The organism is Polaribacter sp. SA4-12 (assembly GCF_002163675.1).
Taxonomy (GTDB): domain Bacteria; phylum Bacteroidota; class Bacteroidia; order Flavobacteriales; family Flavobacteriaceae; genus Polaribacter.
In genome coordinates this window covers 67,672-183,014 of sequence record NZ_CP019334.1, presented here as the reverse complement: position 1 = coordinate 183,014, position 115,343 = coordinate 67,672, and the positions used below count along the sequence as shown (strand labels likewise).

The window sequence follows — 115,343 nt, the reverse complement described above, 5'->3', positions numbered from 1 at the left end:
GTAATGGCTACAGAAAATAATACACAAGTAATTTTTGATGATTTAAGAACAGGTATCTCTATTAAAAACTCTACGAATGATGGGTCATCTCCAATATCAATTACTTTAAATGAAGGCGAAAGTTATATTATAGCTACTAATGCTTCGGAAAGCATTATTAATAAAAATGCTTTAATCGGAGCTTTAATAACTTCTGACAAGGATATTGTTACTAACATTGGTTCTGCCAATGGAAGTTTTCATAATGGAGGTGGAAGAGATTATGGAATAGACCAGATTGTTGGTGTAGATAAAATTGGTAGCGAATATATTTTTGTAAAAGGAGATGGTTCTGATGGATGGGAAAATGTTTTGATTGTAAGTCATGAAGATGACACTACAGTTAAAATTAACGGTGGTAATACTTTTGGCCCATTAAATAAAGGAGATTATATTTTAATAGAAGGAATTAATTACAATACAAATGGTAACATGTATATTGAAACTTCGAAACCAGCTTTTGCTTATCAAGGAATTGGAGCCAACAACAGCGATGCCAACCAAGGTTTATTTTTTGTACCACCTTTAAGTTGTGAAAACAGAGGAAAAGTAGATAACATTCCTAAGATAGAAAGTATTGGTTCAATAAACTTTACAGGTGGCGTTACTATTGTAACTAACAAAAATGCAACTGTTAATATTAATTCTCTACCAATATCAAGTTTCACAACTTCAGGCCCTTTTAATGTTGATGGAAATACAGAATATGTAACATATAAAGTAACCAATTTAACTGGTGATATTTCTATTGAAAGTAGTGGCGAATTGTATTGTGCCTATTTTAATCAAAATGGAGCTGCAAGTTCTGGTAGTTTTTACTCAGGATTTCCTTCATCTCCTGAAATTAATTTTGACGCAACAGTTTCTACATTAGGAAACTGTATTCCAAATATAACTTTAGAAGCTGCTAATACAGAACTTTTTGATGAATTTGAATGGTTTTTTGATGATGAAACTGGTGGCGGTTTTGTTTCCACAGGAAATACAGATCCAACTTTCATTCCTACAAACCCAGGAAGATATCAACTTGTTGGAAAAATAATATGTTCTGGAGCTACTTTTAAATCTTTAGAAGTTCCTGTAAGTATTTGTCCTGATGATTTTGATGGAGATTTAATTATTGACAATTTAGATGATGATATTGATAATGATGGAATTCTTAATTGCGATGAATCAATTGGAAATGCCGCTTTAAATATTGCTGATATTAATAATCCTAGTATTGTTTTTATAGATAGCTCAACAAATAATTCTACAACTAGCATTTACACTGAGACCGAAGTTAGTAATACTTTTTCTGGTGATAATTTAGGGGATTTTGAATCAGTAATTAATCCTGCTACAGACACTAAACTAAAGTATGAACTAAAATTTGCTCAAAATGTCAATTTTAAATTCACACAAAATAAAACTACAGATCACGTCATTTCTAATGGTGAATATTTTATACTAAAAATCGGCCCTAACAATAAAAACATTACACTTTTAGACCCTGATGACCAACTTTTAATAGACACTAATTTTGATGGTGAATTTGAAACTGGAGTAACTTACATTTCCTCTTCAGAAATTTGGTTTAAATATGTAGCAAATACAACAGGTGATACAAGTACCTTTCAATTTATAGCAAATCAAGTAAACCAAATTGATTTTAAACATCAATCTACTGGTATTTCTGCAGCCTCTACTTTTAACGGAAACATTCAATTAACTTGTTTTTCTTTAGATTCTGATGGTGATGGAATTGAAAACATGTTTGATTTAGATTCTGATAATGATGGAATTCCTGACTTTTATGAAACTGCAATTGATACTGATTCTGATGGAATATTGAATTACTTAGATTTAGATTCTGATAATGATGGAATATTTGATTCTACAGAAGCTGGTCATAATTTAGCTGATACAGATTTAGATGGAACTATAGACAACGCAAGCACAACAATTGGTATTAATGGTTTGGTTGATAATTTAGAGTTAATTCCTGATGATAAAACGCTCGCCATTAATTTTACAATTATAGACACAGATTCAGATGGAATTTTTAACTTTTTAGAATTAGACTCAGATAATGATTTGTGTTTTGATGTAACTGAAGCTGGTTTTACAGAAAATGGTTCTGGAGTTTTAAACGCAACTCCATTTATGGTTGATAATAAAGGAATAATAATTAATAATTTAGATGGCTATACAACCCCAAATGCAAATTATACAACAGCTGCTCCTATCACTTTAAACACTACTTTTAATGATGTTTCTTTTTGTGAGAATTCTATTGAAATAATTACGATAGATTCTACTGCAGATAGTTTTCAATGGGAAGTTTCTACCGATGGCACAACCTGGAATGCAATTACGGATAATGTTATTTATAACGGAACAACGACGGCTAATTTACAGGTTTCAAACATCCCTTTAACATACAATAGCTATCAATACAGAGTGCTGTTAAATAGAACTGGTAATAGCTGTACAACAACATCAAATGCAATAACTTTAACTGTTAATCCATTACCAATTCCGAAAGAAAACCCAACAGAATTAAAACAATGTGATTCTGACCCTGACAAGCAAACAACCTTCAATTTAACATTAGCAGAAAGTAATATTTCTGACAATGCAAAAGATACTTTTCAATATTTTGCTACAGAAGTTGATGCAAATGCAGGTGTTCCAGAAGTAACAGACAAAACGAGTTATTTTGTAGACACAACTGGTGAAGCTTGGGTAAGAACAGTTTCTGAATTTGGTTGTTACGCAATATCTCAAATCAATTTAACGGTTAGCTACACGCCTAACGAACCTTATGAAGAAACTTTTTTAGAATGTGATGATTTTTTAGATATTGATGGAAATAATACCACAGCAAATTCTGATACAGATGGAATTACTTTTTTCGATTTTAGTTCTGCTCCTAGTCAAATTTCTATCGATCCGGATATTAAAATAGAGTTTTATGAAACTGAATTAGATAGAACACAGTCTATTAATGAAATTCAACTTTTGCAAAATATTTCTCAATATAGAAACAATAACATTCCAAATACAACTGGAAATAAATTTCCTATATTTTACAAATTAATTAGTAAATCGAATAACGATTGTTCAGGTTTAGGGCAAATTTTTTTACAAATAAAACCAGTTCCTTTAGCAAATACACCAATGGATATTAATCTTTGTGATGATGATGCATCTGGTAGCACTTTAGATGGTGAAAATATTGGCATTAACCTTAGAGATAATATTGATGCTATTTTAGGAGCTACACAAACTGAAGTAGATTATATCGTTTCTTTTCATACTTCTGAAAATGGTGCAAATACAAATGTAGATATTATTACAAATGATACTAATTTTACAAATGCTACTCAAACGGGTTTTACTTTAGGTGATATTAGTGAACAAACTATTTATATTAGAGTTCAAGACAGAAACGCAACTACACAATGTTTTAATGACCACGTATCTTTTAAAATAATAGTGAATCCTATTCCTGCTGTTTCTAACACAATCACACCTTTTGCTGTTTGTGATATTGTTACTCCTTCTGATAGTGATACAAGAAACAGAATTGCTCAAAATATTGATTTAACCTCGAAAAGCACTGAAATTTTAGATGGTAAAATAAATCATAGAGTTGCCTATTATGCAACCCAACAAGATGCAGAAAATGATAACGAAATTTCAAACCCGACTGTTTTTCAAAATATAACGAGTGAAACTAATTTTCCTGCTGATTTTAATACCGATGCGCCAGGAATTGAAACCATCTTCTTTAAAATATTTGATTTAGGAGGAAATATGTGTGAATCTGTCTTTGCTACTTTTCAATTATTAATCTATCCAGAACCTAATATTCCTATCAATATTTCTGATTATTCTGACTGTGATAACACTTCAGATAGTTTTGCTGATGATGCAAATGGGATTAATGGAGACATCACTCTAAAAAATAAAATACCAGAAATTCTGGTTAATTATTTGCCTTCTGAATTTGCAGATTTCTCTGTTACTTTTTATACTTCTTTAGCAGATGCTGAAGCTGAAGCTGGAAACATGGCTTTAGCGCTTGATGAAAATATCTTTGAAAATAATGCAAACAACCAAACGATTTATGTGCGTGTAGAAAACACAAAGAACACACCAATTGCTTGTGTACATACTGGTTTGTTTTTTAATATCAACATAAAACCAATTCCAGATTTTACAGTGATGGGAGAAGAAGATATTGATACGCCACAAATTGTTTGTTTAAATGATACTCCGCTTACTTTAGAAGCTGAAAACCCAGCTGCAACCTATAATTATACTTGGACAGATGAAATAGGAACTACTTTAGGAACAAACTCAACTCTAGAAGTGACAAGTGCAGGAAAATACACTGTAATCGCTACAGATCAATCTCCTGATGCTTGTTCAAGAAAAAGAATAATAGTCGTTAATGAGTCTAATATTGCAATATTAGACGAAAGTTTTATCACCATTATTGATGAATCTAATACCATTAGTAGTAATGATAATATTTCTATTTCCATAGATACTATAAGTAATGATTTAGGTCCTGGAGATTATCAATTTGCTCTTAGAAATGATGATAATGGAGATCGTTTTCCTATAATTGGATTTCAGGATGAACCGTTATTTGAGAATCTTGAAGGTGGTATTTATACCATAATTGTAAATGATAAAAATGGATGTTCTCCGGATACTGAATTGCAAATATCTGTAATTCAATTTCCAAAATTCTTTACGCCAAATGGCGATGGGAAAAATGATACTTGGGTAATTAAAGGTGCGAATAAAACGTTCTATCCTAATAGTAGCATCAATATTTTTAACCGATTTGGAAAATTAGTGGCACAAGTACCAATTGATAGTCAAGGTTGGAATGGAACTTATGATAGTAAAACATTGCCTTCTGATGATTATTGGTTTAATATTCAGTTAATTCCTGCAGATACTAGTAAATCTCCAATACTCAAAAAAGGTCATTTTTCACTTTTAAGAAAATAGAAAAAATCTTTACAAACTTTAATCTTTAATAGTATCTAAAAGTATCATTCTATCTTTTTCTGACGAGATTCATCATCATCATCATCATCATCATCATCATCATCTTATTATTATTCTGCTAATTTAGGTTTCAAGGTGTCAATTGATTACACCAATTTAGATCTACATTTTCAGTTATTCGTTAGCACAAGTTTTTGTAAATGAAAATTATCAGACATCATTAATTTGTGTTTTTCTTTAATTGAAGATTTTTTTAGACAAAACTATTTCATTAAAAATTTCGAAATAAAACAAAATCAACTCTAAATATTTATAGTTGTTAAATCTTAGTTGCTTCATCTTTCTTATTTAAGGGATAAACATTCGTTATTTCACTATATTGTGCCCTTCTAAAAAACAACTATGAGATTACTTCTTTCATTTATTATTTTAATGTTTACATTTAGTACTAACGCACAACTTATTGAAGTTAATAAATCTGGAGAAGTAGCATCTGAATATTCACTACAACAACTTATAGAAAATGTATTAATATCCGGTGATTGTGCAGAAATTGATTCATTTGAATCAATTCAAACCGGAACACCTACAGAAATATCAACTAAAAGTTATGGTTTTTTTAATAGAGGAGCAAATACTAGTTTCCCTTTTAATAAAGGAATAATGTTAACTTCAGGAAGAGCACAACACGCAGGAAATAATTTAATTACAAATACTTTAGATATAACTAACGGCACGCTAGGTGATGCCGATTTAGAAACAGCTTTAGGAGTAGTCAACACTCAAGATGCAACTTTCATTAAGTTTAACTTTAAAACATATAATGACACTATTAGTTTTAGGTTTTTAATGGCATCTGAAGAATATAACATGAATACTGAATGCTCTTTTGCTGATAGTTTTGCTTTTTTATTAAGAGAAGTTGGTACTAAAACTTATACAAACTTAGCTGTATTACCAGATGGTACACCAATTAGTACAACAAATATAAATAACGCTCCTGCCTGTGCAGATAATATAGCCTTTTTTGAAGGCTATAATCTAGGAGACACAAATTATGGTGGTAGAACAAAAGTATTAACTGCAATTTCTAATGTTACTCCTGGAGTTATTTATGAAATAAAATTAGTAATTGCAGATCAAGGAGATAGTGAATGGGATTCTGCCGTTTTTTTAGAGGCAGGAAGTTTTAATTTAGGTATCGATTTAGGAGAAGACCTTTTAACAAAAAACAACAATGCTGCTTGTGGAACATATCTAACATTAGATGCGTCTATAACTGCAAATGACTATCAATGGTTTAAAGATGGTGTTATTATACCAGGAGCAATAAACCAAACGTATGATGCTAATTTAGGAAATGGTGTTTATAAAGTAGAAACAAGTTTTGGAACAGTAGGTTGTAAAACATCCGGAGAAATTAAAATAGAATTTGTAACTAGCCCTATTGCGAACAAACCAAAAGACATATCTTATTGTGATAGTGATGGTGATGGTTTTAATACTTTTGATTTTAATACAGAAATAACTTCTCAAGTTTTAAATGGACAAAACACTACAGATTTTGAAGTATTATATTTTGATACTTTAAATAAAGCTACAGAAAATATTACTGGCTCAAATTTACCAAATTCCTATACCAATAACACTGCATTTAATTCTCAACAAATTTATGCTAGAATACATCACAGAAATTCCCCAACAACTTGTTTTGCAACTACAAACTTCAATCTTTCTGTAAATGACTTACCAAAACCTATTCAACCAACAGTTTACAGATTGTGTGATGATACTGCAAGTGCTGGTGGTAATACAGATGGTATTACAAACAACTTTATATTAAGCTCTAAAGATGCTGAAATTTTAGGAACCTTAAGCGCAACGCAATATGCTGTTTCTTATCATACTCTTTTAGCAGATGCTCAAACTAGTAGCACAACAAATGCAATTGATAAAAATACAGATTATCAGGTTAATAACTCACAAAATATTTATGTAAGAGTAGAAAACATAGACAATGCAAATTGTAATACTGTTTCAGATGATACTGCTGGTAGTTTATTTATGTCTTTTCAATTAATTGTAGATGCTTTACCTATTATAAAAACAAACCCTGTTATCATCAAACAATGTGATGATAACCCTGATTTAATAACAACTTTCAACTTAACAGAAGCTGAAATTAGTATTTCTGATAATAGAGCTAATGAAACTTTTGAATATTATGCTTCACAAGCTGAAGCTATTGCAGGTACTCCAGAAGTTGCTGATAAATTAAGATATCCTGTTTCTAATACTGGAGAAGCTTGGGTTAGAACAATCTCAGAATTTGGTTGTTACAGAATTTCTAAAATAGAATTGATTGTTTCTTTTGCAGGTGACGTTAATTACTCCAGAAGTTTTATTGAATGTGATGATTTATTAGATGCTGATGGAAATAATACTGCTGCAAACTCTGATACTGATGGAATTTCATTCTTTGATTTTAGTGAAGCTGAACAAGAAATTTTAGACCTATTTCCTGTATTAATCCAACCAAATTTAGAAGTATTATTCTACGAGTCAACTGCAGATAGAACTGCCTCTATAAATGAAATTCCTGACATATCAAATCATAGAAATAACAATGATCCTGCATATGCAAACACTCAAACTATTTTTGTAAGAATAAAAAACAAAGTAAATAACGATTGTACTGGTATTGGCCAATTTACTTTAACTGTAAATTCTACTCCTTTAGCAAATGCACCAATAGATCTTAATCTGTGTGATGATGATGCATCTGGAAGTACTGTAGATGGTGAAAATTCTGGCATTAATCTTAGAGATAATGTTGATGAAATTTTAGGAGCTACACAAACCGAAACAGATTATATTGTTTCTTTTCACACTTCTGCAACAGGTGCAAATACAAATACAGATATTATTACAAACGATACTAATTTTACAAATTCTGCTCAAACTGGTTTTGCTTTGGGGGATATTAGTGAACAAATTATTTATGTCCGTGTTCAAAACAGAAATGGAGCTACACAATGTTTTAATGATCATGTATCTTTTAAAATAATTGTGAATCCTGTTCCAACAGTTTCTAATACAATCACTCCTTTTGCTGTTTGTGATATTATTACTCCTTCTGATAGTGATCCTCGAAATAGAGTTGCTCAAAATATTGATTTAACTTCAAAAGACATTGAAATTTTAGATGGTAAAATAAATCATAGAGTTGCTTATTACGCAACACAACAAGATGCACAAGATGGTAACGAAATATCAAATCCTACTGTTTTTCAAAATATTACAAGTGAAACTAATTTTCCTGCTGATTTTTCTACGGATGATCCTGGTATAGAAACCATCTTCTTTAAAGTATTTGATTTAGGAGGAAATATGTGTGAATCTGTCTTTGCTACTTTTCAATTATTAATCTATCCAGAACCAAATATTCCTATCAATATTTCTGATTATTCTGACTGTGATAATACTTCAGATAGTTTTGCTGATGATGCAAATGGGATTAATGGTGACATCACTCTAAAAAATAAAATACCAGAAATTCTGGTTAACTATTTACCATCTGAATTTGCAGATTTCTCTGTTACTTTTTATACTTCTTTAGCAGATGCTGAAGCTGGAAACATGGCTTTAGCGCTTGATGAAAACATCTTTGAGAATAACGCGAACAACCAAACGATTTATGTGCGTGTAGAAAACACAAAAAACACACCAATTGCTTGTGTGCATACTGGTTTGTCTTTTAATATCAACATAAAACCAATTCCGAATTTTACAGTGATGGGGGAAGAAGATATTGATACGCCACAAATTGTTTGTTTAAATGACACTCCGCTTACTTTAGAAGCTGAAAATCCTGCTGCAACATATGATTATACTTGGACTGATCAAGCTGGAACAACTTTAGGAACTGACGTAACTTTAGACGTTACAACTGGAGGAAAATATACTATAATTGCTACTGATCAATCTCCTGATGGTTGTTCTAGAAAAAGAATAATTGTGGTTAATGAGTCTAATGTTGCAATATTAAAAGAGAGTTTTATCACCATAATTGATGAATCTAATACTATTAGTAGCAATGATAATATTTCTATTTCCATAGATACTATAAGTAATGATTTAGGTCCTGGAGATTATCAATTTGCTCTTAGAAATGATGATAATGGAGATCGTTTTCCTATAATTGGATTTCAAGATGAACCACTTTTCGAGAATCTTGAAGGTGGTATTTATACCATAATTGTAAATGATAAAAATGGTTGTTCTCCGGATACTGAATTGCAAATATCTGTCATTCAATTCCCAAAATTCTTTACGCCAAATGGCGATGGAAAAAATGATACTTGGATAATTAAAGGTGCTAATAAGACTTTTTACCCAAATAGTAGCATCAATATTTTTAACCGATTTGGAAAATTAGTGGCACAAGTACCAATTGATAGTCAAGGTTGGAACGGAACTTATAATAGTAAAACATTGCCTTCTGATGATTACTGGTTTAATATTCAGCTAATTCCTGCAGATACTAGTAAATCTCCAATACTCAATAAAGGTCATTTTTCATTACTAAGGAGGTAAAATAATTAACAAAATAAACATATAACACTTTGAGAAAAAACTTATTAAAAAGTGGTTTTATATAAAAGTTAATTAAAAAATTATCTAATACAATTTTCTTGTTATTTTTATCTTTAATAAATTTTAGTATTCAAACATACAGCTATGAAAAAAATACTTTTATTAATTTTAAGTTTATACACATCATTTTTATTTTCACAAAATGACTGTACAGATGCATTAATTGTTTGTGGAAATAATAGCTTTACAGATTTAGACGCTACTGGTGTGGGTATTCAAGAACTAAACAGTTCTAATACCTGTAATAGTCAAGAACACAATAGTCTTTGGTTTAAAATAAAAATAAAAACAGGTGGAACACTTGGTTTTATTTTAACACCTACAAATGACAACGGAACTACAAATACTGATATTGTAGTAGATTTTGATTTTTTTATTTTTGGTAAAAATGTCACTTGTGATAATATTGGTCAAGCAATTAGATGCTCTACTACAAACCCACAATCATCAAATCAAGCCGACAATCTAACAGGAATGAATAGTACAGAAACAGACACTTCTGAAGGCCCTGGTGCTGATGGAAATAGTTTTGTAAAAGAATTAGAAGTAGAAGCTAATGATTCTTATTTTATTGTAATAGACAGACCAATAGGAAGTAGTAATTTTAAAATAGATTGGACTGGTACTGCTACTTTAGGTGATCCTCCAGTTGCAAATCCTCCTGTAACAGGAACCACTTATAATTTAGAAGAGTGTGATGATAATCTTGCAGATACTGAAGAAACTTCAATTTTCGACCTTATAACAAATCAAGATACATTAATAGGAAGTCAGACAAATGTTAATATTAGTTATCACTTAAGCGCTAATGATGCTCAAACAAATACAAACCCTATTTTAAGTACCACAACTTATAGAAACATAACTAACCCACAAGTAATATTTACTAGATTAACAAATACAAACAATGGATGTTTTACCACAAATAATTTTACACTAAACGTTAAAACCACTTTTAACATAAATACTCCAGAAGACTATTTATCATGTGATGATAACACTATTAGCTCTAGCAATACAGATGGTTATTCTTCCTCATTTTTATTAGAATCTAAAGATTCAGAAATTTTAGAAACATTAGATTCAAGCTTATATACTGTTTCTTATCATAAAAGTTTATCAGATGCAGAAAACAATTCTGCCGCAATAGACAAAGCACTATTCTACACAAACACAATAAAAGATAATGAGAAGATATTTGTGCGAGTTATTAATAATACAGGCTGCAGAAACACCTCAAAAACCTTTAATTTAGTTGTTAACCCTGTTCCTGAAATAAATGCAGTACTTGTTTATGAACAATGTGATTTTGATGATAATCCAAATGATTTTGTAACTAACTTTAACTTAACAACAAAAGAATCCGAAATTTACACAGGAACAGATGACGTAGTCATTGATTTTTTTGAAACTACAGACACCTCTTTTACTTCACCTTTAATAAAAAACAATTATAGAAATTCAACTGCTACAAATGCTACAAATGGAGATCACAAACTAATTGTAAAAGTAACAAACCCCATCACTAGTTGTTATCAAATAAAAGAAATCGAATTAAAAGTAAATCCTTCAGGGATTTCATCTTACCCAGATGTTTATGCCTGTGAATTAGATAGTAACGCGAACATACCAGACAGCAGAAATAGTATTGGATCTAATACTTCTTTTTATGATTTTGATATTAAGACTCAAGAAATAATTTCTAAATCTGGAGGAGCATTAAAATTAACAACTCATAACTTTAGTTATTACAGAACAAGTGAAGATGCTGGTTTGCAAAACAATGAAATTACAGCGCCTTTTGATGATGATTTCTTTACAGATGAAGAAGATATTTTTATAAGAATAACACTAAAAGCCTCTAATTCTTGCGAAAGTATTGGTCAATTTAAAATTCAAGTTCAAAAAATACCAGTTCCACAAGGAAATTTAAATCCAGAAATCTTATGTATCAACAATCCTATTGATACTCCTCAACTTAAAACAATAGATTTAAATGCAGATACGGGTATAAATACAGATACTTATAAATGGTATTTAAACAATCAATTAATTATTGGTGAAACAAGTTCTATTTTAAAAGCAAATATTAAAGGAGAATATAAAGTAGAAACTCTAAGAGAATACACAAACGACCCAACAAATAATTTAGATAATTTTATTTGTGTCGGCTACAACACATTTACTGTTGTTGAATCTAATATTGCTGTAATCGAATCATTTGATTTTGTAGATGATCAAGATATGTTAGAAGAAAATACCATAACAATTAATGTTTCTGGAAAAGGAAATTATGAATATGCACTGAATAGCAATAATATTACTGATTTTAAAACAGGTATAAATAATTTATCCTACACTTTTACAAACGTTCCTACTGGTTTAAATAAAATTTACATTAGAGATATTAATGATTGTGGAGAAACAATATCTAAAGAAATTTCCTTCATCTATTTTCAAAGACACTTTACACCTAATGCAGATGGAAAATTTGATACTTGGAAAGTTTTAGGAACAGACAACACCTTTTACAAACAAGTTAGTTTAGAGATATTTGATAGATTTGGAAATCTATTAAAAGTAATGGATCAAAAAACAGAAAACGGTTGGAATGGCTTCTTAAATGGAAAACCCTTACCTTCTAATGATTATTGGTACAATGCAGTTTTAGTAGATATAAATGGAAATATTAGAACAAAAAACGGTCATTTCTCATTATTAAGAAGATAAAACATATTTATTAAAAGCTTAGCCTGAGATAATTATAGCATTAATTATCTCAGGTTTTTTTTATAATTTTATTCAAAAGAATATTTCTTAATTTAGCACAAACTAAGAAACAAATTTCCATGGATATCAACTTCAATAAAAACGAAGATTATAACAAATTACTAGTTTCAGATTTACGAAAAAGATTTGCCAAAGTAAAATTAGGCGGTGGTCAAAAAAGAATTGACAAACATCACTCTAAATGTAAAATGACAGCAAGAGAAAGAGTTGATTATCTATTAGATAAAAATTCTAAATCCATAGAAATTGGTGCTTTTGCAGGTAATGATATGTATGCTGAACATGGAGGCTGCCCTTCTGGTGGAGTTGTTGTAAAAATGGGATACATCAAAGAAAAACAATGTATTGTTGTTGCAAATGATGCTACTGTAAAAGCTGGAGCTTGGTTTCCTATTACAGGAAAAAAGAATTTAAGAGCTCAAGAAATATCCATAGAAAATAAAATTCCTATTATCTATTTAGTTGATTCTGCTGGTGTTTTTCTGCCAATGCAGGATGAAATTTTTCCAGATAAAGAACATTTTGGGCGAATTTTCAGAAACAACGCCATAATGAGTAGCATGGGAATTACACAAATTTCTGCTGTCATGGGAAGCTGTGTTGCAGGTGGCGCATATTTACCAATTATGAGCGATGAAGCTATAATTGTTGACAAAACTGCAAGTATCTTTCTTGCCGGAAGCTATTTAGTAAAAGCAGCAATTGGAGAATCTATTGATAATGAAACTTTAGGTGGAGCAACTACACATTGTGAAATTTCTGGTGTTACAGACTACAAAGCTAAAGACGATAAAGACGCTCTAGATAAAATTAAATTTATTGTTGATAAAATTGGTGATTACGACAAAGCTGGTTTTAGTAAAACAGAAGCTTTTCCTCCAACAGAAAATGAAGATGATATTTTCGGAATCCTTCCAAAGGAAAGAAATGCGCAATATGATATGTTAGAAATTATCAAACGTTTGGTTGATAATTCTGAGTTTGAACAATACAAAGAAGGTTATGGAAAAACCATTTTAACTGGTTATGCTAGAATAGATGGTTGGGCAGTAGGTATTATTGCCAATCAAAGAAAATTGGTAAAAACTCAAAAAGGAGAAATGCAATTTGGTGGTGTTATTTATAACGATTCTGCTGATAAATCTACTCGTTTTATCGCCAATTGTAATCAGAAAAAAATTCCTTTAGTTTTCTTACAAGACGTTACAGGTTTTATGGTAGGCTCAAAATCGGAACATGGAGGAATTATAAAAGATGGTGCTAAAATGGTAAACGCAGTTAGTAATTCTGTTGTACCAAAATTTACAATTATTATTGGAAATTCTTACGGAGCAGGTAATTACGCAATGTGTGGTAAAGCTTATGACCCAAGATTAATTGTTGCGTGGCCAAGTGCTGAATTAGCTGTAATGAGTGGAAATTCTGCGGCTAAAGTTTTACTACAAATAGAAACTGCTTCACTAAAAAAACGTGGAGAAGAAATAACTCCTGAAAAAGAAGCTGAATTATTTGATAAAATTAAATCTCGTTACGATAATCAAATATCACCCTATTATGCAGCAGCAAGAATATGGACAGATGCTGTAATAAATCCTTTAGACACAAGAACATGGATTTCTATGGGAATTGAAGCTGCAAACCACGCTCCTATTGAAAAACAATTTAATATGGGAGTTTTACAAGTTTAAAAAAGAAATATGAAAAAAATATTATTGCTTACAATATTCCTATATTCAATTAACTTAAGTGCACAAATTGGTTATAGTAAAGCAAAAATTTACTTTAAAGATGGCACAATAAAAGAAGGGTTTGGAAAACATCTTTTTATGAGTAATGCCAAAATAAAATTTAAAGTAAATAAAAAAGATAAGCCAATAGAATTAGGTTTTATGAAGGTTGATAAATTTATTTTAAATGATATTGAGTACGACTTTAAAATTATAAAAGGAAAATCTGAAATTCAATTTTTTAAAGTAAAACAAAGAGGAAAAGTAAGTTTATATTACTCAATTAAAACAAACAACGGCGCTCCTATGGGAGTTATGAATGCTGGTGGAGTTGGAGTAAATATGAGTTTTTCAACTTCTACAGAAGTGTATTATATTGCTAAAAATGATGAAGATCAAATTACACAACTTTTTAACCTCTTTGGTCCATCAAAAAAAACTTTTAAAAAAATTGTCCCTCTATTTTTTGGCGATTGCCAAGATTTATTAGACAAAATAGATCAAAAAGAATATAAAAAAAGAGATATTGTTAAAATTGTAAATTTCTATAATTATAACTGTAAATAAAAAATAATCCTCGCAATATGATACTCTTTTATTTTATAGAATAACAATGCTTTTATCAAAAAAGATACTTTTTATTCAAAAAATAATGATTATTATCATAATTAGTAGTCGATTTATGATATATTTTTGCCAAATAATTATTTATAAAAAATGAGTAAAGCTATATATATTGCCGCAATTGAGTCTGATAGTGGTAAATCTTTGGTATCATTAGGTCTTTTAAGAATGATGTTAACCAAATCTTCTAAAGTAGGGTATTTTAGACCTATTATTAATGAAGTTAAAGACAGTAAATATGATGATCATACAAATACTGCAATTAATTTTTTCAATTTAGATATCGATTATGATGACTGTTATGCCTACAAGCAAAATGAAGTTGTAGAATTGCTAAGTGAAGGAAAAGCAGAAACTGTTATTCATAATGTTATCAAAAAATACAAAAAACTAGAAGCAAAGTACGATTATGTTCTTGTAGAAGGAACAGATTTTTCTGGTGAAGGAGGTTTTACAGAATTAGATGTAAATCTAATGATTGCGAAGAATCTTGGAATTCCTGCATTAATTGTTGGTTCTGGAAATGGTAAGAAAAAGAAAGATTTTATCAACACAATGCAACTTACATACAAGTCTTTTATTAAAAAAGAGGTTGATGTTATTGGTATTGTTGCCAACAAGATTGAAATTGATGAGATAGACTATATTCAAAAGGAATTACAAAAAAGTTTTCCGAAAAACCTTCAAATAGATATTATTCCTAAAGTAGATTTCTTAGCATACCCAACTGTTAAAGAAGTTGTACAGGCTTTAAGTGGTCGTGTTTTATTTGGCGAACAGTTTTTAGACAATGCTATTGGAAGTTACAGTACAGGTGCAATGCAACTGCGCAACTATTTAACAAGAATCAGAGAGAACGCTTTAGTAATTACTCCTGGAGATAGAGCAGATATTATTTTAGGTGCTTTACAAGCAAATGCTTCTAGTAATTATCCTAAAATTTCTGGAATTATTTTAACAGGTTCATTAACACCAGAAGAATCTATTGTTAAGTTAATAGAAGGTGTACAATCTACAGTTCCTATTATTTCTGTTGATGGTGGAACTTTTGGAATCACGAATAAAATTGGAGCTGTAAAGTCTAAAATTTACTCTACACACAACAAAAAAATATTATTATCTTTAGATACTTTTGATAAACATGTAAATGCAGAGGGGTTAACAAATACTTTAACTTCTTATCAGTCAGATAAGTTAACACCAAGCATGTTTCAATATAATTTATTACAAAAAGCAAGAGCTCATAAAAAACACATTGTTCTACCAGAAGGTGATGATGAAAGAATTATTAAAGCTGCTGCTCGTTTACAATTATTAGATATTGTTGATTTAACTTTATTAGGTGATAGAAATACAATTCAATTAAAATGTGATCAAATTGGTTTACAAATCGATTTAGATAAAATAAACATTTTAAACCCAGAAAATTCTATTCATAATGATGCTTTCGCAAATACATTATTTGAAGCTCGTAAGCATAAAGGAATGACAGAAACTGCTGCGCAGGATTTAGTAGCAGATGTTTCTTATTACGGAACTTTAATGATTATGAATGGTTTAGCAGACGGAATGGTTTCTGGAGCAGTGCACACAACAATGCACACTATAAAACCAGCATTACAATTAATTAAAACAAAACCTGGAGTTTCTGTAGTATCATCTGTATTCTTTATGTGTTTATCAGACAGAGTTTCTGTAATGGGAGATTGTGCTGTAAACCCAAACCCGAACGCAGAGCAATTAGCAGAAATTGCAATTTCTTCAGCATTATCTGCAGAAGCTTTTGGAATTGAAGCAAAAGTAGCAATGCTTTCTTATTCTTCTGGAAGTTCTGGAAAAGGAGAAGAAGTAGAAAAAGTAAGAAAAGCAACAGAAATTGTAAAAGACTTAAAACCTGAATTAAAAATTGAAGGTCCAATTCAATACGATGCTGCAGTAGACATGTCTGTTGCAAAAACAAAAATGCCAGATTCTGAAGTTGCTGGTCAAGCATCTGTATTAATTTTCCCTGATTTAAATACAGGAAATAATACGTATAAAGCAATTCAAAGAGAAACAGGCGCTTTAGCAATTGGCCCGATGTTACAAGGTTTAAATAAACCAGTAAACGATTTAAGTAGAGGCTGTACAGTAGAAGATATTTTTAATACAGTTTTATTAACAGCAATACAAGCACATCAAGGATAATATGAATATTTTAGTATTAAATGCAGGTTCTTCATCTTTAAAATATCAATTGATAGAAATGCCATCACAAACAGTAAAATGTGTTGGTCTTTTAGAAAGAATTGGAATGGATGATGCCATCTTTACACATGAAAAAGATAACGAAAAGCACTCTGAAGTTTTACCTATTTTAAATCACGAAATTGGTTTAAAAAAAGTAGCAAAAACGTTAATGGATGCAAATATCGGTGTTATAAATTCTGTTGATGAAATTCAAGCTGTTGGGCATAGAGTTGTTCATGGAGGAAGCAAATTTAGCAGCACAGTTGTAGTTACTGAAGAAGTTAAAGATAGTATTCGTGAGTTATTTGATTTAGCACCTTTACATAATCCTGCAAATTTAACAGGAATAGAAATTGCTGAAACAATTTTTACATCAGCAAAACAGATTGCTATTTTTGATACAGCTTTTCATCAAACAATGCCTAAAGAAGCATATCAATATGCAATTCCTAACTCATATTTAGAGGAGCATCAAATTAGAGCTTATGGTTTTCACGGAACAAGTCATAAATATGTTTCAGAAAAGGCGATTGAATATTTAGGAGAAAAATCTAAAAACATTATTACAATTCACTTAGGTAATGGTTGTAGTATGTCTGCAATAAAAGACGGGAAAAGTATCGAAAACTCTTTAGGTTTCGGCCCAATGAATGGTTTGGTTATGGGAACTCGTTCTGGAGATATCGATCAATCTGTTATTTTCTTTTTGATGAAGAAACTCAACAAAACTATTGATGAAGTAAACAATTTATTACAGAAAGAATCTGGAATGATGGGTTTAACTGGTTTTTCTGATTTAAGAGAAATTGAAGAAAAAGCAAATAATGGAGATGTAAAATGTCAAAATGCATTAAACTTAGCTGCTTATAGAATTAAAAAATATATTGGTGCTTATACAACAGCATTAAATGGTTTAGATGCTATTGTTTTTACTGCAGGAATCGGAGAAAACTCTAGTTTAATGAGACAAATGTCTTGTGAAAATTTAGACGTTTTAGGAATTGAATTAGATAAAGAAATTAACGCTATTCGTTCTAAAGAAATAAGAGAAATTCAAAAAGAGAATGCGAAAGTTAAAATTTTAATTATTCCTACAAACGAAGAAATTGAAATTGCAAAACAATCTTACACTCTTTTAAAATAGATTTTAAACTTATAGAATAAAAGTCCTTTAAATTTTAATTTTAAGGACTTTTTTTTTGTCCAACAAACTCTTTTATCTACATTAAAATTAAAAAAAAAGAGAAACTATCCTTAAAAAACAATTTCTTAAGCATAAATCGACTCAAATTTCGAATAATCCTTATTCAAAAAATTGTTATAAAACATTCAAACCTTTACATTTGTATGGATTTTAATTAAAACAATTATTAGAAATGGGTAGAGCATTTGAACTTAGAAAAGGACGTAAAATGAAACGATGGTCAGCAATGGCAAAAACTTTTACCAGAATTGGTAAAGACATTGTAATGGCTATTAAAGATGGTGGTCCAAATCCTGATTCAAATTCTAGGTTAAGAGCAGTTATGCAGAATGCAAAAGCTGCAAACATGCCTAAAGAAAATGTAGAAAGAGCAATAAAGAAGGCAACAGATAAAGACACTGCAAACTATAAAGAAGCACTTTTTGAAGGTTATGCGCCTCATGGAATAGCACTTGTTTTAGAAACTGCAACTGATAATAATAACAGAACAGTAGCCAATGTTAGATCTGCTTTTAATAAGTGCGATGGAAACTTAGGTACTTCTGGTTCAGTTATTTTTATGTTTGATCATGTTTGTACTTTCACAATTAAAAAAGAAGATATTACTATAGACTTAGAAGAATTAGAATTAGAACTAATCGATTTTGAAGTTGAAGAAGTTTTTGATGACGAAGAAGGAATTATTATTTACGCACCTTTTGAACAATTTGGAGCAATACAAACGTATTTTGAAGAAAATAACACAGAAATTTTATCTTCAGGTTTTGAAAGAATTCCAACAACTACAACAAAATTAAGCGAAGAACAACAAGCAGATGTAGAAAAGCTTTTAGAAAAATTAGAAGAAGACGATGATGTACAAAATGTATTTCATTCGATGGAAATGTAAAAAATAAAAAAATCCGCTTTTAAGCGGGTTTTTTGTTTTAATTAAAAAACAAACTCTCCAATATTAATTACTTCGTTTACTTCTGCGAGTCTTAATAGTTTCACATTTTTAAGGAAATAATAAATTCAACTTAAGGATTTTCAATCGAAATAAGTTGTGACCTTTCAAACAAAATCGTGTCATATAAATGAAGTAAACCTAAAAAGATACTTCTAACAAAAATCAAATAAAAAAAACCAGCGTCCTAACAACGCTGGTTTAACTTTATATGATTTTTAATAATTGAATTGAATGCTTCTTGTTCTGCTAAAAAGGAAGTTTGTATTCCTAAAAAAGAGAGTTCTTCAATACTAGTTTCTAATCGAACATAATCTTTTTCTGTAGTTAAAATTAGTTTCTTAGAAGACTTTAAATCAGCATATTCTTTTTTGATTGTTGAGATTTCTTTGTCTGTAAAATTGTGATGATCAGGAAACTTTAAATGTTTAAAACTCACATTTTTTTCACTTAAAAAAGACAAAAGTGGATTTGGGTTTGCAATTCCTGTAATTAATAAAACTTCATAGTTTTTTAAATCATCAACTAAAACACTTTTATTCCCTGATGTTGATTCATCATAAGAAATTGTGGTGAAAAACACATTTGTATTGTATTTCTTCAACTTCTCTGTAATTTTATTTTTTGAAGCTTCTGTTAAGTTCGTCGGACATTTAGTTATGAGTATAACATCTGCTCTTTTTGCTCCGCTCCTACTTTCTCTTAAATTTCCTGTTGGTAATAAGAAATCGTCGGTAAATAAATCATCATATTTTGTCAATAAAACATAAAAACTTCCTTTTACTTTTCGGTGTTGAAAAGCATCATCTAATAAAATAACTTCGGGAGATTTATCTGTAATCAATTTAGTAATTCCTGCAACTCTATTAGCATCAACAACAACATCAATGTTATTAAACTTTTTAAAGTACTGTAAAGGTTCATCTCCAACATCTTCTGCAGAATACGTATCGTTTAACAGCACAAAACCTTCCGTTTTACGTTTGTATCCTCTACTTAAAACGGCTGTCTTAAAACCGTCTTTTAACAAACGGATTAAATATTCTATTTGCGGAGTCTTTCCGGTTCCGCCAACACTTAAATTACCAACAACAATTACGGGTATTTTAAAGCTTGTTTGTTTAAAAATTCCTACTTCAAAAAAGAAATTACGAATTGTAGTTACAACATCATAAATGATTGCAAATGGAAATAATAAAAAGCGTAGAAATTTCATTAATACGAAAATAAGTCATTTTTATGGATTGATGAATGGAAAATGTTAACTTTGGTTTTCGATACAATTTTGATTTATGATAATAAAAGACATCACAAATTATTTAGAAGAATTAGCACCATTAAATTATGCTGAAGATTTTGATAATGTTGGTTTATTAGTTGGTAATTATAACACGGACGTTTCTGGAGTTTTAGTTACTTTAGATACACTTGAAGAAACTGTAGATGAAGCTATTGCAAAAAAATGCAATTTAATTATTAGCTTTCATCCTATTATTTTTGGGGGATTAAAAAAACTGAACGGAAATTCTTACGTAGAACGTGTTGTTTTAAAAGCGATAAAAAATGACATTGCTATTTATGCAACGCATACCGCTTTAGATAATTCTAAAAATGGCGTTTCTGCAAAAATGTGCGAAGTTTTAGGCTTAGAAAACACGATGATTTTAATTCCTAAAAAAGGAATCATAAAAAAACTAACCACTTTTGTTCCTTCGGATAATGCAGAAGCTTTAAGAAATTCACTTTTTACAGCTGGCGCTGGAAGTATTGGTAATTACGATAAATGTTCTTTTAATACGATTGGAGAAGGAACTTTTAGAGGAAATGAGAATTCTAATCCGACTTTAGGAGAAAAAGGAGAACTACACACAGAAAAAGAAACTCAGATTAGTGTTGTTTTTGAAAGTAAAAACGAAACTGCTATTTTAAAGGCATTACAAGATAATCATCCTTATGAAGAAGTTGCTTACGAATTAATTACGACAGAAAATATCCATCAAGATATTGGTATGGGAATGATTGGTGAGTTACCTACAGCAATGGAAGAAACTGAATTTCTAACTTACCTAAAGAAAACAATGCAAACAGATTGTGTGCGTCATTCTAATCTTCTTAATAAAAAAATAAAAACAGTAGCCGTTTTAGGCGGATCTGGAAGTTTTGCAATTTCTAACGCAAAAAGGGCAAAAGTAGATGCTTATGTAAGTGCAGATTTTAAATACCATGAGTTTTTTAAAGCTGAAAATATGATTCTTTTGGCAGATATTGGCCATTATGAGAGCGAACAGTTTACAAAAAACCTTTTGGTAGCCTATCTTACAAAAAAATTCAGTAATTTTGCAGTCATTTTATCAGAAAAAAGTACAAATCCTATATATTATATATAATCATGGCAAAGAAGAAAGAAATTTCGGTTGAAGAAAAATTAAGAGCTTTATACGATTTACAATTAATCGACTCAAGAATTGATGAAATTAGAAACGTTAGAGGTGAATTACCTTTAGAAGTTGAAGATTTAGAAGATGAAGTTGCCGGATTAAATACGCGTATAGCGAACTTAAATCAAGACGCAGCAAACTTAGAAACTGACATTAGCAACAAAAAATTAGCTATTGAAGAGTCTAACGAGTTAATGAAAAAGTACGACGAGCAACAAAAGAAAGTTAGAAATAACAGAGAATTTGATTCTTTATCTAAAGAAATTGAATATCAAGATTTAGAAATTCAATTAGCTGAAAAGAGAATTATTGAATTCAAAGCAAAAATTGCTCAGAAAAAAATAGTAATTGATTCTACTAACGAAAAGTTAGCAAAACAAGAAAAGCACTTAGGTCATAAAAAAGCTGAATTAGATGCTATCTTAAAAGAAACTGAAAAAGAAGAAGAATTATTAGGAAAAAAATCTGATGAGTTTTCTAAAACTTTAGATGCACACTTATTTGCAGCTTATACAAGAATTAGAACTAAAGTAAAAAACGGTTTAGCAGTTGTTGCTATCGAGCGTGGAGCTTCAGGAGGTTCTTACTTTACAATTCCACCACAGGTGCAATTAGAAATAGCTAACAGAAAGAAAATTACTATTGACGAGCACAGTGGTCGTATTTTAGTGGATGCTGCTTTAGCTGAAGAAGAAAAAGTGAAAATGGAAAAATTCTTTTCATAGTCTTTTATCTTTTACATAAATTTATAAAAAACTCGAAGCTTTGCTTCGAGTTTTTTGTTTTATAGAATATCTCTATTTAAAAATTTTATCCTTATTTCTAAACAATTAAAACCGAAGAAACTTTATATTAAATTACTGCCTTCATAAGAAAACATATCTTAGTTAATGGCTACAAAAAAACTCGAAGCTAAAAGCTTCGAGTTTTCAATATTATATATTGTATTCTATTTAGTAATCAAGTTTCTTAATGTAGGTTAACTTCGTTTTCCAAAGAGCTAAATCTTCTTTAAACTCATTCACTCTATTTTTAACATTCAATACTAATGGATTGTCATCTTTTGCATTAGAAAAGAATCCTAAATTGTTTTCTAATTGCTGAATTTCTTTAACAACCTCATCAATTTTCTTTCTAACAAACATTTGTTCAGAATCTAATTTTCTAACATCATCATCTGCAGCAAGACTATCAATAACATGTGTAAATTTCAACATAGAAACTTCATTCTTACCTAAATCTAAACCTCCAAGAGCTCTATCTATTAATTTATTAAATTTACCATCAATGTGTCTTGCATTTCTTGGCAATGCACCTAAATCTCTCCAGTTATTTATAACCTCTAAAATTTCATCTTTAGTTGGTTCTTTTAATTCTTTTACAGTTTCTAAAAACGCTTTTTTTGCATCTACAACAACTTGCTGATCTTTATTTAAAGAGTTTTTCTGATCGTGATATCTATCAAAATAGTGATTACAAGCAGCTTTAAAACGTTTCCAAATATCATCAGAGAATTTACGAGGAACATGACCTATTTTTTTCCAATCAGATTGTATTTTCTTCAAGGTATTCGTTGAAGATTCCCAATCATCACTTTCCTTTAAAGATTCTGCAAGCTCAATAAGCTCCATTTTCTTTTTTAAGTTGTCTTGCTGATCATTTTTTTCATGTTTATAAAAAACATTCTTAGCGCTATTAAATTTCTTTGTAGCACCTTTAAACTTTTGCCAAACCTCTTCACTTTTAGAATATGGAAGTTTACCTGAATTAAAATATTCTTGTCTTAATACTTCTACTTCCTTTATACTTTTTTGCCAATCGTTATGAGATTTGTTATTAGAAGTATCATAAGCGTTTAATTTATCTACAATCGCTAACTTCTTATCTATAATTTCTTGGTATTTAGAACGCATTTCTCTAAAGTGATCATGTCTTCTGTCATGAATTTTTTTAGTTGCTGCACTAAATTTCTGCCAAACATCTTCTCTCATTTCTTGAGAAACTGGTCCGATGTCTTCTTTCCAAATTTTGTGTAAATCTTGTAACTCTTTAAAAGCAACATTTATATCTGCCTCTTCTACTAAAGCATTTACTTTATCGATGATTTTTAATTTTTCTTCTAAATTATGTTTAAAATCTAAATCTCTAAAATCATTACTTAAATGTAATAAATCGTAAAAACGCTCTACATGATGATGAAAAGTTTTCCAAGTATCATTATAATGATTTTTAGAAACTGGTCCAATAGCTCTCCACGTATCTTGTAACGCTCTAAAACTTTTGTACATTGTTGCTGTATCAGCATTTTCAATTAAATCTTTTAATTGTTCTATAACAGAAAGCTTTTTCTCTAAATTATTAGATAATTGCTTATCTAAATCATTGTAGTGAGCATCACGTTGTTTTTTATAATCTGATAAAAGATTATTATATTCAGATTTTATAGGGCTTGAAAATTGAAAATCAATAGAATTCCCTCCAGCTTCTAAAAAAGCTGCTTTCTTTTCTGCCAATAAAGCTCCAAATTGTTGGTTAAAAGCACTTTTAATACTTTCAACTTGATTCTTAATTTTTTGAATAGGATTGTTTGAAATTGTTCTACTAAGTTCTGCAACTAGGTCTTCTAAAGATAATTTTGAGTAATCTACCACTGCAGATTCATCTTCTTTATGAGCTTCTTTTTCAGCATCAACAGCAATAGATTTCTCTATTTCTTCAACAGCATCAACTGTATCATCTGTTTTTACGGTAGTTTCTTCTTCAACAACCTCAACTGTGTCTGCTACTTTTTCAGTTTCCACATTTGAAGTTTCATTCACAACTTCTTCTACTTTACTCTCCGTCTTATCAACGTTCTCTTCGTTATTTTCTAACATATCTACAATGTTTAAGGTCTAAAATAATAATACTATTATATGTCTATAAAGATACTGACAACTTCCTAAATCTGCAAACTATCTATCTATTAAAAAATACATCTAATTGTTGTTCCAAATTCTCCAAGATTCTTCTGCTTGCAATTGTAACATTTCATATCCGTTTTTAATAACAGCTCCTTGTTCTCTTCCTTTTGATAAAAAAGTAGTTACTTCTGGATTGTAAATTAAATCATATAATAAATGGTTTTCTGTTATAAATTGATAAGGAATATCAGGACATTTATCTGTGTTAGGTGAAGTACCAACTGGTGTAGAGTTTATAATAATTTGATATTTACTCATTACCTTTTCTGTTAAATCTTGATAAGAAATTTCTTTTTTCTTCTGCGGGTTTCTAGAAACAAATTTAAATTTAATACCGTTCTTTTTAAGTGCATAGGCAATTGCTTTAGAAGCACCACCAGTTCCTAAAATTAAAGCACGTTTATGATTTTCTTTTATTAAAGGAAATATTGATTTCTCAAAACCAACAACATCAGAATTATAGCCTTTTAAATTTCCTCTTTTTGTAAATTTGATGGTATTTACAGCTCCAATTTTTTTGGCAGTTTTATCTAACTTATCTAAATACTGCATTACTTCTTCCTTATATGGAATGGTAACATTTATACCTCCTAAAGTTTTTCCTCCTTCTTCTATTACAGAAGGAAATTCTTCAATTTTCTGAAGATCGAAATTGACATATTTATATTTGTCAAACCCTAATTTCTTAAACTTTTCTGTAAAATATCCACGTGAAAAAGAATATTCAATATCTTTCCCTAATAAACCAAAAACTTTATTTTTTCTTTCTCCCATAAAAATCTATCGCTAAAATTAACAAAATACCTAATACTATATAAAATATAGCTAATAAGGTTTCTGAACTCGAAAAATCAGGAACAAATCGTTCGTAATTTTCAACTATTTTATTTCCTTTTTTATCAATTAAATAATTTCCTTTTTCTTGTAAATGAATTGCTTTTTTCCAAGGCCAAACTATTCCCAAAGAACCTGTAATAAAACCAATAATAATTGCATTTACAATTTGATGCCATCGTTTTAAAACATATCCTAAAACATGACTTATAGAAACCAATCCAAAAGCAGAGCCTGCAGTAAAAACAGCTATTATTTTTAAATATCTTACTTTGATTGGATCTGATAGCACTTTAAAATCTCCAGATAAAAGACTCGTAATTACATTAAACAATACGTTTACAGAATCTACGAGCAACAACACGTAATTTCCTAAAAGAATTAGTATAAAAGAACCCGAAAGTCCTGGAAGTGTCATACCAGAAACTCCTATAATTCCGCATAAGAAAACAAACCAAAGATTGTCGTTTTCTGTTGCAGGCGTTAAAAAACTGATTCCTAAACCAATTGATACTCCAATAATTAATGAAACGATGTTTTTAAGATTCCAATCTCCAAAATCCTTTCCAATATAATAAATTGAGCCAATAATCATCCCAAAAAACCAACTCCAAACATAGAGCTCATAGTTTACTAAGAAATAATCTAAAACTAAAGAAATACTAAAATAACTAAAGATGCTTCCACCCATAATTAAGAGTAGAAATTGTCCGTTTACATATCGGTAAAAGCTTACAAATCGTCCATTAAAAAATAATTTAAATGCTTTTAAATTTATCTTTCTAAACGAATAAATCATTTCTTCATAAAAACCAAAAACAAAAGAAACTGTTCCGCCAGAAACACCAGGAACTTTATTTGCAGCTCCCATTGCTAAGCCTTTTAAAAAAAGGATTAATCGCTGTGAATAAGTTCTTTCTTGTATCATCTATTTTTTCTGAACTGCTAATCTTTCCATTCCTAAAATGATTGCAAAACCAATAACAGCTAGTACAATTGCCATTGTAAGTTGTGCATCTCCATCAAAAGAAAAAGGAGTTACACTTTGTTGATTAAATGGTACTTCTACTCCATGAGAGTTTGTACGCCATGTTAAAGTTTCTTTCCAAGGCCAAATTTTGTTTAAAGAACCAATTATAAACCCTGTTAAAGCTGCTAAAGTGTAATTTTTATAATGTTTAAACAACCATTTTAATACTCTAGAAAAGGTTAATAGTCCAATAACCGCACCTGCCATAAAAATTAAAATCGTTTTAAAATCTTTATTATTTAAGGCATTTAAAACAGGTTTATACGCACCTAATAACACCAATATAAAAGAACCTGAAATTCCTGGTAAAATCATAGCACATATTGCTATTGCACCAGCTATAAACATAAATATTGGCGAAGAACTCTCTGAAACTAACGGATTTAAAGTTGTGATATAATAGGCTAAAAAAGCGCCTAAAATTAACACTACAAATGATAGAACATTCCATTTTGTAATTTGTTTGGCAATGTAAATAATACTTGCTAAAACCAATCCAAAAAAGAAAGACCATAATAAAACGGGTTCATTTTCTAATAAGTATTTAATCGCTTTAGCTAAAGAGACAATACTTACAAAAATCCCTAAAAATAAGGATGCTAAAAAGTTTCCATTTAATTGTGTCCAAGCAGCTTTAAATCCCTCTTTTTTTAGAGTTTTAAATAAACCTAAATTCACATTACTAATAGAACCTAATAATTCTTCATAAATACCAGAAATAAAAGCAATTGTACCTCCAGAAACGCCAGGCACTACATCTGCTGCACCCATTGCCATTCCTTTTAAACCAATAACTAAATAGTCTTTTATATTTCTACTCATACTAAGTTCCTTTTTTAGAAAAACGAAGATAATAGAATTTTGAATAAAAAATGAAATATCCTTTTTATTAGTTTGCTTCTAAGTTTATTTACTGATAATTACAATGTTTTAAAATAAATACTGTCATAAAAATTTTACGAATCGTCTCTTTTTATGCTTTTTTTAATATCAACTCTTTTCTTGCTCTTATTTTTAACGAAATAGCTGCTATTACAAAATATACAAACGTTAAAATCCATAAATGATTCCACTCATTTAAAACTTCTAAAAATGAAGCCTCCATTTGTGTTAATTTAACAAATCCATTAATTCCTGGTGTTGATGGAATTATTGAGGAAATAAATTTATAAAATGGAGAAAACCCTTCTACAGGAAAAGATAACCCGCTTAACATTAATGAAGGAATAGAAAGCAAAACTAAAAACACAATAGAATCTTCTCTTCTCTTAAAAAATGAACTGATTGATATTCCTAAAAAAACCACTGAAAATATATACGGAATTATAAATACGTATATTGAAAATAACGAAGAACGAACAGGAATTCCAAAAATTGAATATACAATTCCAACTTGAATCGGAATAATAACCAGATAAATTACAGTATATAAACAAGCTTTTGCCAATAAAATAGGAATTGTACCTCCTCTATGCAATATTCTTGGAAAACTTGTATGTGTAGAAATTATCTCTCTTCTCGATCCACTTAAAAGACCAATTCCCATTAATAATACTAATTGTATAATTAATGCCGTTAACATAGGAATTAAATAGGTTGCATACCCAGAACTTGTATTAAACAAACTTGTAGAAATTGCTTTTATTGGAGAATAATTTTTTTGAGCTTCATCTAAAGAAACACCTTTTGCCATCTCTTTTTTTATTGAAATCCCTGCACTAAAATATCCGTTAATTGTAGTAACATCACCTAAAACACGTTTATAAAACAACATATTAGCTGCATCTGCAAATGTGGAAATTGTTGTTTGTTTACCACTTCTAATATTTTTTTCAAAATTTTTTGGTACTATAACAATTCCTTGTACTTTTCTTGAATAATAGGCTACTTTAGCCTCTTCTAAATCAGTAAATGTTGTTATTGTTTTAGTACCCTCAGTAGCGGCTAACATAGCAATATAATCTCTACTCATTTTGGTTCCATCTTGGTTTACAACCGCTACAGGAACTTCTTTAATTATTTGATTTGAATAGATATAAGTATAAACAACTAAAATAATAAATGTAACAGATAAAAAAGTACTAACAACTGCTTTGTCTGATTTAATTGAATTCCATTCTGTACTAAAGGTATTTTGAAATGAGACTTTGTTTCTGTAATATAATTTATATAAATTCTTCATTTTTAAATGTTGTGATTAAAACTTCCTTTTAAAAACAATCTTTTTAATTTACCCCAACATAGAGCAAAAGGTATAATGCATAAAATAACTAAAATAATAATTGCTCGTAAGGAATAAAATACTGGAAAACCTCGTTGAGATTGATCTAATAATAATTCAAAAAAATGAGTAAAAGGAAAAATTTGACTTAACCATTGTAACACTAAAGGCATTCCAAAAATTGGAAATGTAATTCCCGAAAAAGAGAGACTTACAGCTCCAAAACCAGAACCAATTGTTAAGGCTTCTCTAAAACTATTACTTATAGAAATAAAAAATAAAGCCAGCGATTGATTGGCTAAGATCAATAAAAGCAAACCTACCAAAACAGTTGTCTTACTTCCAAAAAAAGGAAAATCTTGCCAAACGTACATACTTAAAAGCGTAATTATGCCTACTAATAAAAACCATACTGTATATGGTAAAACCTTTCCTAAAATAATTGTTGATAAACTTCCATTTGCAATACCTAATAATTTACTTCCCTTACTGTATTTTAAATCTGCACCAAAACAGTAAATAGTTGTTAGCATTACAAATAGTTGAAAAAACATCGTTAAAAACCCTGTATTTAAATAATATGAATAATTTGTATATGGATTTGATAACACATGGTTTTCTGCTACAATTGGTTGATAATTAATGATTGCTTGTTGCAATGAAACTCCTTTTTTTCGTTGTTTTTCAATATGTATTCCTGCCGAAATAGTTCCAATAACTTTTCTAAATGCTTTATATTCTAACCCACCAGCCAATAGCAAGTTGCTATTATACTGGTTTATAATTTTTACTTGTTTACCACTTTTTAAATCGGCTTCAAAATTTTGAGGAATTGTTATTACACCATATACTTTTCCTAAACGAATTAATTCTTCTCCTTTTTGTTGATTTAAAGGAAAAAAACCAATTTCAATTTCTGGAGCAGCATCTAACTGAGCAATTACATTTCTTGATGTTGCTGTATGATCTAAATCTACCACAGCAACAGGTAAATTTCGAGCAACACCTTCACTTAAAAGCGAATTGAAAAACAAAATAGAAACAAAAGGCAGTATAATTGTAAGCATAAAAGATGACTTACTATTAAATAATAATGCAATCTCTCTTTTTGCTATTCGAAAAGATGGTTTCATTTTACTCATTAAATTGAGAATAATCAATTAAAATACTCATTCCAGGTCTTAATTCTACTTCTTTTGTAACTGGTGAAGCTTTAATTTCAAAAGTTCTTACATCAAAATTTCCTGTGGCTTTTGTTGCATTCCAAGTAGCATAATTCCCCAAAGCAGCAACATAATAAACTTTAAATTTTACCTTTTTATTTTTCAAAGCAGGAATCGTAGCTTCAAAAACACTTTCCTTTTTAAAGTTGAAAAGACTTGTTTCTTTAATATTTAAAATGGCATAACTATTTGCTAAATCTACCAAATGAACTACCGGATAACCAGCTCCAATTAATTCGCCTTCTTCTGGTAAAAAATTAAGAACTTCTGCATCTATAGGTGCTATAATATTTCGTTCATTTTTATAACCTTCTAATTCTATTAAAGCTCCATCAGCTTGTTTTACCAAAGCAGTTGCTGCTTCTAAATCTTCACTTCGTGCACCTTTCATTGCCATTTGATAAACACTTAATGCTGCTTCTTGATCTTTTAAAGCGACTTCTTTTTTAGCAAATATTTCATCACGTTTTTGTTCAGAAATCACACCGTCTTTAAAAAGATTTGCCATTCTAACATAGGTTTTTTTCATCACATTTGCAGCAGCAGTTGCTTTTTCATAAACACTTTTTGCGCCTCTAATTTCTTCTACTCTTGCTCCGTTTGTTGCTTTATTTTTTTGTGCATTTGCAGCATCTCTCAAAGCTAAAGCTTGTTGCTCTTTTGCCATAATTTCTGGGCTTAAAAGTGTTGCCAATAATTGTCCTTTTTTTACACTTTCTCCTTCTTTTACTTCAAAAGAGTTAATACGAGTAGGAATTTTTGCTGATAAATAAATTTCTTTTGTTTCTATTCTACCTTGTAAAATAATTGACTTAGGCTTTGTTAAAAACCACACACCAGTAAGTACTAAAATTGCAATAATTACAATACCTATTAATGATTTTATAAATTTTGGATTCCTCATTTTTATATTAATTTTGATTTAAGAAAGAAGCTGTTTTCCCTGTAAGTACCATTAACTCTCCGTAAGCTACATTGTACTCGTATAAGGCTTTTATTTTGTGTAATTTAATTTCTGATAACTTTAAAGTTGCATCAACAACTTCTAATGAGGTTCCTGTGCCTTCTTCAAAAGATCTTGTTCTCATAAACTTTAATTTTTTAGCGAATACTTCATCGGCATTTAAACTTTCATATTGTTCTAATTCCTTTTGCATTGTATTGTACAATTTTTCTGTATACGTCGTTAAATTTAATCGGGCTTGTTTATCAAATGCTGCTACTTGAGCACTTTTATATTTTGATGCTTTTACTTTATGTTCTCTTTGAAAACCATTAAAAAGTTCCCATTCAACACCAACACCAACAAACCATTTAGTATCAACAAGAGGTAAATTATCTTTCCATAAAATGTATTTTCCAGAAACACCTACTTTAGGAAAATAATCACTTTTCTCTACAATTATTCCCACTTGCGCTAATTCCTGAGTTTTTTCAATGGTTTTTAACTGTTGATTTTCAGTTAACATATCTGTTGTAAATTCTTGTAAAGGCTTTACAATTGTTGGTTCATTAAATCTGCTGGTAAAACCACTAACAGCATCTCCACCAATTAAATTTTGTACTGCAGTAGTTGCTAATTCAATATCTTTTTTAGCACCTAACAATTCTCTTTTTGCATTAGACAAAGCTACTTTAGCATTTAAAGTTTCTACTTCTGGAATGATTCCGTTTTCAAAAAACTTATCTGCATGATTGTTATGCAACAAAATAACATCATATACTTCTTGCCTTAACTGTAAAGCTTCTTGGGCTAAATTTAATTTGAAAAAGTAATTAATTAAATTAATTGTTAATTCATCTTCCTTAATCTTATGCTTCGTTTCTGATAATGCTAATTTTATTTCTGAAGCTTTATAAGCCGCATTTATTTTTCCCCCAGCATAGATTGGCATCGATATATTTGCAGTTGCAAAACCTAAATTTTTTTCTTGTAACGTAATATCCCAATCTCCTAAAACTTCTGCCGGATTAGAAATACTTAACAAACCGCCAACCATATTTCTTTGGTCATTTAAGTCTATTGCAATATCCTCATCTAAATGCATATACGTACCAGAAACACTAATAGTTGGTAAACGCAATCCTTTTGTGGCTTTAGACTCTTCTTCCATTTCTTTTACCTCAAAGCTAGATGCTTTTACCTCTCCGTTTTTAGCTAACATTAAATCGTATGCTTGCTTTAAGGTAATACTTTGTGCGTTTACAAACGTTGTGATAAAACATAAAAACAAGAATATTTTTATATCTTTTCTATTCAATTTCATTGATTTAAAATTTATATTAATTTTCATTTATTTTAAAATATTTAAAATATTTTCAGTTAATTTATCTACATCATTTATAGTTACTTCTTGTTCACCAAAAATATTTTTTCTTGTAAAGTTGATATAATCTACTGCGTACACTAAAATGTGATAATGCAATTGATAAATGGTGGTTTCTTTTGAAATTTCGCCAGACTTAACTCCAATTTCTTTAATCCTTTCTATAAGCTCAGCACTTTTAAGTTTGATTTCATCCGAAGCAAAGAAATTTTCATTGTGCAATAATTGATAAAAAAACTTTGAGGCATTGGGTTGCTCTAAAAAATAAATAATTCTATTTTTTATAAACGACTTTATTAGTGGCTTAACACTTGTCTGATTTAATGTTAGTAAAAGTTCTAGTTCTTTGTATAATGAATTTACTTTATCATGATACAATTCGTTGATTAAATCTTGCTTACCGGCATAGATTCTATACAAATATCCACCACTTACATTTGCATTTTTTGCAATCATAGCAATAGTTGTAGATTCAATACCTTTTTCTACAATGGTTTGCATTGTAGCCTCTTTAATTCTTGCTATTTTATCTTCATCAATCTTGCGAGCCATACTTTATATATTTAGACTACAAATTTATGAATAAATACTCATTCATTTATTAATAATAATTAATTTTTATCCCAAAAAACTAAATTTAAAATCCAGTTAGTATATAATCATCAAAGAAATTATGTTTCTACTCCATCGTATTTTTAAAATCGATTAAAAGTTTATGCCCTTTTATCTAAGAAAATAATTTAGCTTTCATTTTTTAAAACCCATTTATAAAATGACCAAATTGAGGCTTTTCGTTATTACATAAATATTTAAAGTTCTTTTTAATTAGTTTGATTCTAAACCTTTAACTTCTAATAAACGGTATTAATTTTTCAAGAAAAATTGATAAGTATCACTTTTTAACCAACTATCAAACCTTATCTTTGGTATAATAAAAAGTATTTAAAAATGTTAGAACCTGAAGATGAGTCTTCTAAGATTCATTACATACATCGAAGCAATTGGCTAAGAGCAGCTGTTCTTGGCGCAAATGATGGTATTCTATCAACTGCCAGTATTGCAATTGGTGTTGCTGCAGCAAGTAATTTTAGAGAACCTATTATATTAGCAACGGTAGCTGGTTTAGTTGCTGGGGCTTTATCAATGGCTGCAGGAGAATATGTTTCTGTAAGCTCTCAAACAGATTTAGAACAAGCGGATATTGAGAGAGAAAAACAAGAACTCATAGAAATGCCTGAACTTGAATTATTACGATTGGCTAAAATTTATGAAGATAGAGGCTTAAAAAAAGAAACTGCTTTAACAGTTGCTAAAGAATTAACAGAAAAAGATGCTTTAGCTGCTCATATTAGAGATGAGTTAGGCATCAATGATATTAGTCAAGCAAAACCAATAGAAGCAGCTTTTACTTCTGCTGTAGCATTTACACTTGGAGGCATACTTCCTTTATTGGTTGCACTATTTCTCCCATTAAAAAATTTAGAATTCTACCTTTATGGTTCTACAACCTTATTTCTAATCCTTTTAGGTAGTTTAACAGCAAAAGCAGGAGGATCTAGTATTCGAAAAGCAGTAATTAGAATTACTTTTTGGGGAACAATAGCAATGGGATTAACCGCATATGTTGGTTATCTGTTTAATGTTAGTATTTCTTAATAATTATTATTTGATAAAAAATGGAAATTAAAACAGGAATACTATACGCTACTGTAGATGGACATACCTTAAAAATATGTAATAGACTTAAAGAGGTACTTATACAAAACAATCAAAAAGTTGAACTTTTTTCTATTGATGATTTTAAAGAAGATATAACTAGTTATGATAAACTTATTATAGGTGCAAGCATTAGATATGGAGTTCACAATAAAAAAATAATTGAGTTTATAAATACCAATAAGAAACAACTAGACTCTATAAAAACAGCTTTCTTTTCTGTAAATCTAGTAGCAAGAAAACTCGAAAAAAGTACTCCAGTTTTAAATCCGTATGTTATAAAGTTTTTTAAAAACATCGATTGGAAACCTATGATTGTTGAAGTATTTGCTGGAAAACTAAACTATAAAAAATATCCATTCTTTGATAGAGTTATGATTCAATTTATTATGTGGATGACCAAAGGACCAACAAACACAAATACAGAAATTGAATATACCAATTGGGACAAAGTAACAGCCTTTGGTTTACAAATAAAGAATCTTTAAGAAATTAACATTCATAAAAAAATCCTGAATTTGAAATTCAGGATTTTTTCTATTTTAATAAGTAATAATATTTACTCTGTTGCTTTTTTAAAATCAATTAAAAGTTTTTGAACTTTTTCATTTTCATACACAATTGGATATAGCTCTTTTAAAACAATATGGTAATCGTAATCTATTTTTAAAGCTACGACTAAATGGTTAAATCCGTATTTTTCTTTATTCAGAATAAAAAACAAACCTGCTAATCTGTATTCAATTTCTGCAGAATCTTTATACGTTTTATGTGCTTTCATCAAAGTATTTAATGCTCCATTAAACTCACCTAAAAAAGACAATACATCTGTTAAGCCAATGTATATTTCTAATGCATCATCATTTAAACTTAAACATTTATTAAAACCAGTTACAGCTTCTTCGTAAAAGTTTTGTTTTAAATTAATTTCAGAATAACGTCTCCAATATACAGCATTGTCTTCCTCAATTTTTAAGGCTTTAGAAATATAATATGCTGCTTTTTGATAATTTTCATTATCAAAATAGATATTCGTTAACATCATCCAACCTTTATCTAATAAAGGATCTTCATGAACTGCTTTCTTGTAATAAGTAATGGCTTCATTAAAATTACCTAACCTTTGATAGCACTCACCTACTCTAATACAAACAAAAGCTGTGGCATCATCTAATTCTAGTGTAATTAAGTAATTATCTATTGCTTCTTTATATCGCTCTAATTGTTCTAATGTTTTTGCTTTTTCTAAATAACCACCAATAAAAGACTCATCAATAATAACAGCATAATCAAAAGCATTTAAAGCTTTTTCATAATCCTCTAAAATATAATATTGTCGACCTAATTGATGCCAAGCAACTTCACAATATGGATTTATGTCTACATATGCATTTAAATATGTAATTGCTTCTTCATGTAGTTTTTCCATATCAAAGCAATACACCACATTATACAAGGCAGAATAATCTTCAAAATCTACTTTTACACACTTTTGAAAAGTTAAACGAGCGTTTTTAAAGTTGTCTAAATACAAATATTCCATCCCTAAAAGAGACCAAACATCTACTTTATCATCTGTAAAAGTTAATGCTTTTTTTAATAACTCTATTGCTTCTTTATGGTTTCCTTTTTTAGAACTAATAGTTGCTTTTTGTATAAAAACCTCATCATTATTTGGCTCTAAACGTTCAATTATTTTCAACAACATTTCTGCTTTATCTAACTCATCTTCAAAAACATAAATTTCTACTTGCAGTAGTTTTAAATCTACTGAAGCAGGATGTTGTTGTAACCCAAGTTTTACTGCTTTTTTAGCCAAAGCATGTTTACCAGCATCTAAATAATGGATGATAATTTCTTCAAACTCTACCAAATCAAAAAAATAAACAGCGTTGGTTTTGAGCATGGATTCAAATTTTAATAGAGACATAACTATGGTATTTGAATTAGTACAATAAAAGTACTACAAGTCTTATGCCGCATTTTATCTCGGTTGATTTGTTTTCAACAATTTAATTAACATTAAAACACCATCGTTTTTAATACTTTTAAATTTTGCACATACATTTATTTACAGTAATTTTGATTTTCAATAACTATCAAGCTAATTTGATAGCTTTCTTATGAGCAAAAAAACCTTACTTAACTCAAAAGATATTGAAATAATCCTACATCGATTGGCTTGCGAGCTTATCGAAAATCATAACGATTTTTCTAATACAGTTTTAATTGGTTTACAACCAAGAGGTAGTTATTTGGCCAATAGATTAGCCGAATTATTAAAAACAACCTACCAAGTTAAAGACTTACAATTAGGACTTTTAGATATTACCTTTTACAGAGACGATTTTAGAAGAAGAGACGCTCCTTTAGAAGCTGCTGCAACTGAAATGGATTTTTTAATTGAAGGTAAAAAAGTAGTTATTATTGATGATGTTTTGTATTCTGGAAGAAGTGTAAGAGCTGCATTAACTGCAATGCAATCTTATGGTAGACCAGATAATATAGAGTTACTAGTATTAATAGACAGACGTTTTAGTAGACATTTACCAATTCAGCCAGATTATAGAGGTCGACAAGTAGATGCTATTAACGAAGAAAAAGTTTTAGTAACTTGGAAAGACACACATAAAAAGGACGCAGTTTATATAGAATTTAAGTAATTATGTCAGAATTAAGTGTAGAACATTTATTGGGAATAAAATATCTAAAGGAAACTGATATTGATCTTATTTTTAGAACTGCCGATCATTTTAAAGAGGTAATTAACAGACCTATTAAAAAAGTACCTTCTCTTAGAGATATTACTATTGCCAATTTATTTTTTGAAAACAGCACAAGAACAAAATTAAGTTTTGAATTGGCTGAAAAGAGACTATCTGCAGATGTAATTAACTTTTCTGCGGGTCAATCTTCTGTTAAAAAAGGAGAAACTTTAATAGACACCGTAAACAATATCTTAGCAATGAAAGTTGATATTGTTGTTATGCGACACGCAAGTGTTGGTGCTGGTGTTTTCTTATCTAGACATGTGGATGCAAAAATTATAAATGCTGGTGATGGAACTCATGAACACCCAACCCAAGCTTTATTAGATTCTTATTCTATTAGAGAAAAATTAGGAAGCGTAAAAGGTAAAAAAATTGTTATTGTTGGTGATGTTTTGCACTCTAGAGTTGCTTTATCAAACATCTTTGCTTTACAATTACAAGGTGCACAAGTAAAAGTTTGTGGACCAACAACATTAATTCCTAAATACATTTCTAGTTTAGGTGTAGAAGTAGAAACCAATCTTAAAAAAGCACTAGAATGGTGTGATGTTGCAAACGTTTTACGTGTACAACATGAAAGAATGGATATTAAATACTTCCCTTCTACTAGAGAATACACGCAACTTTTTGGTATCAATCAAGATATTTTAGACAACCTTGGCAAGAAAATTGTAATCATGCATCCAGGACCGATAAATCGTGGAGTTGAAATTACAAGTGATGTTGCAGATTCTAATGAATCTATCATTTTAAATCAAGTTGAAAACGGAGTTGCAGTTAGAATGGCTGTTATATATTTATTGGCACAACAAGTAAAAAGATAAGTTATGCAAATAGACAAAAAAGATACCTACACAGGTATTATAAGTGATGAAAACTCGTTTTCTGAATTTTATAATTCCTTCTTAATAGAAGAAAAAAAACTTCAAAAAGAAAATATAATCGTACAAATTTCTAATAAGATTAACACAACTAACGAAGATTTTTTACTATTTTTGGATATAGCTGATCAAAAAAAGGAGAATGGCACATCATTTGTAGTAGTTAATTCAGAAATTGATGTAGACGATTTTCCAGAGCATTTTAACATTGTTCCTACTTTACAAGAAGCAGAAGATGTTCTAGAAATGGAAGCTATAGAAAGAGAATTAGGATTTTAAACAGCTAACAAATGATAAAAAAAATACTTTTTATTTTATTTTTAAGTATTACCACATTCGGATTTTCTCAAGAAAAATCTATTGATGGTTTATCTGCTGCTCCAAATCCTTTTACAAGTTCAACTAAAATTAGTTTTACTTCAACATCAAAATCAGACATCTTTTTTACTGTTAAAAACGTTTTAGGTAAAACCGTTTTTAAAAAAAGTCTTTCAATAAAATCTGGTAAAAACACCATTCCTTTTTATAAGAATGATTTACCAACAGGAATGTACATTTACAGTATTCAGGATAAAAACAAAACCATATCTAAACGATTCGTTATTAGATGAGTATAACTCTTACTATTTTAGGTTGCCATTCTGCAACTCCAAGAATAAACGCTTTTCCAACTTCACAATATTTAGAAATTAACAACAGTCATTTTTTGGTTGATTGTGGTGAAGGAACGCAACGTCAAATGCGAAAATATAAAGTTGGTTTTTCTAAAATCAATCATATTTTTATTTCTCATTTACATGGAGATCATTTTTATGGTTTAGTTGGTTTACTTTCTACTTACGGAATTTTAAATAGAGAAAAGGATCTTCATATTTATGGACCAAAAGGCATTAAAGAAGTTACTTTATTACAATTAAAAATTTCTCAATCTCACGCAAAATATAAAATGATTTTTCACGAGTTAACTTCTAAAAAAAGTGAACTTATTTTTGAAGACGATAAAGTTTCTGTTAGTACAATTCCATTAACACACAGAGTGTATACAAATGGATATTTATTTACAGAAAAAGAGAAACCAAGAAAATTGAACATGTTAAATATCAGTGGGTATCCAGAAATTGGAAAAGCAGATTATTTAAACATTAAAGCAGGTAGAGACTTTACTTTAGCTTCTGGTGAAATTGTAGCAAATGCTGAAATAACAATAAACCCGCCAAAACCTTTAAGTTTTGCTTTTTGTAGTGATACAAGTTATAAACCAGATATTATACCAATAATTGAAAATGCAGATTTATTGTATCATGAAGCTACTTTTTTAAGTGATAGAGAAGATTTAGCTAAAAAGACAAAACACGCTACATCAAAACAAGCTGCACAAATTGCAAAAGACGCAAATGTAAATCAATTAGTTATTGGCCATTACTCAGGTAGATATAAAGACATTTCTTTATTCAAAAAAGAAGCACAAGAAATTTTTGAGAATACTGAATTAGCAGAACCAGGAAAGGTGTTTACTGTTTAGCTTTTATCCGAATAAATTAACAAAACCTTTTTTTTTACTTTTTAATATTGATTTGTACTCAGTAAAACGAGTGTACATGCAATTTCTGATTCAATATTATTTTCTTTCAACAACTTTTCGAATTCTAAATTTTCTGCTCCTGGGTTAAAAATAACTCTTCTAGGTTTCAAACTAATAATATAATTATAATACTCCTCTTGCCTTTTAGGATTTAGATATAAGGTAACTGTATCTATATTTTTGTACTCTTTTTTTTCATTATCAATTGTAACTCCGAAAACAGTACCTTTTCTTATACCTAGGCCAACAACTCCTATCCCTTTATCTATCAATCTTTTAATAGCAATATTTGAATATTTATTAGGATTTGTTGATGCACTAAGAACTAAAGTAACTTTTTTCATATTGTTAAATATACGTTAAACAAAGTTAATAACCGTAACAAATATTAACAATGAGCCGTCTATATAACAATCAACCACTATAAATAAACCACAATGAAAAAAATATTACTTATTGCAATGATATTCGCATCCGTTAGTTCATTTGCACAAATGTCTAAAGAAAAATTACCCACACCAGGTGTTATTACTGGTAAAGTAATAGACAAAATTACCCAAGAAGCTTTACCTTATGTAAATATCGTTATTAGAGATATTGCCAAAAAAATTATTACCGGAGGTATTACTGATGAGAATGGAGGCTTTAACATTAAAGACATTCCAAAAGGAAATAGTTTAATTGAAGTACAATATATTGGCTTTAAAATTTATTCTAAAAAAATTAATATCACTAAGAAAAATAAGATCGTTAATTTAGGAACCATTGCTTTAGAAGAAGACAGTGCTACTTTAGACGAAATTGTGGTAAGAGCAGAAACATCAACCGTAGTACAAAAAGTAGATAGAAAGGTAATTAATGTAGGTAAAGACTTAACATCTGCAGGAACAACAGCTTCTGAGCTTTTAAACAATGTACAATCTGTAAGTGTAGACAGTCAATCTGGTGCAATTAGCTTAAGAGGAAATGATAATGTTCGTGTTTTGGTCGATGGAAAACCAACTAATATTTCTGCTGCTCAATTACTCAAACAAATACCTTCTACTTCTATAAAAAGTATCGAATTAATTACAAATCCTTCTGCAAAATACAATCCTGAAGGAATGAGTGGAATTATCAATATAATTCTAAACAAAAATGCAAACATGGGCTTTAATGGTTCTTTAGATACTGGGGTTACTGCTGGTCATTATGTACGTTACAATGCATCTACAAACATGAACTATAAAACAGGAAAAGTAAATTTCTTTGGAAACTATGGTTATAATGGTGGTGAAAACTTTAATATGGGTTTTGTAGACAGACCTGGATCTAATAACCAAGATTTTCAGTTTATAAATGACAATCAATCTCATTTAGTAAAAATTGGAGCCGATATTTATTTAAACGATAAAAATACGTTATCTCTTTACACTACTAAAAATTGGTTTAATGGTGATGGAAATGGGCGAACATTAGTGAATACAGCTAATAATGTATTAATTAGTAATGCTAGAAATGCTCAGTTACAAGAAAATAAATCGAACACGTATAATTTAAATTATAAAGTTGATTTTGAAAAAGAAGGCCACAATTTAGAATTTGAAGCTACCTATTCTACGACAGATTCTCCTGAAGACGCAATGAATACAGATGTTATAAAAAACGTTGCTGATGCAGATTATAAAATTTATAATTATACAAATGATATTGAAAACGATAGAAACAACACGTTACTAAACATCGATTATACAAACCCAGTTTCTAAAGACGGTAAATTAGAGTTAGGTTTAGAGTATAGAACTAATAATACAGCAAATACGAATCTTACAGATCAAGAAAGAGAAATAAGAGATCTTACAAATGTAATTACAGGTTATGAAAGAGTAGGAAATTCTTCTTTTGATTATGATAGAAAAATTTATTCTGGATATGTAAACTATGGTCATAAATTCGGGAAACTGACGATGCAGTTAGGTGCACGTTTAGAGCAATATGAAATTGAAGGCGTTTTTAATCAAGAAACTGCTGCTACAGAAAAAGTTACAGATGATATTTTCTCAGTTTATCCGTCAGCGTTTTTCACCTATGCAGCTTCAGAGAAAAATCAATTTCAAGTAAGTTACAGTAGAAGAGTTGATAGACCAGGAATTGGGCAATTAAACCCTATTAGAGAATGGAGCACGCCATTAATTACATCTATTGGTAACCCAGAATTAAACCCTCAGTTTACAAATTCTTTTGAAATTAATTATACACGTCAAATTAAGAATGGTTCTATCACTTTTGGTTCTTTTTACAGAAAAATTAACGATAATATTTCTCGTGTAACGTATGCAGATCCATTAGACCCAGATGTAAAACAAATTTTATCTTTTACCAATTTTGAAGATACAAGTTCTTATGGTTTAGAATTTTCTGCAAACTATAAAGTAAATAACTGGTGGAGAATAAACTCTAGTATGGATTTTTATTCTCAAAAACAATTCGGAATTGTAGATGCAAACTCACCAAGAATTGAAGTAACTAACGATGTATTTAATGCAAGGATTAGCAATAGTTTTAAAGCATCTAAAAACTTAAAATTCCAATTATTTGCAATGTACAGAGGTCCATCTGAAGATATTCAATGGAAAGTAGAAAACATGTGGATGGTAAACACTGGCGCAAGCTTAACAGTTTTAAAAGGAAAAGGAACCCTTAAATTAAGAGTAAATGATATTTTTAAAGGAATGAAATTTGCTTTTAACTCATCTAGCCCTTTTGTTCAAAACGGAAAATTTAATTGGGAAAGTCAAACTGCTTATTTAGGTTTTAATTACCGTTTTGGTAGTGGAAAAAACAAAGCTAAAAGAAGAAGACAAAGAGATGATAACACCAAACAAAGTGGTGGTGGATTCTAGTAAAACAAAATGATTACTTTTGATTCTTAAACTTGGATTCTGCGATGCAGAAATTCAAGTTTTTTTTATAGTCTAAAACTACCTTTAAAAATCATTTATAAACATCAAAAAAAACTAAACTTTGAAATTTAATATAGTAGAAAATGGAAATTTTTTTATAACCAAAATTTTATTACATTTATACTAGCTTGTAAGACCTTGTTTGCTATGAATATTACAAGCTTAAAATATGATTATGAAAAAGTTTGTACCCCTAATACTCATTTTTTTATCACTTTCTTTTTATGCAAAAAATAAAAAAAAGGTAATAAAAAATATTGGAGTATTTACAGGGAAAATTATCGATTCTAAATCGAAAAAAACTTTACCCTACGTAAACATCGTCTGTAAAGACGAAAGTAATGCCATTTTTTCTGGCGGAATTACAGATGCCCAAGGTAATTTTCTGATAGAACAACTCCCTTTAAAAACTATTTTTATTGAAATTCAATTTATTGGTTATAAAACCATAAAAAGAACTATTGAGTTGTCAGAAAATCAACCAAAAATAGATATTTCTATAATTCATTTAGAAGAAGAATCTAACACTTTAGATGAAGTTATTGTACTCTCTGAAACCTCAACCATTGTTCAAAAAATAGACAGAAAGGTAATACATGTTGGTAAAGACTTAGCTTCTGCTGGCACAAACTCTTTACAATTGTTAGAAAACATACCTTCTGTTCAAGTAGATTTTAGTGCTGGTACTATAAACTTAAGAGGCAACAATAATGTGCGTGTTTTAATAGATGGAAAACCGTCTAATTTATCTCCTTCAAAATTACTAAAACAAATTCCTGCAGCTTCTATTAAAAGTGTAGAACTCATTACAAACCCTTCTGCAAAACAAAACCCTGAAGGAATGTGTGGAATTATCAATTTTATTCTAAAAAAGAATACAACCATTGGTTTTAATGGTTCTATAAATATTGGTGTAGAGCATAGTATAAACACAAGACCTACTGCATCCTTAGATTTAAATTACAGAAAAGGAAAAGTAAATGTTTATGCAAATTATAGTTTTGATATAGGAAAATTTGAAACGTTCTCGTTTTTTGATAGAAGTGATAAAGACCTAACCCAAGACATTAATTATTTAGACAACAGTACTAGTAATTATATAAAAGCGGGTGTCGATTTTTACATCAACAAAAAAAATACGGTTTCTTTTTATACTTCTCAAAATATTGCAGACACCGATTTTAGTGTAGACACAGAAGTTATTGAAAACAATAATCAAATATTTAATTCGACGAACTTTGCTCAATTCGACATAAATGAACAAGCTTACAATATTGATTATAAGTTAGATTTGGATGACAAAGGACAAAACATAGAGTTCGAAATTAATTATACAAAAACGACAAGTCCGGAAAACGATTTTATAAAAGAAACTGTAAACCCAAGTTCTAAAATCTATAATTACACCAATACTATTACCAACAATTCAGATACTTTTTTAGCCAATTTAGATTATACAAAACCTATTTCTGGCGGAAAATTAGAACTCGGTTTAGAAGCGAGAATTCAAAATACGTTTAACAATATTATTACAGATCAAGAAGTAGAAATTGTTGGAAGCCTTACTTCTACTACTAGAGGAAATTCTACATTTAATTATGATCGAAAAATATATTCTGGTTATGTAAATTATAGTAAAAAGTTTAAAAAATTAGCTTTTCAAGGAGGATTGCGTTTAGAACATTTTATAGTAGATGGTTTGTTCTCTAACACAGCACAAGCAACAATAGAACCTTATAATGATGCCTTTTTAACATTATATCCTTCTGCATATTTTACTTATTATGTCTCAGATAAAAACGAGTTTCAAGTTGGTTATAGCAGAAGAGTAGACAGACCAGGCGTAACACAAGTTTCCACAATACAAGAATGGACTTCTCCATTAACAACTTCTGTTGGTAACAGTACTTTACAACCACAATTCACCAATTCGTTTGAAATAAATTACACCAGAAATATTAAGAAAGGATATCTTTCTTTTGGTACTTTTTACAGAAGCACAAAAGATAAAATTGGTAGAATTGTAAACACAGATCTTACCAATGAAAACAGACAAATACTATCGTATGCAAATTATGAAAATGCAGATAGTTATGGCTTTGAGTTTTCTTCTAGTTTTAAACCAACCAGTTGGTGGTCTTTTAGACCAAGTACGAACTTATACATACAAGATAGCCAAGGATTGATAAACAACAAACACGAAAGCATTAAAAACACGCTATTTAGTGCAAGAGTGAGCAACAATTTTAAAGCGACTAAAAAATTAAGTTTTCAATTATCTAGTGTTTATAGAGGAAAAAGTGAAGGTGTACAATTTAAAACAAAACCTTATTGTGTAATAAACGCTGCTGCACAATTGTCTGTTTTAAAAGGAAATGGAGCAATTTCTTTAAGAGGAACCGATATTTTTGATGGTTACAAATTAGATTTTTCTGCTACAAACCCATTTACACAAACAGGAGAATTCACTTTAGAGTACAGCTCAGTTTATCTTGGTTTTTCTTACAATTTTGGTGGCGGAAAAAACAGAGCAAGAAATAGAAAACATAGAGAAAATAACGAAACCCAAGGAAGTGGTGGTGTTTTGTAGAAAACTAGTTTAGTTTGTTTCTAAACTTAAAAAAAACTAACTTTCGCTAACGCCGATTATAAGTCATTAAAACGACATCATAACCGTCTTAAGTTACAAACAATTAAAAACCGAAAATTACGAATGAAAAAGACATTATTAATCATTGGAATATTATCTGGAATATTTTTTATTTCTTGCTCATCAGAGGATAATATTAATGAATCTGAATTATTGACTCAAAAAAGCCCTTGGACTTATAATTACTATGAGATGTTGAGTTTTACAGAAAAAGGAAACTCTGACTTCACGAAAGAAGATGTTGAAAATAACGAAAATCAAAGTAATAATGGTAGAAAGTTAATCTTTAATGACGACGGAACTGGATCAACATTTATACCAAATGGTCAAGTTTCTGAATTCAATTGGGAAATTTATGAACAGGATCTGAGACTTACATTTAATAATGGAACATCGAATACGTCAAAAATTTTGAAAATTTCTTCAGCTCAACTTGTAATTCAAGCTCAAGAAGCATCCTATGATAATGTAGCGGATTTTTTGGTATTACACGAAGGAAAAATTTTCTACAAATAAAACTGTTTGTAACAACGTGTATAATTCATTGCTAGTACTCGCCTACTTGGAAATTCCTTCGGAATTTCCTCTGGTTCATTTTTGTTTGCTAAATTAGTTGCTGAAACACGTTATCGAATCAATAAAATTTTAATTAAAAAAGGTGCTACAAAATGTAGCACCTTTTTTAATATTTATAAATAATCGTAAAATATTACCATTTAATAATTACAGAACCCCAAGTAAAACCACTACCAAAAGCAGCCAAAACAACTAAGTCTCCATCTTTAATTTTTCCTTTTTCCCAAGCTTCAGTTAATGCAATAATTACAGAAGCAGCAGTAGTGTTTCCGTATTTTTGAATATTATTAAAAACCTTGTCATCAGACAATTTAAATTTTCTTTGTATAAATTGTGCAATACGTAAATTCGCTTGATGAGGAATTAACATATCTATATCTTCTTTCTGTAAATTATTTGCTTCTAAACCTTCTACTATCGCTTCAGAAAAACGTGTAATTGCATGTTTAAAAACAAATTGCCCATTCATATAAGGATAATAAGAAATATCATCTGGATCATTTGCTTCTAAAATTTCTGGAACCCAACGTTGTGTAGAAGGTCCTTCTAAAACCAATTCTTTTGCATGTTTTCCTTGAGAATGTAAATGCGTAGATAAAATTCCTTTTCCTGCTTCTTCAGATCTAGAAAGTACTGCAGCTCCTGCTCCATCACCAAAAATCACAGAAACATTTCTTCCTCTTGTCGATTTTTCTAATCCACCAGAATGGTTTTCTGCACCAATAACTAAAATGTTTTTATACATTCCTGTTTTTATAAACTGGTCTGCAACAGACATCGCATAAATAAAACCAGAACATTGATTACGTACATCTAAAGCACCAATTGTTGGCATATCTAACATATCTTGTACTTGCACTCCACCTCCAGGAAAATACATATCTGGACTTAAGGTTGCAAACACAATAAAATCGATATTATCTTTTGTTAATCCTGCTCTTTCAATTGCAATTCTAGCAGCTTTTGCTCCCATAACTGCTGTTGTATCTCCTGTTTTTGGATCTATCCAACGTCTTTCTTTAATTCCTGTTCGTTCTTGAATCCATTCGTCAGAAGTTTCCATAAACTCCTTTAAGTCGTCATTAGTAACAACGTTATCAGGGACATAGTAACCTAAACCTGTTATTTTTGAGTTATACATTTATATATATATTTTGATTTCTTATTATTTGTTTTAGCTAATTTAGTGATAAAATAACTTCTTTACAAAAAAGCTAAAATAGCGGTTTTGTCTTCATAATAAAAAAGTGATTTCATTTTTATTAGGAATGTTACTCATTGCATATTCAGAAATTGCGGTTATAGACAATGAAGGATTTACGCCAGGGTATGCAGAAATCATAGAACCATCGCAAACCATCATATTTGTGTAACCATAAACATTACATTTTTTATCGATTACACCAGAGTTTATATCTTTTCCCATAACAGCGCCTCCTAAAATATGTGCTGTTGTTGTGGTACCTAATAAAACATCTGTAAAACTAGAATAGGGCATTCCATCTACTTTTTCTCCTACTTGTTTTCCTAAAGAAATTGCTTCAGGAATAAATGCATCTGGCTTTCCTCCTTTTGGTGCAACCGATTTCATTTTTGTGAATTTTCCTTTTTTAATTTGTAACGTACTATCTAACGATTGCATAAATAACAAAATGGTTGTTTTTTGTGCGTAATTTTTCACAAAAACAGTTTTTATAAACCGAATTGGCGCTGTCAAAATCAATTTAAAGATTCCTAATATTCTTAAAATCGCAAATTTACTTTTAACTGTTGGCAACATTAACATTCTATAAAAACTAGAACCTTTTGCATATCTAACAGGTTCTAAATGGCTATTTTTATCAGTATGCAAAATAGAACCAATTGCAATTCCTTTAGAATAATCTTTATTGTCTTCTTTTGTTGATGTAACTGACAATAACGATTCATTGTTTGTTCTTATATCTTTTCCAACAAAGTTGGATAAATTTGGTAAAGAGGTTTCTTTCAGTTTTAATAATATTGGTATTGTACCCATAACTCCACCAGAAAAAATGACACCTTTTGTAGTGATACTTTCCTTCTTCTTTTTACCAATACTTGCTTTATAACTAACAGTATATCCTTTAGAAGAATCACTTTCGTTTAAAGCTTCAATATTAAATACTTCTTTTTCTGCAATTATTTTTGCACCTAATTGTTGTGCTAAATACAAGTAATTTTTATCTAAAGTATTTTTAGAATTGTACCTACAACCTGTCATGCAAGCGCCACAATGAATACAGCCTTTTCTATCTGGACCTTTACCATTAAAATAAGGATCTTTAACTGTTTTACCAGGTTCTCCAAAAAAGACAGCCACTTTAGTCGCTTCAAAATCTTTTTCTTTTCCTAAATCTTTTGCAATCTCTTTTATTAACAAATCAGAATCATGCAATTTAGGATTTGTTGCAGCACCTAACATTTTATGTGCAGTTTTATAAAAAGGTTTTAAAACTTCTTGCCAAGAATTTAAACTTGCCCAACTACCTGTTTTAAAAAAATCTCCTTTAGGAATCGGTAATGTGTTTGCATAGGTTAAAGAACCACCTCCTACTCCTACACCAGATAAAACAGTAACATGATTTAAAAATGTCATTTTAAAAATACCATGAAGTCCGAATTTGGGAAACCACATCCATTTTTTAAGATTCCAATTGGTTTTCGGAAAGTCTTTACCTTCAAACCATTTTCCTTTTTCAATTACTAAAACTTTATATCCTTTTTCTGATAAACGCAAAGCACTTACAGAACCACCAAAACCACTTCCTATAATTACATAATCGTACTCTAAATTGTTCATAAAGATTAAATCTTGTTTTGATAGCTTCTAAATGTAGCAAAAATTCAGGTTATAAAAAGATTTTCTGTCATCTTGTCACAAAACCAATTTTGGTATTTTTTTTGACTATTGATTAATCAGAATTAATAAATTAAACAAAACAGACATAAAATGGCAAAAGGAAATATTAATGTATCGGTAGAAAACATTTTTCCACTGATTAAAAAATTCTTGTATTCTGATCACGAAATATTTTTACGTGAGTTAATTTCTAACGGAACAGATGCAACTTCTAAATTGAAGCACTTAATTGCTATCGGTGAAGCAAAAACTGAATTAGGTGATGCTAAAATTGAAATTAGTATTGATAAAGATGCTAAAACAATTACAATTAAAGATCAAGGTTTAGGAATGACTGCAGATGAGGTTGAAAAATACATCAACCAAATTGCATTTTCTGGAGCTGAAGAGTTTTTAGATAAGTATAAAGACAACGAAGCAGGGATTATTGGTCATTTTGGACTTGGTTTTTACTCTGCTTTTATGGTTGCAGATAAGGTTGAATTAATTACAAAGTCTTTTAAAGATGCACCTGCTGCTCATTGGACATGTGATGGTTCTCCTGAATTTACTTTAGTTGAACACGAAAAATCTGATAGAGGAACAGAAATTATTTTACACATAGCTGAAGATTCTTTAGACTTTTTAGAAGACAGTAAAATTGAAGGTTTATTAAACAAATACAATCGTTTTAACCAAGTGCCAATTAAATTTGGAACAAAAGAAATTAACGATCCTGAGTTTACACCTGCAACTACAAAAGATGCTGAAGGTAAAGAAACTACTGAAGCTCACAAACAAATTACTGTTGATAAAATTATCAATAATACTGAACCTGCTTGGACAAAAGCGCCTGCAGATTTAAGTGATGAAGATTATGAAAACTTCTACAGAGAATTGTATCCAATGCAATTTGAAGAGTCTTTATTTCACATTCACTTAAATGTTGATTATCCTTTTAACTTAACAGGAATCTTATTTTTCCCTAAGTTAAGTACTTCTATGGATATGCAAAAGGACAAGATTCAATTGTATCAAAACCAAGTTTTTGTAACTGATAATGTTGAAGGAATTGTACCAGACTTTTTACAAATGTTAAAAGGTGTTATCGATTCTCCAGACATTCCATTAAACGTTTCTCGTTCTGGTTTACAAGCTGATGGTGCTGTAAAGAAAATATCTGGTTACATTACTAAAAAAGTAGCTGATAAATTATCTTCTTTATTCAAAAAAGACAGACCAGATTTTGAGAAAAAATGGAATGATATTAAAGTAATTATTGAATACGGAATGTTGTCTGAAGATAAATTCTTTGACAAAGCGAAGAAATTTGCATTATACCCAACTGTAACTGATTCTTATTTTACTTTTGATGAATTAATTGAAAAAACAAAAGATTCTCAGACTGATAAAGAAGGAAACCATGTTGTTTTATACACTTCTAACAAAGAAGCACAACACAGTTACATTCAAGAAGCTACTGCAAAAGGATATGAAGTTCTTGTATTAGATTCACCTATTATTTCGCATTTAATGCAGAAATTAGAAGGTGCTGGAGAAAAAGTAAAATTCTCTAGAGTTGATGCTGATCATATTGATAACATTATTAAGAAAGACGATAACGTAATTTCTAAATTATCTGACGAAGAAAAAGAAACATTAAAGCCAATTATTGAAGCTGCTGTACCTTCTAAAACGTATACAGTTCAATTAGAAGCTATGGATTCTGCTTCTTCTCCGTTTATGATTACTGTACCAGAATTTATGCGTAGAATGAAAGAAATGCAAGCTTCTGGTGGTGGAGGTGGAATGATGGGAATGGGTAACTTTCCTGACATGTACAACTTAGTGGTAAACACGAATAGTCCATTAGTTTCTGAAATTTTAAATAACAAAGACGAAGCTGCACAGAAAGGTTTAATTTCTCAAGCTTTTGATTTAGCAAAATTATCTCAAAACCTTTTACATGGTGAAGATTTAACAAACTTTATTAAACGTTCTTACGAACTTATTAAATAAGCAACACAGTTGCATTAAGTATTAAAACCTCTTTGTGAAAACAGAGAGGTTTTATTTTAAAAATACAATTCATTTATAAACAGATTTACAATGCAACTAAAACATCTTTTTGTTTTTCTACTGGTATTCTTCCTTTCGGTTGCAGAATCTACTGTTTATGCTCTAGAAAGTACTTCTAATTATTACCAATCTTCTAAAATAATTAAAGTTAAGAGGATAAACTCTAAGCGTACAAAACAGATTACTTTTAAGAACGTTTTAGTATCTAATCATTATTTTCTTGCTTTTCTTTTTTCAAGTATTCATCTAAAAAATACTTTTCAAAAACAAACTCAGCTTACCATAAAACTACAAAAGCACTTGTATCAAAAAATTGCTTTACTGAATAATCAACATACTTTCTTAATCAATAAAATTACTGCTAGTAATTCAATTTATATTTTATACACAGCATAGAGCTTATCTCCTACTCTTTGCAAATGCTGACAAGCAATAAATGATAAAAATAATGTCTCATCATTTATCCGTATTCACATGTATAAAAATAAAAAAACTACACGTTTAGAAACATCTAGACGCTCATTATATTGGCTAAAATTGAAGCTTATGTCAATAATTACAGCGTTAATGTTAGGTATGTCTAACTCATTAAATGACGAAGATAAATCCATATTTGATAATCAATATCACATAGAACAACAAGATAAAAGGGATTGAAAGATTCACTTATTTGATCTTATAAACAAAATCTCTTTGTGAAAACAGAGAAATTTTTTAATACAAACTAATTAAAAACACAACTTCACTTACAAAACAGACCACTTTACTAAATGCCGGTTTTAAAAACCATAATTACTGTCTAAGTTTGATGTATAACTATTAAAATACATATTATGAAAAATGAAATTAATTTAGAAATTAAACAACCATGTTCAGAAAATTTTAATTCTTTTCAACAAACAGAAAAAGGTGGCTTTTGTAATTCTTGTGAAAAAGAAGTTATTGATTTTTCTAAAATGACATCAAATGAAATTATTAGCTATTTTAAAATAAATACTAATAATAAAACTTGTGGAAAATTCAACAAAAATCAATTTGAAACACTTTCTCAAAAGAAGCAACCAAAAAGGAAATTAAGTTTCTTTGGCGGCATTGGTTTAGCTTGTCTATCTTTTTTTATACTTGGTACTTTACAAGCCCAACAAAAACCTATTAAAAAAGAAATTAAACAAGTAAATAATGCAATTACTGTTAAGGGAACCGTATCTGAAGTTTCTACTCCTTTACCAGGTGTAAGTATTCTTTTACAAGGAACAAACATAGGTACAGAAACAGATTTCGATGGAAATTTCAGTTTTCCAAAAACATTAAAAAAAGGTGATGTATTAATATTTTCTTACTTAGGTTTTGAAACTAAAAAAGTAACAATAGATTCTAAAAACGCTGATCAAAATGTAACATTAGATATAAAATTCGAATTAGAATCATGCATTCTAATGGGCGCTGTAGATGTAAGAAAAGTTTATAATTCTAAGAAGAAATCATAATTAAATATTCAGTTTATGAAATACTTTCTATGCTTTCTATTTATTGTTTTTTCTCTTCAAATAACTGCTCAAAAATCAGATTTTAAAAATTTAAATTTTGAAAAATCTGATAATACTGCAAAGTTATTAAAAGGTGAAAATTTATATAATCTTCCTTTGTTAACTTATAATTTAACATCAAAATTAGATACAGATGTCGAAAAATTTAGAGCTATATATACTTGGATTTGTCAAAATATAAAGGGGGATTATTATATGCATAGAAAGGTGAGTAAAAATCGTGATAAGTTTAAAAATGATTCTATTTCTTTTTTAGATTGGAATAAAGAGTATTCTAAAAAGGTATTTAAAAAATTACTGAAGAATAAAAAAACAATGTGCACAGGTTATGCTTATCTATTAAAAACAATGTCAGAAATTGCAAATATAGAATGTAGAATAATTGATGGTTATCATAGAAATACATTTGCAAATATTGCAGAATTATCTCTTCCTAATCATTCTTGGAACGCTGTAAAATTGAATAACAAATGGTATTTAGCAGATGCAACTTTGTCTAGCGGTTATACAGATTTAAGTCTGGATACATTTATTTTTGATTATAATGATGGTTATTTTCTAACAGACCCAAAAATATTTATTCAACATAATTATCCTTTAGAAAAAAAATGGACTTTATTAAACCCTGAACTAAGTAAAGTAACACGTTTTTTAAATACTCCTTTAATGTATGGAGCAGCTATTAAGCAAAAAATATATCATGATTCATCATCAAAAATGAATACCGAAATTTCAAAAAACGAAACAGTTAATTTTCATTATAATTTTTTAGAGCCTTTAGCATTAGATAAAATTGAATTAAGAGTTGACGAACAATCATCAGCAATTAAAACGAGAGTAACACAAATTTCAAAAGAGAGAAATACTTTTAACATAAGTTGCAATTTCAATAGAAAAGGGTTGTATGATATTCATTTATATTACAAAAATGAAATTATTTCGAGCCAATCTATTGAAGTGAAAAACAAGATTTAATCGTCTATTATAGTTGTTAAAACGAAAACTTCTCTGTTAATTCAGAGAGGTTTTTTTAATAGTTTTGATCAAAAAACATTCAAATTTAAAAATAAAAGCAAAAAACATTTTTTTATTACTAACCGATTGTTTAGTTTTGTACTGTAATTAGAAATAATGGCAAGAAAGAAACAATACATAGAAGAAGAGGTTATTGATAAAGCAATGCATTTGTTTTGGAAAAACGGCTATGAAAATACTTCTATGCAGATGCTTGAAAAAGAAATGGGCATCAATAAGTTTTCTATTTATTCTAGTTTCGGTAATAAACATGGTGTATTTATAGAAAGCTTAAAAAGTTACAAAGCAAAAACAAAAGCTATGTTTGATAATTTTAAAAACGCAAAAAATGGCGTTGAAGATATCAAACAATTCTTTTACGACTCTGTTGCTGTTTGCCATCAAAAAGGAAATGAAAAAGGTTGTTTGGTAACAAATACCTACAATGAATTTTCAGAAAGTGAAGATGAATTGATAAATAACCAGATGACATCTTTTATGGATAATCTTAAAAATTTATTCATTGAAAAATTAAAAATGGATTCTTCAAAAGATGAAGAAACAATATTAAAAGAAGCTAACTTTTTAGTCTTAGCAAAACATGGTTTAGCTGCTGCTACTAGAGTTAATAACAAAAAAGAAATTGAAGATTATATAGAAATGACATTCAAAAATATTTAAAGCCTTTTTTTTACACAATAACTAAACGATTGTTTAGATAAAAAAATAACAAATTAAAAATAGAAATTATGACAACTTTAAAAGTTCACAACATCGAAACTGCTCCAGAAGGAAGCAAAGCATTATTAAAACAATCATTAAAAGCTAACGGAATGATACCTGGATTACATGGTGTATTAGCAGGAGCTCCTGGCATTTTAGAAGCTTACCAAACTATCCATAAATTATTTACAGAAACATCTTTTAATAAAGAAGAATTAACTGTTGTATGGCAAACTATTAATGTAGAACACAAATGCCATTATTGCGTTCCTGCACATACTGCGATAGCAAACATGATGAAAGTTGAACAAAGTATTACAGAAGCGTTAAGAAATGAAACACCTCTTGAAGATGCTAAACTAGAAGCTTTACGTACATTAACATTGGCAATTACTCGTAATCGTGGACATGTGTCTCAAGAAGAATTAACAGCTTTTTATGCTGTTGGATATGGTGAGCAACAAGTATTAGAAATCATCTTAGGATTGTCTCAAAAAGTAATTAGCAATTATACAAATCACATTGCAAATACTGCAGTAGATGCACCTTTCCAACCTTTTGCTTGGAAAAAATAAGAATGTAGTACTTTTAACTACACATTAATAGCATTAAACCTTCCCACTTAATGTGGAAGGTTTATTAAAATAAAAAACCAATTCTAAATGGAAACTAAAATCAGACCCAAAGTATTATTTTTTGATGTTAATGAGACGCTTTTAGACCTTGCTAAAATGAAAAAGAAAGTTGGAGATGCCTTAGGTGGAAATGAAGACTTGTTGCCTTTATGGTTTACTACGATGTTACAATATTCTTTAGTTGTTTCAGCAAGTGGACGCTATGAACCTTTTGGACATATTGGTGCAGCAGCTTTACAAATGGTCGCAGCAAATAATAACATTATAATCTCTGAGGAAGAAGCTCGTAAAATTATTCTATCAGGTTTACGTGGTTTACCAGCTCATCCAGAAGTAAAAGATGCCTTAACACAATTAAAGCAGGCTGGTTATAAATTGGTAGCATTAACAAATTCATCAAAAGAAGGTGTTACAAAACAATTTGAAAGCGCTGGTTTAAATAGTTATTTTGATGAAAGACTTAGCATTGAAACTGTTGCCAAGTTTAAACCTTTTACAGATACATATAATTGGGCAGCAAACGAATTAGACGTAAAACCTGAAGAGTGTATGATAATTGCAGCACATGGTTGGGATGTTGCAGGTGCGCTTTGGGCTGGATGGAGAGCTGCTTTTATAAGTAGACCTGGACAACAAACTTTTCCTTTAGCTCCAAAAACCGAAATTGAAGTATCAAACTTAAAAAAAGCTGCTGATATTCTTGTTTCTTATAAATAGTAATTAAAAAATAAAATGAAAAAAAAATTAAAAATAGATATCGTTTCTGATGTAGTTTGTCCTTGGTGTACCATTGGATACAAACGTTTAGAAAAAGCAATTTCAGAACTTGGAATTGAAGATCAAGTAGAAATTGAATGGCAACCTTTTGAGTTGAATCCAAATATGCCAGCAGAAGGTCAGAATGTAAATGAACATATTACTGAAAAGTATGGTTCTACTCCTGAACAGCAAAAGGCATCGAAACAAAATATGACAGAGGCTGGAGCAGAATTAGGTTTCAAATTCGACTATTTTGATGAAATGCGAATGGTAAATACTTTTGATGCTCATGTTTTATTAGAATATGCCAAAGATTTCGGTAAACAAACCGAATTAAAAATGACATTAACAAAAGCATTTTTTAGTGATCGTAAAGATGTGTCTAAAAGAGATATTTTAAAACAAGCTTTATTAGATGTTGGTTTAAATACAGAAGAAGGTTTAGCTAAGTTAGATAATGAAGAAGCTCGTTTTGAAATTAAAAGTAAAGAAAAGTATTGGCAAAATTTAGGTGTTAGTTCTGTACCAACAATTGTATTTAATAGACAAAGTGCAGTTACAGGAGCACAACCGGTGGATACTTTTAAACAGGTATTAAGTGAAATAATTAAAGCTTCTTAATAGGTTTGAAATTTTTTACAAATCTTAAAAATTGAAACTGTTTTATATATCATTAAAATTGAATTTTATCAACTAAAAAATAAGTAGTAGATTTAGATTTTTAAAATATAAGTTTATGAAATGGAAAGGAAGAAGAAAAAGCGCTAATGTAGATGATAGAAGAGGCGCTTCTTCAAGTAGTAATTCTGGTAGTGGTTTAGGAGGTTTAAGTCCGATGATAATTGGTCTTTTATTAAAATTAGTCACTTCAAAAAAAGGGTTAATTATTGTAGCCGTTATTTTGGGTGTAATGTATTTTACAGGTAACAATCCATTAAATTTTTTAACAGGTAATACAAATAACCAAATACAATCTACTACTACTTATAAAGGAACTGCAAAAGAAAATGAATTAGCAGATTTTAGCGCCACAATTTTAGCGGATACAGAAGATATTTGGAATCAAATAATACCAAATTATAGAGAACCAACGTTGGTTATTTTCACTGGATCTGTAAATTCTGCTTGTGGAAGTGCATCAAGTTCAACAGGTCCTTTTTACTGTCCAGGTGATGAAAAATTATACATCGATTTAAGCTTTTTTCAAGAAATGGAAAGAAAATTGAATGCTCCTGGAGATTTTGCACAAGCCTATGTAATTGCACATGAAGTTGGGCATCATATTCAGAATATTACAGGTGTTAATAGAAAAGTACAATCTATGCGTGGTAAAGTGAGTCAAACACAATACAATAAATATTCTGTAATGTTAGAATTACAAGCAGATTTTTATGCTGGTGTTTGGGCACATCATTCTCAAAGAATTAATAAAATGATGGAAAATGGTGATTTAGAAGAAGCTTTAAATGCTGCTCATGCAATTGGTGATGATCGTTTGCAAAAGAACTCTACAGGAAGAGTTGTTCCTGATTCTTTTACACACGGAACTTCTGCTCAGAGAATGCGTTGGTTTAAAAAAGGTTTTGATACAGGTGATGTTAATCAAGGAGATACTTTTAACGCAAGAACTTTGTAATTTATTTAAGATATTATTTACAACATAGATAAAAACAAAAAAGCTTCAGATTTACCTGAAGCTTTTTTTATTCCTTAAAATGACTAGACTATTTTTTAGCCATTATCATTGTTACTTTTGTTTTCATCTCTTGTCCGCTAACAAACATATCCATATTTATTTGAGAATCTACAGGAATTCCAGATGCTCTTTCTATAATGATACTTCCTGAAATACTTCCAGTAGACATACCAGAAACTTTACCAGATAAATCTAAAACTATTTTATCATTTGTAATAGATTTTACTGTGTAAATAAAATCCATAACCATTCCTTTTTGGTTTTTAGACATTGACCAAGTACCACCAACTTTTATAGCTTCTTTTGGATAAACAACATTACTAGACTGATTTGCTAAATCTTCCATTCCCATAACATTAGGTTCAACTTTAGCTTCTATAACTTCACCTAAATTATTTCCTTTAGCATAAATTACCGCCTTTAACATTGGAGCCATTTGAGCCTTCATCATTTTACCAGCCTCATCTAACTCATCATCGCTTTTAGAAGAATCAAAACTAATTGCTTGTCCTCCTTGTAACATGTCCATAGTCATGTTCGTAAACTTCATTTCACTGTCATAAGTATCTTCTGTAACATCTAGAACTTTTAAGTCCATATTAATAGTCATACCCATAGACATTACAGCCCCCATGTTTTGAGACATTTCCATAGAAACATCATAAGTTGCTCCTTTTTCATAATTTAATCTCAGTAATACTGAATCTTGAGCTAGACTCAAATTTGCAGAAATAACTAAAAATAAGATTAACAATTTTTTTATTTTCTTTTTATTTAAATTTATTATTATTATTATTATTATTTAAGCTTACGAATATAACATTTTGCAATAAAAAAAAAGACATTATCTTTTAATAATTATTGTAGTTATTATAACTATTGGTTTTAATATTTACCCTTTCCCTATCTTTCAACCTTTGTTTCTCAATCAATAAATCAATTACTTCTTCAATTGGTTTTGTTGTATCAAAACGTTCCTTTTTCTTAGAAGTTGTAAAATCTATATTTATTTTTTTATCAGAATTATTTACAATTATGTAATTCATTTTCCAATCTTTATTATACTCTTTTGTGTTATTAATGTGAGGTTTTGATTTAAAAAAATAACCTTCAAATCTATCATCCAAAATATTAAATTCTCTTTTTGAAATAAAAACAATACTATCTTTCAAATCTTTTTCTTGCTTTTTCGAAAACAACAAGGACTTATATATTTCTTTTTTAGAACTATACTCTTTTGGAAAAAGTTTTGTTTTATCGATTTTATGAAGTTTTTTATACAATACTCCTCTGCTATCAATTTCTGAAACTAATTTTTTAAATGTTTCTTTATTATAACTTTCTAAATTTTCTAATTGAAGAATTATTAGATTCGTTTTTACAGTAGCATCATCAACAAAATTTAAATTTTCATAAAAAGTTTTTACTTTTTTATCTTTTCTAAAAGGAAATAATAACTTTACATAAATACTTAACAAATCTTCTTTATTAGAGTAGTTATAAGAACTATAATTAGTACGATTATTTTTAGTTCCTAATTGTCTTTTTAATTCGATTTTTGCTTCATTTAAAATTTGTTTTTTGAATACTTCATAATTAGAAGTTTCTACTATTTTTTTATCAACTAACTTAGATAACAGATTATAAATTGGTTTTTTATATTCTAATATTGTTGTATAATTTAAAAGCTCTGGAAATAGGTTTTTAGCAAAGCCTAAAGAATCTTCCATCTTTTCAATCATACTATTTAATTGATAACTATTAGAAGTTAATGGAATATCTGCCTCTAATAACTTTAATAGTTTTTTATACGATTCTATCGTTTTATCTTTAGAAACTGTATTTATAATGGTTATTTGATTTTCTGGATTCTGAAAAGATTTACTATATAAATCCTCTAAAAACCGTTCTACTTTTTTAGTTTTAAACTGCCCTAATTCTTCAATCAAATATTTTTTTATTGGTAATTGATTTTCCTCAAATTCATACGTTTTTAAAATTTCTATCAATGAATTAATATCTTTCTTTTTAAATTTAACAACATCGTAACTATCTAAAGCTAAACTATCTTTACTTTTTAAGGCTTCAAAAAATATTGCCGTTTTATCTGTAAACAATGAAGTACCAATAAGTGTGTCTTTTGGTTTAAAAGAATTGTAAAATGTAGTTACAAATTTACTTTCTGTATAAAGTGTGTCTACCAATGTTTTTATGTCGTAAATAGTTCCGTGAGATAAAACTCGTTTTACCTTTATCGCTTTACTACTCAAAGAATCTTTTACATAATAAGAATAGAATTTATAACCATTTTCGTCAACTCCTTTTTCAATATTTTTCTCTTTTAAACGGTATTTACTTAAATAATTATGGAAATTCGTTTTATCTGTCTTATAAGAAATAGTTCTTGAAAGGTTATTATAATCAACAGGTGATTTATTTTTTTTCCAAAGAGAATCTACGTTTTCAAAACTGATTAAATCATTCAATTTATTTAATGTTACAGAAATTTCTTCGTTTGCATTATTTAAATATTTTGCCTTCTTAGTATACCCTTTATAGCCTTTTTTTTTCTTTTTTTTTAAATTTGGAGAAAATTCTGCTGAAGGGGGTTCAATATTTGTATTTACAGAAAAATGTAAAGTGGTATCTTTTTGTATTGTAAATTTCTCTTTAACATATGAAAAATTTGTTATTTTAAATGAATCGAAAAAAGTATTTTTATTTTTATCATTCTTAGAAATAAATCCTAAAAGATAATAATGACCTGCATTTGTAACCGTTTTAAGATAAATGATATCATTATTCTTTAATTTAGAATTGCTTTCAAAACTTTCTTTTGAAGAATTTGTAAATTTACCTGACTTATATTTCAAATCTAGATTTTTATAAAATCTTTCTTGAATTCTTTCCAATTCAAAAGCATCTTCTTCAATATATTTAACATCATTTAAAGTAACTTCTCTCACAAAATAATAACTACCATTTTTATCTACAGCTTGTAAAAGTCTATTTCCTGAATTCGTTTTGTTTGTAAAACTATGATGTTTTGGAACATTAACTTCAAATCCTTTGTTAGTAGGACTTACAGTAACCATTTCATCACTTAAATTATTAAAGGTAATCGAATTGAAAAATTGATTTCCAAAATCTTTTACATACGTTTTTTTACCATCCATTTTAAATATTAGTATTTCTAAAGGCGTAAAAAATATTTGATAACGTTGATAATCTCCTGTTTTTGTTAAGTTTACAATATCCAAACCTTTTACACCTTGCTTTATAATCTCTTTTTTTGTGATTATTTCTCCAGGTATCGATTCAAAAAGAAATTTATCAAAATCTTTGTTTTTAATTCTTTTATCATAAATTTTAGAAAAAGTACTTATTCTTGTAATAATTGCATAACCACCATTTGTTAAATCTGGACAGAGATAAACTGTATTATTCAGAATATTTAATTCATATAACTTTGTGGGTACTTTTACACTAAAAAACTTATCTTCTGATGTTTGAATAGTAAAAGGAACCTTTATTACTTTATCTTCAATTGCTTTTTTTAAAACAGTTGCTTTATTAGTTATTTTTGATGTTAAAGCGGTTACAGTATATCCTTTTTCTCGCAACATTTCTATAACACCTTTTTTCCCTCCTAAATGTGCAGCACCAATCGCTGAAAATAAAGAACCTATTTTTACAATAGAATCTATTTTCTCAGTCATATTTCTATTTCTGATGTATAACATATTCTCCATATAATTTTCGGTATACATAGAATTGTTTAAGGAATCTAAAAACTGAATATTTCTATCTCTATATGCATTATTCATTAGGGTGAAGTAATTTTCATCTTTTAACCTCTTTTGCAACCACATTTCTGGCTTGTCTTTCATCATTTTTCCTGATGAAACTGCTTTTTTAACCAAAGAAGAAGAATCTTTAAATCCCTCTAAACTAAAAATTTTCTTTCCATTTTTCTTACCACTTTGATAAATAAACATATCTAAAAAAGTATCTTCTTCAAAATTTTGTCTCATTCCATTTGTACGATACATAACTCCATTTAAAAGCATGTCTTCTCTAGATAAAAAGAACATAATTTGCTCTTGTTTAGGTTCTGTCAACTTAAAAGGTGCATTGTAAAAATCTTTAGAATTAAAACTATTTACTTCATTTAACTCTTTCATTTCCTCAGAAGAATTAAAAATATTCTCCAACCAAAATGTAGGATCTGTTTCCAAAGCAACATGATCTGCTTTTAGCAAAGATTCAAAGAAAACATCATCTAAATGAAAGGCAACTTTTGCACTTACATGCATCGTACCATATAAATAAGAATCTTTCTGTAAACCATTTCCAGAAATTTGCCAAAGAAGACTATTTTGTTCTTGAGCGTTTATAAAAAATGAAATAAGTAAAGTAAATAATAGGGCAATCTTTTTCATAAAAAAGCAATTTTCTAAATAGGTAAGTAAATTACAACTAAACTTTTTTAGGCACAAAAAAACGCTCACATATTGTGAGCGTTTTTAAGGTAATTATTTTTATAAAACTTAGAAATCTTGATTCACATCCCAAGCTTCTAAAATATCTTTTAAGGTTTTAATAAACATACCACCTAAAGCACCATTTACAACTCTATGATCATAAGAATGAGAAACAAACATTTTCTGTCTTATTCCTATAAAATCTCCTTCTGGTGTTTCTATAACTGCAGGAACTTTTCTAATTGCTCCCAATGCTAAAATAGCAACTTGTGGTTGGTTAATAATTGGTGTACCCATAATAGAACCAAAACTACCAACATTTGTAACAGTGTAAGTTCCTCCTTGAATATCGTCTGGTTTTAAGCCATTATTTCTAGATCTATTAGCTAAATCATTTACAGATTTTGTCATACCCACTAAATTTAATTGATCTGCATTTTTAATAACAGGAACAATTAAATTACCATCAGGTAATGCAGCAGCCATTCCTAAATTAATATTTTTCTTTTTGATGATTGAATCACCATCAATAGCAATATTAATTAAAGGATATTTTTTAATAGTAGAAGCAATTGCTTGCATAAATATTGGTGTAAAGGTCAATTTTTCTCCTTCTCTTTTCAAGAAAGCATCTTTAACTTTATTTCTCCATTTTACAATATTTGTAACATCAATTTCAATAAACGATTGCACATGAGCAGAAGTCTGAACAGAATTCACCATGTGTTTAGCAATCAGTTTACCCATTCTACTCATTTCTATAACTTCATCTTCTCCATTTATAGAAAGAGGTGCAGCTTTTGTAATTATTTTTTCAACTTGTTTTGGGGATTCAACTTTTACTACAGCTTTCTTAGGTGTTACTTTAGAAGAATTTTCTCTTTTTTCTAAATAAGACAGCATGTCTTCTTTAGTTACTCTACCATCTTTACCAGAACCGGCAATAGCTTCTAATTCATTCATAGAAACTCCCTCTGTTTGAGCAATATTTCTAACTAAAGGCGAGTAAAACTTACCAGAATCTGAAGTTTTAGCAATTGGAGTAGAAACAACTTCAACAGCTTTTTCAATTGTTTTTTCTACTTCAGCAATTTGAGATTCATCTAAAGAATTAATCGTAACCGCTTTTTCAGTATCAGAATCTTCTCCTTCAATTTCTATTACTGCAATTGTTGCTCCAACAGCAACAACATCATCTTTTTCAAATAAAATTTCAATTAAAGTTCCTTCTACTTCAGATGGAACCTCAGAATCTACTTTATCAGTAGCGATTTCTACAACTGCTTCATCTAATTCAATGGTATCTCCAACCTCTTTTAACCAAGAAGTTATAGTCGCTTCAGCAACACTTTCTCCCATTTTTGGTAATTTCAATTCAAATCTTGCCATCTTTATCTGTTTTTACAGAATGCAAAAGTACTAAAAATCGATGATTTTTCATCTAATTAATGTGTGAAAATTATTACAAATTAATTTAACGTATTACATTATTCACAAATAACACCTGTAAAAACAATAAAAAGAAACGATTAATTTAATTTTTTAATATAAATATTAAAAATAATTTAAAGTAAAAAACACTTAAAGAGATTGACTAGGATAACTAATTTAATTCAACCTCAAATTTAAATTAAACGATTCACTTATGAATAATTAAGATTTTAAAAGTAGTTATATTATGAGTTAGAAACCCTTAGTAATTACTGATAAAATAACAAAAGAACACAATACATATGATTAATTAAGTAATAGTTAAAAAAACAACATGATTATTATCATATTATTAATTTAAATGCTATTGTAAATTTACCTCATAAAACAATTAGAGTATGAAAAACAGCTAAAAAAAAATATTATTTGAATTAATTTATAAAAAAGCAGGAATAATATTCCTGCTTTTTTTATTTTTCAATTTAAATCCAATTTTTAGGTTTCATCAAAACTTCTAAAAGTCTCGCTTCTTCAGAACCTTCTTTTGGTTGATGGTTGTATTTCCACTGAACAATTGGAGGCAAACTCATTAGAATACTTTCTATCCTTCCGTTTGTTTTTAAGCCAAATAAAGTACCTCTATCATGCACTAAATTGAATTCTACATAACGACCTCTTCTAACTTCTTGCCAATCTTTATGCTCTTTTGTAAATTCAATCTCTTTTCTTTTCTCTACAATAGGCACATAACTTTCTAAAAAACTATTTCCTACTTCTGTTACAAAATTGAATCTGTCTTCAATTGAGTATTCATCAGTTTCCTTCTGATAATCAAAAAATAAACCTCCAATTCCACGTGCCTCATTTCTATGTGAATTCCAGAAATATTCATCACATACTTTTTTAAACTTCGGATAAAACTCCGGATTATGTTTGTCGCAAGCAAACTTACAAACTGTATGAAAATGAGTAGCATCTTCATCAAATAAATAATAAGGCGTTAAATCTTGTCCGCCTCCAAACCACTGCGTAACAATATTACCTGCTTCATCATACATTTCAAAATAACGCCAATTTGCGTGTACAGTTGGCACAAAAGGATTTGTTGGATGTAAAACCAAACTCAATCCACAAGCAAAGAAATTACCTTCTTTAACTTTAAACTGCTTTCTTAATGCTTCTGGTAATTCTCCGAAAACTTTAGAAATATTTACACCACCCTTTTCAAAAACCTTTCCGTTTTCAATAACACGAGTTCTACCTCCACCACCTTCTTCTCTCTGCCAAAGATCTTCTTGAAACTTTGCACCTCCATCAACTTCTTCTAATTTAGAAGTAATTGTATTTTGTAAATTCTCTATATATTTATAAAACTGATCTTTCATTTTCTTGATTTAATAGTGCTACTGTTTTTACTGATGCTGCAGTTACAGATAATGGTAAAACGATTATAATTCCTAAAACAGGAATTAACAAACACAGCATAAAAATAATTCCATTTCCGATAGAAGTTCCTTTATTTCTGCTAACAAAGTTCAGGCTATCTTTATAGTTAAAGTGTCTTTCTAAAGTATAATCCATGTTTCCAAAACCTGCATAATATGCTTGTACTAAAAATAGTAAGATGGTAGAAAATATATTTACAACAGGAATAAATTTAAGTAGTAAAATAGGAATTGTAATCAGTAATTCTTTTCCTAAGTTTCTAATATTAATTCGAATTCCTCTCCATAATTGTTCTTGAAAAGTAGTTTTTCTATGTTGATGTTTTAAATCTCCATTGATGTGAATTTCTATTTTCTCTGAAACCGCACTCATAAATGGTGCTGATAACGCTAAAACAATATGCTTATATAGAATTAAACCTATTACTAAAACAAAGATTGCTCCTATAACTGATGTGAATGTCGTAAATGCTTCTTTTCCCCAATCCCAAATCCATACTTTTGCTAAAAAATTACCAATATTATCTGACAATCCATAAGCTGTAAAACCAATAATTGTAGCGGTAATTAGACTAATTATAATAGGAATCGCAAAATATTTCCAAAGTTTAAGTTGAGACAATAAACGAAAAGAACCAACATAAGCTCTTATTGCTGAAAGTATATTTTTAATCATTAGCCTTGGTTTGCGTTAGTGATTGAAGTGACATCCTTTTTGCTTTTTCTGCAAAAAGATATAACGGAAAGCACGACTTTATGCTGATTTTTCATCAGCATAAAGTAACGCCCAAATATATTGAACTTATATCATTGATTTATTGCAATAAGAAGCCATTTCGAAATCTCTAATATTCATAGAAATAACGGGAACTTCTGGAAACAACGTGGTTAAAGTTGCTACAATTGCGTAAGAAAGCTCAGCTTTTTGATCTTCTGTTCTTCCTTCCATAATATTACCAAAAACATGTATAAAATCTGCTTCTTCGCTTTGTACTAAAGAGTATTTATACGGGTTTAAACGTACTTTAATATCATCTCTATCAAATAAACCTGTAGAAAATGCAGTTTCGAAAACTGCTTCTATTACTTTTCTAGGTTTCTGTTTTTCTAAAATGCTTTCTGAGCAATCTAAAATAAAATGTGGCATTATTTAGTTTGCTTTATATTCTTTTACAGCATCTATAAATGCTTTTGCGTTTTCTAACGGAATGTTTGGTAAAATACCATGACCAAGGTTTACTACTAATTTGTCTTTACCAAATTCATTAATCATTTCATGCACCATTTTTTTGATAACTGCTGGTGGAGAAAATAATCTTGTTGGATCGAAATTACCCTGTAAAGTAATTCTTCCGCCAGATAAATAACGTGCATTTCTTGGTGAACATGTCCAATCTACACCTAAAGCAGAAGCTCCAGATTTAGCCATCTCGCCTAATGCAAACCAACAACCTTTACCAAAAGCAATTACTGGTGTAACATCTTTTAAAGCATCGATAATTTGCTGAATATATTGCCATGAGAATTCTTGATAATCTACTGGAGATAACATTCCTCCCCAAGAATCAAAAACTTGAACTGCATCTACACCTGCTTCAACTTTTGCTTTTAAATATGCAATTGTTGTATCTGTAATCTTTTGTAATAATGAATGTGCTACAACAGGGTTTGTGAAACATAATTCTTTTGCTTTATCAAAGTTTTTAGAACCTTGCCCTTGTACACAATAACATAAGATTGTCCAAGGAGAACCTGCAAAACCAATTAATGGCACTTCATCATTTAATTTTTCTTTGGTCGCTTTAATCGCTTCCATTACATATCCTAAAGATTCATGTACATCAGGAACGATTACGCTATCTAAATCTTTTTGAGAACGAATTGGATTTGGTAAATAAGGTCCGAAATCTGGTTTCATTTGCACCTCAATATTCATTGCTTGAGGAATAACCAAAATATCTGAAAACAAAATTGCAGCATCCATACCATATCTTCTGATAGGTTGTACTGTAATTTCTGATGCTAATTCAGGAGTTTGACAACGTGTAAAGAAATCGTATTTCTTTTTTATAACTTGAAACTCTGGCAAATATCTTCCTGCTTGTCGCATCATCCAAACTGGTGGTCTATCAACAGTTTCACCCTTTAATGCTCTTAAAAATAAATCGTTTTTTATCATGAATAAATAATTGTAATAATTTGTATAATAAACCCTAACGTGAATAATAACGCCGCAGTTTTTAATAATGAGAATCGAAAACTTTGATTAATAATTAATTTATTAAGCAAAGGAACAGATATTTTCTCATCAAGTATTTTTTGTAATTTCTTTGAAAAAATAATAGTTATAATAAATAATAATATTAATGGGATTAATACTTTTAAATTAAAACCTGTTAAAGCTTTTGGAGTTAATACGCCTATTACTCCTCCTAAAATTAACATTAAAAACCCTGGAATTGTTTTAATTACTTTTCTAATAATAGCTTCTGCTTTCTGTAACCATTCACTACCTAAAACTTCTGGTGCTGCAAACCAAAATGAGATAAATTGTAATGAAATTGAGGCAATACTAGCTATTTTTATCCAGTCCATTTTTAATACTAATTTTTATAACTCTATAAATTTTATATCCTTATTTGTCTTATTAATTTTCACAATATGATAAGGTTGTATTATTGCAGTAGTTACCATATCTAAAGGTTTTGGTCCTTTTGATTTTACTTTAATTAAAAAGGCATCACCTTCTTTTACCACTTCAATAATTTCAACAGAAAACCCTCCTGAATTTCTAACTTTATCAACAACTACAACAATCATTTCTTTTGAAAAATCAATAGCATTTTCAAACGTTTCAGAAACTTTGTTAGTCGTATCAATTTTTGATAAAAAGGATTTCCATTCTTCTTTAGAGGAAATAACAATATTCTCTTTCTTGAAGCCTTCGGATCCTGCTCCAAATAAATTTCCTTTAGAGAGAGATGTAAAACCTCCTTCTTCATTTTTAGGACAACCTACCAATAATAAACTAAAAATAATTGTTATAAAAATCTTCATATTTTACATTTTTGAAACAGCTAACATACCTTTATCAATAGCTTCTGCTATTATTTTAACATCCTTATCTGTTAAAGCTGATGATAAAAACCATGCTTCAAACTGACTTGGAGGTAAGAAAACTCCGTTTTTAATCATTTCCCAAAAGAAAACTGCAAACTTATCTGTGTCAGATAATTGAGCTTCTACAAAGTTAGTAACTTCTCCCGTTGTTACAAAGAAAGGATTTAACATAGATCCAAACCTATTTACAGTTAAAGCTACATTGTATTTTTTAGCAGTTTCTAATAGAATTACTTCTATAATACTACCTATTTCTTCAAACTTTTTATATGGATTTTGTTTTTTCAATTCTGTTAAAGTAGCGATTCCTCCTGCCATTGCAATTGGATTTCCACTTAACGTTCCTGCTTGATACATTCCTCCTAAAGGAGCAACTTCTTGCATAATTTCCTCTCTAGCTCCATAAGCTCCCACAGGAAAACCTCCTCCGATTACTTTACCTAAACAAGTAATATCTGCTTCTACACCTAATAATTCTTGTGCTCCTCCAAATTTAGAACGGAAACCTGTCATTACTTCATCAGCAATTAATAACGCTCCTTTTGTTTCTAAATATACTTTTAATTCTACTAAGAAATTATTTTCAGGAATTACAACTCCCATATTACCAGCAATTGGCTCAATAATTACTCCAGCAATATTATCATCATTTTCAAAGTGTTTTTTAACACTTTCTAAATCATTAAAGTTAGAAATTAACGTATTTTTCACAGCTCCTTCAGGCACTCCTTTAGAACCTGGTAAACTTAAAGTCATCAAACCTGAACCTGCTGCTACTAATAAAGCATCTTGATGCCCATGATAACAACCTGCAAATTTTATAATTTTATCTTTTCCTGTAAATGCTCTTGCTAAACGAATTCCGCTTAAAACAGCTTCTGTACCAGAATTTACAAAACGAACTTTATCCATTCCTGGAAAAGCATCACAAACAATTTTTGCTAATTTAATTTCGTTTTCTGTTGAAGCACCAAAAGAATATCCGTTTTTCAATGCTTTTTCAACTGCTTTTTGCACTTTTTTATGACGATGACCTAAAATCATTGGTCCATAAGAAAGCACTAAATCTACAAACTTGTTTCCATCAACATCTGTAATTTTAGTTCCTTTTGCTTTTTTGATAAACAACGGATTTCCACCAACTGATGAAAATGCTCTTACTGGAGAATTTACTGCTCCAACAAGATGTTTTAATCCTTTTTTATATAACTTTTCTGATTTTTTAAATTTCATAATTAATGTGTAATTGTGTATTTGTTTAATCGTGTAATTGTTGAACAGTTACACAATTAAACGATTTAACGTTTCAACAAAACTCTCGCTGCTTCTTTAGCAAAATAAGTAATAATAATGTCTGCTCCTGCTCTTTTCATAGACAGTAAACTTTCCATCATAACTCTTTCACCATCAATCCAACCTTTTTCTGCAGCAGCTTTTACCATTGCATATTCTCCACTTACATTATAACATGCAATTGGTCTGTCGAAATTGTTTTTTAAATCTCTAATAATATCTAAATAAGACAATGCTGGTTTTACCATTAATATGTCTGCTCCTTCTTGATCATCAAAAGTAGCTTCACGCATTCCTTCATCTCTGTTTGATGGATCCATTTGATATGTTCTTCTATCTCCAAAAGTTGGCGCAGAATCTGCAGCATCTCTAAAAGGACCATAAAATGCAGATGCATATTTTACAGAATAAGCCATAATTGGCAAGTTTACGAAACCTGTATTATCTAAAGATTGACGAACCATATCTATTGTTCCATCCATCATTCCTGATGGTGCAACCATATCTACTCCTGCTCTTGCATGAGAAATAGCTTGCTTTGCAAGATTTACTAAAGTAGCATCATTATCAACATCGTTATCATGAATAATTCCACAATGACCATGAGAAGTATATTCGCAAAAACAAACATCTGTAATTACATATAGACTTGGGTAATTCTTTTTGATAAAACGAATTGCTTGTTGCATAATTCCATTATCATTCCAAGTTTCTGTTCCTTCTTCATCCTTATGAGATGGAATTCCGAATAATAAAACTGCGGGAATATTTAAAGAAACAACCTCATCTAATTCTTTAGAAATTCTATCTAAAGAAAAACGTTTGATTCCTGGCATAGAAATAATTTCTGTTTCTATGTTTTCTCCTTCTTCTATAAAAAGTGGGTATACAAAATCATCAACAGAAAGTCTAGTTTCTTTAACCAACCTTCTAATTCCTTCTAATTTCCTTAATCTTCTTGTTCTAAACATAAGTCTAAAAATTTTTATTAGTTTGTCATTTTTGACTACTAAAAAATGACAACTTATCTATGTACTCTCTTTAAATTAAAAAGATAGTATTCAGTTTTTATTTTAAGAAAAATTAGGATTGGAAAAATAATTATTCACCAATTCTAAAACACTATCTACACTTGGCATATTTGCTACTTCTACTTTGTCGAAATGTTTTCTTGCTTCTACAGCAGTTGTTTCTCCGATACAAAAAGCAACTTTATCTGTTGAATTTTTTTCTAAATAACTATCTATTCCTGATGGGCTATAAAATAAAACTCCAGAAACTTCATCAGCTATTTTTTCTGAACTTAACATTGTTTTATAAGCTTCCACTTCATTTACAGTAACACCATTCTCTTTTAAAATAGTTGGTAAAACATCTAATCTTACATCACTACAGAAGTAAGTTACTTGCTTAATATCAGAATTTTCTAAGATATATTCTGCTAATTTTTCTGCATTTTTTGCAACGTGTGTAACTTTACCTATTCTATTTTCTATTAGTTTTTTGGTTCTTCTACCAACACAATAAATATTTGTAAAATCGAGTTCGTTTTGAGTAAAACTATTTAAAATTGCTTCTGCTCCATTTTGACTTGTTATAACAACGTTTCTGTGTTGTTTTTTCACCACTTTTGCAGGAATTCTATTAAAACGTATTTTAATAAAATCGCTATCTTTTATACCAATTGTTTCTGATAATGTTTTCTTTTGAAGTTCAGAAAGTTTTTTGGTAGAGTAAATATTCTGTAAAGGAGCTTCAGCATTTCCTTCATCTTCCGCCATCAACTCTTTACCACCTCTATTAATTATATAATCTGCACAATCTTTAGCCAAAAACTTATGGCTTCCAACAGCTGCAGTTTTATTAACTGTAATTTTCTTAGAACCGTCTTTTTTTAATAAAACTCCTTTAAAGTTAATTTCTTCAGTTTTAGCATCAATATAAGCCAAAGCTCCAATTGGTGCTGTACAACCACCTTCTAACAAGTGTAAAAACTCACGTTCTATTGTTGTACAAATTTCGGTATCTTTATGATTTAATTGTTCACATGCATCTTTAGAATAATCATCTTTACCTAAACATGTAACCATCATTACTCCTTGTGCAGGCGCAGGAATCATCCAAGAAAGACTAATTGCATCTTCTTCTTTTATACCTAAACGATATAAACCAGCAGCTGCAAAAATAGCTCCATTCCATTCACTTTCATCTAATTTTTCTAAACGTGTGTTTACATTTCCTCGTAAACCAACAACTGTATGTGTTGGGTAACGGTTTAACCACATTGCTTTTCTTCTTAAACTTCCAGTAGCAATTACTGCATTTGGTTGTCCAAAGAATTCTTCAGATTCTTTAAATATTAAAACATCAGAATAATCATCACGTCTTAAAACGGCAGCTTGTACAATTCCTTCTGGTAAAACTGTAGGAACATCCTTAAATGAATGTACAGCAATATCAATATCACCATTTAACATAGCAACATCTAAATTTTTTGTAAAAACACCTACAACTCCTAGTTCGTATAAAGGTTTGTCTAAAACAATATCTCCTAAAGATTTTATAGGAACTATAACTGATTCATAGCCTAACTCTGTTAATTCTTCACGTACTTTATTAGCTTGCCAAAGAGCCAATTGGCTATCGCGAGTTCCTATTCTTATTATTTTCTGCATTGAGTTATATTTAAGAGTGAAACACTTTTTGAATAATGTCTATACTTTCTGAAACAGAAGTATTTTCATCTTTTAAGTGTTTTACAAACTGAGTGGTAATTTTTTGTATAAAACGTGAAGTTAATATTTCTGCTTGATTTTCATCGAAATTAGTAATTTTCTTTTTCTGAAAACTAATTTCATCCTTTTTAATCGTTTCTAAAGACTTTTTTAAAGCAGCAATAGCAGGTGTAAATCTTCTATGATTTAACCAATCGTTGAATTCTAATTTATGTGTGTCGATAATATCTTCTGCAAAAGGAACTTCTGCAAGACGTTTTGCTAAAGTTTCATCTGTAACTTTAGATAATTCATCAACATTAACCAAAGTTACATTTTTATGATCTGTAAGATAATGTGCAACGTTTTCTGGCATAGATAAATCTAAAATAAGAATTTCTTTACCTTCTATAAGATGCTCTTCTGTAATTGTTGGTTTGTCTGCTCCTGTAGAAACTATTAAAACATCTGTACTTGCAATCTCATCTTTTAAATCTTCTATTACAGATTTTCGAATTGATGCATGCTCTTTTACAAACTCAGTTGTTTTTTCTTCTGTTCTATTTATTAAGCAAACTGATTTATTCTGCGTGTATTCAGCAAGGTTTTTACAAGTATGCTTACCCATTTTACCTAAACCATAAACCAAAATATTCTTAGAATTATAATCTGGTAAATTTCTAATAATGTATTGTACAGCTGCATAAGAAACAGAAGTTGTACCAGAACTTAATTGTGTTTCGTTCTTAACTCGCTTACTTGCTTGTAAAACACTATTTACTAAGCGTTCTATGTAAGCATTTGTAGTTTTGTTTTCTTTTGCTACTCTAAAAGATTGTCTTAATTGACCAACAATCTCGTAATCTCCAAGAATTTGACTTTCTAAACCTGTACCAATTCTGAATAAATGATGTATAGCAGCTTGATCTTTATAAACGCTTGAGATATCAGTAAACTCTTGAGAATCTCCTTCAGAAAAATCACATAAAAGCTCTATTAATAAACAAGGACGATTCACAAAACCAAATATTTCAGTTCTGTTACATGTAGAAATTATAAAGACGCCATTAACCCCTTTGTTCTTTGCTGATTGCAATAGAGCAACTTGATTTTCTTTAGATACAGAAAACTTACCACGCGTTTCCGCATCTGCTTTCTTATAACTTACGCCAATATTGTAAAAGTGCTCTTGCCCTAATTCTTTCATAAACTTATAAAGTGTTGCAAAAGTATAAACAACAGTTAAATAAAAACGTCGCTTAAAGAACTTTTTATAACGTTAGATGTTTTTTTGCGAATATTCACCTTAAAAATGCAGAAAAACCTTATTTTCGCCATATAATTCAGGCTTTACGTCTTTATTATATAGAATGATTCTAAATAAAAAGAGTTCTAATTTTAAATTAAGTTATGTTTAAAAATGTCGGAGAAAGTACTTTTGAAGAAATTATTTTAGATAAAGGTTTTTATCTGTTTCATTTTCAGAACGAAAGTAACACTATTCAAAATTTTGAAAGAGAGATAAATAGCACATTTATACAAATTCATTTTTGTTTAAGAGGAAAGGCGAAGTTTCTATTTAACGGAAGTACATATTCTTTTGATGTTCTAGACAATAGGTCTATCCTATTATATAATCCCCAAAGAATATTACCTATCAATTTAGAAATTCAACCAAAAACAACATTGGTTTCATTATTAATCTCTATTGAAAAATTTCACTCTCTATTTTCTAAAGAATCTGGTTACATTCCTTTTTTAAGTGATGAAAACAGCAACAAAAAATATTACGACGATACCGAGATAAAACCTACAGTTTCTATTGTTTTACAACAAATTATCAATTCTAATGTTAATAGTTCTATTAGAGATTTGTATGTAAAAGGAAAAGTATACGAATTATTAAGTCTACATTTTCAACAAGAAGAAAATAACGAAGGAGAATATTGTCCTTTTTTGGTTGATGAACAAAATGTACTAAAAATTAGAAAAGCCAAAGAAATTATTATTTCGAGAATGGCAGAACCACCAACTTTAAAAGAACTATCCACAGAAATTGGATTGAGTTTAAAAAAGTTGAAAGAAGGTTTTAAGCAGATTTACGGTGATACAGTATATAGTTTCTTGTTCGATTATAAAATGGAACACGCAAGAAGATTATTAGAAAGCAATCAATTTAATGTAAACGAAGTTGGTATTAAAGTTGGTTACAGCACTTCGAGTCATTTTATTGCTGCGTTTAAAAAGAAATTTGGAACAACTCCAAAAAAATATGTAATGAGTTTGAAACAGTAATCAGTAATCAGTAATCAGTAATCAGTAATCAGTAATCAGTAATCAGTAATCAGTAATCAAAACTAAAAATTCAGAAACATTAAAACAAATGTCAACTTTGATACCTTGTAACATTACTAATTAGACACGATAATAATTTGGAACAATTAACACATTACGATATAGAAAACGATCAAAAACAATTTCCAGTAACAATTGTTTGTGATGCAATTAGAACTCCAGAAAATATAGGAATGTGTTTTCGAATTTCTGAAAGTTTTGGCGTGCAAAAAATCTATTTTCATGAGAATTCACCTTCAACAGAAAACAGAATTGTAAAGAAAACAGCAAGAAATACTGTAAATCAAATTGAACACGAGGTTTACACAGACTTCAACCAAACCATCCATCAATTAAAAGCAGAAGGCAATACTATTATTGGAATAGAAATTACTGATAAAAGCATAAATATTCAAGATTTTAATTTTCAAAATCATGAAAAAATCGTTTTACTTTTGGGAAGTGAAAGAAACGGAATTGAAAATGTAGATTTATTAGATCATACAATTGCAATACCAATGTTCGGACGAAACTCTAGCATGAACGTAATACACAGTTTAGCAATAACTTTGTACGAAGTAACAAATCAATTAAAGAAATAACTTTAGGATATTATGAAAGGAATTTTACTTAACAATTTAGGATCACCTGACTCTACAGACACAAAAGACGTAAAAAAGTATTTGGGTGAATTTTTAATGGACGAACGTGTAATAGACATTCCTTATTGGAAACGTTGGTTATTAATTAACGGAATTATCTTAAAAACGCGTCCAAAAAAATCTGGAGCAGCTTACAAGAAAATCTGGTGGAAACAAGGTTCTCCATTAGTAGTTATTTCGGAAATGTTCACTAAAAAAGTGATCAAAAAAGTAGACATTCCTGTTGCATTAGCTATGCGTTATGGATCTATGTCTATGGAACAAGGAATTAAAGAATTGACAGATCAAGGTGTTACAGAAATATTTTTAGCGCCATTATATCCTCATTATGCAATGTCTTCTTTTGAAACCGTTGTTGTAAAAGCCGAAGAAATTTTAGCAGCAGAATATCCAGAAGTAAAATTAGATGTTTTAGAGCCTTTTTATAACGAACCTGGTTACATAAAAGCGATGAGCAATAATATTGCAAATCATTTAAAAGATTTTGATTACGATCATATTTTGTTTTCTTATCACGGAATTCCAGAAAGACACATTAAAAAGTCAGACCCAACAAATAGTCATTGTAAAATAGATGGTTCATGTTGCGATCGTAATTCTGTTGCACATCACACGTGTTACAGACATCAGTGTTTCGAAACCACAAAAGAAATCGTTAAAGAATTAGGTTTAAAAGAAGGTACTTATAGTAATTCTTTTCAATCTCGTTTATTAAAAGACCCTTGGTTAAAACCTTATACAGATTTCGAATTAGAGAAATTTCCAGGATTAGGTAAGAAAAAACTAGCGGTAATTACACCTGCTTTTGTTGCCGATTGTTTAGAAACTCTAGAAGAAATTGCAATGGAAGGAAAAGAAGAATTTTTAAAATTCGGAGGAACAGATTACAAACACATACCTTGTATGAACGACAATGATGATTGGGTAGATGTTATGGTTTCTTGGATTAATAATTGGAAGAATAAGTAAGCAGTATTCAGTTTACAGTCACAGTTTTCACACTCGATCGCGATTCACATTATGTCAGTTCGAGTGATTTCGATTTTTTTATCGAAATTGTATCGAGAACAACTTTAAAATAAGAAGCTATTTCATGCTTTCCATTATATCTTTTTGTAAAAAAACAAAAAGGTTAAGAATATCCACAGATATTCGAACGATTTCAATCAGGGCTAGACTTGTTTGCTAACAAATATCAAAAACGATAACAATTGTCATTTCGAAATGAGCTTTTTTAAGCGATTGAGAAATTTCAACTTTTGAGAAAAATTAAAAACTATGGATTTCCTTTACGTAAAAGCACTACATATTATTTTTATTGTTACTTGGTTTGCTGGGTTATTTTATATTGTTCGTTTATTTATGTATCATGTAGAAGCAGAAAAAAAAGACGAACCTGCTAAAGAAATTTTACAAACTCAATATAAACTAATGAGTAAAAGGCTGTGGTACATGATTACTTGGCCTTCAGCTGTTTTAGCAAGTTTTTTTGGTTTTTGGATGCTTTATAAAAGTCCATATTTCTTATCTGAATCGTGGATGTTAGTAAAACTAGCTTTTGTTTTAGCGTTGTTTTTTTATCACGGTTTATGTCATGTAATCTACAAGCAGCTACAAAACGATATTATAAAATACTCTGCTTTTAAATTAAGATTGATTAACGAAATACCAACTGTCATTTTATTTGCGGTTATATTTTTAGTTGAATTACAACATTCTGTAAATTGGATTTGGGGAGTTGTAGGAATTATTCTTTTTGGTGTTTTACTAATGTTAGGAATTAGACTTTACAAAAAAATTAGAGAAAAAAGATCTTGGGAAAAAGCTGAAAAAGAGGTTTTAAAAAACAAAGACTCTTAAAATCACTATATATAGGTAGAGATAGAGTGTTTATTAATCGTATTTTTGAGAAAATCACTAAATCTTAAAACTATGAAAAAATTACTTTATCTATTTATCGCGTCTACCATTTTATTTTCTTGTACTACTAATGATGATGACAATTCTTCAGATCCCATAATTGGTATATGGCAATTAAGCTCAGAAACTGAAAACGGAACAGACACCTCAACATCTTGCGAAAGAAAAAGTACTGTTACTTTTTTAGAAAACGGAACATTTAATTCAACATCATTTTACGACGACGGAAACGGTTGTATGAGTGAGTCTGATGGTGCTGCCAATTGGGAAAACACAGGACAATCAAATTACCTATTAGATTTCGGGGATAATGATACCAGTACTACAAAAATAACGTTTTCAGAAAACAATACGGTATTCAGCTTTACAGATATTGATGACTATAATGGAACAACAATCACATACATTAGCACTTTCAAAAAACTATAGAACTCATAAAAACTCATTTTAACAATGGGCTTTTTTTATGCTCTTAAAAATTTAGCAAAAGGAATTCTATTTACAATTACTTCTTTATAAGTTAAACTATTTATACGAATATAATCTCTTAATCAATTAAGTGTTTAATTACTCTTCTTTTAATTAAATAAACAATCTCTCCCCAAAGGTGCGAGGTATTAAAGAAGACTTTACATTTATCATTTGGACACAAACGTAGGGGGATTAAGTCAAACAACAATTAAATTAAAAACCTAATTTACAGATAATTAAAGTAAATGGGTAGGAAAAACTACCCCGCCTTTTTTTAGGAAACTCAAGAGTATTGATATTTATTAGTTTACATTGCAGATTAATCAAACTTAAATTATTATGAAAAAAATTATCCTTTTACTTATTACTATTGTAAGCTTATCTTCTTGTTCATCTAGTGATGATGATATGTCTTCATCAAATATTATAATTGGGACATGGCAATTAAAATCTGAGACCGAAAATGGTGAAGAAAGAACAACGGATTGTACTAGAAAAAGCACCATAACCTTTTTAGAAAATGGAAACGGTTCTCAAATGATTTATGATGAAAGTTATGATGGAAGTGGAAATGCTGTTTGTGAAAATGATTATAATGGTACTTTTACCTGGGAAAACACAAATGGTAATACATATAATATTTCTGAAGATGGAGAAAACAACTCCATAGAACTTACTTTCTCACAAAATAACACAATATTTAGTAGTTCATCTTCCGAAACGTATAACGGTACTACTTATACATCAACTTTCTCTTACATAAAAATTTAAAATTCTAAAAGCTCACTTTCTAAGTGGGCTTTTATTTTAACTTTTTATAGACTGCTCAAAAGGAATTCTATTTACAATAGATCTTCCCAAAGTAACTTCATCTGCATATTCTAACTCATCACCCACAGAAATTCCACGAGCAATTGTAGAAGTTGTAATTTCGAATTTTTCTATTTGCTTAAAAATATAGAAGTTTGTAGTATCTCCTTCCATGGTAGAACTTAAAGCAAAAATCAATTCTTTAACTTCACCACTACCTACTTTAGTAACTAAAGATTCTATTTCTAAGTTCTGAGGTCCAATTCCTTCAATCGGAGAAATTTTTCCGCCCAAAACATGATACAATCCATTAAACTGAGACGTACTTTCAATTGCCATCACATCTCTAATATCTTCAACAACACAAACAATTTCCGGGTTTCTTTTTCCATTATTACAAATGTCACACAAAGCAGTATCAGAAATATTATGACACTTTTCACACGTTTTTACATCATTTCTTAAATGTAATAATGCTTCAGATAAAAACTTAGTATTATCAGAAGGTTGTTTTAATAAATGTAAAACCAAACGCAACGCAGTTCGTTTTCCAATTCCTGGTAAACGAGATACTTCATTTACGGCATTCTCTAAAAGTTTTGATGAAAAATCCATGGCTGCAAAAATAACTTATTAAAGAGAAAACAATCAATAAAAAAGAGAAAAGACTTCTAAAAAACATATATTCGTAACACAAATAAAAAATTAAATGACCCCAGAATATATCATCTTATTAATTGTTGCTTATTTCTCTGTATTAATTTTCATTTCTTACATCACCAGTAAATCTGCAGACAACAAAACTTTTTTTAAGGCAAACAATTCTTCTCCTTGGTATTTAGTTGCTTTTGGTATGATTGGCGCTTCACTTTCTGGAGTTACATTTATTTCTGTTCCTGGTTGGGTAGAAGGTTCTAATATGAGCTATTTTCAAATGGTTTTGGGGTATGTTGTTGGTTATGCTGTTATTCGTTTAGTGTTGCTTCCACTCTATTATAGATTGAATTTAACTTCGATTTACACGTATTTACAAGATCGTTTTGGAAACTATTCTTACAAAACAGGTGCTAGTTTCTTTTTACTTTCTAGAACAATCGGTGCCGCTTTCAGGTTGTTTTTAGTTGCTAATGTGCTACAAATAATTTTGTTTGATGAATATGGAGTTCCTTTTTGGGTAACTGTTTCAGTCACGATTCTATTAATTTGGTTATACACTTTTAAAGGAGGAATAAAAACAATTGTTTGGACAGATACTTTGCAAACACTTTTTATGTTAGTTGCAGTAGGAGTTTGTATTTATACAATTTCTGATGAAATGCAAATTAGTAATATATTCTCTTACGTTGCCGACAGCGAATTGTCTAAAACCTTCTTTTTTGATGATGTAAAAGCTGGTAATTATTTCTGGAAACAGTTTTTAGCAGGCGCATTTATTGCAGTTGTAATGACTGGTTTAGACCAAGATATGATGCAAAAAAACCTAACTTGTAGAAACTTAAAAGATGCACAGAAAAACATGTTTTGGTTTACAATTGTTTTGGTAATTGTAAATTTTTTCTTTTTAGCTTTAGGTGTTTTATTAACAGATTACGCTCAGAAAAACGGAATTGACGCACACAAAGATCAACTCTTCCCTATTATAGCAACCAAAGGAACTTTGGGTTTAGCAACAGCCATATTTTTCTTATTAGGTTTAATTGCTGCTGCGTATTCTAGTGCAGATTCTGCATTAACTTCTTTAACCACTTCTTTTAGTATTGATATTTTAGAAATTGATAAAAAGAAAGATAAAAAAACGCAAGAAAAAATTAGAAAGAAAGTACACGTTATTTTCTCTTTTGTATTGATGGCAACCATTCTTGTTTTTAAATATTTTATTGCTGATGCAAGTGTCATTGCAAAAATATTCACATTTGCGGGTTATACATATGGACCTTTATTAGGTTTGTATGCTTTTGGTATGTTTACCAAACACAACGTAAAAGATAAATTAGTACCAATAATTTGTTTAACAGCTCCAATTCTTACTTATATAATTAGTTATTATTCTAAAGAAAAATTCGGTTTCGATTTTGGGTTCTTTGTTTTGATTTTAAACGGATTTATAACCTTTTTAGGGTTGTCTATAATTAAGAAATAATATGAAAAAAAATAATGTTATATTTTTAAATGACAACAAATTAATTGAAGAAGAATCTTATTTATGGAGATATTTAGACTTACATAAATTCATATCATTTATTAATGAAAAATCTATTTGTTTTACTAGGTTAGATAAGTTTGAAGACGCTAAAGAAGGTGCTACTCCGAATCACTTACTTAAAAATTTTTTATTTGATAACCACCAGAAAGAATTAGAAAAAACAATAACAACTTCAATTGATATTAGCGTTAATGGAAGAGACAGAAATCGAATTGATAAAGAAATTGAACAAATTCAAAGATTTAATTTTGCTAGCTGTTGGTTCATAGGAAGTGAAAAATCTGAATCCGTAGCCATGTGGAATATTTATAGTAAACCAAATGATGTTGCAATTAAAATAAAATATTCTGATTTTAAAGAAAATCTAAGTAAATATGGATTTTTAGGCAGTAATATAGAAATGAATATTGTTTGTAAACCAATAGAATATATTGATTTCCAATCCCCGAATAGCCTCATAAGTTCAAATATGGAAGATTCTGTTTTTATGAAAGACAATAGTTTTAATCACGAAAAAGAATTTAGATTAGTCATTAAAGAAGAATATCGTGAAATCGACAAATTGATCTTCGATGATAACATTTGTAAAAAAAGTCAAGAAAAAACATACAATGAAAGAGAAAATTATCCAAACATAATTTTAGAGTTATTAAATTTCAATAAATATAATTTTGAAGTTGTACATCATCCTAAATCACAAAAATGGGCAAAAGATAATATTGAAAAATTTTTAAAAGTTAATTTCAAAATTTCTAATTCAAATTTAGAATTGAACTAAAATAATTTGAGTTAAATTTAAAATTTGATAAAATGAAAAAAACAATTTCCATTATTGGAAGCGGACCTTCTTCACTCCTATTAGCTGCTTTTTTAGACACTAAAAAGCTTGAGGTTACTATTTATGAAAAAAATAAAACTGCAGGCAGAAAACTGTTAGTTGCAGGAAAAGGTGGTTTTAATTTAACACATTCAGAATCGATTGCTAATTTTATTGAACGCTACACGCCAAGTGATTTTCTAAAAGATGCTTTATTGAGTTTTACAAACGACGATTTTAGAAATTGGTTAAAAGAAATCGGAATTCCGACTTTTATAGGAAGTAGTAAAAGAGTCTATCCCGAAGAAGGAATAAAACCAATTACGGTTCTAAATACAATTCTAAACCATTTAAAAGAAAGAGGAGTAGCTTTTAAATTTGAACACACTTTTTCTGGTTGGGATACTGAGAATAATATCATCATAAATGATAAAACAATTACTACGGATTATACTGTTTTTTCTTTAGGCGGAGGAAGTTGGAAAATTACAGGTTCTGATGGAAGTTGGCTTGACACTTTTATAGAAAAAAAAGTAGAAACAGTTCCTTTTCAAGCTTCAAACTGTGCCTTTAAAATTGATTGGAATCCGAATTTCATCAAACAAAACGAAGGAAATCCTTTAAAGAACATTGCCATTTATTGTTCAGAAAAAAAACAAAAAGGAGAAGCTGTTATTACAAAATTCGGTTTAGAAGGAAATGCCATTTATGCGTTAAGTCCGCAAATTAGAGCAGAATTAAAATCCCAAGAAAAAGCACGTATTTATATCGACCTTAAACCAACATTTTCATTAGAAGAAGTTATATCCAAAGTTAAAAATTCAAGTTTTAAAAACACGACACAAGTTTTAAAAAAGGAGTTAAAATTAAGTACTTCTCAAATAGACCTATTAAAGACTTATCTTTCTAAAGAAGATTATTTAGATTCAACAATTTTATCAGAAAATATTAAAAAATTCCCATTAGAAATTATTGCTTTGGGAGTTTTAGATGCTGCTATTTCTACTGTTGGTGGAATTGATTTAAATGCTGTAGACAGTAATTTTCAATTGCAAAAAATAAAGAATCAATATTGTATTGGTGAAATGCTAAATTGGGACGCGCCAACTGGAGGTTATTTAATTCAAGGGTGTGCAAGTACTGGTGTTTTTCTTGCTAAACATCTAAATAAAATTATCTAAAAACTATCTTTTTTTAGTAATTATACTCTTATAATATTCTGTATTTTTACTGCGTTAAATAAAAAGAATGTCAAAAGACTTAAGTAACTATCGTAAATCTTACGAAAAACAAGAACTTTTAGAAAGTAACTGTCCAGAAAATCCCATGGAATTATTTCAAACATGGTTTTTAAATGCAGATACTTCAGAAATGGTTCATGAAAGTAATGCCATGACCATTTCATCTATAGGTTTAGATGGTTTTCCTAAAAGTAGAGTCGTTTTATTAAAAAAATATACTTGGGAAGGTTTTATTTTTTATACAAATTATAATTCAGAAAAAGGAAAAGCAATTGCAAAAAACAATCATATTTGTTTGTCTTTCTTTTGGCCAGCATTAGAACAACAAATTATAATTAAAGGAAATGCTGAAGTTTTAGCAAAAAATTTATCTGATGGTTATTTTGAATCTAGACCAGACGGAAGTAAATTAGGCGCTTGGGCTTCTGACCAAAGTAAAGTTGTACAATCTAGAGAAGAACTAGACACCAGTTTAAAAACCTTTGAAAAGAAGTTTGAAGGAAATGAAATTGAAAGACCAAAATATTGGGGAGGCTATTTAGTAAAACCTATTTCTATAGAATTTTGGCAAGGGAGACCAAATAGAATGCACGATAGAATTAGATATACTTTAGAAGAAGATTTTTCTTGGAAAATAGAAAGGTTGGCACCATAAATTTTTTATATTTACAATTCAACAATAAAATTGGATGAAAACTTTATACATTGTTAGACATGCAAAATCTTCTTGGGAATACTCTGGAATAGAAGATATTGACAGACCTCTAAAAAAACGCGGAATAAAAGACGCACATTTAATGTCTAAATTCTTATCAAAAGAAATTAGCAGACCAGACGTTTTTGTTTCTAGTAGTGCAAACAGAGCACTACATACTGCAGTAATTTTTTGCGAAAACTTTGAATACCCTTTATCTAACCTTAAAATAAAAAGACAACTTTACAGTTTTAGTGATGGCTATTTAGTTAAAACGGTTAATGCTTTAGATGATGGTTTTAATTCTGCAATTATTTTCAGTCACGATCATGGTATCAACTCATTTGTAAATAAATTTGGAAGCAAACCTATTTCTCATGTATCCACTTGTGGAGTTATTGGAATTAAGTTTGACGAGAAACATTGGAAAAACATAAAAAAAGGGAAAACTTTTATGATAGAATTCCCTAAAAATCATAAATAAAATAGTTTGTTAGAAATTAAAAAATACGGCGCTATAGATATTGGATCAAATGCAATTAGATTGCTAATTTCTAATGTTATTGTATCTGACGACAAAGAACCTCAATTTAAAAAATCTTCTTTAGTACGTGTTCCTATTCGTTTAGGTGCTGATGCTTTTGTTAACGGAATTATAAGTGAGGCAAACATTACAAGAATGATTAATGCTATGGAAGCATTTAAATTATTAATGGATGTTCATGGTGTAGAAAAATACAAAGCTTGTGCAACTTCTGCAATGAGAGAAGCAAAAAACGGAAAAGAAGTCGTTGACAAGATTCATGAAAAAACAGGTGTAAAAATTGATATTATAGGAGGTAAAGAAGAAGCTGCAATTATTTCGTCTACAGATTTAAACGATTTAATAGAAGGAGACGATTCTTATTTATATGTTGATGTTGGTGGTGGTAGTACAGAAATTACCGTTTTTTCTGCAGGAAAAATCATTGCTTCAAAATCTTTTAAAATGGGTACTGTTCGTTTATTAAACAACAAAAAATCTGTAAATAAAGAAATTTTTGCCAACGTAGAAAAATGGGTAAAGAAAAATACTAAAGATTTAAAAAAGGTCTCTTTAATTGGTTCTGGAGGTAACATTAATAAGTTATTTAAAATGTCTGGACGAACTGAAGGAAAACCAATTTCTTATATTTATCTGAATGCTCAATATCAATTTTTAAAACAAATGTCTTTTGATGAAAGGGTTTCTGAACTAAGTTTAAACCCAGATAGAGCAGATGTTATTATACCTGCAACAAAGATTTATTTATCTGCTATGAAATGGAGTGGAGCAAGCAAAATATTTGTTCCTAAAATTGGTCTTTCAGACGGAATAATAAAAAGTTTATTTTACAATAAGTTATAGCCGTTTTTACTTTCTTTTTAATTTTTTATTTTTTTTTCGTTCCCTTATGTGACTTATTAAATAATTATGTGTCATAACAACGAATCAAAAACAGATTAATTATGAAAAAAATATTACTAAGTGCTACACTATTGATGTTTGGAGCAACAGCATTTGCTCAAGACTTACCAGCTAACCCAGAACCAGGAAAATGTTATGTACGTTGTAAAACTCCAGAAGTTTGGAAAAACGAAGATGTAACAATTGAAATAGCTCCTGCTTACAAAAAGATTGTAACGCATCCTGCAGAATACAATACTGTAACTGAAAGAGTTTTAGTCAAAGAAGCTGGACAACGTTTAGTTGTTGTACCTGCTGTTTGGGAAAATAAAACTTTAACGTATACTGCAAAAGAAGACGCTAACAAATTAAGTGTTATTAAGGCTACTTTTGGTAGAGATTCTGAAACAATAGAAACAAAAGCTGCTTCTGCAAATTGGGAAATGAGTGAAAAAGCTCCTGATTGTGAATCTAGTGATCCTAACGACTGTAGATATTGGTGTTATAAACCAGTTCCTGCAAAGTTTGTTACGATTCCTTTAACTACATTAAATAAAGACGCTAATACCGTTTCTAGTGAAGTTCCTGGATATGATAAAACATATACTAAAAGAGTTATGGTAACTCCACCAACGACTAAATCAATTGAAATTCCTGCAGAATATGGTACTATCAAGAAAACAGTATTAACTAAAGATGCTTGGCAAGAAGAAGTTACTGTTGCTGCTAAATACAAAAGTGTAACTAAAGAAATTTTAGTAAACAAAGGTGGATTAACAACTTGGAAAGAAGTTGAATGTGAGTTAGTAAACAATACTATTTTACCTATCAACTGGAATTTAGGAAGTGCTACTTTAACTTCTGGTGCTAAAAGAATTATTGACTCTAGATTATTACCTGTTTTAAAAGACGGTGTAGCTGTAGCTTTAGAATCTCATACAGATTCAAGAGGAACAAAAGAATCTAATCAAGATTTATCTGAAAGAAGAGCACAAGCTGTAACTAACTATTTAATTTCTAAAGGTGTAAACCCAAGTCAATTAACTGGTAATGGTTTTGGTGAATCTAAATTAACAAATAGATGTTCTAATGGAGTTTCTTGTACAGAAGCACAGCACAGAGCAAATAGAAGAACTACTTTTAGAGTTATCAATCAAAAGTAATTTTATTCTTCTAACAAAGAATTCAAAAATAGAAAACCGAAGCTTTTAGCTTCGGTTTTTTTATGCGTCAATATGTTTTTTTTATAGAACTTAATATCAATAAGTATAAATATTCTTAACGTATTCAAGAAGTTCCTCTATGTCTTTCAAAGATAATAAAGATATACAAATAAGAACTTTACACTATAAATAACTCTATTAAATCAAGGTTTACGCTCGTTAAACCATAAAACATCGAAAATATCTAAACGTATTAAATACTAGAGTCTCTACAATTACATTTTAATAGTAAAAAAGCTAAACAACCTTATGACTGTTCAGCTTTTAAATTATTTTTAATAAACTTGTAATTACTAAAATTTAATAGTTTTCTATAACGGATTGAATAAACGGATAATAATATTCAGTAAGAATTAATCCTTTTTTATATCCAATAATTTTTCCTTTATGATTAACAAAAACTAACGTTGGAAAAGATCTAACTTTAAATTTCCTTTGTAGATCATTATTAATCGCTAATTTTTCTGGAGAAATTATATCCTTATTTCTAGGACTGTCAGCTTCATATAAGATTAAATCGTTATCTGCTAATGTCTTAAACTTTTCTGAGTGAAATAGTTTCTTATCCAAAACCTTACAAGGTCCACACCAATCTGATCCCGTAAAATAAATAAGTATTGGTTTTTTCTCTTTTTTAGACTTTTTAAGAGCTTCCTTATAAGTAGCTTCCCAATTTACAGGAAACTTTTCTAAAGACGCAGTTTTATGTTCTTGCGCAAAGCTATTAACTGTCGTAAAAAAGCAAATAGCAAAACCTAATAATACTTTATTCATAAGAAGTAATTTCTTCAAAAATATCAAAAATAATACCAAATAAAAAATTCAATAGAATTTTACCTTAAAACTTTAAAAAATTAAGGATTATAATAAAGGTGAATTGTAAAAATAAAAAGCCGTAATAATGAAATTACGGCTGCGCTTGAATTTTGTATGCAAAAAAGTTTAATTCCCCAATTTTATTAATACATAGCATTTCAAATCTAAATCAAATATACTATTGTTATAAATTATAACTCAACATATACAACAATTAAACTACTACAAGTAGATCTAAATTAACACAAACCTACTATATTTACACAACAAACAAAATTAGCTTCCTGTAAATGAAAAGATTATCCTTTTTTAAAAAAATTACTTGTTTAATAGTATTCTTTCAAGTTACACTACTGTTCGCTCAAGATGTTTTAATCAAAAATCAAGATTCGTGGTACTATTATGACAATGGTTATTTAGAAAATAGCTGGATAGAAGTCAACGAATTTTCTAATTGGAAAAGTGGTAAATCTCCATTAGGTTATGGTGATGAAATAAACTTAACTGAACTTAGCTACGGTAGTAATAAAGAAAAAAAACACATCACAAAGTATTTTAAAAAGAAAATATTTATTGATAACAAATATGTTGCTTATGAAATTAGAATTCAAAGAGATGATGGTGCAATAGTTTATATTAATGGAAAAGAGCTCTTTAGGGATAATATGCCTAACTCTACAATTAACAAAACAACTTTAGCCCTTAGTACGATTCAAGAAGTAGGAGAGTATGAATTTACACAACACTTTTTTGATAAAACATTTTTTAATGAAGGTGAAAACATAATAAGTGTCTCTATTCACCAAGCATACGAATACTCAAGTGATTGTATTTTTAGTTTAGAATTAATAGGCCATACAAGCCCGGAAGTTTTATCTTTTGTTTTGGATAGTAAGAATAAAGCTAACAAAGACTTGGAATACAAAATAAAAGAACTGAATGCAAAGTTTGAATATGAAAAAATTTATCTCCAAAAAGAAGGAATAGAAGGTACAAACTTTAATTTAAAAATATTAGTTGCTTTAATTAGCCTTTTACTTATTCTTTCATTAATTGGTTGTTATTTTATTATTGAAACCGCAAATAAAAAGGGTGAAAAAATAAAGGAAAAATTAACAAATCTAAATTCTAAAAACTTAGCACTAGAAAAGGAAATGATTATTTTAACTACAAACTTACTACATAATAAACAATACTTTAAAGAAATAAAAGCAGACTTAAAAGGGATAAAAACAGACGAAAAAGCGATAATAAAAGACATAACGAAGCAAATCGATTATGTTTTAGAAAGAGATGAAGATTGGGATATCTTAAAAAAACATTTTAATGCTGTTCATGATAATTTTTATGATAAACTAATAAAAAAACACCCATCTATAACAGAAACTGAGTTAAGACATTGTATGTTTATTAAATTACACCTACAAACAAAAGAAATAGCACGTATTCTATTAATAGATCCAAGATCTGTGCAGACAGGAAGATATAGAATAAAAAAGAAAATGAATTTAAGTGAGAGTGAAGATTTAAGAGATTATCTTTTAAACTTAAATTAAAGCTTAATTAAATCCAGTGTTTTATTACGTTGGATTTTTTTTGTTTCTGTTTCTACAAACTTATTTACAAAATAAATCTCTTTTGGAATTTCGAATTTTGATAAGTTTGCATTATTTATTTCTACAGGTTGAGATTTTCCTTCAACTATCAAAACGAGTTTCTCTCCGAGTTTTTCATCAGAAACTCCAGCAACAAAAAAACGAGATGTGATTTTTTTTGATAGTTTCTCTTCTATTTTTTCTGGATGCAGCTTTACTCCTCCTGAATTTATGATTGTATCAAAACGCCCTAACCATTCAAACTGAGTATCAGAAATTAAATGAACAATATCATTTGTAAAAACAAGTTCATTTGAAACTTTTGGTGCATTAATCACTAAACAATTTCTTACATCTTTATAAATTTCTACATTTGGTAAAACTTCATAAAAACTAGGGATAATCATAAAGTTGTTTAGCTTTTTAACAGCAATATGAGTTATTGTCTCGGTCATTCCATAAGTTGCAAAAATAGTTGTAGAAAAGCCTTGTAACTTACCTTGAAGTTGATTAGAAACGACTCCTCCACCAACAATTAATGTTTTAATAAGATGCAACGATTTTAAAGAATTCTCTAACTGTAAAGGAACCATTGCAGAAAAGTCATACTTTTTTTCAATATTTTTTAAAGGGTTAGAACCAGCATCTACAACATCTAATTGCCATCCTAAAACCAAGGCTCTTACTAACATCATTTTACCAGCAATATATGCTGTTGGCAAACATAACAATGCACTAGTATTTTCTAATAAACCAAAGTATTTACCTGTAGCAAAAGCAGAATTAATCATCTGTACTTTTAACAATTTTATTTCTTTGGGAATACCTGTAGAACCAGAGGTTTTTACATAAATAAAATCCTCTTGAGAAAACCAAATTTCTAAAAATTGATAAATTTCATCAGAAAAATTATGAGCATATACAAGTAACTCATCAACAGAAGTAAATGATTTGCTATTTAATTTAAAATTTCTATGAAATCTATTTTGTTCCAATATCTTCTAAAATTCTATAATTCTCTGTAATATCAAAAGGCTTTTCGATTTTACCAGTTAATTTCTCTACCCAATTTTTCCATCCATATTTTTTAGAAAAAATAAATAACATCAATGGATATAAAACCAAAACAGGGAAAAACATTTCCCAACCAACAGAAGGTTCTGAAGTATCAACATACAAAGCATCTGTTTGAAAAACCGTCCAATTTGTAGTTACAAAAAAAGCAGCTACAATGTTATTAATTGCATGTAAACCAAGAGATAATTCAGTTCCTTCATCCATTAAAGTAGTTATTCCATAAAATAAACCTGTACCAATATAAAAGACCATAGAAATGTATCCTAATTTTTGAACTTCAGGATTTGCTCCATGTAATAAACCAAAAACAACAGAAGTAATTAATAAAGGAGTTAATTTTGAGTTATAAAAATTGACGAGATTTGTATTAAAATTACTATCTAAAATTTTTGATATTAATTCGAATATATAAAAAAACAGCAACGTAAATAGCACAAAAATTATACCTATATATATAACGTTTAAACTTTCTATTTTTAATAAAAAAATAATGAATAATATTGACGCTAATAAATAGTTAAAAATTAAAGGAAAACGTTTATTTAAAGTAGCAATACCTATTCCTTGCATAAAATACCCTCTAAATAATAACTCCTCAAACGAAGTTTGAAAAGGTAAAAACAAAAAAGATATACTTAATAATGTAAAAAATGGAACCGGTTTAAAATTCCAAACATAATTTTCTGGTGATAAGTAAACTCCTAAGAGGATTACTACAGAAGCTATAATACCCCAAGTTATAAAACCAAACCAAAAACGTTTCCAATCTATTGATTTTCTACTTGTAACTAAAGATGTAAATGTTCTTTTGTGTATATATTTAACACCAACAATAAGACTAATTAAACCAAATATAAACGTTAAAATCATAAAGAAAAGGAACAGATTTTTATCTATACCCAAAGTCATAAAATTATCTTGCGCTGCTTTTGTAAACTCAGCCATATTTGCAGAATTCATAATAGCCAGGGCAAATAAAGGCAATACACCTATGACTTGCCAACCTATAAAAACTACTAATATTGTGAATACCCAATGAAACCATTCATTGTTTCCTTTATATGCTTGTTGTATGTAATTCATGTTTATAAATTAAAATTCCAAATTTTATTTGGATTGTATTCCAGAGCTCCATTATTAACTTCTAACGGACTCTCAAAATTATTAGTAAACAAACCTCCTGTTCCTAATCCTTGAGGCAAATCGTTATGTAAAGTATCTGTAAATTGAGCAATTGCATTTAAACCAATGTTACTTTCTAAAGCAGAAGTAATCCACCAACCACAATTTTGCTGTTCTGCGAATTTAATCCATTCTTTACTACCTGCAAAACCACCTATTAAACTCGGTTTTAAAATAATATATTGAGGTTGAATGGTTTCTAATAATTGTTGTTTTTCTTCTGATGAAAATACTCCGATTAACTCTTCATCTAAAGCAATTGGCAAAGGTGTTTTAGCACATAATTGTTCCATTTCATTAACTTGACCTTGTTTGATGGGTTGTTCTATAGAATGAATTTCTAATTCTGATAATATTTGTAATTTTTCTAATGCGTTCTTAGGATTAAAAGCGCCATTTGCATCAACTCTTAATTCTATTTCTTTGGATGAAAATTCTTTTCTGATGGATTTTAATAATTCAATTTCTGTATCAAAATCAATCGCGCCAATTTTCATTTTGATGCAAGAAAAACCTGTATTTAATTTTTCTTTGATTTGATTTTTCATAAACTCCTTCTCTCCCATCCAAACCAAACCATTTATAGGAATTGACTTTTCTCCTCTTGTAAACTGAGATGGGAATAATTGAAACTTATCTTCACTTTTTAGTGATAAAAACGCTTGTTCTAATCCAAATTGAATTGAAGGGAAGTCAATGACTTCAGATAATAATTTATCTAAACCTAAATTGATGTTTTTACAAACCCAATTTAACTTTTCTTCATAATTAGTAACATCATCAATACTTAAACCTCTAAACAAACCAGCTTCTCCAACTCCGTTTTTTCCATTTTCTTCTAAAATGATAAACCAAGTTTCTTTTGTTCTTAAAATTCCTCGTGAAGTTCCACTTGGATTTTTAAAATTGAGAATGTATTTTTTATAGTTGGCTTTTATCAAAAGAAAGGATTATTGTTTTTCAGCAAACGCTTTAAAATTATTCAAATAAGATTGATCTTGTTCTTGGAAGGTTCCTTTAAATAAAGGATAAACACATGCCATTAAATAAGTATCACTTTGACAACTTGCGTTTAATGTAACTGTTGTAACCCCGTCCTTTTCGGTAAAAGTATAATCGTCTTTCTTTAGCATACCTTCTGCATCAAAAAACAATGTTACTTTTTCATTTTCTACATACGCCATCACTTTTTCTGTCATTGTAATCTCTTGTCCGTTATTATCAATAACAATTTTATAAACACTTCCTGTTTTTCCAGGATTCTTATTTACAACTTCAAAAGACTTTACTTCAGGAATCCATTTTTTTATGTTTTCTGAATTGTTAAACGTTTTAAAAACGTATGAAATAGGTTTATTTACAGAAACCTGTGCAGTATAAGTTGTTTCTTTTACAATTAAACCTGTAAGAAAAAATGCCAATACAAAAACAGATATGATTCCTAAAATTATTTTTATTGTTTTCATTTTATAAACTTTTATTTTCTCCTATTTCTAAAATTATTAACTCTTTTCCTTTTGATGAAAATTTAGATTTAGCATCATCAGTATCTATTTCTATTGGAGGAAAAGTGTTAAAATGACATCCAATTACTTTTCCACACGCTACCAAATCACTTGCAATAATTGCATCTTCTACTCCCATTGTAAAAGTGTCTCCTATAGGAAAAATTGAAGCATCTAATTTTACTGACATAGGAATCAATTTCATGTCCATTGTTACAGCAGTATCTCCTGCAACATATAAGTTTTTATCTTTTGATGAAATTACAAAACCACCAGGTTCTCCTCCATAAGTTCCATCTGCAAAAGAAGAAGTATGAATTGCATTTACATATTTAGCAGAAAAAGTATCAGATTTAAAAGTTCCTCCGTGATTTAATGGGAATATATTTAAATCTTTTGCGCCATAATACATGGCAATTTCATAATTAGAAATTATAACGGCTTTTGTTCTTTCTGCAATAACTTCTACATCTAAAACATGATCTTGATGCGCATGTGTTAACAAAATAAAATCTGCTTTTAAACTAGATATATCTATATGAGATGCTAAAGCGTTTCCAGAAATAAAAGGATCTATTAAAATAGTTACTTCATTTATTTCTATAGAAAAACAAGAATGTCCTAAAAACGTAATATTCATGTGGTAAAATTTAAAATTGATTTCTAAAATACAAGAGTTTGTCCGATTCCAAAAAGGATGGCAAACAAAAACGTACTTAATGCTACTTTCTTTAATTCACTGTCTAAATCTGCAGGAATTTTATTTTGCGCAACTGTTTTTACATTTTTAATTAATGGAACAAATGCAACTAAAAAAATAAGCTGATATATCGTGTTAAAATCTAAAAAGACATAAACTAAAGAAAAAACTAACGCTCCGAAAATTAAAAAATAATGATATTTTTTTGCGTTTTCACTACCTAATTTAACAACTAAAGTATTTTTATTATTCTTTTTATCTTCTTCTCTATCTCTTAGATTATTTAGATTAAGTACAGCTGTACTTAGTAAACCAACAGAAATTGCTGGTAAAATAACTTCAATATTGATGTGTTTTGTATACAAGAAATAACTACCTAATACACTTAACAATCCAAAGAATAAGAACACAAAAACATCACCAAAACCACTGTAACCATAAGCTGAATTACCAACTGTATATTTTATAGCTGCTGCTATTGATGCTACTCCTAACCCAAAAAATAAAATTGAATAGTCAAAATTTTCTTTTCCAAAAGAAACATAAATTAACAACAACGCTATTATTAAGGTGATAATTGTAGTAATTATCATGGCAGATTTCATTTGCATTGGAGTAATTGCTCCTGATGAAACCATTCTTGCCTCTCCTGTTCTATTCTTATCAGAACCTTTTACTCCATCTCCATAATCATTCGCAAAGTTTGATAAAACTTGAAAACCAATTGTGGTTAGAATTGCTAACCAAAAAATTGGTGATTGCAACACTGTTTGACAGCCAAAATCACTACAAGGAATTAAAGAGTTTTGATTTAGCAAAAAATTTTGGTTTCCTAAAAGAGAACCAACAATAATACCAGAAACTGATAAAGGCAAAGTTCTTAAACGTGCAGCTTTTATATAATTTTTAATCATCTATAAAATCGCGGATAATTTTAGAGCTTCTCTTATATGAATGCGTTCTCCATTTTTAATAGGAACAATAAAAGCATCATTACAAACACTTAAAAGCATCTTTTTATATTCTACTGCTTCTTCATATGTTGAAAATTCCCCTAATCTATATTTAGTAAGATTATTTTCTTTAGTTTTAACAATATTATCTACCGAATCTAAAATTTTATTTTCGTTTTTAAATGCTCCAATCTGAATTGTATAAAATAATTCTGAATTCGATTTTAAGTATTGCTCTGGTAAGCTCTTAGCAATGACTTTTAAATAGTTCTCATTTTCTTGTGCTGATAAACTATTTGTATTTATAAAAAAAAATGACATAAAAATTAGAAATAAAAAATTCTTCATTCTTATAAATTATTAGCTTCAGCAATTAATTCTGCAATATCTTTAACTTCTACTTCTGCTTCTTTTTCTTTGAATTTTATTCCATCGGTCATCATTGTATTACAATAAGGACAACCAGTTGCAATAATTTGAGGTTTGGTTTCTAAAGCATCTTCTGTTCTTAAAACATTAACTTCTTTATCCCCTTTTTCTGCATCTTTAAACATTTGTGCTCCTCCTGCTCCACAACATAAAGCTGTAGATTTGTTGCGTTTCATTTCTGTTAAATTAACACCTAATCTTTTTATTAACTCTCTTGGAGATTCATACACGTCATTTGCTCTTCCTAAATAACAAGGATCATGAAATGTAACTCTTTTACCTTTTAATGTAGTGTCATCAATTTTTAAACGACCTTCAGAAATTAAATTCTGTATGAATTGTGTGTGATGAAAAACTTCATATTTACCACCTAACTCTGGATATTCATTTTTTAAAGTATTAAAAGAATGAGGATCGCAAGTAACAATCTTTTTTACTTCATAACCATTTAATACTTCAATATTCATCATTGCTTGCATTTGGAACAAAAATTCATTTCCTGCTCTTTTTGCGGCATCTCCTGTAGATGATTCTTCAGTTCCTAAAACTGCGAAATCTACATTTGCTTGATGTAATATTTTTACGAATGCTCTTGATATTTTTTTGGCTCTATCATCATAACTTCCTGCTGCGCCAACCCAAAACAACACTTCTGGTTGTTTACCTTGAGCCATCATTTCTGCCATTGTTGGTACTATCATAAATTACAAATTTTGAATTATTAATTATGAATTAATGCAATTCGTAATTAAAAATTGTTAATTAAAAATTGTTTATTCTTCGTCTTTCCAGTTTAACCTGTCTTGTTGATTGTATTGCCAAGGAGCTCCATTATTTTCGATGTTTGTCATCATCATATTTAATTCTTGAGGTGCTGCACTTTCTTCCATTACTAAATATCTTCTCATATCTAAAATAATAGATAATGGATCTATATTTACTGGACATTCTTCAACACAAGCATTACAACTTGTACAAGCCCAAAGTTCTTCTGGAGAAATATAATCGTTTAATAATTGCTTTCCATCATCAACAAAAACACCTTTATTAGCATCGATATTTCTACCAACTTCTTCTAAACGATCACGAGTGTCCATCATGATTTTTCTTGGCGATAACTCTTTACCTGTTAAGTTTGCAGGACAAGCTGATGTACATCTACCACATTCTGTACATGTATATGCATTTAATAATTGCACCCAATGTAAATCTGCAACATCAGAAGCTCCAAATTTTTCTGGAACAACTTCTTCTGCTCCTTCTGCTGGCATAGCGTAAGGATCTGCATCTGGATCCATCATTAACTTTACTTCTGTAGTAACAGATTCTAAATTATTGAATTGCCCTTTTGGATTAAGGTTTGCAAAATAAGTATTTGGAAACGCTAATAAAATATGTAAATGCTTAGAATAATATAAATAATTTAAGAAAACTAAAATTCCTAAAATGTGAATCCACCAAGCACTTCTTTCAATCATATGAATTGATTCTGGCGAAAAACTATCAAAAAGGGGTTCAATAAACTGACTTATTGGATTTCCTATTCCTGCTTGCTGAAAAACTGTATCTGTGGCATTCATCACCAAAAATAAAGACATTAAAACCATTTCGAAATAAAGAATATTATTCCCATCACTTTTAGGCCAACCTTTCATTTCTTTACTTAAGAAACGTTTAATGTTTGATACATTTCTACGCAACCAGAAAATAACAACTGCAACAAAAACCAATGCCGCTAAAATTTCGAAAAAGCCAATTAGAAATGCGTAAAAACCGTTACCTAAAACCCCTTGAAAAACTCTATGAGTTCCAAATAAACCGTCAATAATAATTTCTAAAACTTCTATATTTATGATAATAAAACCTACATAAACGATAATATGTAAGAAACCAGAAAAAGGTCTTTTAATCATTTTAGATTGCCCTAGAGCAATCATCATCATGTTTTTTAATCGTTCTGGTTTTCTATCTTTTCTATTAACATCTTTACCTAATTTGATGTTTCTAGATAACTTACGAATGTTCATCGCAAAAAAACCAAAGCCTAATGCTAAAGCTAAGGCAAAAAATATGTTTGGTAAGTATTCCATATTAGTTGAAATTTTTTAAAAAATTATTTATTAGCATCCTTTTCTAATTCTGCCTCTTTAATTGGTGTATAAGCTTTTGCTTTTTTTCCAAATAATGAAAAATGTACAAATCTTTTTGGATGTAACTTCATTTCTCTTAGTAAGTTTTCTAATTCTTTAGACATTGCTGCAATATTATTATACAACTCATCATCCGTAACTAACTTACCAATTGTTCCTTGTCCTTTATTAATACCATCTAACATTAAATTAGCCGAATTAAGAGTAACTTCTGCTTTTCTCATAATTCCACCAATATTTGCATTAGCTAGAGTGTCTGAAACTTTTGAAAAATTCTCGGTAATTAATCTCGTGTTTTTTATACTCTCCTTTAAATCTAAAGAAGTAGAATCTATCATACTATTGACAGAAAACATCATCTTCTTAACTTCTTGTAAAGTATTTTCAAGATTTTTAACAGAATTTCTTAAACTTTTCTGTGTTTTTAAATCTAAAATATTATTTACATTCTTAAATAAAGAATCGGCACTAACCATTACCTTTTCTAATTTTGACTGAATAGGATCAAGACGTTCACCAATAGAAGTAAACAAACTTGACTCAGTTTCTCCTTTAAGAGTATCTCCTGAAACAGCATTTTCTGCGATGTAATCTGGTATAATTGCTAAATTTGAAGCACTTAAAGGACTTGGAGAATATATTTTTACAATACTATTTTTTGAAAACAAAAAATCCTTTTCGACAGAAAAACGAACAATTAAATGCCCCATTTTATCTGGTTGTTGATTGAATTCTATTTTATCTATTTTCCCTACTTTTAATCCATTTATGGTTACAAAACTAGATTTTGTAAGTCCTGCAATATTTGCATATTCTACATTAAAGTAACGAGTATCTGTATCAAACAAATTTTGCCCTTTCAAAAAGTTATAACCCCATATAAATATGGCAATTACAATAATAGCAACAATTCCTGTTTTTAATTCTTTAGACATCAATAAAAATTTAATAACAATATTACTAATAATTTTTGGTTGAGACCACCAAAACTATTGCATTTTAATCGCTTTTTGAATAGATATTTTTTCGCCATTCTTATAAGCTACAATAAAAGCAGAACTATATCCTTTAGATTTAGCTATTTTTAAAGATTTAGTTACGTCATTATAATCAGTAGTATTTCCATAATAATACTTATAAAAATTTCCAACTGGAATTCGTTCAACTTGCTTTAAACCTTTAAAATTATATGATTTAGTTGCAATTTTATTTTTTCCTGATGCAATCTGAATTTTATATTCTATTGTTTTTACTTCTTTAGCTTCTACACCAATATTAGTTACCGTATTTAATTTTAAATTACCGAGGTAATTTAATACAGCATCTATAATAGCATTTCCCATTTGGTCCTGCCCTTTTTTAGAATTTAGATATCTTCCTTCTTTCTTGTTTGTTAAAAAACCTAACTCTACCAAAACACTTGGCATAATGGTTTCTCTTAAAACCTGAAAATTATCTTGCTTAACATTTCTGTCATTTCTTTTTAATTTAAAGGCAAAATTATTTCGAATTAAGCTTGCAATAGCCAAACTTTTATCTAAATTGTCTTCCTGTAAGAGTGATAAACCAATAACGGATTCAGCAGAATTTGGATCAAACCCTTTATATTTATCTCTATAATTATCTTCTAAAAGGATTACTGCATTTTCTCTTTTTGCTATTTCTAAGTTTTTTTTATTTCCTCTTAAACCCAAAACAAAAGTACCTGCTCCATATGCATTTGTAGTATGAGAATCGCAATGTATAGATATAAATAGATCTGCTTTTGCTTGGTTAGCAACATCGCCTCTTTTCCATAAATCTATAAAAACATCTTTACTTCTTGTATAAAGAACTTTTATATCTTTATTTTTAGCTAGCTTTCTACCAACAACTAAAGCTACTTTTAAAGCGATATCCTTTTCCTTATAACCATTACCTACGTTTCCAGGATCTTTTCCTCCATGACCAGCATCAATAACAATTACGTATTTTTTTTGCGCAAATATCGATGATGAATTCATCAAAAAAGTGAAAGCACAGAGAAAAATAAAAATAATTCTTGCTTTGGTATTAATTTTGTGATTTTCTTTAAATATCATCAATAAAATTTAACTAATTTTGGCGTTGTAAATTTGGTGTTTCAAATATTGAGCCATATTTTTACCCTTATACAAAAATAGCATTTATAGCATTGCAAACAAACCTATCATACATTCTTTTATTTTACTGTACCTTTTTTATAGAAATAGGCTTTTCTCAAGACCTTAACTCTAAAAAGAATACAGTAATTGCTACCGTTAATAAAGATACTACCTTAAATAAGAATAAAGATTCTATTTTTAAAAGTAAAAGAGATTCTTTGGGTTTAAAAAAAACGGACACCATTGCTCTAGATTCTATTAAACCAAAAGAAACTATAGAAGATATTATTGTACACGTTGCCAAAGACTTCACAATACAAAATGCTAAAGACAAAACGGTAACGCTTTATAATGAAGCTAATATTACGTATACAGATATCGATCTAAAAGCAGGAATAATTGTTGTAGATTATAAAAAGAGTACCCTTTTTGCAAAAGGAATCATAGATAGTACTGGTTATGTTCAGCGCCCAATTTTTAAACAAGGTGGACAAGAATCTGAACAGGATTCTATTATCTATAATTTTAAAAGTAAACGTGCATTAATTTATGGCCTAAAAACCAAACAAGGAGAAATGTTTACTTATGGTGAAAAAACCAAACGTGTAAATGATTCTACAATTTATATTAGAAAAATAAAATTTACGACTTCAGAAAAGAAGGTTCCAGATTATTACATTGCTACTGATAAAGCTAAATTAGTTCCTGGAAAAAAGATAATTGTAGGTGCCAGTAATTTAGTTCTTGCAGACATTCCTACTCCTATTTTTCTTCCTTTTGCCTATTTTCCTATAAGCGAAACAAGTGTTTCTGGTTTTTTAATTCCTGCTTTTGATACAGGAAGTAGTGATAGAGGTATTGGTTTTCAAAATGGTGGTTACTATTTTGCGATTAGCGATTATATGGATTTAACTGTTTTAGGTGATGTATATTCTAACGGAAGTTGGGGGACAAGAATATCATCAAACTATAATAAACGTTATCGATTTAATGGTAGTTTTAATTTTAATTTTGAAAACAATATTAATGGCATTAGAGGTTTTGATGATTATAGCAAATCAAATCGATTCAATATTAGATGGAATCATAGTCAAGATTCAAAAGCGAGTCCAAATTCTAGATTCTCTGCATCTGTTAACTTAGGTAGTAGTAAGTTTTTTAAAGAATCTCAAAATCAGTTTAATGTTTCTCAAACATTAACTAATACACTTAATTCTTCTATAAATTATAGCAAAACATTTGTCGGCACACCTTTTAACATGAACCTGACTGCCAGTCATCAACAAAATACAAATACAGAAGCAATTACAATGACTTTACCATCGTTAACTGTAAACATGAATAGGATATATCCTTTTGCAGGAAAAGATGGAGTTCAAAAAACACCGATTCAAAAAATGGGGTTTAATTATACGATGCAAGGTCAGTATTTAATTAACACTACAGATGATGAGTTTTTTACTAGTAAAATGTTTGAAACTGCTAGAGCTGGAGTACAACACAAAACAGGAACAAACACAAACATAAAAGCGTTTAACTTTTTTACTTTATCACCTAGTGTTAGTTATGAAGAAACTTGGCAATTTGACTATATTCAAAAAGAATATGACCCTACTGCTGTTGATGCCGATGATGCTGTAATTACAGAGACTTTAAGAGGTTTTAAAAGCTATAGAGAATATAATGCTGGTATTAGTTTATCTACAAATATTTATGGTACATTTAATTTTAAGAAAGGAAGATTAAAAACAATAAGACATACTTTTAGACCCTCTGTATCTTATTCATATAGACCAGATTTTAAAGATAAATACATACAACAAGTTCAGCAAAGTGCAGATGCAACAGATTTATTAGATTATACTGTTTTTGACCAAGGTATTTATGGTGCCCCATCTTCTGGGTTAAGTAACTCAATCGGAATTTCCTTAAACAATGTTTTGGAGGCTAAAGTAGCACCCAAAGACCCAGATAGTGACGAGGAAGATGAAAAAATCACCCTTTTAAATAATTTAAACTTTAGTAGTTCATATAATATTGCAGCCGATAGTTTGCGTTGGTCTCGAGTAAGTTTTTCTGCAGGAACACGATTATTTAAAGATAAGTTAGCTGTTAACCTAAGTGGTTCTCTTGACCCCTATAAGGTAGTTCAAACTTCTAGTGGATCTATAATAAATATAGATGAATTTAACTCAAATATTTTTAGGTTAACAAATGCCAGTTTAACAGCAAACTATTCAATTTCTAGTTCAGATTTTGATAAAGATAACAAAGGGAAATCTAAAAACAGTGGTAATGGTGCTCAAAATGGAACTGATACTATTGGTGCAGATATAAACCCTACAGATAGATTTGGAGAAAAGAATGGTATTAATACTGATAAAGGAGATCAAAATAAAAAAACAAAATTATACAATGCAGACATCCCTTGGTCTATAAATTTAGCTTATTCTGCGAGTTATACAAATAATGGTATTGATAATGGCAGCATTGGCGTACATAGTATTATGTTTAGTGGTAATGTAGAATTATCTCCTAAATGGAAAATGGGATATTCTTCTGGTTATGATGTTAAAGGAGGAGCTTTTACTTTTTCTAGATTTAATTTCACTAGAGATTTAGATAGTTGGCAATTCAACTTTAATTGGGTTCCTTTTGGAACAAATTCTTCTTACACCTTTTTTATTGGTGTAAAATCTTCTGTACTATCAGATCTGAAATGGGATAAAAATAAGCCACCAGATAGAACATTGTTTTAATTAGCAGTTAGCAAAAATAAAAAAAATTGAAACTTACAGAAAATGAAAAAAATAATAACAACTACAAAAGCACCCGCTCCTATAGGCCCTTATAATCAAGCCGTTTTAACAGGAAACACTTTATATACTTCTGGACAAATTGCAATTAATCCTGAAACGGGGGAATTGGTTTTAGAATCTATTAAAGAAGAAACTAAACAAGTTATGGAGAATTTAAAAGAAGTTTTAGCTGCTGCTGAAATGACTTTTGAAAACGTAATTAAAACATCAATTTTTATTTCAGACATGCATAACTTTGTTGAAATAAATGAAGTTTATGGTCAATACTTTAATGAAGAAACGGCTCCTGCAAGAGAAACTGTTGAAGTAGCAAACTTACCTAAGTTTGTAAATGTAGAAATTAGTGCAATAGCAGTAAAGTAGTATTCAGTATTCAGTATTCAGTATTCAGTATTCAGTATTCAGTATTCAGTATTCAGTATTCAAAACTAAAAAAAGCCTGATAGATTAAAATCTATCAGGCTTTTTTATATCTAAATTCTTTATATTATAAAGAAGCAGCGTATTCAATTAAATCAACGATTTTAGTTGAATATCCCATTTCATTATCATACCAAGAAACAACTTTTACGAAGTTATCATTTAAAGCGATACCAGCTTTAGCATCAAAGATAGAAGTACGAGTATCTCCAACAAAATCTTGAGAAACTACCATATCTTCAGTATATCCTAAAACACCTTTCATAGCTCCACTTTCTGAAGCAGCTTTCATAGCAGCACAAATTTCTGCATACGTAGCTGGTTTTTCTAATTTAACTGTTAAATCAACAACAGAAACATCCATAGTAGGAATTCTGAAAGCCATACCAGTTAATTTTCCATTTAAAGCAGGAATTACTTTTCCAACAGCTTTAGCAGCTCCTGTAGAAGAAGGAATTACGTTACCAATAGCAGAACGTCCACCTCTCCAGTCTTTCATAGAAGGACCATCAACAGTTTTTTGAGTTGCAGTTGCAGCGTGTACAGTTGTCATTAAACCTTCTGAGATTCCCCAGTTGTCATTTAAGACCTTAGCAATAGGAGACAAACAGTTAGTTGTACAAGATGCGTTAGAGAAAATTTGTTGATCAGCTTTTAATTCTGTATTGTTTACACCCATTACAAACATTGGTGTATGATCTTTAGATGGAGCAGATAATACTACTTTTTTAGCACCAGCTTCTAAGTGTTTTCCTGCAGTTTCTTCAGTTAAGAAAAATCCTGTAGATTCAATTACATATTCAGCACCAACTTCATCCCATTTTAAATCTGCTGGGTTTCTTTCTGCTGTAATTCTAATTTCGTTTCCGTTAACAACTAATTTACCGTCTTTTACATCAACAGTTCCATCAAATGCTCCGTGAACTGAATCGTATTTTAACATGTAAGCTAAATAATCTACTTCTAATAAATCATTAATTGCTACTACTTGTACGTCTTTTCTATTTACTGCAGATCTGAATGCTAATCTTCCAATTCTACCAAATCCGTTAATTCCTATTTTAATCATCTTACTAGTTTTTATTTAATTATTTTATGTTGTTATAATATCTGAAATTCTAAGTAGCTCATAGTTTATTGAATGACCACCAGAAATTGCTTCTTTAATATCGGTACTAATTACTTGATTATCTTTTAAACCTACCATTAAGTTTGTTTTACCATCTAATAGTAACTCTACTGCTTTTACACCTAATCTACTTGCTAAAACTCTGTCGAAACAAGAAGGAGAGCCTCCTCTTTGCATATGACCAAGAATACTAACTCTTACATCATATTCTGGTAAGTTTTCTTCAACGTATTTAGCTAATTCATAAACGTTTTTACCAGATTTATCACCTTCTGCTACAATAACAATACTTGATGATTTACCTGCTCTTCTACTTCTTTCTAAAGATTCTAACATTCTATCTAACCCTAGATCTTCTTCAGGAATTAAAATTTCTTCTGCTCCTGCTCCAACACCTGCATTTAATGCGATAAAACCTGCATCACGCCCCATAACCTCAACAAAGAATAATCTGTTGTGTGAAGATGCTGTATCTCTAATTTTATCTATTGCTTCTACCGCTGTATTTAAAGCTGTATCATACCCTAATGTATGTGATGTACCAAAAATATCGTTATCGATAGTACCAGGAATACCTATTACAGGGAAATCAAATTCTTCATTAAAAATTACTGCTCCTGTAAAAGAACCATCTCCACCAATTACAACCAAAGCATCAACCTCACGTTCTACTAAATTTTCGTACGCTTTTTGCCTACCTTCTTTAGTTCTAAATTCTGTAGATCTAGCCGATTTTAAAATTGTTCCACCTTTGTTTATGATGTTATGTACGCTTCTTGCACTAAGTTCAACTAAATCATCTTCAATTAAACCTTCATAACCTCTATATATTCCTACACAACCCAAACTATAATAGGCACAAGACCTAACTACTGCTCTAATTGCTGCGTTCATTCCAGGGGCATCACCTCCAGAAGTCATTACTGCTATTTTTTTAATTTTCTTCATATATTCTGATGTAAAATTACTGCTTTATAACCATTTAAAATAATAAAACTACGAAATCGTTTTAGGCTAATTTTTGTAACTATAAGTTAAAAAAATGCTGAATTCTATTAAAATTTCTAATGGTTTTCATTCTTGTTTTGTTCTTTTTTTTCCCCTGCAAAAATAACAATGTAAATAAATAAAAAAAGTGATAAAAATCACTTTTAGGATTAAAAATGAAGCTTATTAATTTCCTTCAAAATTAATTAAACCGCTTTTTGCTTTTTTAATGCTATCGTTTATAACAATTGTCTTTGGCTTTTTTGTTTTTTTTATTTTTCTACCAATTTTCTTTAACAAACCAGATAGTGTATTAAAGTTTACCTGATAAGAAAGCCCTACTCCTTGTGTATATCCCTCTTCTTCAGTAGAGTATTGTATTTCATTTTGTCTATTAAAAATAATTGCTCTAAAATTACCTTCCTTGTTTAATAACACCTCGACTTTTACTTCACCAACAACACTAGATTGAGTTTGGGCACCAACTGGCACTCCCACTTTTCCATTAATGATAATTCTATCACTTACTTGTGTACTTACAGAAACATCAACCTGATTATCAATATTTAAACTTTCTATATCATTTCCACTATTTCCTTGTTGATAATCTACACCTAATTGAAATTTACTATCAGGATTATTCAACAAACTAGAAAAAGCTGCAGCAACAGCGCTAGAAGCTGTACTTGAAAATGTTTCACCAGCATTAAAATCTACTTTATCGGGATTTGCAAAATTTCCAAAGGCAAGTAATGATATAAACTGAGTCGTTTTCTCGTTTACATTATTATCATTTAAAATAAACTCTAACTCACTTGCAATTGTTGGATCTACATTTGTTAATTGTATATCTAAATCTTGCTTAGAACTAAATAAACCACCAGTAATTCTGGTAACTAAATCTACTTCAATCTTTCTATTTGAATTAAAATTCTGTAATAAAACTCCCGGATTTGCTTTTGCTTTATAAATAGCTGTTACATCTAAATTTGCTTCATATGGGTTTCCGTTCCAGGAAACAGTACCTCCTTTTTGTATTAAAAAAGGTTTGTTTACAATACCTCCGTATTTAAAATCATAGACTCCATTATCTATTCTATAATCTCCATACATTTCAAATTTACCTCGTGTATTTATCCTAATATCTAAAGTTCCTGCTCCATTACCTGTTAATTGACTTCCATAAACTTCATCAATTACAACTTGAGCAGTAGCATCTTTAGTTACTTCTAAATTTATATTTAATGAAAGGCCTTTAATTGCTTCTAAGGCAACTTCTTTCTGCTTTTCTTTAACCTCTGTTTCCTTCGATTTAAAATGAATTAAACTATAACTATCTACCGTTTCTATATCTTTAAGAGGAACAACAAAAGTGGTTCCTGGCATCGTTTTAGCATTAATATCAATTGTTAATTGATCTGTTAACCCTGTTATACTAGCATTACCATCAATAAATGCAGCACCATAGTACAATGCTTCCTCTGTATTTTTTGTATCTAAAACCAATAAATTATCAGTTTCAATTTTGATATCTAAAAACCATTGATTAAAATTTTTATGAGAAATACTACCTTTTAAAAGTCCTTTTGTTTTATGCTTTGTGTCTAATAAAGAAAAACTTTCAAAAATAAAAGATTGTTCTTGCAGCGTAATAATAGATTCTCCTTTAAAATCATAATCTACATTTAAATAAGGAAATTTTAAACCGGCTTTCTTAAGCATTAATCTTCCTTCCATTTCTGGATTACCTAAAAAACCTCTTAAAGAAAAATCGCCAGATGCAGTTCCTCTAATAGAGGATAAAACATCTTGACCTAGTGGACTAAAAGCATCTAACCCAAACTCTTCTAAATATACATCTAAGTCTATTAAAGGTCTTTTTTCTGAAAAATCTAAAGAACCAGTAGCTGCAATACTTTTAACTTTTTCATTATTTATAGACAAATCAACTTTATACTTTTCGTAAGAATTATCTCCTTTTACATTTAAAGCTAAATCTCCTTGCTTAAAATCATTTACCTCAAAATCTTTAATTGACAACAATGCTTCTGGACTATAAACGCCTTCTCTCTGCACAAAATCTAAACTACCAGACAAGGTTCCTTTTAAAGCTAAACTATCTATTTTAGGTAAAAAACTCTGTAACTTAACTTTGGTAAAATCTGCTAAAAGCACTTTTTCTGAGTCTCCTTTTAAGCTCCCTGAAAACTCAACTTTTTGTTCGCCAGAAACTAATTTAAACTTACTAAAATTGAAATCATTTGTTTTTAAATCGAAGGTAACTTTATTTGTATTTAATGTATCTGCATTAATGTTCCAAACATTCTCTTTAAACTTAAAAGATGATTTTTCTAGACCAACTACCGATTTTCCTTCTGGATTGAATGTATAGAAAAAATCAAGATTAAAATCTTCATTTTTCTTCTTCCCTCCTATAAAAACAGATTTAAAATACAAAGTGTCATTTTGATTTAAACTCAATAAATTTAATTTAGAAACTTTATAATATTTTGTATTGACTTCGGATGCTGTTAAATGCGAATTATAAAGTGGGTTTTGATTATCTGTTCTTAACAAAACATCTTTTATCTCATTACCATAAACATCAATTTTGGGAGATGATAATGTTAATCTTAATTGATTTTTATCTGCTTTTATTTTTCCTTTGATCTTTGTTTTATCATCTATAGAAATCTCAGGAAAAAATACGGTAACAATTTGATTATAAATAGTAAAATTAAAATCTAAAAATTGATTTGGTTCTACAGCATAAGGTGTATAATTTGTATAAATGCTACCTAAAGCATTTTGTGCTACTGGCAACAATTCTGAAAAAGAAAACTTACCAGAAAGATAGCCATTAGCAATGTCTTTAGAAGCTACTTCTATTCTTTTAATACTATCTTTTAAAGACGATGTTACATGAAATTCTTTAAAATCGTATTCTTCTTTTTGGTTTGTATATAGAATATTCTTAAAAGTTGCTTTACCGGTTATATCATCAAACGTATTTCCTTCTACATCTAATTCAATATTTCCCTTTACAACAGAGATACTATCTCTTGTAAAAAGGTTGGTTTCTTTTAAATTTAGATACTCAATATTAGAGTTAAAATCGAATTTATTTATTTCTGATGATAAATCTGCTAGACCATTAAACTTCATTTTAAAGTTTTCATCATCAATCTTTAAATCCCCATCAAACTTATTATTTTGATATTGACCATTTGCATCAATATTTTTATATGAGTAATTCTTAAAATTGATTTCAGAAATTTTACCGATAAACGAAGTGTTAATATTTTCTAATATAAAACCACTTCCTTTTACATCACCTTTTAAAGAAGTTTCACCAAATAATGGGTTGTTAAATAGTACACCAATATTTAATTTATTAAGTTCTATTTTTCCATTATAAGTAGCATAATCGATGTTATCTATATTAGAAATTTGTAAGTCAGAAATAATACCTCCAATTTGAGATTTCAAATTTACGGTTGCATCAATTTGATCTGGAGTTAAATTTACTTTTCCTTTTGCAGTAAACTTACCGAATTTTCTAAATTCTGTTGGTAATGTCTTCCCTAGAACATTAGGTAATATTTTTTTTAACTCATTATAAGTCGCAGTCAGGTTTTTTAAATCTCCATTAAATTTAAATCCTCTTTCAAAATTAACTGCATTTACAAATTCTAAATCTCCAATTATTTTAATTCCATTTTTTGATGTTAACCAAAGTTTCTTTAATTCAAAATTATTTAATTTTCCGTTTAAGTTTCCAGAAAGATTAATTACATCGTTACCACTTAATTCGTTGTAATATTTTTTTAAATCTGGTACTGCAATTTTACTTTTATTAAAAACTGCTTTTATATTTACCTTATCATTAAATTCTACTAAATCTTCTCTTTTATAAGTAAAATCAATATCTGCTTTAATATCAGATTTTCTTGTTTGTAATCTTGTATCCTTAAAATGCATTGCAGACATAGAAAATGAAAAATCTGTAGTTAAACTCGTAACTTCTAAACCTTTATTATCTACAAAATAAAGCCCTCTTATTTTTGCTGAAAAATCTGATCTATAAATAAGCATATCTTGTAAACTACCACCAATCCTTTTGGCAGAAAAATTTACAGAATCTTTCTTATTTGCATTTATCAATCTATAGTTTAGGTTGCTTGCATACACATTAGAAGATCTTAATATAAATGGATTTGCTAAAGAATCCTTTGGAGTATCATCATCAAAACTATCATAAAAGATAGTCATATTATCATCTGTTTCTCCTTTGTAGGTTTTAGTATAATAATAAACGTCTTCTAAAGAAACACTTCCTAAGTTAATTTCGCTATCTAACATTCTTTTCGCACTTAGAAGAGAAGTACTTAATTTGTTTACAAAGATTAAAGTATCCTGATGATGATCTCTAATCTCCACACCTTTTAATTGAACATTTCCTAAAAAAGATAAATCTATTTTCTCGATAGACATATCTGTATTAAAATCTTCATTCAATTTTTTGGTCGCGTAATTCCCTAATTTTGTTTGAACTACTGGTAAAGAAAGTAAAACACTAACTAACAACAAGAAGAGTACGAAGTACCCTAGCCATTTCAGTATTTTTTTTCCAACTTTTTTGATAACCTTTTCTTTTAATTTGTTAAGACAACGATTTGATATCTACTTATCAAAAACATTGCCAATTACTACAAAGAACGTGCAAATTTAACAAAGTATTAAATTTCTATTCTTAAAAAAGAGAGACAACATAAAATTATCCTTAATTTTGCGCTAAATTATTATTTTAATGGAAAAACCTGTTTATATATTAGGGATCGAATCTTCTTGCGATGACACTAGTGCATCTGTAATTTGCAACGCAAAAGTATTGAGTAATATTGTAGCAAATCAAGAAATACATTCAAAATATGGTGGTGTTGTTCCAGAACTAGCTTCTAGAGCACATCAACAAAATATTGTTCCTGTTGTACAACAAGCAATTGAACAAGCAAATATTACAAAAGAAGATTTATCTGCAATTGCATTTACACGAGGCCCAGGATTAATGGGCTCTTTATTGGTTGGTACTTCTTTTGCAAAATCTTTGGCCTTAGGTTTACAAATTCCATTAATTGATGTAAACCACATGCAAGCGCATATTTTATCGCATTTTATTGAAGATGAAACTAGTAAAAGACCTCCTTTTCCTTTTATCTGTTTAACAATTAGTGGTGGACATACTCAAATTGTAAAAGTGACCAATTATTTTGAAATGGAAATTTTAGGAGAAACAATTGATGATGCAGTTGGTGAAGCTTTTGATAAATCTGCCAAAATTTTAGGATTAAAATATCCTGGTGGGCCCTTAATTGATAAACACGCTAAATTAGGAAACCCAAAAGCGTATCCTTTTACAAAACCAAAAGTGGGCGATTTAGATTTTAGTTTTAGTGGATTAAAAACCGGAATCTTGTATTTCATTCAGAAACAGGTAAGAATAAATCCAAATTTTATTGAAGAAAATTTAAATGACATTTGTGCCTCTATTCAATATACAATTGTTGAAATTTTAATGGACAAATTAAAAAATGCTGTAAAACAAACAGGCATTAAACATATTGCAATTGCTGGTGGAGTTTCTGCCAATTCGGAAATTAGAAATCGTTTCCAATTAGCAGAAAAACATTTTGGTTGGACCACCTATGTTCCTAAATTTGAATACACAACAGATAACGCTGCAATGATTGCAATTACTGGATATTTAAAATATTTAAACAACGATTATTCTGATATTTCTGTAACTGCAAAAGCGCGTTTAAAAGTTACAGAGTAACCTATGAAAAAATTTAAAAATAGATTTTTATTTAACGTTTACTACTTCCTTTTATGGATTGGTTATTTTGTTTTTGCACGTCTCTTTTTTGTCCTTTTTCATTTTGATAAAACAAAAGAGTTAGGCTTACTTACAACAATAAAAACATTTTTATATGGATTACAATTAGATATTGCTTTTACTGCCTATCTATCTTTCATTCCGTTTTTATTAATGATTTTATCGGTCTTTATAAATTCTAAAAAAATTGGAACCATCATAAAATGGTATTCTTACATACTATTAGTTTTCATCAATTTACTATTACTTATTGACGCTGGTTTGTATCAATCTTGGGGAGTTCGTTTGGATACAAGTCTACTTCCTTATTTAAACACACCAGAATTAATGATTGCTTCAGTTTCTAGCTTTCAACTAATTATTGGAACACTTTTTTGGATTTTATCATCATTTATCCATATAAAAATATTTAAAAAAATCATCAACAAAAAAATTAAAAAAACAACTATTAGTAGTTGGTTACAAGCTCCTGCTTTCTTATTAATAACAGCTTCTTTAATTATACCTATTAGAGGAGGGTTTCAAACCATACCTGTTAACCAAAGTAATGTGTATTTTTCTGATCAGATGTTTGCGAATCATGCGTCAGTAAATTTTATATGGAACTTCTTTAATACGCTTACTCATAAAACAGATGGTAAAAATCCGTATAAATATTTTGATGATGAAATAGCTAAAGAAATCATCAATAAAAATAGAAATCAACTTTTAACAGCAAATACAGATAGTATTTTAAATACTACAAAACCGAATGTTATTTTAATTATTTGGGAAGGATTAACAGCGAAAGTTGTTGGAGCTTTAGGAGGTGAACCTACTGTTACGGAAAACTTAAATAGACTTTCTGAAGAAGGTATTTTATTTACTAATTTTTATGCAAATGGAGATAGAACAGACAAAGGTCTTCCTGCCATTTTAAGTGGTTATTATCCTCCTCCTGTAAAAAGGATTATGAGAATGCCAAATAAAACGAGAAGCTTACCAATGTTGCCTCAAAAAATGATTGATTTGGGTTACAAAACTTCTTTTTATTACGGTGGAGATTTAAATTTTGGTAATATGAATACGTATTTACGAAATGCAGGAATCACTAATTTTATAGACGGAAGTGAGTTTGATAAAGCCGATTGGAACTCTAAATGGGGTGCTCATGATCATGTTTTAATAAATCGTTTAACTAAAGATTTAGAAGGCAAACAAGAAACTCCATTTTTTAAAATTGCTTTAACATTAAGTAGTCACGAACCTTATCAGTTTCCTGATACCTATAAATTTGGAGAAAATTCTGAAGACAATAAATTTAGAAGTTCTCATGCATATACCGATAAAACGATTGGTAAATTCATCGAGTTTGCAAAAAAACAATCTTGGTATGCCAATACTTTAATTGTTATTATGGCAGATCATGGACATACTTCTCCTAAACATGAAGGTCCTTTTAATTCTCCAAAAAGATTTAGAATTCCGATGTTGTGGTTGGGTGGTGCTGTACATAAACCAGGTTTAAAAATTGACAACTTTTCTAGTCAAGTAGATTTTCCTTATACATTGCTAGATTTATTAAAAGCTGACAATTCTGATTTTACTTTTAGTAAAAATATTTTTAATACTTCTTATAAACAATATGTGAACTACCTTTTTAATAAAGGTTTTGGTACACTTACAAAAAATGGCGTTTTTATATACGATTATGTTAGTGATGAAGCTATTTTAGAAAAAGGGACAGAAACAGCAAGATTAGACTCTTTAGGGAAAGCTATTTCTCAAAATTCTTTTCAAGATTTCATGGATAGAAAATAGGTTTTTCTTATTGATTTCTTGACTCAAAAAGCCTAACTTAGCTAAAGACTAAATTAAGTCATTTAAACGATATCATATCAATGTTAAGTTACCCTATATAATGAGTCTTATAAAAAAAAATGTCAATTATATTCTTAAATTTATAAGCTTCTAGTATAAAAAATTTTAGGTAATTTTTTAGGTTCGTTTACAGCATCTTAAAAAATAATCTTTATGAAGAATCTATTAATAATTATTCTTTTATTTTTCTCGAGCAATTTATTTGCTCAAATAAAGATTGACAGCCTTGAAAATTTACTTCAAAAAGATTCTGAAAATATTTCATTATTAAATAAGCTAGCTTATCGATATTGGAATGTTTATCCTGATAAAGGTCTTAATTATGCGAACAAAGCTTATTCTTTTGCTTTAAAGGAAAATAGTAAAACAGCTATTGCTAAATCGCTTCAAAACATAGGTCTAAATTATTGGGGCAAGAGTGAGTTACAACTTGCGTTGAATAATTATCAAAAATCATTAGAAATATACGAAGAGATTCAAAATACAAACGAAATATGTTCATCATTTTGTAATATTGGAATCATTTATGGTGCTTTATTTGATTATGAAAATGCTTTGAAATATTATTTAAAATCTATAAAAATTTCTGAAGAAAATGGCTTTACCGATCTTTACATTAAAAGTATTGGTAATATTAGCGCTATCTATTTAGCACAGCAAAACGACTCGAAAGCCCTAGAACATGTGCAGGAAGCTATACATTTATCTGATGAAAAAGGTGATAGAAGTAATTTGGCAACTCATTTAAATACGATGGGCGCAATTTATGAATCTCAAAATAATTACAAAAAAGCGAAAACTACTTACAGAAAAGCCCTTGAGTTATTTAAAAAAAATAAAAACGTTTTAGGTACTGCTATCGCTTTGTATAATATAGGAGAAACAGAATATCATCTTAAAAATTACGCCAATGCCATAACATATTATAATGAATCTCTTGTTCTAAGTGAAAAAATTAATGATCAAATTGGTGTGTTACTTACCAACAAAAGTATTGGGAATATTCATAAAGAAAAAAACCATTTTAACGCTGCCCTAGCCTATTATAAAAAATCATTGGATTTAGCAAATAAGTTAGATTCAAAGGAAGAAAAATTAAAACTCTATAATAAGTATGCTGAGCTCTACAAATCGACTGATGAATTAGATATGTCATTGGTTTATTTAGGTAAATTTATTTCATTAAAGGATAGTATTTATAATCAATCTAACTCAAAACAAATTGCAGAGATACAGACCAAATATGAAAGCGAGAAAAAGGAAAAAGAAAATGAATTACTTCGAAAAAACAACGAAATTCAAAATTTAGAAATTACGAAACAAACCAATATAAGAAACTCATTTATTGGTATTTCAATATTAATTATTCTTATAATTGGTATCCTTTTAAATCGATTTGCTAGTAAGAAAAAGACAAACCAATTATTGATTCTTAAAAATGAAGTAATATCAAACCAACGAGATGAACTTAAAAAAGTAAGTGCTACCAAAGATAAATTCTTAAGCATTATTTCTCATGATCTTAGAAGTCCTTTTAATAGTCTTTTAGGTATCACTAATTTATTAGTTAATGATTATAATAACATTGATGATACCCAGAAAAAAAATCTATTAAAATCACTTAATAAAGCATCTCAATCTACGTATGAATTGTTAGAAAACTTACTTTCATGGGCCAGAGCACAAAGAGGAAAAATCGAAATTAATAAAGAACTACTCAATTTAAAAGAGTTGGTTGATGCCAGTATTGCTCCTTATAAATACAATGCTTCTAAAAAAAATATTGAGATCGTAACAAATGTTCCTTTAAACACCATGTGTTCTATAGACAGAAACACTTCTATGACATTTATAGGAAACCTGATAAACAATGCTATTAAATTTACACATGAAGGAGGAACGATTACAATCAATTATCAAAAAAATGAAGATTGTATTGAACTACATATTATTGATACAGGTGTTGGTATGACTCCAGAACTTATTGATAAATTATTTAGGATAGACATTGTAAACTCATCTAGAGGAACAAACAATGAAAAAGGTTCTGCATTAGGACTTATACTTTGTAAAGAATTTATAAAACTGAATGGTGGAAATATATCAGTAATAAGTGAAGTAGGTAAAGGTAGTAAGTTTATCATTTCACTACCGATTTAAGAATAAATAAAAAACGAACTTGATAACTTGTTAATATCCGTCCTTAAAATGGATGTAATATCAGTATTAACATTAGCTCGATTCAGTATTCAAATAAAACTCAAAAAAATATAAAATGAAAGAAATGTGGAATAACAGATATGCTGATGATGACTATGCTTATGGAACAGCACCTAATCAATTCTTTCAAGAAACGCTAGATAAATATAATATAGAAGGTAAAATTTTGTTACCCGCAGAAGGAGAAGGTAGAAATGCTATTTATGCTGCAAAAAAAGGCTTAGAAGTATTTGCTTTTGATATTAGTATTGAAGGAAGAAACAAAGCCTTAAAACTTGCAAAAAAAGAAAATGTTGCAATAAATTATGAAGTTGGTGCCTTTTTTGACTTAAAACTAACTAAAGAAAAGTTTGATGTAGCTGCATTGATTTTCGCGCATTTCCCTCCAAATATTAGTTCCAAATATCATAATAAAATTGCCGAATTAATTAAACCAAATGGTTATTTAATTCTTGAGGGTTTTAGCAAAAATCATTTAGAACTTCAGAAAGAAAACCCAAATGCTGGTGGCCCAAAAAACATTGATATGTTATTTTCTGTGGATGCTATAAAAAAGGAGTTTCCACATTTTGAAATAATTTTATTGGAAGAAAAAGAAATCGAATTAAATGAAGGAAAATATCATACTGCAAAAAGTAAAGTAGTTCGATTTATAGGCAGAAAAACTGTCTAGAATTTCACAAATACTAATACTCCAAACCAATAATTTTTCTAACTGAATCTAACGTTTTTATTAAGTTTCTAGAAAACTCAAAAGTCATAACATCACTTTCTTTTTTATTTGTTCTTAGAAGATTATTAAAATGTATTGTTTCAAAATTATAACCAATCGTTTTATAATTAAAGTCAATAATTTCATCTTTACCGTTTACTGTAATCGTTACAGTTGTTGGCATATGAAACATCGTATTTATTTTTATAATTCCTCTTTCACAAGTAAAAGTTGCTTCTGTAGCAGTATCTTCTACCAAAGTACTTTTTAAAAGAGCTTCTGTTTCATTGTATTTAAAAATCATATTACATTCTGAGTCTGCTCCATTATCAAAAAAAGTAGCATCTGCTTTTATAGAATTTGGTTTACCTAAAGTAGATAAAGCAGCAAAAATGGGATAAATACCAATATCTAATAAACTTCCACCACCAACTTCTTTCTTAAACAATCTACTATTATTATCAAATGCTCTGGAGAAACCAAAATCAGCTTCTAGTTTTAAAAGTTTTCCGAATTTTTCATTTTTAAGACTTTCTAAAACATACGTATAATGAGGTAAAAAATAAGTCCATAAAGCTTCCATTAACAAGACATTATTCTCTTTTGCCACCCCAATCATTTCTTCGACTTCTTGCAAATTCATTGCAAAAGGTTTTTCACATAAAACTGCTTTCTTATTTTTTAAACAAAGTATCGCATGTTCTTTATGAAAACTATGTGGAGTTGCAATATAAACAGCATCAACCTCAGCATCTTTTGCTAAATCTAAATAAGAATTATACGCTTTTTTTGAGTTATGTTTCTTAGCAAACTCATCAGCATTTTCTTGACTTCTAGAAGCAACGGCAACTAACTCTGCATTTTCTATAGTTGCTAAATCTGTAGCAAATTTATTAGCGATGTTTCCAAGACCAATAATTCCCCAACGTATCTTTTTATTTTTCATAATTTACTCAATTCCTATTGTTTCTAAATCACCGTTGTCGCCCTCTTTAGTAGGAATAAATGTTTGTAGTATAATTGCAATTCCCATTACTAAAACACATCCTAATAAATTCAACCATAAATAAGGCAACCAATCAAGTAAAAATACGATAATAATTAAAGCTTGAGTAATTAATGCTGCTATAAAAACAGCATTTCCTGTAACATATTTAACAAAGAATGCTAACAAGAAAATCCCTAAAACATTTCCATAGAAAATAGACCCAATAATATTTACTAACTGAATTAAATTATCGAATAAATTGGCGACACAAGCCACCGAAATGGCAATGATTCCCCAAGCCAACGTAAACCATTTTGATGCTTTTACATAATGCTCTTCGCTCCTATCTCCTTTTACATTTCGCTTATACAAATCGATGGCCGTTGTACTTGCCAACGCATTTAATTCTGATGCTGTAGAAGACATTGCTGCAGATAAAATTACCGCCAATAAAAGTCCGATTAATCCTCTTGGTAAATTGTTTAAAATAAAATGAATAAACACATAATCTTTATCGTTCGATTCTATTTTATCTATTGATTTTTCATCAACCTTTTTTATAATTTCTTTCGCGGCGGCTTTTAACTCTAAATCTCTAGTATTTAATTCTAGAATTCTGTCTTTTTCTTCAACCTGAAACCCATCAGAAAACAACAACCTTTTATCATTTTCTATAATAGTATGTTCATCTTTTAATGCTTGATATTCTTCTACATATTCAGAATTTGCAATTGCAGCATTTGCAGTCGGATTAAAGTTTAAAGGAGAAGCATTAAATTGATAAAAAACAAAAACCATA

General features: G+C 29.2%; 93 protein-coding genes (2 of these 93 only partly in view). 48 read left to right on the top strand and 45 right to left on the bottom strand.

What is annotated here, in order from left to right:
* From BTO07_RS00795 to BTO07_RS00760, 8 genes are all read left to right on the top strand, one after another.
* Positions 1-5,052, top strand: partial view of a T9SS type B sorting domain-containing protein gene (locus tag BTO07_RS00795; RefSeq protein ID WP_198342491.1) — the 3' portion only. The gene continues 453 nt to the left of window position 1, outside the view; the window shows 5,052 of its 5,505 coding nt (coding positions 454-5,505); its start codon lies off the left edge, out of view; its stop codon occupies positions 5,050-5,052.
* Positions 5,053-5,454: 402 nt separating this feature from the next.
* Positions 5,455-9,648: a T9SS type B sorting domain-containing protein gene (locus BTO07_RS00790; RefSeq protein ID WP_087519406.1), complete on the top strand. Its 4,194-nt coding sequence runs from the start codon at positions 5,455-5,457 to the stop codon at positions 9,646-9,648.
* Between the two features lie 144 nt (positions 9,649-9,792).
* Entirely contained in the window at positions 9,793-12,438 is a 2,646-nt protein-coding gene (locus BTO07_RS00785) for a T9SS type B sorting domain-containing protein (RefSeq protein ID WP_087519405.1), read from the top strand.
* Between the two features lie 119 nt (positions 12,439-12,557).
* Positions 12,558-14,186 carry an acyl-CoA carboxylase subunit beta gene (locus BTO07_RS00780; protein WP_087519404.1) on the top strand — a complete coding sequence of 543 codons (1,629 nt, stop codon included), beginning with the start codon at positions 12,558-12,560 and terminating at the stop codon, positions 14,184-14,186.
* Between the two features lie 9 nt (positions 14,187-14,195).
* Complete coding sequence (locus BTO07_RS00775; protein WP_087519403.1) at positions 14,196-14,792, top strand: hypothetical protein; 597 nt, start codon at positions 14,196-14,198, stop codon at positions 14,790-14,792.
* A 150-nt stretch (positions 14,793-14,942) separates the two neighbouring features.
* The gene (pta, locus tag BTO07_RS00770; protein ID WP_087519402.1) at positions 14,943-17,036 is read left to right on the top strand and encodes a phosphate acetyltransferase; all 2,094 of its coding nucleotides are present in this window, start codon (positions 14,943-14,945) and stop codon (positions 17,034-17,036) included.
* Between the two features lies 1 nt (position 17,037).
* Complete coding sequence (locus BTO07_RS00765) at positions 17,038-18,222, top strand: acetate/propionate family kinase (RefSeq protein ID WP_087519401.1); 1,185 nt, start codon at positions 17,038-17,040, stop codon at positions 18,220-18,222.
* Between the two features lie 232 nt (positions 18,223-18,454).
* Positions 18,455-19,171, top strand: coding sequence for a YebC/PmpR family DNA-binding transcriptional regulator (locus BTO07_RS00760; RefSeq protein ID WP_087519400.1), 717 nt, complete (start codon positions 18,455-18,457; stop codon positions 19,169-19,171).
* A 244-nt stretch (positions 19,172-19,415) separates the two neighbouring features.
* Here BTO07_RS00760 and lpxK read toward each other — a convergent pair whose 3' ends face one another.
* Positions 19,416-20,444: a tetraacyldisaccharide 4'-kinase gene (lpxK, locus tag BTO07_RS00755; protein ID WP_087519399.1), complete on the bottom strand. Its 1,029-nt coding sequence runs from the start codon at positions 20,442-20,444 to the stop codon at positions 19,416-19,418.
* Between the two features lie 76 nt (positions 20,445-20,520).
* Between lpxK and BTO07_RS00750 the strand changes: the two genes are divergently transcribed.
* Both BTO07_RS00750 and BTO07_RS00745 read left to right on the top strand, forming a co-directional pair.
* Positions 20,521-21,615, top strand: coding sequence for a Nif3-like dinuclear metal center hexameric protein (locus BTO07_RS00750; protein ID WP_087519398.1), 1,095 nt, complete (start codon positions 20,521-20,523; stop codon positions 21,613-21,615).
* A gap of 2 nt (positions 21,616-21,617) precedes the next feature.
* Positions 21,618-22,391, top strand: a complete 774-nt coding sequence (locus BTO07_RS00745; RefSeq protein WP_087519397.1) for a zinc ribbon domain-containing protein — start codon at positions 21,618-21,620, stop codon at positions 22,389-22,391.
* A gap of 228 nt (positions 22,392-22,619) precedes the next feature.
* Here BTO07_RS00745 and BTO07_RS00740 read toward each other — a convergent pair whose 3' ends face one another.
* From BTO07_RS00740 to BTO07_RS00700, 9 genes are all read right to left on the bottom strand, one after another.
* A complete protein-coding gene (locus BTO07_RS00740; protein WP_087519396.1) occupies positions 22,620-24,542 on the bottom strand; it encodes a DUF349 domain-containing protein in 1,923 nt (640 codons plus the stop codon).
* Positions 24,543-24,644: 102 nt separating this feature from the next.
* Positions 24,645-25,403 carry a shikimate dehydrogenase family protein gene (locus tag BTO07_RS00735; RefSeq protein WP_087519395.1) on the bottom strand — a complete coding sequence of 253 codons (759 nt, stop codon included), beginning with the start codon at positions 25,401-25,403 and terminating at the stop codon, positions 24,645-24,647.
* A complete protein-coding gene (locus tag BTO07_RS00730; RefSeq protein ID WP_087519394.1) occupies positions 25,384-26,391 on the bottom strand; it encodes a DUF368 domain-containing protein in 1,008 nt (335 codons plus the stop codon). Before BTO07_RS00730 ends, BTO07_RS00735 begins: the two co-directional genes overlap by 20 nt.
* Positions 26,392-27,315 (bottom strand): DUF368 domain-containing protein, encoded by a 924-nt coding sequence (locus BTO07_RS00725; RefSeq protein WP_087519393.1) that lies wholly within the window; start codon positions 27,313-27,315, stop codon positions 26,392-26,394.
* Positions 27,316-27,466: 151 nt separating this feature from the next.
* Complete coding sequence (locus BTO07_RS00720; protein WP_087519392.1) at positions 27,467-28,675, bottom strand: ABC transporter permease; 1,209 nt, start codon at positions 28,673-28,675, stop codon at positions 27,467-27,469.
* A 2-nt stretch (positions 28,676-28,677) separates the two neighbouring features.
* Positions 28,678-29,847, bottom strand: coding sequence for an ABC transporter permease (locus BTO07_RS00715; protein WP_157663249.1), 1,170 nt, complete (start codon positions 29,845-29,847; stop codon positions 28,678-28,680).
* 1 nt (position 29,848) lies between these two features.
* Positions 29,849-30,841, bottom strand: a complete 993-nt coding sequence (locus BTO07_RS00710) for an HlyD family secretion protein (protein ID WP_087519390.1) — start codon at positions 30,839-30,841, stop codon at positions 29,849-29,851.
* Positions 30,842-30,848: 7 nt separating this feature from the next.
* Positions 30,849-32,231, bottom strand: a complete 1,383-nt coding sequence (locus BTO07_RS00705; protein ID WP_087519389.1) for a TolC family protein — start codon at positions 32,229-32,231, stop codon at positions 30,849-30,851.
* Positions 32,232-32,816, bottom strand: a complete 585-nt coding sequence (locus BTO07_RS00700) for a TetR/AcrR family transcriptional regulator (RefSeq protein WP_087519388.1) — start codon at positions 32,814-32,816, stop codon at positions 32,232-32,234.
* 396 nt (positions 32,817-33,212) lie between these two features.
* Here BTO07_RS00700 and BTO07_RS00695 point away from each other — a divergent pair, with 396 nt between their 5' ends.
* Positions 33,213-33,920, top strand: coding sequence for a VIT1/CCC1 transporter family protein (locus BTO07_RS00695; RefSeq protein WP_087519387.1), 708 nt, complete (start codon positions 33,213-33,215; stop codon positions 33,918-33,920).
* A gap of 20 nt (positions 33,921-33,940) precedes the next feature.
* A complete protein-coding gene (gene hemG, locus BTO07_RS00690; protein ID WP_087519386.1) occupies positions 33,941-34,468 on the top strand; it encodes a menaquinone-dependent protoporphyrinogen IX dehydrogenase in 528 nt (175 codons plus the stop codon).
* Between the two features lie 71 nt (positions 34,469-34,539).
* On the opposite strand, the gene BTO07_RS00685 is transcribed toward hemG, so the two are convergent.
* Positions 34,540-35,910 carry a tetratricopeptide repeat protein gene (locus BTO07_RS00685; RefSeq protein ID WP_087519385.1) on the bottom strand — a complete coding sequence of 457 codons (1,371 nt, stop codon included), beginning with the start codon at positions 35,908-35,910 and terminating at the stop codon, positions 34,540-34,542.
* 193 nt (positions 35,911-36,103) lie between these two features.
* On the opposite strand from BTO07_RS00685, the gene pyrR reads away from it, so the two are divergent.
* From pyrR to BTO07_RS00660, 5 genes are read left to right on the top strand one after another with little or no spacing between them, the layout of a single operon-like run.
* The gene (gene pyrR / locus BTO07_RS00680; RefSeq protein WP_087519384.1) at positions 36,104-36,643 is read left to right on the top strand and encodes a bifunctional pyr operon transcriptional regulator/uracil phosphoribosyltransferase PyrR; all 540 of its coding nucleotides are present in this window, start codon (positions 36,104-36,106) and stop codon (positions 36,641-36,643) included.
* Between the two features lie 2 nt (positions 36,644-36,645).
* Entirely contained in the window at positions 36,646-37,575 is a 930-nt protein-coding gene (locus BTO07_RS00675; RefSeq protein ID WP_087519383.1) for an aspartate carbamoyltransferase catalytic subunit, read from the top strand.
* 3 nt (positions 37,576-37,578) lie between these two features.
* The gene (locus BTO07_RS00670; protein ID WP_087519382.1) at positions 37,579-37,911 is read left to right on the top strand and encodes a DUF1829 domain-containing protein; all 333 of its coding nucleotides are present in this window, start codon (positions 37,579-37,581) and stop codon (positions 37,909-37,911) included.
* Between the two features lie 11 nt (positions 37,912-37,922).
* The gene (locus BTO07_RS00665) at positions 37,923-38,243 is read left to right on the top strand and encodes a T9SS type A sorting domain-containing protein (protein ID WP_087519381.1); all 321 of its coding nucleotides are present in this window, start codon (positions 37,923-37,925) and stop codon (positions 38,241-38,243) included.
* Positions 38,240-39,154, top strand: a complete 915-nt coding sequence (locus BTO07_RS00660; protein ID WP_087519380.1) for a ribonuclease Z — start codon at positions 38,240-38,242, stop codon at positions 39,152-39,154. The genes BTO07_RS00665 and BTO07_RS00660 overlap by 4 nt, the downstream gene beginning before the upstream one ends.
* Before the next feature lie 41 nt (positions 39,155-39,195).
* Here BTO07_RS00660 and BTO07_RS00655 read toward each other — a convergent pair whose 3' ends face one another.
* Entirely contained in the window at positions 39,196-39,558 is a 363-nt protein-coding gene (locus tag BTO07_RS00655) for a CoA-binding protein (RefSeq protein ID WP_087519379.1), read from the bottom strand.
* 93 nt (positions 39,559-39,651) lie between these two features.
* Between BTO07_RS00655 and BTO07_RS00650 the strand changes: the two genes are divergently transcribed.
* From BTO07_RS00650 to BTO07_RS00640, 3 genes are all read left to right on the top strand, one after another.
* The gene (locus BTO07_RS00650; RefSeq protein ID WP_087519378.1) at positions 39,652-42,096 is read left to right on the top strand and encodes an outer membrane beta-barrel family protein; all 2,445 of its coding nucleotides are present in this window, start codon (positions 39,652-39,654) and stop codon (positions 42,094-42,096) included.
* Positions 42,097-42,331: 235 nt separating this feature from the next.
* Complete coding sequence (locus BTO07_RS00645) at positions 42,332-44,746, top strand: TonB-dependent receptor domain-containing protein (RefSeq protein ID WP_198342490.1); 2,415 nt, start codon at positions 42,332-42,334, stop codon at positions 44,744-44,746.
* A gap of 123 nt (positions 44,747-44,869) precedes the next feature.
* Entirely contained in the window at positions 44,870-45,322 is a 453-nt protein-coding gene (locus BTO07_RS00640; protein WP_087519376.1) for a lipocalin family protein, read from the top strand.
* Positions 45,323-45,515: 193 nt separating this feature from the next.
* On the opposite strand, the gene BTO07_RS00635 is transcribed toward BTO07_RS00640, so the two are convergent.
* Both BTO07_RS00635 and BTO07_RS00630 read right to left on the bottom strand, forming a co-directional pair.
* Positions 45,516-46,523 carry a 3-oxoacyl-ACP synthase III family protein gene (locus BTO07_RS00635; RefSeq protein WP_087519375.1) on the bottom strand — a complete coding sequence of 336 codons (1,008 nt, stop codon included), beginning with the start codon at positions 46,521-46,523 and terminating at the stop codon, positions 45,516-45,518.
* A 93-nt stretch (positions 46,524-46,616) separates the two neighbouring features.
* Entirely contained in the window at positions 46,617-48,203 is a 1,587-nt protein-coding gene (locus BTO07_RS00630) for a GMC oxidoreductase (protein WP_087519374.1), read from the bottom strand.
* A 150-nt stretch (positions 48,204-48,353) separates the two neighbouring features.
* On the opposite strand from BTO07_RS00630, the gene htpG reads away from it, so the two are divergent.
* The 8 genes from htpG (at position 48,354) to ypfJ (ending at position 56,635) form a co-directional block, all read left to right on the top strand.
* A complete protein-coding gene (gene htpG / locus BTO07_RS00625; protein WP_087519373.1) occupies positions 48,354-50,261 on the top strand; it encodes a molecular chaperone HtpG in 1,908 nt (635 codons plus the stop codon).
* An 893-nt stretch (positions 50,262-51,154) separates the two neighbouring features.
* Entirely contained in the window at positions 51,155-51,808 is a 654-nt protein-coding gene (locus tag BTO07_RS00610; protein ID WP_232457066.1) for a carboxypeptidase-like regulatory domain-containing protein, read from the top strand.
* Positions 51,809-51,823: 15 nt separating this feature from the next.
* Positions 51,824-52,843, top strand: coding sequence for a transglutaminase domain-containing protein (locus BTO07_RS00605; RefSeq protein ID WP_087519370.1), 1,020 nt, complete (start codon positions 51,824-51,826; stop codon positions 52,841-52,843).
* A 156-nt stretch (positions 52,844-52,999) separates the two neighbouring features.
* A complete protein-coding gene (locus BTO07_RS00600) occupies positions 53,000-53,563 on the top strand; it encodes a TetR/AcrR family transcriptional regulator (RefSeq protein WP_087519369.1) in 564 nt (187 codons plus the stop codon).
* 68 nt (positions 53,564-53,631) lie between these two features.
* Positions 53,632-54,180: a carboxymuconolactone decarboxylase family protein gene (locus BTO07_RS00595; RefSeq protein ID WP_087519368.1), complete on the top strand. Its 549-nt coding sequence runs from the start codon at positions 53,632-53,634 to the stop codon at positions 54,178-54,180.
* A gap of 87 nt (positions 54,181-54,267) precedes the next feature.
* Entirely contained in the window at positions 54,268-54,957 is a 690-nt protein-coding gene (locus tag BTO07_RS00590) for a haloacid dehalogenase type II (protein ID WP_087519367.1), read from the top strand.
* A 15-nt stretch (positions 54,958-54,972) separates the two neighbouring features.
* Entirely contained in the window at positions 54,973-55,620 is a 648-nt protein-coding gene (locus tag BTO07_RS00585; RefSeq protein WP_087519366.1) for a DsbA family oxidoreductase, read from the top strand.
* Positions 55,621-55,735: 115 nt separating this feature from the next.
* Entirely contained in the window at positions 55,736-56,635 is a 900-nt protein-coding gene (gene ypfJ / locus BTO07_RS00580) for a KPN_02809 family neutral zinc metallopeptidase (RefSeq protein WP_087519365.1), read from the top strand.
* Positions 56,636-56,723: 88 nt separating this feature from the next.
* Here the strand turns inward: ypfJ and BTO07_RS00575 are convergent, their stop codons facing one another.
* From BTO07_RS00575 to hemA, 13 genes are all read right to left on the bottom strand, one after another.
* Positions 56,724-57,449, bottom strand: a complete 726-nt coding sequence (locus tag BTO07_RS00575) for a DUF6263 family protein (protein WP_087519364.1) — start codon at positions 57,447-57,449, stop codon at positions 56,724-56,726.
* A gap of 97 nt (positions 57,450-57,546) precedes the next feature.
* Complete coding sequence (locus BTO07_RS00570; RefSeq protein ID WP_087519363.1) at positions 57,547-61,137, bottom strand: TraB/GumN family protein; 3,591 nt, start codon at positions 61,135-61,137, stop codon at positions 57,547-57,549.
* A gap of 108 nt (positions 61,138-61,245) precedes the next feature.
* A complete protein-coding gene (locus BTO07_RS00565) occupies positions 61,246-62,568 on the bottom strand; it encodes a dihydrolipoamide acetyltransferase family protein (RefSeq protein ID WP_087519362.1) in 1,323 nt (440 codons plus the stop codon).
* A 524-nt stretch (positions 62,569-63,092) separates the two neighbouring features.
* Positions 63,093-63,995: an oxygen-dependent coproporphyrinogen oxidase gene (hemF, locus tag BTO07_RS00560; RefSeq protein WP_087519361.1), complete on the bottom strand. Its 903-nt coding sequence runs from the start codon at positions 63,993-63,995 to the stop codon at positions 63,093-63,095.
* Complete coding sequence (locus tag BTO07_RS00555) at positions 63,976-64,731, bottom strand: EI24 domain-containing protein (protein ID WP_087519360.1); 756 nt, start codon at positions 64,729-64,731, stop codon at positions 63,976-63,978. The genes hemF and BTO07_RS00555 overlap by 20 nt, the downstream gene beginning before the upstream one ends.
* 126 nt (positions 64,732-64,857) lie before the next feature.
* A complete protein-coding gene (locus tag BTO07_RS00550) occupies positions 64,858-65,202 on the bottom strand; it encodes a 5-carboxymethyl-2-hydroxymuconate Delta-isomerase (RefSeq protein ID WP_087519359.1) in 345 nt (114 codons plus the stop codon).
* 3 nt (positions 65,203-65,205) lie between these two features.
* A complete protein-coding gene (hemE, locus tag BTO07_RS00545; RefSeq protein WP_087519358.1) occupies positions 65,206-66,234 on the bottom strand; it encodes a uroporphyrinogen decarboxylase in 1,029 nt (342 codons plus the stop codon).
* Positions 66,231-66,650: a hypothetical protein gene (locus BTO07_RS00540; RefSeq protein WP_087519357.1), complete on the bottom strand. Its 420-nt coding sequence runs from the start codon at positions 66,648-66,650 to the stop codon at positions 66,231-66,233. The genes hemE and BTO07_RS00540 overlap by 4 nt, the downstream gene beginning before the upstream one ends.
* Before the next feature lie 15 nt (positions 66,651-66,665).
* Positions 66,666-67,112 carry a protease complex subunit PrcB family protein gene (locus BTO07_RS00535; protein ID WP_087519356.1) on the bottom strand — a complete coding sequence of 149 codons (447 nt, stop codon included), beginning with the start codon at positions 67,110-67,112 and terminating at the stop codon, positions 66,666-66,668.
* A 3-nt stretch (positions 67,113-67,115) separates the two neighbouring features.
* Positions 67,116-68,408 (bottom strand): glutamate-1-semialdehyde 2,1-aminomutase, encoded by a 1,293-nt coding sequence (gene hemL / locus BTO07_RS00530; protein WP_087519355.1) that lies wholly within the window; start codon positions 68,406-68,408, stop codon positions 67,116-67,118.
* Between the two features lie 65 nt (positions 68,409-68,473).
* Complete coding sequence (gene hemB, locus BTO07_RS00525) at positions 68,474-69,439, bottom strand: porphobilinogen synthase (protein WP_087519354.1); 966 nt, start codon at positions 69,437-69,439, stop codon at positions 68,474-68,476.
* Positions 69,440-69,541: 102 nt separating this feature from the next.
* Entirely contained in the window at positions 69,542-71,143 is a 1,602-nt protein-coding gene (gene hemC, locus BTO07_RS00520; RefSeq protein ID WP_087519353.1) for a hydroxymethylbilane synthase, read from the bottom strand.
* A 10-nt stretch (positions 71,144-71,153) separates the two neighbouring features.
* Positions 71,154-72,389, bottom strand: a complete 1,236-nt coding sequence (gene hemA, locus BTO07_RS00515; RefSeq protein ID WP_087519352.1) for a glutamyl-tRNA reductase — start codon at positions 72,387-72,389, stop codon at positions 71,154-71,156.
* 203 nt (positions 72,390-72,592) lie between these two features.
* Here hemA and BTO07_RS00510 point away from each other — a divergent pair, with 203 nt between their 5' ends.
* The 6 genes from BTO07_RS00510 (at position 72,593) to BTO07_RS00485 (ending at position 77,340) form a co-directional block, all read left to right on the top strand.
* Positions 72,593-73,477, top strand: coding sequence for an AraC family transcriptional regulator (locus BTO07_RS00510; protein WP_087519351.1), 885 nt, complete (start codon positions 72,593-72,595; stop codon positions 73,475-73,477).
* A 137-nt stretch (positions 73,478-73,614) separates the two neighbouring features.
* Positions 73,615-74,118, top strand: a complete 504-nt coding sequence (locus BTO07_RS00505; RefSeq protein ID WP_087519350.1) for a TrmH family RNA methyltransferase — start codon at positions 73,615-73,617, stop codon at positions 74,116-74,118.
* A 12-nt stretch (positions 74,119-74,130) separates the two neighbouring features.
* A complete protein-coding gene (hemH, locus tag BTO07_RS00500; protein ID WP_198342489.1) occupies positions 74,131-75,147 on the top strand; it encodes a ferrochelatase in 1,017 nt (338 codons plus the stop codon).
* A 309-nt stretch (positions 75,148-75,456) separates the two neighbouring features.
* Entirely contained in the window at positions 75,457-76,038 is a 582-nt protein-coding gene (locus tag BTO07_RS00495) for a CopD family protein (protein WP_087519348.1), read from the top strand.
* A 72-nt stretch (positions 76,039-76,110) separates the two neighbouring features.
* A complete protein-coding gene (locus BTO07_RS00490; protein ID WP_087519347.1) occupies positions 76,111-76,527 on the top strand; it encodes a lipocalin family protein in 417 nt (138 codons plus the stop codon).
* Between the two features lie 381 nt (positions 76,528-76,908).
* Positions 76,909-77,340, top strand: a complete 432-nt coding sequence (locus BTO07_RS00485; protein ID WP_087519346.1) for a lipocalin family protein — start codon at positions 76,909-76,911, stop codon at positions 77,338-77,340.
* Between the two features lie 36 nt (positions 77,341-77,376).
* Here the strand turns inward: BTO07_RS00485 and recR are convergent, their stop codons facing one another.
* A complete protein-coding gene (gene recR, locus BTO07_RS00480) occupies positions 77,377-77,994 on the bottom strand; it encodes a recombination mediator RecR (protein ID WP_087519345.1) in 618 nt (205 codons plus the stop codon).
* Between the two features lie 94 nt (positions 77,995-78,088).
* On the opposite strand from recR, the gene BTO07_RS00475 reads away from it, so the two are divergent.
* The 7 genes from BTO07_RS00475 (at position 78,089) to BTO07_RS00445 (ending at position 84,923) form a co-directional block, all read left to right on the top strand.
* Positions 78,089-79,519 (top strand): sodium:solute symporter, encoded by a 1,431-nt coding sequence (locus tag BTO07_RS00475; RefSeq protein ID WP_087519344.1) that lies wholly within the window; start codon positions 78,089-78,091, stop codon positions 79,517-79,519.
* 1 nt (position 79,520) lies between these two features.
* On the top strand, positions 79,521-80,360 hold the full coding sequence (locus BTO07_RS00470) for a hypothetical protein (protein ID WP_087519343.1): 840 nt from the start codon (positions 79,521-79,523) through the stop codon (positions 80,358-80,360).
* Positions 80,361-80,392: 32 nt separating this feature from the next.
* On the top strand, positions 80,393-81,580 hold the full coding sequence (locus tag BTO07_RS00465) for an NAD(P)/FAD-dependent oxidoreductase (RefSeq protein ID WP_087519342.1): 1,188 nt from the start codon (positions 80,393-80,395) through the stop codon (positions 81,578-81,580).
* Between the two features lie 67 nt (positions 81,581-81,647).
* On the top strand, positions 81,648-82,295 hold the full coding sequence (gene pdxH / locus BTO07_RS00460) for a pyridoxamine 5'-phosphate oxidase (protein ID WP_087519341.1): 648 nt from the start codon (positions 81,648-81,650) through the stop codon (positions 82,293-82,295).
* A 34-nt stretch (positions 82,296-82,329) separates the two neighbouring features.
* Complete coding sequence (locus BTO07_RS00455; RefSeq protein WP_087519340.1) at positions 82,330-82,818, top strand: SixA phosphatase family protein; 489 nt, start codon at positions 82,330-82,332, stop codon at positions 82,816-82,818.
* 6 nt (positions 82,819-82,824) lie between these two features.
* Complete coding sequence (locus BTO07_RS00450) at positions 82,825-83,721, top strand: Ppx/GppA phosphatase family protein (protein ID WP_087519339.1); 897 nt, start codon at positions 82,825-82,827, stop codon at positions 83,719-83,721.
* A 101-nt stretch (positions 83,722-83,822) separates the two neighbouring features.
* Positions 83,823-84,923 carry an OmpA family protein gene (locus BTO07_RS00445; protein ID WP_087519338.1) on the top strand — a complete coding sequence of 367 codons (1,101 nt, stop codon included), beginning with the start codon at positions 83,823-83,825 and terminating at the stop codon, positions 84,921-84,923.
* A 360-nt stretch (positions 84,924-85,283) separates the two neighbouring features.
* On the opposite strand, the gene BTO07_RS00440 is transcribed toward BTO07_RS00445, so the two are convergent.
* Positions 85,284-85,757 (bottom strand): thioredoxin family protein, encoded by a 474-nt coding sequence (locus BTO07_RS00440; RefSeq protein ID WP_087519337.1) that lies wholly within the window; start codon positions 85,755-85,757, stop codon positions 85,284-85,286.
* Between the two features lie 332 nt (positions 85,758-86,089).
* Here BTO07_RS00440 and BTO07_RS00435 point away from each other — a divergent pair, with 332 nt between their 5' ends.
* Positions 86,090-87,355, top strand: a complete 1,266-nt coding sequence (locus BTO07_RS00435) for a helix-turn-helix transcriptional regulator (RefSeq protein ID WP_087519336.1) — start codon at positions 86,090-86,092, stop codon at positions 87,353-87,355.
* Here the strand turns inward: BTO07_RS00435 and BTO07_RS00430 are convergent.
* The 11 genes from BTO07_RS00430 to BTO07_RS00380 all read right to left on the bottom strand — a co-directional run bounded on the left by BTO07_RS00430 (position 87,352) and on the right by BTO07_RS00380 (position 97,471).
* Positions 87,352-88,389, bottom strand: a complete 1,038-nt coding sequence (locus BTO07_RS00430; protein ID WP_087519335.1) for an AMP-binding protein — start codon at positions 88,387-88,389, stop codon at positions 87,352-87,354. The two genes, BTO07_RS00435 and BTO07_RS00430, sit on opposite strands and share 4 nt — an antisense overlap.
* Positions 88,376-89,554, bottom strand: a complete 1,179-nt coding sequence (locus tag BTO07_RS00425) for a CPBP family glutamic-type intramembrane protease (protein WP_087519334.1) — start codon at positions 89,552-89,554, stop codon at positions 88,376-88,378. The genes BTO07_RS00430 and BTO07_RS00425 overlap by 14 nt, the downstream gene beginning before the upstream one ends.
* 2 nt (positions 89,555-89,556) lie before the next feature.
* Positions 89,557-90,594, bottom strand: coding sequence for an o-succinylbenzoate synthase (locus tag BTO07_RS00420; RefSeq protein ID WP_087519333.1), 1,038 nt, complete (start codon positions 90,592-90,594; stop codon positions 89,557-89,559).
* Positions 90,595-90,603: 9 nt separating this feature from the next.
* Positions 90,604-91,119, bottom strand: a complete 516-nt coding sequence (locus BTO07_RS00415) for an SRPBCC family protein (RefSeq protein ID WP_087519332.1) — start codon at positions 91,117-91,119, stop codon at positions 90,604-90,606.
* Position 91,120: 1 nt separating this feature from the next.
* Positions 91,121-91,798 (bottom strand): metal-dependent hydrolase, encoded by a 678-nt coding sequence (locus BTO07_RS00410; protein WP_087519331.1) that lies wholly within the window; start codon positions 91,796-91,798, stop codon positions 91,121-91,123.
* Positions 91,799-91,821: 23 nt separating this feature from the next.
* Positions 91,822-92,772, bottom strand: coding sequence for a 1,4-dihydroxy-2-naphthoate octaprenyltransferase (gene menA / locus BTO07_RS00405; RefSeq protein ID WP_087519330.1), 951 nt, complete (start codon positions 92,770-92,772; stop codon positions 91,822-91,824).
* Positions 92,773-93,159, bottom strand: coding sequence for an SPOR domain-containing protein (locus tag BTO07_RS00400; RefSeq protein ID WP_087519329.1), 387 nt, complete (start codon positions 93,157-93,159; stop codon positions 92,773-92,775).
* Between the two features lie 2 nt (positions 93,160-93,161).
* Entirely contained in the window at positions 93,162-93,941 is a 780-nt protein-coding gene (locus BTO07_RS00395) for a (Fe-S)-binding protein (RefSeq protein ID WP_087519328.1), read from the bottom strand.
* A gap of 72 nt (positions 93,942-94,013) precedes the next feature.
* Complete coding sequence (locus BTO07_RS00390) at positions 94,014-95,330, bottom strand: (Fe-S)-binding protein (protein WP_087519327.1); 1,317 nt, start codon at positions 95,328-95,330, stop codon at positions 94,014-94,016.
* Positions 95,331-95,353: 23 nt separating this feature from the next.
* On the bottom strand, positions 95,354-96,325 hold the full coding sequence (locus tag BTO07_RS00385; protein ID WP_087519326.1) for an MlaD family protein: 972 nt from the start codon (positions 96,323-96,325) through the stop codon (positions 95,354-95,356).
* 54 nt (positions 96,326-96,379) lie between these two features.
* Positions 96,380-97,471 carry an N-acetylmuramoyl-L-alanine amidase family protein gene (locus BTO07_RS00380; protein WP_087519325.1) on the bottom strand — a complete coding sequence of 364 codons (1,092 nt, stop codon included), beginning with the start codon at positions 97,469-97,471 and terminating at the stop codon, positions 96,380-96,382.
* A 92-nt stretch (positions 97,472-97,563) separates the two neighbouring features.
* On the opposite strand from BTO07_RS00380, the gene BTO07_RS00375 reads away from it, so the two are divergent.
* Positions 97,564-100,272: a putative LPS assembly protein LptD gene (locus tag BTO07_RS00375; protein WP_198342488.1), complete on the top strand. Its 2,709-nt coding sequence runs from the start codon at positions 97,564-97,566 to the stop codon at positions 100,270-100,272.
* Positions 100,273-100,314: 42 nt separating this feature from the next.
* A complete protein-coding gene (locus tag BTO07_RS00370; protein WP_087519324.1) occupies positions 100,315-100,695 on the top strand; it encodes a RidA family protein in 381 nt (126 codons plus the stop codon).
* 124 nt (positions 100,696-100,819) lie between these two features.
* Here the strand turns inward: BTO07_RS00370 and gap are convergent, their stop codons facing one another.
* The 3 genes from gap to BTO07_RS00355 all read right to left on the bottom strand — a co-directional run bounded on the left by gap (position 100,820) and on the right by BTO07_RS00355 (position 107,386).
* A complete protein-coding gene (gene gap / locus BTO07_RS00365) occupies positions 100,820-101,821 on the bottom strand; it encodes a type I glyceraldehyde-3-phosphate dehydrogenase (protein ID WP_087519323.1) in 1,002 nt (333 codons plus the stop codon).
* Positions 101,822-101,845: 24 nt separating this feature from the next.
* Positions 101,846-102,829, bottom strand: coding sequence for a 6-phosphofructokinase (gene pfkA, locus BTO07_RS00360; RefSeq protein WP_087519322.1), 984 nt, complete (start codon positions 102,827-102,829; stop codon positions 101,846-101,848).
* Between the two features lie 225 nt (positions 102,830-103,054).
* Positions 103,055-107,386, bottom strand: coding sequence for a translocation/assembly module TamB domain-containing protein (locus tag BTO07_RS00355; RefSeq protein WP_087522513.1), 4,332 nt, complete (start codon positions 107,384-107,386; stop codon positions 103,055-103,057).
* Between the two features lie 292 nt (positions 107,387-107,678).
* Here BTO07_RS00355 and tsaD point away from each other — a divergent pair, with 292 nt between their 5' ends.
* From tsaD to BTO07_RS00335, 4 genes are all read left to right on the top strand, one after another.
* A complete protein-coding gene (gene tsaD / locus BTO07_RS00350) occupies positions 107,679-108,704 on the top strand; it encodes a tRNA (adenosine(37)-N6)-threonylcarbamoyltransferase complex transferase subunit TsaD (protein WP_087519321.1) in 1,026 nt (341 codons plus the stop codon).
* A 3-nt stretch (positions 108,705-108,707) separates the two neighbouring features.
* Positions 108,708-110,564, top strand: coding sequence for an LTA synthase family protein (locus BTO07_RS00345; RefSeq protein WP_087519320.1), 1,857 nt, complete (start codon positions 108,708-108,710; stop codon positions 110,562-110,564).
* A 213-nt stretch (positions 110,565-110,777) separates the two neighbouring features.
* Positions 110,778-112,784 carry a tetratricopeptide repeat-containing sensor histidine kinase gene (locus tag BTO07_RS00340; RefSeq protein WP_087519319.1) on the top strand — a complete coding sequence of 669 codons (2,007 nt, stop codon included), beginning with the start codon at positions 110,778-110,780 and terminating at the stop codon, positions 112,782-112,784.
* 115 nt (positions 112,785-112,899) lie between these two features.
* Positions 112,900-113,517, top strand: a complete 618-nt coding sequence (locus tag BTO07_RS00335; protein WP_087519318.1) for a class I SAM-dependent methyltransferase — start codon at positions 112,900-112,902, stop codon at positions 113,515-113,517.
* Positions 113,518-113,530: 13 nt separating this feature from the next.
* Here BTO07_RS00335 and BTO07_RS00330 read toward each other — a convergent pair whose 3' ends face one another.
* A complete protein-coding gene (locus tag BTO07_RS00330) occupies positions 113,531-114,502 on the bottom strand; it encodes a Gfo/Idh/MocA family protein (RefSeq protein ID WP_087519317.1) in 972 nt (323 codons plus the stop codon).
* A gap of 3 nt (positions 114,503-114,505) precedes the next feature.
* Positions 114,506-115,343 carry the 3' end of a sodium:solute symporter gene (locus tag BTO07_RS00325; RefSeq protein ID WP_087519316.1) on the bottom strand. It continues 887 nt past the right edge of the window, so 838 of the gene's 1,725 nt are visible here — the last part of the coding sequence; its start codon lies beyond the right edge, outside the window — the gene reads right to left on this strand; its stop codon occupies positions 114,506-114,508.

Coding starts and splice junctions, on each gene's coding strand:
- pta (WP_087519402.1), top strand. CDS start 14,943: ATGAGTAAAGCTATATATATTGCCGCAATTGAGTCTGATAGTGGTAAA.
- BTO07_RS00380 (WP_087519325.1), bottom strand. CDS start 97,471: ATGATATTTAAAGAAAATCACAAAATTAATACCAAAGCAAGAATTATT.
- BTO07_RS00595 (WP_087519368.1), top strand. CDS start 53,632: ATGACAACTTTAAAAGTTCACAACATCGAAACTGCTCCAGAAGGAAGC.
- BTO07_RS00740 (WP_087519396.1), bottom strand. CDS start 24,542: ATGTTAGAAAATAACGAAGAGAACGTTGATAAGACGGAGAGTAAAGTA.
- BTO07_RS00600 (WP_087519369.1), top strand. CDS start 53,000: ATGGCAAGAAAGAAACAATACATAGAAGAAGAGGTTATTGATAAAGCA.
- BTO07_RS00410 (WP_087519331.1), bottom strand. CDS start 91,798: ATGAATATTACGTTTTTAGGACATTCTTGTTTTTCTATAGAAATAAAT.
- BTO07_RS00610 (WP_232457066.1), top strand. CDS start 51,155: ATGAAAAATGAAATTAATTTAGAAATTAAACAACCATGTTCAGAAAAT.
- BTO07_RS00675 (WP_087519383.1), top strand. CDS start 36,646: ATGTCAGAATTAAGTGTAGAACATTTATTGGGAATAAAATATCTAAAG.
- BTO07_RS00550 (WP_087519359.1), bottom strand. CDS start 65,202: ATGCCACATTTTATTTTAGATTGCTCAGAAAGCATTTTAGAAAAACAG.
- hemL (WP_087519355.1), bottom strand. CDS start 68,408: ATGAAATTTAAAAAATCAGAAAAGTTATATAAAAAAGGATTAAAACAT.
- BTO07_RS00590 (WP_087519367.1), top strand. CDS start 54,268: ATGGAAACTAAAATCAGACCCAAAGTATTATTTTTTGATGTTAATGAG.
- BTO07_RS00710 (WP_087519390.1), bottom strand. CDS start 30,841: ATGAGGAATCCAAAATTTATAAAATCATTAATAGGTATTGTAATTATT.
- BTO07_RS00390 (WP_087519327.1), bottom strand. CDS start 95,330: ATGGAATACTTACCAAACATATTTTTTGCCTTAGCTTTAGCATTAGGC.
- BTO07_RS00415 (WP_087519332.1), bottom strand. CDS start 91,119: ATGAAAACAATAAAAATAATTTTAGGAATCATATCTGTTTTTGTATTG.
- BTO07_RS00775 (WP_087519403.1), top strand. CDS start 14,196: ATGAAAAAAATATTATTGCTTACAATATTCCTATATTCAATTAACTTA.
- BTO07_RS00340 (WP_087519319.1), top strand. CDS start 110,778: ATGAAGAATCTATTAATAATTATTCTTTTATTTTTCTCGAGCAATTTA.
- BTO07_RS00425 (WP_087519334.1), bottom strand. CDS start 89,554: ATGAATTACATACAACAAGCATATAAAGGAAACAATGAATGGTTTCAT.
- BTO07_RS00780 (WP_087519404.1), top strand. CDS start 12,558: ATGGATATCAACTTCAATAAAAACGAAGATTATAACAAATTACTAGTT.
- BTO07_RS00535 (WP_087519356.1), bottom strand. CDS start 67,112: ATGAAGATTTTTATAACAATTATTTTTAGTTTATTATTGGTAGGTTGT.
- BTO07_RS00665 (WP_087519381.1), top strand. CDS start 37,923: ATGATAAAAAAAATACTTTTTATTTTATTTTTAAGTATTACCACATTC.
- BTO07_RS00385 (WP_087519326.1), bottom strand. CDS start 96,325: ATGTCTAAAGAATTAAAAACAGGAATTGTTGCTATTATTGTAATTGCC.
- BTO07_RS00475 (WP_087519344.1), top strand. CDS start 78,089: ATGACCCCAGAATATATCATCTTATTAATTGTTGCTTATTTCTCTGTA.
- BTO07_RS00760 (WP_087519400.1), top strand. CDS start 18,455: ATGGGTAGAGCATTTGAACTTAGAAAAGGACGTAAAATGAAACGATGG.
- BTO07_RS00640 (WP_087519376.1), top strand. CDS start 44,870: ATGAAAAAGACATTATTAATCATTGGAATATTATCTGGAATATTTTTT.
- BTO07_RS00605 (WP_087519370.1), top strand. CDS start 51,824: ATGAAATACTTTCTATGCTTTCTATTTATTGTTTTTTCTCTTCAAATA.
- BTO07_RS00735 (WP_087519395.1), bottom strand. CDS start 25,403: ATGGGAGAAAGAAAAAATAAAGTTTTTGGTTTATTAGGGAAAGATATT.
- BTO07_RS00730 (WP_087519394.1), bottom strand. CDS start 26,391: ATGATACAAGAAAGAACTTATTCACAGCGATTAATCCTTTTTTTAAAA.
- BTO07_RS00395 (WP_087519328.1), bottom strand. CDS start 93,941: ATGATAGTACCAACAATGGCAGAAATGATGGCTCAAGGTAAACAACCA.
- BTO07_RS00670 (WP_087519382.1), top strand. CDS start 37,579: ATGCAAATAGACAAAAAAGATACCTACACAGGTATTATAAGTGATGAA.
- BTO07_RS00645 (WP_198342490.1), top strand. CDS start 42,332: ATGAAAAAGTTTGTACCCCTAATACTCATTTTTTTATCACTTTCTTTT.
- BTO07_RS00335 (WP_087519318.1), top strand. CDS start 112,900: ATGAAAGAAATGTGGAATAACAGATATGCTGATGATGACTATGCTTAT.
- BTO07_RS00745 (WP_087519397.1), top strand. CDS start 21,618: ATGGCAAAGAAGAAAGAAATTTCGGTTGAAGAAAAATTAAGAGCTTTA.
- BTO07_RS00440 (WP_087519337.1), bottom strand. CDS start 85,757: ATGAATAAAGTATTATTAGGTTTTGCTATTTGCTTTTTTACGACAGTT.
- BTO07_RS00565 (WP_087519362.1), bottom strand. CDS start 62,568: ATGGCAAGATTTGAATTGAAATTACCAAAAATGGGAGAAAGTGTTGCT.
- BTO07_RS00765 (WP_087519401.1), top strand. CDS start 17,038: ATGAATATTTTAGTATTAAATGCAGGTTCTTCATCTTTAAAATATCAA.
- pyrR (WP_087519384.1), top strand. CDS start 36,104: ATGAGCAAAAAAACCTTACTTAACTCAAAAGATATTGAAATAATCCTA.
- BTO07_RS00485 (WP_087519346.1), top strand. CDS start 76,909: ATGAAAAAAATTATCCTTTTACTTATTACTATTGTAAGCTTATCTTCT.
- BTO07_RS00400 (WP_087519329.1), bottom strand. CDS start 93,159: ATGAAGAATTTTTTATTTCTAATTTTTATGTCATTTTTTTTTATAAAT.
- gap (WP_087519323.1), bottom strand. CDS start 101,821: ATGATTAAAATAGGAATTAACGGATTTGGTAGAATTGGAAGATTAGCA.
- BTO07_RS00650 (WP_087519378.1), top strand. CDS start 39,652: ATGAAAAAAATATTACTTATTGCAATGATATTCGCATCCGTTAGTTCA.
- BTO07_RS00470 (WP_087519343.1), top strand. CDS start 79,521: ATGAAAAAAAATAATGTTATATTTTTAAATGACAACAAATTAATTGAA.
- BTO07_RS00685 (WP_087519385.1), bottom strand. CDS start 35,910: ATGTCTCTATTAAAATTTGAATCCATGCTCAAAACCAACGCTGTTTAT.
- BTO07_RS00570 (WP_087519363.1), bottom strand. CDS start 61,137: ATGAAAAAGATTGCCCTATTATTTACTTTACTTATTTCATTTTTTATA.
- BTO07_RS00495 (WP_087519348.1), top strand. CDS start 75,457: ATGGATTTCCTTTACGTAAAAGCACTACATATTATTTTTATTGTTACT.
- BTO07_RS00655 (WP_087519379.1), bottom strand. CDS start 39,558: ATGAAAAAAGTTACTTTAGTTCTTAGTGCATCAACAAATCCTAATAAA.
- BTO07_RS00695 (WP_087519387.1), top strand. CDS start 33,213: ATGTTAGAACCTGAAGATGAGTCTTCTAAGATTCATTACATACATCGA.
- BTO07_RS00445 (WP_087519338.1), top strand. CDS start 83,823: ATGAAAAAAATATTACTAAGTGCTACACTATTGATGTTTGGAGCAACA.
- BTO07_RS00510 (WP_087519351.1), top strand. CDS start 72,593: ATGTTTAAAAATGTCGGAGAAAGTACTTTTGAAGAAATTATTTTAGAT.
- BTO07_RS00705 (WP_087519389.1), bottom strand. CDS start 32,231: ATGAAAATTAATATAAATTTTAAATCAATGAAATTGAATAGAAAAGAT.
- pfkA (WP_087519322.1), bottom strand. CDS start 102,829: ATGAAGAAAATTAAAAAAATAGCAGTAATGACTTCTGGAGGTGATGCC.
- hemA (WP_087519352.1), bottom strand. CDS start 72,389: ATGAAAGAATTAGGGCAAGAGCACTTTTACAATATTGGCGTAAGTTAT.
- tsaD (WP_087519321.1), top strand. CDS start 107,679: ATGGAAAAACCTGTTTATATATTAGGGATCGAATCTTCTTGCGATGAC.
- BTO07_RS00635 (WP_087519375.1), bottom strand. CDS start 46,523: ATGTATAACTCAAAAATAACAGGTTTAGGTTACTATGTCCCTGATAAC.
- BTO07_RS00785 (WP_087519405.1), top strand. CDS start 9,793: ATGAAAAAAATACTTTTATTAATTTTAAGTTTATACACATCATTTTTA.
- ypfJ (WP_087519365.1), top strand. CDS start 55,736: ATGAAATGGAAAGGAAGAAGAAAAAGCGCTAATGTAGATGATAGAAGA.
- hemF (WP_087519361.1), bottom strand. CDS start 63,995: ATGAAAGATCAGTTTTATAAATATATAGAGAATTTACAAAATACAATT.
- BTO07_RS00725 (WP_087519393.1), bottom strand. CDS start 27,315: ATGAGTAGAAATATAAAAGACTATTTAGTTATTGGTTTAAAAGGAATG.
- recR (WP_087519345.1), bottom strand. CDS start 77,994: ATGGATTTTTCATCAAAACTTTTAGAGAATGCCGTAAATGAAGTATCT.
- BTO07_RS00660 (WP_087519380.1), top strand. CDS start 38,240: ATGAGTATAACTCTTACTATTTTAGGTTGCCATTCTGCAACTCCAAGA.
- BTO07_RS00555 (WP_087519360.1), bottom strand. CDS start 64,731: ATGATTAAAAATATACTTTCAGCAATAAGAGCTTATGTTGGTTCTTTT.
- BTO07_RS00435 (WP_087519336.1), top strand. CDS start 86,090: ATGAAAAGATTATCCTTTTTTAAAAAAATTACTTGTTTAATAGTATTC.
- BTO07_RS00370 (WP_087519324.1), top strand. CDS start 100,315: ATGAAAAAAATAATAACAACTACAAAAGCACCCGCTCCTATAGGCCCT.
- hemE (WP_087519358.1), bottom strand. CDS start 66,234: ATGATAAAAAACGATTTATTTTTAAGAGCATTAAAGGGTGAAACTGTT.
- BTO07_RS00790 (WP_087519406.1), top strand. CDS start 5,455: ATGAGATTACTTCTTTCATTTATTATTTTAATGTTTACATTTAGTACT.
- BTO07_RS00330 (WP_087519317.1), bottom strand. CDS start 114,502: ATGAAAAATAAAAAGATACGTTGGGGAATTATTGGTCTTGGAAACATC.
- BTO07_RS00715 (WP_157663249.1), bottom strand. CDS start 29,847: ATGAAACCATCTTTTCGAATAGCAAAAAGAGAGATTGCATTATTATTT.
- BTO07_RS00720 (WP_087519392.1), bottom strand. CDS start 28,675: ATGAAGAATTTATATAAATTATATTACAGAAACAAAGTCTCATTTCAA.
- BTO07_RS00465 (WP_087519342.1), top strand. CDS start 80,393: ATGAAAAAAACAATTTCCATTATTGGAAGCGGACCTTCTTCACTCCTA.
- BTO07_RS00630 (WP_087519374.1), bottom strand. CDS start 48,203: ATGAACAATTTAGAGTACGATTATGTAATTATAGGAAGTGGTTTTGGT.
- BTO07_RS00455 (WP_087519340.1), top strand. CDS start 82,330: ATGAAAACTTTATACATTGTTAGACATGCAAAATCTTCTTGGGAATAC.
- BTO07_RS00345 (WP_087519320.1), top strand. CDS start 108,708: ATGAAAAAATTTAAAAATAGATTTTTATTTAACGTTTACTACTTCCTT.
- hemB (WP_087519354.1), bottom strand. CDS start 69,439: ATGTTTAGAACAAGAAGATTAAGGAAATTAGAAGGAATTAGAAGGTTG.
- BTO07_RS00750 (WP_087519398.1), top strand. CDS start 20,521: ATGATAATAAAAGACATCACAAATTATTTAGAAGAATTAGCACCATTA.
- lpxK (WP_087519399.1), bottom strand. CDS start 20,444: ATGAAATTTCTACGCTTTTTATTATTTCCATTTGCAATCATTTATGAT.
- BTO07_RS00540 (WP_087519357.1), bottom strand. CDS start 66,650: ATGGACTGGATAAAAATAGCTAGTATTGCCTCAATTTCATTACAATTT.
- BTO07_RS00700 (WP_087519388.1), bottom strand. CDS start 32,816: ATGGCTCGCAAGATTGATGAAGATAAAATAGCAAGAATTAAAGAGGCT.
- BTO07_RS00490 (WP_087519347.1), top strand. CDS start 76,111: ATGAAAAAATTACTTTATCTATTTATCGCGTCTACCATTTTATTTTCT.
- htpG (WP_087519373.1), top strand. CDS start 48,354: ATGGCAAAAGGAAATATTAATGTATCGGTAGAAAACATTTTTCCACTG.
- hemH (WP_198342489.1), top strand. CDS start 74,131: ATGAAAGGAATTTTACTTAACAATTTAGGATCACCTGACTCTACAGAC.
- menA (WP_087519330.1), bottom strand. CDS start 92,772: ATGATTAAAAATTATATAAAAGCTGCACGTTTAAGAACTTTGCCTTTA.
- hemG (WP_087519386.1), top strand. CDS start 33,941: ATGGAAATTAAAACAGGAATACTATACGCTACTGTAGATGGACATACC.
- hemC (WP_087519353.1), bottom strand. CDS start 71,143: ATGCAGAAAATAATAAGAATAGGAACTCGCGATAGCCAATTGGCTCTT.
- BTO07_RS00585 (WP_087519366.1), top strand. CDS start 54,973: ATGAAAAAAAAATTAAAAATAGATATCGTTTCTGATGTAGTTTGTCCT.
- pdxH (WP_087519341.1), top strand. CDS start 81,648: ATGTCAAAAGACTTAAGTAACTATCGTAAATCTTACGAAAAACAAGAA.